A 115,343-nucleotide genomic window follows, 5' to 3' on the forward strand; every position below is an offset into this window, starting at 1 on the left:
GACTTAGGAGCTTTGCTCATCGAATGGGACTACGATGACGATGGGTTTTCTTATTATCTTTGTCTCGAAACCTATCAAAATTTGGAGAAGGCGCGCAACCGATATTCTTCGTATCACGGAACAGACAAAAATACGCTCTATGAAAACAATCTCGAACACAGGGATCGAATTTACGCTCAGGTTTCTTTCGAAAGGATGATTGACCGATTGATTCAAGGAGAAGGTTTTCGAAAGGTGAAGAAACTGCCTTTGTTTTTCTTTGTGCACGCCGAGCACGATTCCGGGAACGAGTTTGTCGTGGAACGAAAGATTTGAGGATCGGTGTAGATTGAGACCTGACGAGAATTTGTGGGAACTCATACGGCCCGATCGTGTTTTCAGATATTTCTGATCTCTAATCAATGTAGGAACTGCTACGTTCTTACAAGTTCAAAGAAACTCTGAGCCACCAATGAGTGTAGGAACTCCTTCGTTTTCAAAAAATCTCTCCTCATTCGCGTCCCAGTCATCACAAAGAAGTCGGAATTCCCGATTTCAAACCAGTTAAAAGATTCTCCCTTTAAAAAATTGACAGAAAAAGCCGGTTTACACCAGGGGGCTTCCGAAATTTTTGGTCTTAGAATGGAAATCCGCAACATCGCTATTATCGCCCACGTCGACCACGGGAAAACCACACTTTTGGACGGAATTCTCCGTCAAACCGGAGCAGTCACCGCTAAGGAAGACGGAGAAAGGATCATGGACTCCAATGACCTGGAAAAGGAAAAAGGGATCACGATCAAAGCCAAGAATACGGCTGTAGTTTACAAAGGAACCAGAATCAACGTTGTAGACACTCCCGGTCACGCGGATTTCGGCGGGGAAGTGGAACGAGTTCTTGCAACTGCGGATTCCTGTCTTCTTCTTGTGGACGCTTTCGATGGACCGATGCCTCAAACTCGTTTCGTATTGGGAAAGTCCCTTCAACTCGGTCATAAACCGATTCTCGTAATCAATAAAATCGATCGTCCCGGCGCGAGACCCGAAGCCGTCGTGGACATGGCGTTCGATCTGTTCTCCGATCTTGGAGCAACCGACGAACAGCTTGACTTCCCGATCGTATATGCCTCCGCAAAACAAGGTTGGGCCGTTCACAACCTGAGCGATGCCCCGGGCACGAACCTCGATCCTCTTTTGGATACGGTTCTCAAGCACGTTCCGCCCGTTCAAGCGGATACGGAAGCTCCTCTTCAGTTCCAAGTGACTTCCTTGGATTACAACGACTATGTCGGAAGAATTGCGGTTGGAAAAATTTACGCAGGAAAGATGGCGCTCGGAATGAACGTCATCCAACTAGCGGCGAAGAAGGGAGAAGTTGCCGCGCAGACCGATACTCCTCTTTTTAGAATCACGAAATTATACAACTTCGAAGGTCTGAAACGAAACGAAGTCAACAATGCGGAAGCGGGAGACATCGTAGCGATTGCAGGACTTCCCGACGTGTTTATCGGAGATACGATCTGCGAACCGGGAAAACCGGCTCCTAGACCGGCGATTGAAGTGGAAGAACCGACCGTTTCCATGTTCTTCATGGTAAACAATTCTCCATTTGCAGGGAAAGAAGGGAAGTTCGTAACGACCCGAAATATCCGCGAACGTTTGGACCGCGAACTCGAAACCAACGTTGCGATGAGACTGGAAGAAACCGAAGACAAGGATCGTTTTAAGGTTCTCGGACGCGGAGAACTTCACTTGTCGGTTCTCATCGAAACCATGAGAAGAGAAGGGTTCGAGATCCAAGTTTCTCGTCCCGAAGTAATCTTAAAAACCAACGAACAAGGCCAAAAGCTCGAACCTTACGAATATCTGGTCATGGACATCCCCGATCAGTTTACGGGACAGATCATCGCGGAACTCAACCGCAGAAAGGGTGAGCTTCAGTTGATGGACGCGCATCCGTCCGGAATGACCCGGGTTGAATTCGTAATTCCGACGAGAGGGATCATCGGATTCAGAGGATTCTTTATCTCTGAAACAAGAGGCGAGGGCGTAATGTCTTCCCGTTTTTTACGATTCGACATTTACAAAGGCGAGATCCCAGGCCGTAAGAACGGCGCTCTCATTTCCATGGACTCAGGAGAATCGACCGCTTACGCTCTCTGGAAAATCCAGGAAAGGGGAGAATTGGTAATCGGACCGAATACGGCGGTTTATCCCGGAATGATCATCGGAATCCATTCCCGCGAGAACGACCTCGAAGTGAACCCCGTAAAAGAGAAGAAGCTGAGTAACGTTCGTTCTTCCGGCGCGGACGAAGCGATTCGTCTGGTTCCTCCTAGAAAATTTTCTCTCGAACAAAACATCGAATTTCTCGACGACGATGAACTTTTGGAAGTAACACCTGCAAGTTTGCGTCTTCGTAAGAAGTTCCTCGACGCAACGATGCGCAAACGCAACAAATAAGAAGAATAAGAATCACTTCTGAAAAACTTCACAAGACCTTGGATGTTCCTATTCATCCGAGGTCTTTTTGTTTGTACGGATCACTTCTTTTTTAGAAGATTCGCAAACTTCTTATGCTGCATTCTTTCGTTGTGTCTTTTTTGTTTCTAACGTCGATTTAAAATCTGCGAGTCTTGAAACGTTATGCGACCGTTGATTCCGCTTTAAGCGTCATCCATTCCATCTGCTCATCCTTTTCTGGATGTATTTACAGGCTTTTTCAAACGTGTTCTTGAATCCGACGAATCAGATTATAAAGCCGTATCTTAAAACCAAAAAAATCGGGAACCTTTTTCAAGGGCAGAGTCTTCTAAATTCAACAAATATATTCAGATAACTTAATGTTTTATATTACGATTGTTAGGAAGGTTCGGTTTGTGACTATCGTTTTCGATCTTTATGATTCCAACGTGTTCTTTGATAAAAACGAAGAAGTTTTGTGATGAAACGTGTTGCCAGCCACGGATTTCTTTTTAGTCCTGGTTTTCATAAAATGACGACGGTTACTTTCTACGCTTTTTGTTCGATAAACGAATGTTTTGTCGCTTCAAGGTTCGAATTTTTTTTTGTCCTAGAATAGAATCGAAAAACGTATAAAGAATGGGTTCTTGGAAAAATTTCGGTGATCAAAATGTTGTTTCAAATTAGAATAAAGTTTTCCGTTTCGGAAAGTGTGTTTGGTTTTCATAGGAGATCGGAAAAAGCATGAAAGCTTTTATCAAAGATCTTTGGTTTCATCGGGACAACGAGATTCGATCGCTCAACGGCTTGCGTGCCTTTGCGATCATCCTAGTGATCCTAAATCATTATGCCTTAGCTTGGAAAGCGATCGGAACCTTTCAATCGGATTCCTTTTTTTGGTCGGGTGTGGATTTATCATTCGTTTTGAGCGGTTTCTTGATTTCGAAAGGGCTTTTTAGCGATTGGAATCGAAACGGAAAAATCGATTTTAAGAAGTTCTATCTCAAAAGAACGCTTCGGATTTTGCCTGCGTATTATTTTTTCATTCTGTTCAGTCTGGTCGCTTCCAAGTTCGCATTAAAAGTGGCGGATGCAAAAGGGTTGGAATTGGAGTCGTTCGTTCTTTCTGCACGTCTTGAAAACTCATGGGGCGACTTCGTGTTTTTAGGGAACTATTTTACGGGGATGAACATCCATACTTGGTCGCTCTCCATCGAAGAACAGTTCTATCTGATTTTTCCTTTGTTTTGTAGTCTGATTCTTTTCAAACGAGTCATGAAGTATAGGCAGCTTTTTCTCTGGTCCTTGGTTTTGATCCCGACCTCGTTACGTGGATTCGTTTATTGGACGACCTCCATGCCGATGACTCCGGAATACTTCGAAGAGATTTATTTCCCCTTCCAAACTCGATTCGATTCTTTGCTGATGGGAGTGATCGCGATGGATCTGTATGTAAGTCATACGGCTCTGATGGATCGTTTGAAAAGGAATGATCCGTTGTATTACTCTCTTTTGGGTTTGTTTTTTGCGTTCTTATTCGCAGCTCACTGGGTGTATTTGGAGAATACCGGTTTTTTAGCTCATACGGCGCGTTATAATCTGTTGAATCTCGGATATGCGGGAATTCTACTTCTTTCCGTCGTTCGTTTGGAAAGCTGGTTAGGCCGTTTTTTAAGTATGAAAATCTTTGTTCCGATCGCGAGATTGAGTTTTACGATGTATCTCTGGCATTTGGTTTTGATCGGAATAGCCCTTTCCATTTTGGGTGTCAGATCCGAACCCGCATCGACGATCGCTTTTTTGTTTCAGTTTTGCGCGGTGCTGATTCTGATCGTGGTTCTTTCCATTCCTTTCTACATTCTCATCGAATATCCGTTCCAATATTTACGAACGAGAATGCTTCCTCGTAAAAAGACGAGTATCAAGTTCGTGACACAAACTCATCCTTAGGTCTTATTTCGGATGCTTCCGGTTCGTTCGAAATTCGGTCGGAGTGCATCCGAATTTCTCCTGAAAGAGTTTATGAAACGCGGATTTGGAATTGAATCCGGACGCGTACGCCGCAGATAAAACCGATCTCTGCGGTTCTTCCAGCAGAATTCGTGCGGCTTCTTCGAGACGGAAGTCCGCCACGAACTCTCGAAAGCTCTTTTTGATTTTGTCGTTAAGAATTTCGGATAGTTGGTGCGTATGAATCCCTAACGCTTCGGAAAGTTTTCCTAAAGTCAGATCCTCGTCTGCATAGTATTTTTCATTTCGCATTAAATCATTCAGACGCAAAAGAACCGCGTCCACATTCAAACCGCGGATTCTGCTTTCCGCGTACCGCGCTTCTCTCGATTCCTTTTTGAATTGTTCCACCCAGGGAATCCGCGCGTGGCCGGTGATAAACACGATACACAGCAACAAAGTGACACCCGAAGATGCCGCAAGAAATAAGGGCATAAAAAAACTTTGTGCGATTACGAATAAAATCAACACGAACAAAGTTCCCGCAAACAAAAGCAGAAAGGGGGTGAATGCGGTACGTCGTTCCGAGCTTGCGCCGCTTCTCCAAGTCCAAATTCTGCGAAACAAAACGATCGGATACAGAAAGTTCTGAATGGTTCCTAAGATAAGAAGAATCAAAACGATATTGTGATAGAGGTCGTTCGAATTCTCCATCTTTAAGAAGTTTTGTTTTGATACGAAGTCGCGCAGATAAAACGGGAACATCGTGGCGGCGCTCAAAACACTGGGAAATAAATGTACCGGAGAAAAACGATCGGTTGTCTCTCCGCTTAGATTTCGAAAATACAGAAAGGTTAACGGACCGATTGCGAAGATAAACGGAATGTGCGTTTCCGCAATCCAAGCAAATCGAATCAGTCGATCGGACAATTCAAAGAAGATATGAAGTTGTACGACTCCGATCGAAAAGAATAAACACGATACCGCTTTATTTCGCAGGAAGGAAATTGTTAAACGAAATCGTTCGTCCGCCGTCGACGTATCCGTGAGTCCGATTTGGGATGCGTTTTTACCCCGAATAGAAGTGATCCATTCGGATAGAGAAAGTAAGAAAGCGAGACCTGCTCCGAACGCGAGAAAGGAATACATGCAGGTATTGGGAGGCGATTCCCGCTTAGAGTCGAGATTTTTTTTATCTTTAAGCCGGAGGGAAGTCCATCCGTATCCGCAAGGACGACTTCGGATTGAAAACGGGGTAGAATCGAACCATGAAAGCAATTCAGTTTAATTTTCATTCTCCCGTTTCCATTCTGGAAATGTTCGGTAAATTCGGAACACGATTCGCGCATCTGTGGATCGTATTTCTTCTTTTAGGAATCGTTGCGATTCTTTCCTGTTCGGTATTTGCCGATCAACATCGGACGGAAATTACCGGAGTGGATCAAAAGGAAACGATTCCCGTTTCGGAAAAAATCCCCGCGTATAAAAGCAGGTTCGGAAGAACTCGTCCGATTGTCGCGGTAGTCGGGGACAACTATATGACCGAACTTACGGATTACGTAATTCCCTATTCAGTTTTGACCCGTTCTCAGTCGGCCGATGTGTTTGCGTTAGGAATCGATTCGGGAATTATGAATCTATATCCCGCTCTTAAAATACGACCGCAAGAATCGATCGCTTCCTTCGACTCGCGTTTTCCGGAGGGCGCGGATTATGTTGTGGTTCCTGCGGTTCATCATTCCGATTCTCCCGTACTTTTGCATTGGTTGAATCGACAAGCATCCAAGGGAGCGACTGTGATCGGAGTTTGCGACGGGGTGTGGGTCGTAGCAAATGCGGGATTGTTAAAGGGAAAGAATGCTACCGGGTTTTGGTATTCGTTAAACGACTTGGAAAAGAAATTCAAAGACACGAATTGGGTTCGGAATCGAAGATATGTCGCGGATGGAAACGTCGTAACGACGACCGCCGTTACGGCCTCGATTCCGGTTTCGTTGGCGTTGGTCGAGGCGATTGCGGGAAAAGATCGCGCGTCGAAAGTCGCCCGAGAACTCGGCGCGTCCGATTGGAATCCCGCTCATGACAGCAATCGATTTCGCTTAACAATCGGTTCGGTTTATACGATTCTTTCCAATGCCGTCTCTTTTTGGGCTCACGAAGAGATCGGAATCGGCGTTGCTCCGGGTGTGGACGAAATCAAGCTGGCCTTGGTTGCGGACGCGTATTCGAGAACGTATCGTTCCCAAGCCGTTTCGTTTGCGGCGTCCCGGGATACGATCCGAACGGCGAACGGTTTGAGCGTGATTCCGGATCGAGTTTTCGGAAAGGACGATGCGGTCGATCGAATGTTGCCGGAGTTCGATTCCACTCCAGCCGTAACCGCTCTGGATCAAACCTTGTCGCAGATCGCGGAGTTGTACGGACTATCCACCGCGGCCTTTGTGGCTTTGATCCTGGAGTATCCGCAATATTGAGAATATTCGAAAAACATTATCTTTCGTTTTTAAGTTTTTCGATTTCTCGTATGAGTTCTTCCTTGCTGACGTTCGGATCCGACTTTAATTTTCGGATCAGTTCGTCGGCCGTCGCTCTTTTGTTGGCTGCCTTTCGATCGATCGTTCCTTTCAGAAGAACCGGCGCGCCGACGGAAAAGACGGCGACCTTTTTCGCGTCCACCGGTTCCAATACGCAGGATTGCCGAAACACTTCCGAAACTTTGTACGGAACTTGATCATTGCCTACGAGAAAGATCATTCCGACTTTGATCGATTCGGTTTTGGAAAACACGGCCACGATTTTTTCATCCGAGGTCGCGGATGATTTATAAAAAACGACTCCGGCGATTTCATTGTCGACCGTGACGCTTTTTTGATTCACGGTCGTCGTGATTCTTCCTTGAAACGGTTCTCCGATTTTCGTAAAGACGTTCTTGCCGAATTTCAACGACTTCCCGTCCGGAGCGAATTCTCCTAAAAGATTTCCGCTTGCGGTAACGTTGCCCACTTCCCTGACTTTCGAAGCGGCGCCCATCTCGCTCAGTTTCCATTTTGTCGGATCGGATTCGCGCGCGCCCATGTGAAGCTGATGATATTCCTGATACAAGGATTCCTGCAGAAGAATTTCGGTATCGCTTGTGACGACTCCGCCCGTTCGAATTCTCCATTCTTCTCGGTTATCGCTCGCGATAAAACTGAGTCGAACGATCACCTTTCTTTCAAACGAAAGATCGCCGTTCGCTTTCGGAAAAATGCTTAAAACTTCGATTCTCATCTTATCGTCCTTGGCCCATTCCGCGCTTTCCGAAGAGATATAGAAACCGGCCAAGTCCGGATTCGGAGGGATGGGTTTTCCTCTCAGGTTGCCTCCGCAGCCGATGGACAAGATACTATATAATGAAATGAGAATATATCCGATTTTGTGGTTCATTCGATTTTTCCGTTGTTTAGGATCTCCGTCCGCACGGGAGGGTAAAGTATCTTTTTTAGGAAACTTTCTTTTTTGCAGGAATTCATATATTTCTTTTGAGAGCCTCGGAAAGTTTTTCGATCGCATGACGGAGCATGGTGCGCGGCATCCGATCCGCGTATCGATCCAGAAAATCGGTTTCCGTTTCGCAATCGGTTTTTCGAAAAATCGTAAAACGATTGACTTCCGTTGCGGACGAGATCGAATTCTTGCGTTTCAAAAGCATTTGTTTATTCGGAGAATCTTATGTTCATAGGACATTATAGCGTAGCGTTCGCGCTTAAGAAGACGGTTCCCAAAACTCCTCTATGGTCTTTGTTGGTAGGCGTCCAATTCGTCGATTTTCTGTTTATGATTTTCATCATGATCGGGGTCGAGCATATGCGTTTGATTCCGGGCTTTACCGCGAGCAATCCGTTCGATCTTTATTTTATGCCGTATACGCACAGTTTGGCTGCGGCGTTCCTATGGGCCGCGTTCGCGTTCGTCCTTTTCTATTTTTGGAAAAGTTCGGAGGATCGAAACACAAGATGGAAGGTCGCTCTTGCGGTTGCAATTTCCGTAATGTCGCATTATTTTTTGGATCTTCCCGTGCATACTCCCGATCTTCCCGTTTTGTCGGATTCGGGCACCAAACTAGGATTCGGATTGTGGAACAATCTTTGGCTCACCGTCGGAATCGAAGCGGCGTTGACGGTTTTTTCCTTCGCTTATTATTTCAAGGGAAGCAAACCCGGAGAAGGTTTCGCGGGCAAGTGGGGAATGTTGTCTTTGGGCGGATTCTTTCTTATGCTGATATTGATAAATCCGTTCGCACCCGTACCCGATAACATCTACGCGTTTGCGATTCAGGCTTTGTTTCTTTATACGTTGATTGCAATCCTCGGTCAGAAGCTCGATGAAAAGAGAATCTACGACGTATGAAAGCCCGAATCATTTAGGAACTTGTTCCTTAGAGGACAGGGATGACGGTTTTGAATCGGGCGATTCCGCTAAGAAAGGCTTGTCAAGATCGGTCTTAATTTCAGAGTTAAGAATGTATGGCAAATCGGGAAGATTCTCAAAAGAAGACGCAAACAAAGAAACGTCCTCTTCATAACATCCACGGAAAAGAGATTCTAAAACAGCGTCTCGAAGCGGAGAATTTCCCGAGAACCACTCTTTCTTTCTATCGTTATGTCATTTTGGAAAACGTGGAAGAGCTTCGGAACGTTCTTTATTTGGAATGGGAATCTCTCGGCGTTCTGGGAAGAATTTATATCGCAAGAGAAGGAATCAACGCGCAGCTTTCGGTTCCGTCCCACAATCTGGAATCCTTTCGTAAGAATTTGGATTCTCGCGAATCGTTTCGAGACATGCCGTTTAAGATCGCCGTCGAAGACGATCGCGAGTCATTCTTGAAACTCGATCTAAAAGTAAGAAAAAAAATCGTGGCCGACGGATTGAACGACGATGCGTTCGATGTGACTAACGTGGGAAAACATCTTTCCGCGGAGGAATTCAACCGTCACCTCGAGGATCAAAATACGATCGTAGTCGACGTAAGAAATCATTACGAAAGCGAGATAGGTCACTTCGAAAACGCGATTCTTCCGCAGTCCGATACGTTTCGCGAAGAGCTCCAAATGCTTCTGGAACTTTTAAACGGGAAGGAAGATCAGAAAATTCTAATGTACTGCACCGGCGGAATCCGCTGCGAAAAGGCGAGCGCGTGGTTGAAACATCACGGCTACAAGGACGTGAATCAGCTCCACGGAGGAATTATTTCCTACGCGCACGAGGTTTCGCAGAAAGGTCTCGAATCCAAGTTTAAAGGAAAGAATTTCGTATTTGATGGTCGTCTGCGGGAATCCATCGGAACGGAAGTGATTTCCGTTTGTCATCAATGCGGTGAAAAGAGCGACAGGCACGTCAACTGCGCCAACCCGGGATGTCATATTCTTTTCATTCAGTGCGAGAAATGTTCAGCCGCGTTCGAGGGATGTTGCACGGAAGAATGCAGAACGATTCTTCATTTACCCAAAGAACAACAAAAGGAAATGAGAAAGGGTAAGTTGAACGACAATCGTTTTTTTACGAAGTCGAGAATTCGTCCGAAAGTTTCCGAGTTGTATCTGAATCAAAAACCTTTCGAAACGGTCTGAACGCCGAGAGATGCGGTTCTCTTCGACCAGAACCACGCAAGAGTGATGCCCGCGATCGCGTGCCAGATTCCCCAAGTCGCCGCGATGATCGCCATACTTCCCTGACCTCCGAAAAACGCGAAGATCAATACGAGACCGAGTCCCGAATTTTGAATTCCGGTTTCGATGGAAATGCAACGCGCGTCCTTTTCATCCAAACGCATCAGCTTCGCGAAAAAATATCCCAGTAAAAATCCCGTCGAGTTCATTAGAAAAACGTAAAGAAACACTTTGTTGATCACTTTCAAAAAGACCGAAAAGTTGGCGGCGAGAGCGATTACCAGAAACGCCGCAAAGATCAGCGCGGAAAGAATTTTGATCGGTTTTTCGATCTTTTTCGTAATGTCCGGTAAATATCTCTGCGTTAAGAGTCCCAATGCGATCGGAATCAAAAGAATCATTAAAATCGCTCGGAAAACGTCCCACGGATTGAGGCTGATTTCCTTCAACGCAGCCTGAACGGGAGGATATAAATTGCCCCAAAAGAAAAAGTTGAACGGAGTCGCGACGATCGCAAGCGCGGAGGAAAAAGCCGTCAGAGAAATGGAAAGCGCGGTGTTTCCCTTGGCAATCGACGTGATAAAGTTCGAGATGTTTCCGCCCGGACAAGCCGCTACAAGAAGCATTCCGAGCGCGACTCCCGGAGGAGGATTTAAAATCCAAAGCAAAAGATACGTCACAAACGGAAAGAAAACGAATTGGGAAATAATTCCGGTTAAAGACGCACGCGGTTTTTCGAAGAGCAGTTTAAATTCTTCCAATCTAAGATCCAAGGCGATCCCGTACATAATCAGCCCCAAAAGAATATTCAAAAAAACTAAACCGCTTTCGTTGAAATTGATCCGAACCGCGTCGAGTTCCGTCATCGTCTTAATCCGCCCAAGCCACGAAGATTTCTCTCGGACCGGAAAACGGATGTCTTCCGTGGGAAACCGTATAGTTGTCGATTACCAACACGTCTCCGTTTTGCCAAGAAAACAGGGAGATATTGTTCCAGAAGGCTTCCTGTATCTGCTGGAGCTCGGTGGTAGAAATTTCTTGGCCGTCTCCATAAGAGCAATTCGTATCTAAATATTCCTTTTTCGTGGTGATCTTTTTTAAGAAAGTTAGAATTTCGAGCGCGATCCCGACGAAAAATCCGCGGATCGTTTTTTGACGCGCGAAGATTCTCCAATATTCTTTCCGCGCCGCGTCGATGTGGAACACCTGCGAATGATTGTGCCAAGCCGAGGATTTGAATTCCGGATGTTTACGAATCGCTAATGTGGTATTGACGAGTCTCAGATTGTCTTCTCCGTACCATTCCACGTTGAAGTTTTGTTTTTTGGATATCTTTTCCACTTCCGCGCGATCGGTGGTTTGAAACATTTCGTCCCAGCGTTTCGTTTTCCAAAACTGAAAACGCGATTTGTTGGAAGGTCCGTCGTAAACTCTTGAATACCGGATTTTATTAGTTTCGAACTTATCGCGGATCGACTGCGGAACTTCCTGAAGTACCTTTCTTAAATCGGTGATCGGAGTTTCTCCGAATCGACCGGGAGCTTTGCCGCAATAGAAAAAAAGTTTCCGGGGAGGAGAATCGAGAAAGCTCATTTCCGCGTGCTGCATAATCGGATATGCGGGAGGAAGTTCGGTAGCGGTAAAGGCGTATTTCGTAACTTGATTGCGGGGAGAAGTTCCCAAGTAGTTATTCTTCAAGTTGGAATCCACGTTGAGGATCACGTCTTCGAAATCCTGAGGAGAAGCGACGTCGAATCCTCTAAAAAGAATCGCTCCGTATTGTTTGAGGTCTTCGGTTAACACGCGTTTGTTGGACCGGATCCATCGAATCAAAGCCTGTTTGCTTTTCTGTTCGGCAGCGTTCGGTTGATAAACGACGGGAAGCGGATTTTTAGAATCGATAAATCCTTTCGACAAGGAAGAAGCGGATTTCGATTTCGTATTTCGGACGGATGTCGTTTTAGATTTCGGTTTAGATTGGGTCTTACTTTTTGTCTTGGGTTTGGATAGAGTTTTGGTTGCCATGGCGAATAACGTCCCCCGAAAGTTTTCCAAATCGTACCTTGGAATGGATTTGGAAAAGGTCTTTTTTACCTACGATGAAGACCTTTCGTGGATTAGACGCAAGGAATATTTGCTATAGTGGATCAAAATTTAATAAAATAGAGGATGTTCTTTCTTTTCGATTGTGGGAACTCCTTCCAAAAAAGGAGATCTCTGACTTCGTTCAAGATCTTCTGCGTATTCACATCTTGTTGAACTTCTAAAATTTTTTTCATTGTGCATAAGATCCTTTGCCTTTGGGGGTTGGTTGGGGAGAAGGGGATAAACGCGCCGGTTAAGAATGCGACGCGTTTTACGGTTCGGTCGGCCGGAAAACTTCGTTTGCGGCGAAGTTCGCTCCGGAAATTACATTAGAATAACGTTTTATTCTAAATTTCGATGCAGATTTTTCCGAAGTGTTTCCCCGACTTTAGCGATTCGTAAGCCTGAGGCGCTTCCTCGAATTTAAAGATTTGATCAATGACCGGTTTGATCTTGTTGGCTTCGACCGCCTTGTTCATATCTTCGAAGTTTCGTTTGCTTCCCACGATGATTCCTTGAATTCGAATTCCGTGCATCAGGATCGGAAACAGGGAGAGATTGTTGCTTTCTCCACCCGCTAAAACTCCGATCAGTGCGATCGTTCCCCAAGGTCTCGTGCAGGAGATCGATCTTTGCAGAGTTCCCGCGCCTCCGACTTCGATGATCAGATCCGCGCCTTTCTTGTTCGTGATCTTGCGAACTTCCTTATCCCAATCCGGTTTTTCGTTGTAGTTGATGACTTCGTCCGCGCCGAGTGCTGTGAGCTTTGCGAGTTTTTCGTTGCTGGAGGAAGTCGCGATGACCTTGATTCCCATCATTTTAGCGAATTGTAATGCGAATATGGAGACGCCCCCCGTTCCTTGAACGACGATCGTTCCTCCCGGTTGAATGTTTCCGTGTGTGACGATTGCGGTGTAAGCGGTGAGCGCGGCGCAAGGGAGAGTGGATGCTTCCGCAAAGGAAAGATGTTCCGGCATGGGAACGATTCCTTGTTCTCCGAAAATTCTATATTCACTGAGAGTACCGTCGAGCGGACCTCCTAGAGTATTGCGCAACATATCGTTGTCCGGCGCTCCGTCGAGCCAGGTCTGCGCGAAGTTGGCGCAGATCTTGTCGCCGACTTTCCACTTCGTAACTCCCGGACCGATCTGTGCGATTTCTCCGGCTCCGTCCGAAAGAGGAACGAGAGGAAGTTTTTGTTTCGGATTGTATCTTCCGATCGCCATCAGATAATCCCTATAGTTCAAAGAGGCCGCTCTGAAACGGACGAGGACTTCTCCTTGTCCAGGAACCGGATCGGGACGTTCCGCGATTTTTAAATTCTCCAGACCGAATTGATTTTGAACTTCGTAAACTCTCATGAGAGGATCAAATTTTCGAACGGACTTTAAGAAAACCATTTTTTGATTTCGAAAGAATCGATCGATTTTGCGGGACCGACGTCGTCTAAGCTATGAGAATCGGCTTCTCTTTTTCTGATTGCTCGCGGAGGCGTTTTGGAAAAGCTGGGAAGTGAGTTTATGAGCAGCGTTGCGGAAGTTCAAAAAGAAATCGTTTCCGAATTTTCGGAATGCACCGATTGGCAGGAACGTTATCAACTGTTGATCGAGATGGGGGACGAACTCGGTTCGCTTCCCGATGAGGCCAAAACTCCCGAGCGTTTGGTTCCCGGTTGTCAGTCCCGCGTTTGGATCGTCTCCGAAGAAAAGGAAGGCAAGATCGAGTTTCAAGCCGACAGCGATTCCGCAATCACGCGCGGTATGATCGCTCTTTTGATCCGCGTTTTTTCGGGAAGAACCCGCGAGGAAATCAAAGCCGCTTCTTTGGAATTTTTAAAAGAGATCGGTCTCGACAAACATCTTTCCATGTCTCGCAGAAACGGTCTCTATTCGATGGTCAACATTCTTCGGAATAGTTGAACGCGAGACGATCTCGTTCGTCGCTCGCGGATTTTGAATTTCGTTTAACAATTTAGACTTCGATTTTCGAGGACGGTTGTGCGCCTTCAAACGTTCCTTCAGATGATTTCCGGACGGTCGGGAAGTTCGTTCGGGTTTTGTTTTCCGGGCGGGAAATGTTCCTGCAAAAGTTTTGTAAACGATTCGATCGCAGCGAGAACGCTTTCGAGATACGAACCGGATCGGAACCCATCCTGCATTTTACCGCAGATTTCGTCTAACGTGTTTTGTCCTACCTTTTTGTAGATTCCGCGGTCGGCGAGCAATTCTATCCTTCGATCGATGAGTTGAACGTAGATCAGAATCCCCGTGTTTTCTTCCGTATCCCAGACCCTTTTTTCGGAAAAGAGTTCCGCCGCTCTTCGTTTTGCGTCCAGACCGAACAAAACTCTGGAAACGGGAAGAGCCGATTCCAAGATCACTTTGATTTCTCCCTTATGCGAACTTTCGGATTTGGAAACGGCGGATTCGATTCTTTTTAAATCCTCCGCGCTGAAATACCGTTTGAATCGATGGGTTTTCGATTTGTCCGCGGTAAAGGAAAAAAGGGAGAAGATAGATTCCAGCCAATGATTCAGAATTCTTTGCAGAAGAGAATGTTCGGATGTATATTGCTTTATCATACTATTTGAATCCTTTTTACCAGCTTCCCGAGGCGCCTCCGCCCCCGGACGATCCGCCTCCGCCGCTCCAAGAGCTTCCTCCTCCCGAAGAACCCCAGGACGAACCGCCTCCGCCGATTCCGCCTCCGTTTGCGAGAACGAAAAACCAAAGTAAGAGCGCGCCCGGAATCAACAACCAAAGAGTGATGGACCAAAACAAACCGAGGATCACGAAGATGACGGCTCCGAATCCTCCGGAAAATCCGTTACCGAACATCAGCCCGAACAATTTTCCGAGAATGACAAGAATGATGAATGCTGTTACGAGTTTATTCGGAAGTTCGGGTTCGAAATCCCCGTCGCCGGAAGAGGTCGAATTGGAACCCGCGACTTTACCGCTCGCGGCGGGAAGTTCTTCGCCGTCGATCTTTGCGATGAGCGCGTCGATCGCGTCCGAAATTCCTTCGTAGTAATTTCCGTCGCGAAACCGGGGGATCATATAATCTTCTATGATTCGTTTTGCGATTACGTCGGGAACCGCGCCTTCTAATCCGTATCCGACTTCGATCTTCGTTTTATGGTCTCCGATCGCTACTACGATCAGAATTCCGTCGTCGATTCCTTTGCGTCCGAGTTTCCAAGCTTCGAAGGTTTTGACGGCATATTCCTCCACGGTCCAATCGAGAGTGGAGCCGACGACAAGAACCGCGATCTGACTTCCTTTTCTTTTTTCAAAGGCGACTAACGTGGAGGTTAGAATCGCCTTTTGTTTGTCGGTGAGCGTCGACGTCGTGTCCGTGATCTGCGTACGCAGCGGGGGAATGACGGGATCTTCCGCTTTCCATTCTTCCCTTAAGAGAAAAACGGAAAAGTTTCCCGTTTTCAAAGTCCAACCCGCGCTAAACGCGAAAAGTCCGATAAAGAAAAGGATTCCGAATTTCAACCGGATCATATTCAAAATTCTTAAAATTTAACTTCGGGCGGTTTGGAGATTTCCTTTTCGTTTTCGACCGTAAACGAAGGTTTTACGTCGAATCCGAAAAGTTTTGCGGTGAGATTGCTCGGAAATTTTCGGATGGTACTATTGTATTTTTGCACCGCTTGGATGTATCGGTTGCGCGCCACGGTGATTCTATTTTCCGTTCCTTCGAGCTGTGCCTGCAAGTCCCGAAAGTTTTCGTTGGATTTCAACTGAGGATAATTTTCCGCAACAACGAGCAAACGGGAAAGAGCGGATGTCATCTGTGCCTGCGCCTGTGCGTATTTTTTGAAAAGTTCCGGATTATTCAGAGTCTTTTCGTCCGCTTGAATCGAACCGACTCCGGCTCTGGCTCGGGTCACTTCGGTTAACACTTTTTCTTCCTGAGCCGCGTATCCTTTCACGGTGTTGACCAAGTTCGGAATCAAATCGGCTCTTCTTTGATATTGGTTCAAAACCTCGGCCCAAGACGCAGTGACGGCCTCGTCTTCTTCCTGGATCGCGTTATATCCGCAGTTGGTGGAACCCAAGACCGCGAGTGTGAAAGTAATCGCCAAAAACAACTTGGTTGGAATTTTCGTTTTCAAGAAATTTCTTTCTCCTGTAGAGGTGTAATTCTTTTACGATTAGACCCCGATCGTAAATCGAATTTTCATTCTTCAAAACGGAAAATCTTCTTCTATATCCGTAAAATCGTTCCCGTCCGTTTCGCCGACGGGAGAATTTGTTTCGGATTTTTTTTCAAGGTTGTGTTCGGAAAGACTTAAAGAAAGATAATTCTTTCCCGTGGCCGATTTTCGAATCCAACCCGCCAGGCGATAGGTTTTCCCTTCGAGGAGCACCTTGCCCGTGTAATCCGGTTGTGTTTCCTTTTCCTTGGTTGCATTACTAAAGAGACTTCCTTTTTTTTCTTTGAGTGCGTATTCCGCCATATTCGATTCTCCCTTTGCGGTCGTTTAAGCCGCTTCCCTCGCTTTGCGAACTGCTTCTTTTTCGAGCGCTCTTTTGCGGATTTCTTCGATGAGTTTGTCCGCGAGAATTTCCGCGATCGCTTCGATTCTTTCATCCATCCATTCTTGATTCATTGTGGTTTGCATTGTGTTGCCTCCGATCTGAGATTTTAGAATACGATTTCCCCCGGACAAAAAGCCGAATCTACGAGGCAGGTTCGGCGTTTTTTGCGATTTTTTTTTCGAATCGGAGAACGGATTTCCCGGATTTCCTTGATAAAACCTTTGACCTTTATCGCCGACGGAAAGAATAAAGGGCGGATTTTCGGTGACTACGTTATGCGGATAAAATCGGATTCTTTAGAACTGGAGCGATATCGGGAATTCTTCCTGAGCAGCGCCGAAGGAATCTGGTGTTTTGATCTCGATCAGCCTCTTGATACGAAACAAAACGAAACGAATCAGCTAACGCATCTCCTAACACACGCTAGACTAACGATCTGCAACGATTCCATGGCGAGAATGTACGGATATTCCGCACCTTCCGAAGTGATCGGCCGAACCCTTTCGCAGCTCGTTCCGTCCGATTCTCCCGAAGATCTGGAGCCGTATTACGCGTTTATACGCGCGCAATACAATATGAAGGATTTTGAATCCAAGGAATCCGATCGGTTCGGAAACCGGAAATACTTTCTAAACAGCGTCGTCGGCGTCGTGAAGGGGGGAAAACTCGTTCAGATTTGGGGATCGCAGAGAGACATCACCCCTTTGAAACGATCCGAGGATCAACTCAAGTATTCCCTTTTTTTACAGAGCAATCTCACCGAAATCTCCAAAAGTTTCATCACGCTTCCTCCGATGGAGTTGGACGTCGCGATCCGCAACTCGATCGAAAAGGCAGGGAGAATCTGCGACGCGGACCGAGCCTATATTATAGAATACTCAAATACTCATAAATATCTTTCCAACACGTACGAATGGTGCCGCGAAGGAATCCCTTCTCAGCTTCCGTACTTCCAGAATATTCCCGTACAAAATCTTCCCGCCGATCGTTTCGAACAGATACGAAAGGACGGATACATCGCGTTCAATTCCGTCGAAGAAATCGAACGGGAGAATTCTTTCCTGAGCGAGTTGATTCTTCCGAGAGGAATCCGATCGCTGCTCATCATCCGCTTGACATACGAAGGAAAGGAAATCGGTTTTTTCGGAATCGATATGGTGCGGGAGGATCGGACTTGGACCGAAGAGGAGATATCCATTCTCGGTTTGATCGGCGACTTGATCGTCCTTGCATTCGATCGCAAAGAAAAAGAAGGAACCTTAAACGCATTTTACGATCGGATGCACTACGATCTCGAACTCGGAAGACTTACGCAACGATCCCTTGTCGATCGAACCTTTCCCGATTCGAAATACTTCCGCATGGAAACATACTTCCGTCCGTTTGAAAAAGTAGGCGGGGACGTGATCAGCACGATCGAAAACGAGGACGGAAGCATCGACATTTTGTTTGCGGACGTTTCGGGTCACGGGATTTCATCCGCGATGGTTTCGGGAATGGTCGTGATTTCGTTTAAGAATTCTTCCCGAATCGGATTGTCTCCCGCCGAGGGACTCATTCGAATCGTAGAAGATCTCAAACCTCTCGTAGTCGATCATCATATCTCCGCGGTGCGCGTGAAGTATATTCCCGAATCGAAACGTTTGGTTTATTCGTATGCGGGACATCCTCCGATTCTTTTGTTTCGAGACGGAAAACGGATCGAACTCGACGGAATGAATCTTCCTCTTCTTGCGTTTGAAGGGGCGCAGTATTACGATCAATCCATCGATCTTTTACACGGGGATCGGGTCGTATTCTTTTCGGACGGGATGTACGAGATCTTTGACGCCCAGGGAGAACTTTTGGATCTTCCCGGTTTGATCTCGATCCTTGAAGAATATCTCGCGACGGAATCCATCGAAGATTATATCGAATTGATCGTATCGGATCTATTCGCCTATTCGGGCGGAAACTTTGGAGATGATATCGCCTTAATGATTTTGGACATTTATTAAACGAAGAATCGATTCTTTCTTTCGAAATCGCAGCTTGATTTTTATAGATAGCCTCTTTTTCGCAACGGGAGAATGTAGGATCTCCTTCTCCTTCGAAAACGAATCGGCTTCTTAAACGATTTCGCAATAAAACGATCTACTTTATAACCTGGCAGGATTGGCCACAAGGAAGGAACTATAATTCTCATAACAAAGGAAATTACCTTTTTATGAATCGATTTATGGTTTTGATCCGGCTCATCGCCGGAATCTTTCTTTTTACTTTTTGTTCTGAAGCGGAACGGATCAGCATCGACGCCTCTTCCAGCGCAGGATTATTGTTTCAGGGCGGAGTAGAAGTTTTTCGAATTCAAAACGGCTTCGGACCCGATTCCAAAGAAATCACTTCGTTTCGATTCAACGCGGCAGAAAACTCGTTTGCCACCGACTTTGTCGGAGAAATTTCAGGAACGCAGATCACGGTTTCCGTTCCGTTCGGCGCCATTCGTCGTTTGAAAGCGACCTTTGTAAACACGGGCGCGGCGGTTCAGATCAACGGAGTTTCGCAGACGAGCGCACAAACCGAAAACGATTTCAGTTCTTCTCTTGTATATCGTGTTACCGCAAAGAGCGGTAGTTTTGCCGATTATTCCGTGAACGTAATTCCGACATTTCGTCTAACGGATGCGGGACAAACGAATTGTTTAACCACTTGCGCGGCCGCTCCCGGTCAAGATGCGGAGTATTCCAAGGGTGTTCCTTCTTCGTTTCAGTCCAATGTCGTCTTAAACGGGTATTCTCCCCAACCCGTTACGTTCGATCGTCAGACCGGACTAACTTGGCAATATTGTCCGGGCGGTACGGGCGGCACTTCTTGTTCGACGACTTATTATTATACGCATCCCGCGGCCAACGCTTATTGTACCGGTTTGAATTCTATGAATTCCGGAGCGGGATATGCGGGACTGCAAGGTTGGAGATTGCCGAGCATCGAAGAATTGATGACCTTAAGCACGAATGCCGCACCGACGAGCGGCGCTTATATTGACCTTTCCCACTTTCCGAATGGAACGGGAGGATTCTGGTCCTCTTCTACGAACCAAACGAATGTCGCGCAAGTTTGGGGATTCAATTTCATAAGCGGAGTCAACTTTTCACATGATAAAGTCGCAGGAAGCAATCGTGTCCGCTGCGTTTCCGGAGCTGCGATTCCTTCTCCATCGTTTACGGATTTGAACGACGGATCGGTTCGTGACAATCGGACCGGTCTTGTTTGGCAAAAATGTTCCATCGGACAAGTTTGGACATCGGGTTCCACACAGTGTACGACTGGAATCGTCTCAAGCCAAAACTTTGCCGCGGCTTTGAGCGCTTGCGAAACCTCAACGGTAGCGGGGCGTTCTTGGAGACTCCCGAACGTCAACGAATTACGAAGTTTACTGGACTTTTCCTCGTCGACTTCGGATGCAAAGATCGATCTTAGCTTTTTTCCGAACACTCTCGCATCGTCGATTTACGGTACGAGCAATTCGATTCCGGGAGGAGGGCAGGTTCAACGGGTTCGTTTTGGCGATGCGATGATCGATTTGGCTTCTTCCGCTACGAACAATTATACCCGTTGTGTTTCCGATTGAATTTGATTGCGTAAGTCGTAACTCTTCCTTTTATTTTGCGATCGTTTTCGGTTTTTCTCCGAAAACGCATTGACCCCTCCTGAACGTTAGTTTGTTTTATAAAAAAATCTTAGAACGATTTTCCTTTGGATCCTTCTAATAGATAAGACAAACCTTATGCGCTCCCTAATTCGCAGTTTCTGGATTTCTTCCGCATTGATTTTGATTTCATGCGCGCAAGCCGACAAGATCAGTTTTGATTCTTCTTCGAACGCCGGACTTTTACTGCAAAGCGGTTTGGGAATCATCCGTAATCTCGGATCGGGAACCGCATTTTCTTCGTTTTCCTTTTCGGCTCAGGAGAATTTTCTTTCCCAAGATTATCCCACCGTCATCAACGGAACGAATATTACCGCAACGGTTCCGTACGGAGTCGTCGCCCGACTTAGACCGACGTTTTCTGTTTCCGCCGACGCGACCGTTAAGGTCGGACAAACGACTCAGATCAGCGGAGTCAATTGGAATGATTTTTCAAATCCGGTGACGTATTCCGTCGTTGCCGGCAACGGAACCGAACAAAATTATACGGTTTCCGTTTCCGTTACGAACCCGATCACGGACGCGGGGCAAAAGATTTGTTACGACGGAACTTTGAATTCGATTGCTTGCGGCGGTACCGTTCATCCGAATCAAGATGCGGATTTTCAAAACGGACCGCAGGCTTCGTTCGTTAAAACCGTCTTTCCCGAATACCCGTCTCAGCCCGTGATTCACGATAAGATCGCAGGACTCGCTTGGAAACATTGTCCCGAAGGAACGAATCCGGTCGATTGCAGCGGAACGAATTCTCAATATTCCTATGCAAGTGCGGTTGCCGCCTGCGACGCGTTAAACGCAGGTAACGGTTACGCGGGTTATAAGTCCTGGAGAATTCCGTCCATTCAAGAATTGTATTCGATTTCCACATACGAGAATCCGACTCCGAGCCCGTATCTCGACGTTACATTCTTTCCGAATTCTTCCCAAACGTTTTGGTCCGGGACCGCGGTTGCGACTCCGGGTTCGAGTCGATGGACGTTTAATTTTGCGCAGGGAACTTCGAGCAATCTTTCCGAAACCGGATCGCTTCCAGTGCGTTGTGTCGTAAGCGGTGCGTTTCCCGCAAAACAATTCGTGGACATGGGAGACGGAACGATTCTGGAAAAAACCTCCAATCTCCGTTGGGCTCAGTGTTCGTACGGACAATCGGGAACGAATTGTTCGAGCGGAACGTTAACCAACATCGCGCGTCAGGCGGGATTGCAATTCTGTGCGAACATCGCCACAAGCGACGGAAAACCTTGGAGACTTCCGAACGTTCACGAGCTTCGTTCGATCGTCGAATACGGATTTACCGTAGGAAACGGAGTTCTTGACACCGCGTATTTTAAGAATAATCCCGTGAACGTGACCTATCTCACGAGCAGCGCAAATCCGGACCCTTCCAATAAGAATTTGTTTCTTCTGGATTTCGTTTACGGTCCGATTTCTTTGAGTTCCTTTTTGGCTACAACCGCGGCGATCCGCTGCGTCAAAGACGGACCATAATTTTAGTATATTCTAATGTTTTAGTTCATCGTGATTTCGGCATTGTTCGCGTCTTGGGAATCTTCTTTGCTTTGACTTTTTAGGTTCGATGCGGCTCCGTTTGCCGCAGCCGTTCCGTTTGGAGCGGGCGCTGATTCTTTTTGAGTCGTTTCCGATTTTTTCTTTCCGATGGAAAGAACTCCCGCCAACACCAAAATCGTTCCGGCCATTCCGGAGGAAGTGATGGGTTCTCCTAAAAAAATCCATGCGAGCAGGATCGTAGACATCGGGCCGACCGAGCCGACGATCGCGGCTCTTCCCGAACCGATCATCCGAATTCCTTCCGTCGTAAAGTAGGCGGGGATTACGGTCGTCAAAACTCCTAGCGCCAGTCCGTATAAGTAAACAGGTACGGGTTGTAGGAGCGCCGCCGGATTCTTTACGATAAAGAAATGAATCACCACGATCAAACCGGACAAAAGCATAAGATACGAAGTAAAACGGACCGAACCTAATTTAGGAATCAAGGATTCGCTTCCTACGAGATACAAAGAATAGGCGACGGCGGATGCGAATACGAGCAGAACTCCCTTGCTCGCTTGCGGGCCTTCCGTTTGAATATCTCCGATAAATGCGATCGCGATTCCAGAATAGGTAAGAAGAATCGCGAACACTTCCACGGTCTTGATCTTTCTTTTGTAGAGCAAGGAACTGATCACGAGAACGATCGTGGGATAAACGAATAAGGTAAGTCTTTCCAATCCCGCGGAAATATATTCCAAACCCATAAAGTCGAATAAACTCGCGAGATAATATCCCAAGAACGCGAGCGCAAAGATGAATGCGATATCCTTTTTGGAAAGAGCGGTCGAGGAATTCGAATTTCCCGAGCGATACGCGATCCAAGCGAAGAACGGGATCGCAAACAACATTCTAAGAGCGAGCGCGGTGATCGAATCGATTTCGTATCGATACACGAGTTTGACGAAGATCGCTTTTGCGGAAAAGAAAACCGCTCCCGCGAGTACGAGCGCCGCTCCTAAAAAAGGTTTCCATCTGGGTTCCGGGGCTTCCATAAAACCATGACTTATTCCCAGGGGCTTTTAAGAAAGATATTTCCGTCCTCATCGACGGAAGGGAAGAATGGAATTCCTGATTCCGCGTTCTTTCGTTTTAATTCTTTGATCTTTCGGATTTGAACGTAACAATCGCTGAGAAAGAAAGCGTGTCCGCATCCGAGAAGATGATACCCTTCGTGGATCAGAGTGCCGTTTGAACCGCCCGCCATCCAATGCGATAGAGTTCTTGTTTGTCCGAGAATATAACCTCTCGTTCCGGTTTTTGTTTCCACGGCTCCTAAAACCTGAAAGCTGGGAATTCCCAAAAACGCCAAAAAGATTCCGACTAGTTCGAACGCGGTATCGCTGAACTTTCCGCCCGCGACTGCCAGAAGACGATCGCATCGGCTCGGAAGCGCCGCGGTAAAAACCCGATCCATGATCGCCATTCCGGTCCAGCCGGGACGTTCCCAATCCTGGACTTCGCTTAACAAAACACGGATTTTATAATATTCTAATTCTTGGTTCCAGGCTCCGATCAGTTCGATCAATTCCTCCTTGGAAACCTTCACGTCCTTCCAGACGCAGAGACGAAGCGTTTCCTCCTTTCCGAAGTCGATTTCCCTCCGTACGGCTTCCCGGTGAAAGCCGACCGTCGTACAGGAAAACTGAACCGCGCAGAAAAGGATGAGAAACGCTTTTTTCAGTCGTAAAATTCCTTATTTGGAATCGGGAATTCTGTGCATCCAAAGCGAAAAGAGCGCTCCGGTCGCAAACATGATCAAACTGTAAATCGCCGAAGGCACGGCCATCGCCGGATTTTTCAGGATCGAACTCGCGATCGCGATTCCGAGGGTTCCGTTTTGAATCCCCACTTCGATCGTGATGGAAGTTCTCTGCGATTGAGTGACTCTCATGATCGTCGCGCCGATAAATCCCAATACCATCGTAATCAGGTTCAACGCGAGGGAAGCGGGACCGACTTGGATGAAATAGGGAATGATGTTGTTGCGTTCGCGGATGATCGCTCCTGCGATGATCAAAACGAGAAAAACTCCGGAAAGAATCTTGACCGTCTTTTCGAACTTCCGAGACAACTCCGGTTTTTTCGCGTTGAGAATCATACCGAGCGTTACCGGTAAAACGGTGATCAAAAAGATCTGGAGAATGGTTCTCGGAATATCCAGTTCGATCATTTGACCCGCGCCTAAAAAATGATGCATAGAAACATTCAGAAGAAACGGGATGGAAAGAACGGTGACGCAGCTTGTGATTGCGGTTAACGTGATCGAAAGCGCCACGTCTCCTTTCGCCAAGTGTGTGATTAAATTCGAAGTCGCGCCGCCCGGACAAAGCGCGAGAAGCATCAGACCCACGGCGAGTTCTCCGGGAAGACCGGCAACGCTGGCGATGATCCAGCCGGTGATCGGCAAAAGCAGGAGCTGCAACGTAAGACCGGTTATCACGGCCTTGGGAAGAACGAAAATTCTTTTGAAGTCGGCGATCGTAAGAGTCATCCCCATTCCGAGCATGATAATGCCTAACGCGATCGGGAGAAATACGTCTGTCAGCAAATTGGATTCCATAGTGAACGACCTATTTTTTTGTTTCGAACTCTATATTGAATTTCGAATATCCAGTCCAGAGTAATTTTCCGATTTCGTAAATTTTACGTTTCGATTTTTCCTTTTATCGAACGATTGAACGAAAAATTTGGAAATAAATTTCCGATTTTCCGTTGTAGGATAGGAAAACGATGAGAAACTTAAAAATCATTTATACCGCGCTTGTAATCGGCTTAGTCGTGTTCGGCGGATTTTTCGTGTTTCTTGCAAACTCGAACGGAACTCTTCCGAGCGATCGGAGCGGAATCATTTTGGCGGTAACGGTTTTCCTGTTGCCGATCGCCTGGTATGTTCCTCTGTTCTTCGCCAAAAGGAAGATGATTCAGGATGATTTGGGACCGAAGGAAAAATTCGTTTCGTATTCTCAGTCTAAAATTCTTTCCGCGATGTTTGCGGAAGCGGGTTATACGATCAACGGGGTGTTCTATTTCGTGACTTCCGATTCGATTCATTGGATCGGAATGGGAGTTTTCTTCGTTGCGATGCTTCTTTTGTTTCCGAGAGGTAAAGAATTCTCCAGCCTTTATAAATCCACTGAATTTCCGCCGTAACGGTCGTTCCGTCCGGGTTTAAAAAAAGAGGTGATGAATTTCCGAATTCCGAAAATTCTCGTGTTGCATGGCAGAAAATTCTAACTTGAACGGAAAACAATCGTTCAAAAGAAAGCTTTTAATTTGGTTGATTCCGTTCTTAGTCGTCAATCTGCAGAGACTCATCGGTCTTACGTCCCGCCGAGTCAATATCGGAGACGAAGGTCTCGTTAAACTCCGAAAGGAAAAAAAGCCTTACATTCTTTCCATCTGGCATACGAACGTTCTTTATTCTCCCTATCTCAATAAGAACGCGGGTGCGGCCGTTTTGATTTCCGAATCCAAGGACGGGGATTTTATCAACGAAGTCGTGCATCGTTTCGGCAATTACAGCATTCGGGGAAGTTCTTCCAAGGGCGGTTCCAAAGCTCTCAAAGCCTTATTCGTTCATCTCAAAAAAAATCTTCCCGCTGCGATCACACCCGACGGTCCGAGAGGTCCGGCCTTTGTGGTGCAGCCCGGTCTGATCGCCTGCGCTCAGGTTTCCCAAATCCCGATCGTTCCGATGCACTATGAATGTACGCGTCAGTGGATCGCGGAAAAAGCTTGGGACAAACATAGAATTCCGAAACCCTTCACGACCTTCGTAGTTTCCTACGGCGAACCGATTTTCATTCCGAAAAAACTCGACGAAAAAGGGTTCGAGGAAGCTCGCTTAAACGTGGAAAAAGCGATGATGGAAAACCGTCAACGGGCGATCGACAAAGCGGAAGAATTAAGAAATCAATAATATTCTAATTTTCTTTCGCGTGTTCCTTTAGGATCCGCTTGACTTCGAGAAACGTGGGCAAGTGGTTTTGAACCGAATGCTCGGATTCGATCAACATTTCCGATTCGGGATGATCCAGATGAGAACTTTCATACGGAACCACCGAGTCGCTGATCCAATCCAGATCCGCGAGTTTGGAATTTCCGATGATGGAATGGAATTTCACCTGCGGTTTCAGGTTTCCGGTCACTTTCATAAACAGACTTTTGGGTGCGAGTCCGTCGACTCCGTAAACTCCGGCGACCAATTCTCCCTTTTTGTGGGTCGCGTTTAAGAACGCATATCCGTACTCTATTTTTTTTAGGACTTCCTTCGGTAGCCGAAAGACGAACCGAGCGATGGTTCCGAAAATTCCTTCCGCGAGATTGGAGCCTCGGTGCGGTGTCGCAATGAACACGGCTCTTTTGACGAAAGGAACCGGTTTGAACTCCAGAACCTTTTTGATTTCTTTGCGGGATTCTTCGTTTAAGGAATCGAATACGCTGTGCGGGATCTCGGCGGCCGCCATCCATTCTTCCACGCTGCTTTCGGTGACGGCGAGTTTGGCGACGAGCCCGCCCATGCTGTGACCGATCAGAACGGCTCGATCGAAATTCTTATTTTCGTTTTTAGGATCGTATGTTTTGCGTAAATCATATAACGTTTCTCTAAAGTCCGCCGCGGAAAAAACCATGGGCATCGCGGTCGGATACCAATAAACGCAGAATTGATACTTCTCCTTGATGGCGGGATCGGACAGAAGTTCGTTGATCATCGGAAACCAAATGAACGGAGAAGAAGCGAGTCCGTGCAGAAACACGACCGGAATTTTTTTCTTGTGATAGGGATAAACGAGATACAAACCCTTTCTCGTGATCGCCGTTTCTCCGTCGAAAACGGAAAGCAGATCGTCGCGTTGTTGCGCGATCGTCAGCATGTAGGCGAGCGGAGTGGTCGTATCGCTTTCCAAAGGAAGATCCATTCCGTCCAACTGAATGCGATCCCGAAACACGGGATCGTAGACATGAATCTTCGCTTTCAGATTCATTAAATCACGATTTCCTAAATAAGATTCCTCTAAACTAAGGAACGCGGTTGCGGGATACGCTTGTCCGACTCCGGCGATGAATTCGTATTTGGTCCGTTCCGTATGCGATCCGTCTTCGGGGAACTTCCGGTTTAGAATCAGAGGCGTTCCGATTCCGTATTTGCTGATGTGATTGGAAAAACCTTTGACGCGATAGTCGTAGGCGACTTCCACTTGCAGGAAATTCTGCGGACTCCAAGCGGATTCGGTTTCCGCACCGATCATCTCCAGAGTTCCCCGGATCAAAGGAAGGCTTAAGTCGGTGATGCTTGCAAGTTTGCGGTTCTTTTTCGCATAACGAACCAGCTGTGCGAGCGATCGGTTGTAAGTAAGAAGCGCGAATCGGAATTCCGCCGAAAACGGATCGGGAGCGGGACTTGCCTTCTTATCGAACAGATAGGTGTACGCGTAAACCAAAGCGGACGCATACATCTTTGCGAACTGAGGATCTTCCCTATCCATTTCGTTTCCGGTTAGGTAACAGAGTTCGGAAAGGAAGTAGGAGAGCTCTCTCGACTTGTGTGCGAGAAGAAGGTTGTCCAAATCGTAAATGACGACTAACGGATCGCGTTCGAATTTTTCGAAGAGATCGTTGCTTTTTAAATACCGAGTCGTAAGCAGGCTGAGTTTGTTCGAGGAAACGCCGCTTCTGTTGACGAGTTTTTCCTGTTCGAATTGGGAATAAACGGAAGTGGAATACGTGGCGCAACTCAGTAAAGAAAACGAAAGGAGCGTCGTCCAAAAAATAAATTTCATCAAGCGGAACCTTGATCTCACCAATATCAGAATCCGAAGCTCTGACAAGCTAAAAAGAAAATCGAAACGTTTTTACCATAGACAAAGTTTCTTCCTGCAACGATTCTTGCACCGTGAAATTCTTTCCAATCGTATTGATCGTATTTGCTTCTTTGATTTCTTCTTGTTCCGTTTCGAAGGAAACCGTTTTCGGTCCGGGGTTATGGCCGACAAAATCGGGAAGTCGTTCCGTCGTCGCGGGAACTCCGATTCCGATCGTGTTCGTTCCCGGCTATAAGGGTTCGGAACTCTTTCAAAAAAACGAGGACGGTTCTTGGGATCGTTTGTGGCTCAGTCCTTGGCAGGCTCTGAATCTTACCGTTCCCGATCTGACTCTTAAAAAGAACGATCGAGTCGAAGCGGGGGGAATTTTGACTTCGGTGATTTTGATTCCTTCGCTGATCGAAGCGAAAGTTTACGAACCTTGGTTGAATTTTATTTCTTCAATCGGATCCGTAAAGTTGTATGTGTTTCCGTACGATTGGCGTAAGGACAACGGGGAGAATTCTCTCAAGCTCGAAGCGTTTTTGGAAATCGTTCAAAGGGAGAATGGCGTATTACCGGTGTTAGTCGGTCATAGCAACGGAGGAAATCTTTCCCTTTCCGTGATTCAACGAAGACCGGATCTCGTTTCAAAGGCGGTTTTTGCGGGAGTTCCGTTTCGCGGAGGGATCGGATTTATGGAAGACTTAATCTCCGGAGTTTCCACCGGATTGAATCCCGAGATCACGAGCGCTTGCGTCGTTTCGAGTTTCATTTCGGTTTATACGTTTTTTCCGAGAGAAGGAAGTTTCGATCTGAAGGACACCGTAAAGGATTCGGATCACAAAACGATTCCATTCCGCTTTTTTAATGCTTCCGATTGGGAAAAATACGAATTGGGTCCGTATTCGCACGAAGCGCATTGCGAACCTCCCCCGACGTTTCGGGAGTTTCAATCCAGATTGGATTTGGCTCTTGCGTTTCGGAATTCTCTCGAAATCCGAAAAGGAAACAAACTTCCTCCCGCGCTTGTGATTCACGCGAAGAATCGACCTACGATACGCACCCTTTTACCCGAAAAGAATCCGGATCATTGGATGTGGGATTTTAAGAATTCGATCCGCGCGCCGGGAGACGGAAGAGTTACGTTCGAGAGTTCGATTCCTCCCGATGAAGTCGCTTATCAAAGTTTTATCACGGAAGCGGAACATTCGGATCTTCTAAACGACCCTAAGGTTTGGGAAAGAATCGCCGCGTTCTTAAAGGAATGAATTTTATTTTCCCTTCGAAAATAAATTCTCCTCGAGGAACCTGACGGCGTTTCTATATCTCCGATGCGCGGGATAAGCGTACAAAGCCCGTCCTTTGGAAACTCTTTCGGTTTGCCGCGCTTATACGTTCTCCGAATTCTTTCGGAAAGAAAAAGCGCAGGAGTTGTACGAATCCGAGAAAATAAGAACTTATCTTGGAGTGGGGCGGAGCAGGGATTTCAAGCGAAATTTTTCTGCGTACTTTCGTCGGACTCGTTTCGTTTTTCGGGATTAACCGGGAGTTCTATAAAAAAACGAGTATATTCGTTTTCTATACTTTCGTAATAGAGTTCTCCTCCGTGGTCCTTGATGATTCCGATGCTGACGGAAAGACCTAATCCCGTTCCTTGATCGACTTTTTTGGTCGTAAAAAACGGACTGAAGATCTTCATCGCTTCTTCGGGAGGAATTCCGACGCCATGGTCCTCGATGCTCAATTGAATCCAGGGTTTTCCTTCCTTGTCGAACGGGTTCGCACGGATGAGAATCAGTTTGTTCGAATCGAATTTAGGATACTTCAGATTGAGCGCGTCTCTCGCATTGTTTAAAAGATTTAATACGACTTGCTGGATCTGTTGAGGGACGCATTGTATTTCTGATATGGAAGAATTCATATCGAGTTCGATACGAATCATATCTTTCTTAAACAACTGTTCGCAAAGGGTAACGGTCTTTTGAATGATTTCCTGAAAATTCACTTGGGAAAAAACGTTCTTTTCCTGTCTTGCCAATCGCAGAAGATCCTTCGTGATTTTTGCGATCCGCTCGCCTTCGGCCAAAATATTGCTTGCGTATTTGAGAATCGAATCGTCCTTGCTTTGCGCGAGAATCAGTTGTGCGTAGTTGACCATGATCGTCAGAGGATTGTCGATCTCGTGCGCGACACCGGTTGCGAGAAGGCTGATGACTTCGAGTTTCTGCGCTTGAATCAGCTGCGATTTAAGGGTTTCGTTTTCCTTTTCGGCCTTTTCGAGAAGTTGTCTTTCCTCGGATTCTTTGAGAGCACGTTCGACGGCGAGCATCAGTTTGGCGATTTTGTTTTTGGAAATATAATCCGTAGCTCCCTGTTTGAGTGCTTCGATCGCCGCGTCTTCACCCAACCAGCCTGAAACGAAAAGAAACGGAACGTTCGGATGATATTTTTTAACCGCATATAAGGCTTCCATTCCATCGAAGGAAGGTAAGGAAAAATCGGATAGAATCAGATCCGGTTCGCTGGTCTTTAATTCCTGAATCAATTCTTCTTTGGTTTGAATTTGTTTATAGGAAAAATCAAGACCGCTCGCGCTGATCTGCCGGATCATCAAGGCCAGATCGTTCGGGTTATCCTCGATGCAGATGATGTAGACTTTCTTTTGAATCATTAGGATACGCTTTTGTTCATTAGAATCCAGTAAAATCCGATTTCGCTTGCGACGTCGCTGAACTTGCCGAACTCCAAAGGTTTGACCACGTAGCTGTTCACTCCGAGTTTGTAACTTTCCACGATGTCTTTTTCTTCCGCAGAAGAAGTAAGGATGACCACGGGAATCATCCTGGTATGTTCTTCGCTTCTTACTTTACGCAAAACCTCTATGCCGTCCACCTTCGGCATCTTTAAATCCAAAAGAATGAGGGAAGGGAGTTGATATTTATCCCGATTTTCGTAACGTCCCGTCGCGTAAAGATATTCCAACGCCTCTTCTCCGTCGCGGACCAGTTTTACCTGATTGGTTAGATTATGTTTTTTTAAACTTCTTAGAGTAAGTTCGGAATCCTGCGGATTGTCCTCCGCGTAAAGAATCGAAATCAGATTGTCCTGGAGGTTATTCACGGTTTTTATGAACTCCTAACGTAAAATAAAAACAGGCTCCTTCGTTCAATTTGCCTTCTCCCCAAACCCTTCCTTCGTGTTTTTCGACGGCCCTTTTGACGATCGCCAAACCGACGCCGGTTCCTTCAAACTGATCCGAATGATGCAATCTTTGAAACATATTGAAGAGTTTGTGTCCGTATTTCATATCGAATCCCGCTCCGTTGTCCTTGACGAAGAAAACCGTTTCGCCCTCGTTTTGATACGAACCGATTTCGATCTTCGGTTGTTCCTTTTCTTTGGAATACTTAAAGGAATTGGAAACAAGATTGAAAAGAAGCTGTTTTAGAAGACCCGAATCCGCCTTTGCCTGGGGAAGATCGCCCACCACCGTATTCATCCTGATACCGGGATAGTAATTCGACACTTCTTCGAGAACCTTTTGTGCCATCATCTTCATATTCACCGTGGAAAAAATGATCTCCTTTCTTCCCAGTCTGGAATATTCCAGAAGATCGTCGATGAGATGACCCATGTTTTCCGAGTTCTGGATGATGATGTCGAGAATTCTTTTCCCTTCATCGTCGAGTTTATTTCCGTGATCTTCCACTAGAATTTTAGAAAAACCTGATATTCCCCGAATCGGCGCCCGAAGGTCGTGGGAAACGGAATATGAAAACGCCTCGAGGTCCTTGTTCGAACGTTCGAGCTGAGCGGAATATTTCTTCAGATCTTCGTTGGATCGTTCCGCAACCCCTTCCGCGGTTTTGCGGCGTTTGCTTTCCTTATAGATCAGCAGATTTTGAAGGACGATGAAGGAAAGATTCAACGCGATTCCCAAGAATACCAACGTGGTCGCGATCGCGAGATTTCGTTCGGAGTCTTTTTGACGGATCGCTAACAGACGGAATTCTTCCGCTTTCATTTCGAACAAAAGGCCCCTGATCTTTTCGGTGAGAGGAATTCCTTGCGGGGAACGGAAAGGAATGTTATAACTCGCCAGGCTTCGCATTTCCCTTTGGATTACTTGTTCCTCCAAATAAGCGAGTTTTTGATCGACTAACGAACGTACAACGGCGATCTGTTTTTGTTGTACGGGATTGTCCGCGGTAAAGTTTCGAACTTGTTCGAGGTTTTCATAGATCGCGGCTTTATTTTTATAGAAGTTTTCAAAGAGAGATCGGTCCTTAAAAAGGATATAACCCCGAATCGCGGAATGAAGTTCGCTGAAAGAAGAGAGAGTTTCCTCCAGATGGATGATGACTTCTTGCGTATGTGTTTCCCACTTTTTCAGATTTTCGGATTGTCTGAGTCCGTAAAAAGTGGCACCCGCGATGACCGTGTTTAAAAATACGACGACGATCAATCCAAGGACGACGTTCTTTTCAATCGTATTCTTCAAAGCGAACCTCAATCGGAGGAATTATTGTATATACCGGCGGATTTGTCGCAAGAGATTTATTTCTTGTTCATACGTTCCGGAAAGGTATTTTACATTTTTCTGAAGTAATCGACGAAAAAAAATCGGGAAAAGAGCTCTTTTTTATGTCCCGCCCGTTTGTCGAGCGGTCGTTAACGTTTTTCGAAACAAAGAGCCATCATGTCTCCTTGGTCGAAAAATTTCACACCCGGGTCCGCGATCCACTTGAACGCCTTATAAAATACGGACGCGTCTTTTTTTGCCGTCAGCCCGCTTCCGTATGTGACGTGTTTTTTCTTTTGATAACCGATCGATTCGCAGAGCCGAACGATTCCCGGAAGAGAATAATAGTAGAGATGTTCCGGAACGTTTAGATACCTCCAGGAAGGCCCTTGAAGTTCGGCGAGAAGTCCCCATCGACACGTGGAAAGTATGATTCTTCCGCCGGGTTTCAAATGTGTATGAATCTTTTCTAATGTTTCTTTCGGTTTGTGGAGATGTTCGATCGAGGCCCAAAGGGTGATCAAGTCGAACCGTTCCGCATTGGACGGTTTCCATTCCAAAAAATCAATCCGCTCCACTTTGAGTTTCAACTTCTCGCGTGCGAACTTTACCGGAGCTTCGGCGATGTCCATTCCGTGCGAATCCCATCCTCGCTGCTGCATGTAATCCACGAAATAACCGGCCGCGCAGCCGACATCGAGACAACGTTTCGACTCGGATAAGGATTCTTCCCAAGACTCGAAGTCCAAGTCCTTCAGGTTGAGTCCGAATACGCGCGAGATTTCGCTTCGGATTCCGTCCGAAAAATAGTTGTCGTATCCGCGATCGCTTCGTTTTAAAAAATATTCCTCCGAATAGTAGGACGCGACTTCTTCGGGAGAGGGTTGAGGGCTTACTTGAACGAGAGCGCAACGTTTGCATTGAACGATGTGAAAGAGTTCGTTCTTATGATTGGATTTGGAGAATAACGGTTTGAACTCGAAAGAGCCGCAGGTATTGCAGGGGATGCGTTCCATTCTATATATCGTATCGGGAAGAAGCGTGATTCCTTTGATAGAAATTCTGCTTTACGAGGATCTTCGTCTTGAAACTGATGAAAGGACATGAAACAGTCCGTATTTCTTTCCATAGTATCCGTTTTATTTCTTTTTTCATCCGTTCTTTCCGCCGATCCGCAGGCGAACACGACGATCAAAATCAAAGCAGTGGGGGACATGGTTCCCGGTACGAATTTCCCCGAACCCTTGAACATCCAAGATCCGAGATCGTTCTTATTCGGAAAAGTGGAGAATTATCTGAAAGGCGCGGACATTCTTTTCGGAAATTTCGAAAGCACTCTGACCAATTATCCGAACACGTCCAAGGACACTTCGAGAAGAATGATCTTCGCCTTCAGAACACCTCCTTCTTACGCGAAGGTTTTGAAAGACGTGGGTTTTGATATTTTAAGCATTGCTAATAATCATTCCTTGGATTTTCATCAGCAGGGTTTCGACGACACTCAGAAAAATCTTTCCGACGCGGGAATCCGTTATACGGGTAAGAAGGGAATGATCACGTATATGACCGTCAAGAACGTTTCGATTGCTTGGATAGGATTCTCCCATTTGAAGTCGCATAACAACGTAAACGAAATCGAAGAGGGAGTGGAGCTCGTCAAAGAAGCGAAGAAAAAGGCGCAGCTCGTGTTCATCTCCTTTCACGGCGGCGCTGAAGGAGGTCCGGCTCTTCACGTTAAAAATCAGATGGAACGTTTTTACGGAGAATACAGAGGGAACTTAGTCGAGTTCAGTCATTCTCTCATCGACGCGGGCGCGGATCTCGTGATCGGCCACGGTCCTCACTTAGTGCGCGCGATGGAATTGTATAAGGGTAGGCTGATCGCGTATTCTCTCGGAAACTTTATGGGGTACCGCGCGTTGTCATCCAGAGGAATCGTGGGTTATTCTCTCGTGTTGGAAGCGGAAGTGGACGCACAAGGTAAGTTCGTAAAAGGAAAGATCATTCCGTTGCAGTTGGACTCCGCCTCGATTCCGGAATACGATCCCGAAAAGAAAACCATCGATCTGATGAAAAAGCTGACCAAGGAAGATTTCCCCGGCAAAGGACCGAAAATTTCCGAAGACGGAACGATTCTTCCGGGGGCTTGAATCTTTTTCGAATGCCGAATCCGGCGCTTTTCGATCCGCAAAACCTTTTCCAAAAGTCGCGTTTTTTCTTTCGAAGTTTATCCGAAACCGCAAACTTTCGCGTTCTCGGATTCTTCGTTTAGAATTCTCTTGCTCGCGGAGTGTGGCCCGGAAATCTTGGAACGGAAGCTTGTTCATCCTCGAAGAGGAAGGGAATCCGGTTCAAATCCGGAGCTGAACCCGCAGCTGTAATCGCCTTTAGAGATTTCGCAACAAAACCACTGCGTATAACGCGGGAAGGATGCGAAGTCGGCGAAAGCCAGAAGACCTAACAAGCCGACAACAAACTGATGGGACTTTCGGGAGTTAAGGTCGGGTTTGAAAAATAGGCTTTCGTTTGCACGAAACCCCGCTCGGATTTTCCGGTTTTTCTTTCCCTTCATTCCCGGGCGAAAAATGGGACAGAAAAATCACATTCGAATTTTAGAATATTCTATAATCCTGTTTCTGTTTTTCGGCGTTTCGGACGTTTATTCTCAACAGAATCCAAATTCTCCCGTCTCCCAAAAAACGGATTCCGTTCAAAAAGCCGAAACCGTTCAAGTGCTCGGAAAGGTTTCCGATTCCGGTTCCCAAAATTTCAGGTCCAATCCGAGCGGATTTCAATCCGCGATCAAACTCGACGAAACCTCGGCGCGTTATACCTCTTTGCCCGAGGTTTTGGAACGCGAGGCCGGTTTGCGGGTGCGTTCTTTCGGGGGTTTGGGTTCGTATTCCACTCTTTCGATCCGAGGAACCAATCCGAACCAATCCCGGATTTATTTGGACGGAATTCCGATCAACAATTCCCAAGGTGGAGAAGTCAATCTCGCCGATTTGCCGTTTGACAGTCTGGAAAGTGTGGAAGTCTATCGTTCGGGAAACCCGATCGGATTTTCGGGATCAGCGATCGGAGGTTCGGTCAATCTAGTTACGAGAAAGGATACGGGCAAACCGCGGACGCGAATCAACATCGGGGGAGGTTCGTTTAACACGGGAAAGGCGAGCGTATCTCACACGGGAACATACAACGGCGTCGGAGCGAGTTTTTTGGCGCTCGGCGAAAAATCGGACCAAAACTTCTCCTTTAAAAACGATCATGGGACGGTCGTATTAAACACGTTAGACGATACCGTTGACAGAAGAAAGAACGCTTCGTTCGAGCGGGCCGCACTTTTCGGAACCCTCAAATACCGGATCGGTAAAACGGAACTGAAATTATTAAACGACTTCAATCATAGAATCCACGGTCTGCCCGGACCGGGCTCCAATCAGACCAATCAGGTCCACCGTAAATACGATCGTTATATGGGTTCGTTCGCGACGGATACGAAAGGACTACTGATCGATTCGTTTCGATTGGAAACGAGAAGCTTTTATACCGCGGCCAAGGATGATTTGTTCGATCCCGCTTCCGAGTTTTCCAAAGGAGTTCCGAACTCGAGAGCGGAGATCCGTCAAATGGGTGTTCAAGTGATGCCGACCTTGTATCTCGCGGAATATTATCAGATCATACGCGGTTTCGCTTCTTTGGAAAAGGAAACCTTCGATCGGGAACGTCTGACTCCTTCCAACATCGTCGGCCGCGTCGAACCGCTCAAGGAAAGAGCTTATTCTTCCTTTCGATTGGAGGACGAGATCCGTCTTTTCGAAGCGAAGGTTTTGCTGATTCCTTCCGTGACCTGGGATCAATACAAAGACCGTTTCCCCTCGGAAGAACCTTGGTATCGAAGGGAGAATCCTCTCGCAAGCGATCAAAAAAAGACGGGATTCACGAATCCTAAGTTCGGTTTCGTTTGGAAGATGTTCGAACGGGAAAATTGGGATGTTCAGTTTCAGGCGAACGTTTCCAAACAATATAGAATTCCTTCCTTTTTGGAGATGTTCGGTGAACAAGGAACCGTGATTGCGAATCCGAATCTAAAACCGGAACAGAGCGGAAACGGAGACGCGGGTTTCGTATTCAAAACCGATCATTCCTTTTTGAAAACGAAATCCGGTGTTTCGTATTTTTCCAAAGATATCCGGGATATGATCCTGTTTCTTCCCAATTCTCAGTTTACCCTTCGTCCGGAAAACGTGGACTCCGCGAAAATTCGAGGCGTTGAATTCTCCCATCGAGAGGATTGGAAATACGGTTTTAAGTTTTTGTTCAATTACACGTATCAGGAAGCGGTCAACACTTCTTCGTCTCCGTATCTGCACGGAAAGATTCTTCCTTTGAGACCGAGACATGAATTTTCCAGCACGTTCTCCTGGAAGGGTAGGAAATTGGAAACGGGGATCGAATTGTTGTATATCGGAGCCGTGTTTCGGGATAGAACGAACGAATACGTGAACTACATTCCCGCGAGACAAATCTGGAATTATTTTTTCACCTGGGTTTTGTATTCGGAGCCCGGAGAACCCGTAAAGGATTCTCACGGAAACGAAAAAGAATCGGCTCCGTCAAAGGAATTCCTTTTCACCTTCGAGGTGAAGAATTTTACCGATAAAAGAATCTCGGATCTGATCGGTTATCCTCTTCCGGGAAGAAGCTGGTATGCGACTCTGAGTATGAGGTTTTGAGATGAATTCAAAACTTAAGATTTTAATTGTATTCTTTTTTTTGAATGTATTTTGCAGGGACATCGAAAGGCCTTCTTTCTTGAGTCTTCTTTTGACGCAGAATTCTCCCGGTAATATCGGAGTCGTTACGACCGATTTCGGAGGAGGCGGGCGTTTTAAGGTCGTAAATCCTTCTTTGTTGTATTCGTATCCCGGGTTGACTCCGATCCATTCGGACGCCGTGGCTCGTTTCGGAATCGGAAGGGTTTTCGTTTTAAACCGACTCAACCGGGACAGCATTCAGGTTCTGGAACCTAACTACGGTTTTGCGACGATCGCGGAGCTTTCCCTCGGTTTGAAAGTGAATCCCGTCGACATGGAATTTGCAAGCGCTTCCAAAGCATACGTGAGCCTTTACGGTTCCAATCGTCTTTTGATCGTGGATCCGACGTATTTGACCGTCACGGGTTCGATCGATCTCGGAGTTTACGCGGAAACGTTTTCCACAGGAGGCGCTCCCGACGGGATTCCCGAGATGAACGGAATGAAAATCGTGGGCGATTCTCTCTTTGTCTGCATTCAAAGATTGGATCGTAACGATCCTTCCGGTTATTTTCCACCGAACACTACTTCTCTTTTGGTCGAGATAAGCATTACCACGGATTCGGTCTTGGGTGTTTATACGTTTCCAAGTTCCAATCCCGTAAATAAACCGCAGCTTGCGGATCTTTTCGGAGAACCTCATCTTGTGATCGCAACTCCGGGGAGAATGGGTTTCTTGAGTCAGATCGACGGCGGTGTGAGCGCGTTTCGTTTGTCGACGCGGAGTTTCGTTTCGCGTTTGCTTTATTCCGAAGCCGTCGCGGGCGGCGACATTCTTACCGTTCAAGTGAAATCGGATACGATCGGATACGCTTCCGTGTTGGATTCGGGTTTTACGAAAACGCTTCAGGTATTCAATCCGACTACCGGCGAAAAACTTGCCACGCTTCTCACGATTCCGTCGAGCTACGATGCGAGTCTTTCGAGCATTCTTCTCGCGTCCGATAAGATTTTATACGTGGGGAATACTCAGTTTCAGAAACCGGGTGTGACGATGTTCGACACGGAACGAGGAAACACACTCTTGACCCCGAATCCGATCTCGGTCGATCTGCAGCCGTACGATATTATCGAATTGAAATAATTCTCTTGAATTTTTTCTGAAAACGGGATTTAATCCTCTCTCAAAAAAGCGACGGTGTTTTATGCAGGAAATCTTTCAGGCAATCGCGAGCGGACTCAAGGCGAAAGTTATCGGTCTTTTAAAAAGAGATCCGAGTCTGTTCCAAAGTGTAACGGAAGAAGGAATCACCCCTGTTTTATTTTCACTCTATTATGGAAAATTAGATATTTCTAAAGAGATCTATGAGATTCATCCGGAGCGGAATCTGTTCGAGGCCGCGGCGCTCGGCGATTTGGAGGAGGTCAAAAAGATCGTTTCGAATTCCGCGGATTCGATCAATTCGTTTTCCAAGGACGGTTGGTCCGCGCTTCATCTCGCAGCTTATTTCGGTCATCTGGAAGTTGCAAAATTTCTAATCTCTTCCGGAGCGGACTTGGGTCTTACCTCTAGAAGTAAATTGTCTTTCGGAAACACGGCTCTTCATTCCGCGGTAGCAACCGGAAAAAAAGCGATCGTGGAACTTCTTCTGGAAAAAGGAGCGGACGCAAACGCGCTTCAAAATCCGGGAGGCATCACTCCGTTACACGTAGCGGCGAGCCGTCCGGGCAGCCTCGAGATCATTCAACTTCTTTTAAAAAAAGGTGCGGACAAATCCAAACGAAGTTCGGAAGATCAAACTCCGCAAGCGATCGCTTTGGAAAGAGGAAATTCCGCGGAAGCGAAAGGTGTTGGAAGTCTGATAAATCTGCGATCCGATCGTCTTTTAAAAAATCAAAGAATGAAAAATAAAAACACCACCGTTTTCCAAAATATCATTTTCATCGCTGTAGAATTGCTCGCGTTTCTATTTTTATCCGATTGCAAGGTCGACATAAAACAACTTCCTCAGCCTCGCGATTTCAGCGCCATCAACTTAGCCAAATCGAAGGAAACATCTTATATCGGAAAATTCGATGTTATATCCGCCGAAAATTATAACCTAAGCGGAGCTTGGAAATACACGTTTAAAACTATCTTAAAACAGAATCGTGTTTTTTATTCGATCTTGGATTTGAACGAAGAGACTTCTTTTAAGGACGGTTCTTATGTATTGGATATTGAGGTCACGCCCAAATATTCGGACGAATACAACTATTGGTGGACTTGGCCGAGTATTTATCCCTTTGTGGGTCTTTGGCCGATACAGGTTCGAACGGGCGAATACGAGGTAAGAATCGACTACACTCTTTTGAAAGCGGATCAGGTCGTCAAAACCGGTTCTATTCAAGAGAAGGATTCTTTGACACTTTATGTTTACGGAATGTATAGAACGACCGATTTCGAGGAAATGATCGAAACGGCAAATTTGAAAGCGATCGGAAGATGCGTAAAAGAAATTTCTTCAAATCTATAGTATTCTTCCTTTTGCTTTCGGCATTCTGTGTTTCGGTTCCGCAAAATCCGAAAAACGATTCGGACGAATGTGCGGCTTACTTTTTACACGCGAGAAGGCAGATGAAAGCGGTACAATTTGAAAACGAAAAGACAAACGCGATCGTATCTTTCGCTTCTCTAACTCTCGTTTTCGGATTCGGATATCCGGGTTTTATTCCTTTATTTTCGCTTCCGTATTTCCAACGAAAAAATTCCAACAGGATCCAAAAAATCAACGAGGAATTAGAAAACAATCATTGTCCGAAAACTGAAAACGTGTAATCGTGTTTTTTGATTTAAACGGAGGAACCGATCCTATAAACTTGATACGATTGGTCGATATTTTCAAAGTAAATTAGGGAAAGGAAGAGTTGCCAATGGAAACTTTAAAGTTTACGATTATCATTCACGCAGATGTAAAAACCGTATGGAACAAAATGCTCGAGGATAAAACCTATCGAATTTGGACCGAAGCGTTTCATGCGGGCTCTTACTATGAAGGAAGTTGGGACAAGGGAAGTATCATTCGTTTTTTGGGACCGGATGAAAACGGCGGCTTGGGAGGTATGTACAGCCGGATCAAAGAAAACATCGCGCATCAGTTTATTTCGATCGAACATTTAGGAATGATCAGCAACGGAGTCGTCGATACGGAAAGCGAAGAAGTGAAAAAGTGGACGCCCGCTTTCGAAAATTATACGTTCAAAGAACAAGGTCCCGGTAAAACGGAATTGATCGTTGAGATGCAGGTCGCCGAAGAATACAAACCCATGTTCGAAGATATGTGGCCCAAGGCGTTAAAAGCTCTGAAGGATTTGTGCGAAGCTTGATAGCGGATCGATTTTCCCGTTTCGAAGCGAAAATTCCGGAAAAAAAGATCGGGCTGAATCGTTAGATCAAAAGTGAAATTAGATCAACTCCTGCGCTCTTTTCGAGAATCAAAATAGGATTATAAAATTAGAATATGATCGAAAGTTCGGAGCTTTACGACGCGTTTACGATTCGTGACGAAATCGGAATGCTTGCGGATGCGGTAGTCAGCGACGAAAAATATCTGAAAGCGGTGTGCAGCGCCATGGAAGGACCTTGTCAAACTTCCGATCAAGGTTTAAGATTGTTCGTGGTTTCTCTCATCGCCGTAAATCAAACGAACGTGGATACGGAAGAGCTAATCTGGCCGATCGATCCATCGACCGACACATTCGGCACCGAAGAAATTCCTTTGTGCGTATTAACGGATAAGAACCTTTGGTTGAAATACGAAGCTCATTGGAAAGAAAATGATCCCGTCGCTTGGACCGCATTCTTTTGGAGAATCGCGGTCCCCTTGACGGACAAGCTGGCGATCCTTCCTCCTTGGTAATTGCGGGGTTCGTTTTACATCACTTAGCGCGGATTCTATGAAATTTTTTTTGAATAAGATTTCCAATCACAAAAGCATTTATGAAATCTATGACGAAGAGTATCCCGATCTAACGATCGATGGAATCTTTCAGGATCAATATTTCGAAAAACCGTTTTCCGATTTTCAAATTTTAGGTTTGATGCCGCCGTTCGGTGGTTGGTTATCGGGCGTCGAGGATGAACTTTTTTTTTGCGAAAGAATTCTTCCGTTTTCGGGAGAAACTCGCGTCGCCCCGATTCTGATTCGTCCGGATGTTCAAGACTTTTCTTGTATGACGATCGTCGTTTTGGTGGAACAGACGGACTATTCGTTTCGTTGGAAACGATTCGGCTTGGATCGTTCGAATTTATACCCGTATCGAGAAAGACTCGATGAAGCCGTGGATTGGTTCGAGTAGGATGTCGGGTTGGAATTTTCTGTGAAAGAATATCGGGATGTTTTGGGAAGCTGAGAGCGGGTCGGTTTTTATAAAAAATGGGGAGTAACTTTCGAATCTTTGTTTTCTTTCTCAAAATTTGTCTTTCAAGCATTTTCATTGTTCACTGTTCTCCGAAGAATGATTCGAAAGATGCTCCTGAAAAACAGCTCGTTCAAATCATTCTTCAGCAAAAAATTGCATTGGTCGGAGATAGTATTTCCGCTTTTTGGCCCGAAGAACTTTTAAAACCTTTGGCCGTTACTAAGGTTGCCTTTCCCAATCGAAGTTCCCAGCAGATTTTACTAGCGGTCCGCGAGATGAACGGTTATTTCGATTTTTGCACATATAACGGAGGAGTGAACGATTTTCTGAGCGATTTTTCCGTGATTGAAACCGCTCGACTGGATCAAACGATCGACCGTCAAAAGGAGACGTTTCAAGAGCTTTGGAAACATTGCGGTCGCATACTTATCTTAGGAGTTTACTTTGTGGAACCTCCTTGGCCCATATTCGCCGCTCCTCAGTTGAATCAAAGAATGAAAGAGCGCATTTCTGAAGCGCCTATTTTGGATCTGAGCGGAGTTATTCGCACGAATATGCTGATGGACGGAGGGCATTTGAAATACGAAGGTTATCGGGCCTTATCCGAAAACATATTCAAACAATTGAATCCGATTCGTTAATAATAAAGAATCATTTTAATGAGAACCGCCCGCTCGAAATCCCCGTCCCTAAAGGAGGGTTGCGGATGAGCAACCGTTCCGCCCGGTTCAAAACCTCTTCCGATGTTTATAGGGAAGGAAAATCCCAGATTTGAAAGATGAAACCGAATGAATATCCCCGGAGCAATCACCGATGTCGAGAGTCTGTTTTCCTCCGTTTGATACCGGAATATCCGTTTGAATTCAATCAGAAACTGAAAACGATTTTGAAAGTAGGATAATGCGCCTTCAAATGTCCATGTATGTCTCAAGGATCGATCCTCGAAAATCTCGGATCGATTTCGCGAAAGATCGCTTTTCCAATGTATCATTGCGGACAAAACCAGAGATTGATAGCGAAAAATCGTGCAGAGATTCGGTTCTATCTGATAGTGTTTTTGAGTTCCGATTTCGTATTCTTCTTTTCCGGTAGGAAAATAAATTCTTCCGCCTCCTAAAAATGAGAATCGGTCGATCTGTTTCAAAAATTTGAATCCTAACTGTACATCGTTAAAATGTTCTTTTGCAGGGGTGTCTCTTATTCTGGATTCGGTATAAGGAATCGCGGCATAGGCAGAAAACGCGGAGTGAAATTTATATTCCGCATAAGCGTCTATTTCATAGAGTTCTTTTTTACTACGCATCGTTTCTTGTGTAAAATACGCGCCCTTAAGTCCGATGCGATGGAGCGGGATCGGGGAAAGGATATACATTGTTTCGAATTCGGCATAGAGAAGCGAAGGAATCAAAACTAAGATCAGAGCTGTGACGGTTCTCATAAAAAACAAGGATACTTCATGAAAAAAAGTATGAAATGTCATCCTGAGTGAAATTTTGGTAAATTTCAACATGGAAATTTTTTTCGATTAATAGGTTTACTTTGAATGGTTTTTAATTCTGCGATTTTCGTAATTTTCTTTCTGTGTCTTCATTTGATATATTGGTATTCCAACGATTCGGCAAGGAGAAGATCACTTTTAATCGGATCCATGATCTTTTACGGATATTGGAGTCCGATCTTTTTACTTCACTTTGTGGGGATCGTTTCTCTCAATTATTGGGTTTACTACAAATACAAAGGCCGGTATTCGAAATCTCTCATTACTTCCATTCTTATTTTAAATTTTTTGAATTTAATCGTTTTCAAGTATTTTTATTTTTTTTCCAATATAACCTTCGATCTCTTTTCTTTCGACATGGCAGCTTTACTAAAAAACGGCCTTGGAATCAAGACGATCGTGCTTCCTCTTGCGATCAGTTTTTATACGTTTCAAATCCTCGCATTCCAAATCGATGAATATAAAGGAAAGGTTACGGAAGAAGTTTCTTTTGAGAACTTTCTTTTATTTATTCTTTTCTTTCCTCAATTGGTCGCCGGGCCGATCATGCGTCACGATCATTTTTTGCTTCAGATAAACAAGAAACGCAGGTTTTCGGAATTGGCGAATAATTCCGGTATGATTTTGATTCTGTTAGGAGTGGCAAAGAAGGTAATCATAGCGGATAACATTTCGCCGGTGATCGATCCGCTTTTTCAAAATCCCTCCGAATTCAACGCAATGAGTAGCATCTTGGCGATTTACGGATTCGCGATTCAAATCTATTGCGACTTTGCCGGCTATACAGATATCGCACGCGGGTTATCTCTTCTTCTTGGGATCAATATTCCTGCAAATTTCAGAGCTCCTTACTTAGCTTCTTCTTTCAGCGATTTTTGGCGGCGTTGGCATATCACTTTATCCACTTGGTTACGGGATTACTTATACATTCCGCTCGGAGGAAATCGCGTAGGAAACGTAAAAACGTATGTCAATCTGATGCTTACCATGGTTTTGGGAGGACTTTGGCACGGAGCGAATTATACGTTCTTAATTTGGGGAGGCCTTCACGGTCTCTATCTGATCATCGAAAGGAGATTCTTTTCGGAAAGAATCCAAAAACTTTCTTTGATTCCGAAAATTCTTTATTCGGTATTTGTTTTTCATTTGGTTTGTTTCGCATGGATCTTTTTCCGTTCCGATAGCGTGGCAAAAGCGATCGCCATCATTCGGAATTTATTTTCGACGGGTGGAGCGGAATTGCCGGGCATCCACTCTCTTACTAATTTTTTCGTATTAGCGATTTTATTGCACGTGTATGAGTATCTTCCACATTTCCGAAAAGCATTGAAATTTAAAAAAAGGAAAGTTCTGATACCCGCTTTAGGTATGTTGGTGGCGGTAGTCGCGGTAACTTTGTCTTCGAAATCGGTTCCATTTATTTATTTCCAATTTTAACGGACATCTATGAGAAAGTATAAGATTCAGTTTTTATTCCTTTTATTTTTCGCTTTCGATAAGATCGTCATGATCCCCGCGGTGAGACATTCGATTACGAGCGCTCTTCCCGGAAATCCTTATGTGGAAACGCTCGAGGATCTCGAGCCTAAACATCTGGATTCCAAAAGCGGACGGAAGACGCTTTGGAATTTCGGAACTTCGCGATCCTTCGGTTTTTATTCAATGCCCGTTGAAAAAAACACGGCGGTGGATCCTTTTTTAAATTCCGAACAGAAAAAACTACTCGGCGAGTACGATGTTTTCGCTTTTGCGACAGTCGGTTCCAATCCTTCTATATATTTTACGAGATTTTCTCAACTGTTGGATCGAGGATATACGCCTGATTTGGTAACGATCGAATTGTCTTCGTTTTCCTTTAACACGAATAGCCGGTACACGCAAAGCGCCATCGTAGAAGGAATTCCGCTTTTATTCACTTTCGCACATTTCGAGGAACTTCCCGGAAAGATCATATACGACATTTGGGTTTCAAGACTCTTTGCTAGTTATCGTTACAAACTCTCCTTGTCCACTATGAAGAAGAAATTGTTTGGAAAGGATCAGGAGAATCCTCTGTTAAAACAATTCGGAGGATTAACGACGGAAGCCTTTATGAACACGATTGAGGAAGCCAGAAAGGAAAAAATAGATCGGGTTTACACGGAGAAGGATTTTAACGATTTTCCCGAAAATTTTCAGTTCGCGAATGAAGCCGAACGTTATGTTCGTTATGATCTTGCTTCCAAGGTTCTTGATAAAGAGTTTTACTCGAATTACTCGTTCAATGAGGATATGATATTATTCTTACGAAACATGATCATTAAGGCGAAATCAAAAAACATTCCCGTCGTTCTTTGGATTCCACGGGCTCATCCCGAGTTGCATAAGGTATATCAAAAATACGATTTAGATCGAGTTTTTAGCGATCGAATCAATGTGATCGCTTCGGAATACAATGTTCCTCTTGTGAACTTGGACAAAAAGAATTCTACGGAATGTAAATACTTCCAGGACATTAGTCACGCTTCTCTACGATGTTTCGATGAGATTATCGCTAAGGTCGCCGCGGCAAATTCATCGAATCAGTAGCGCAATGTACCTACCGGGACTCGAACCCGGACCCCAGGCTCCGGAGGCCTGTACTCTATCCGTTGAGCTATAGGTACGCTTACAAGTGAGTCTTTTGGAGAGGGCCGGGCTGTCAAATGCAAATCGGCCGGAGGAACGATCGAAAGGAAAGTCCTTGAAAAACGAATCGGAGCTGAAATCCTATTCCTAAAAGATAGAGGTAGAGATGAAGGTCGAAATTCTGAATCAATGGGAAGGATTTTCCCTGCGAAAGGTAGTTGCCGTTTTTATATTCGTTCTCGTATGCGGGTTGGTTTCTCCGGCGTTTGCGGTAAGCGAGGAGGAAGAAGAGCGTCTTCTCGAAAAAGCCCTTTTAGAGAGCGCGGTAACTCCCGGTCAAAAGCAAGCGATCGCGAATTATCTGAGAGCGACTGCGACCGCAAAACGAGCCAGAGCGAGCGAACTCAGAGAGTTGGCAAAACTTTCCCGCGGCGAAAAATTTCTCCAGGCGCGCGTACGTAAGGAAAAACTTTTCAAAATGGCCGATTCGTTGGATCGCCAAGCGGAACGCCACGAGGCCGCCCTCAAAGAATTTCAGATCGAAAGCCACTAGATTCAAAAAATCGAATTTAGTTTTCGATTCGTTTTAAGAGAATCGAAAGACATTCCTGCGCGATCTCGTCCGGTCCCCGTTCTCCGTCGATGCGGATCGCTTCCTTAGGAAGAATTCTCTCGTAAGCCGCGTGAATTTTTTTCAATTGGGCGAGGGTTTCAAAACGTTCCTTGTCCTCTTTTCTACGGCTCAATCTTTCCAGCGCGGTCGCGGGATTCAAATCCAGATAAAAAAGAAGGTCCGGCGTTCGAAAGTTTCGGTTTAAATTTTTGGTAAGAATGGCTTCGGGAGATAAGTCGTCTCCGCTTTGATAGGCGGCGGTGGAATACATGTAGCGATCCAGCAGAACGTTCTTTCCGGATTGTAAAGAAGGAAGGATGTTTTGTTTCAATGATTCTTCCCTGTCGTTTAGGAACGCTTCGATCTGTTCTTCTCTTCCGAGTTCGATTTCGCCGCGCAGGAATTTTCGAAGAAACTTTCCCGTTTCCAAGTTTGTCGGTTCGGTGAAACCTACGGAAGGAATTCCTCTTTCAACGAGTTTTTCGGTCAATGATTTGCAAAGTGTGGATTTTCCGCTTCCGTCGATTCCTTCAAAAACAACGAACACAGGTTTTTCGATCTTCATTCTAAGGTTTCCCGTTCAATTCTTGACAAAGAAGAATTTCTAAGAAATCGTTCTTCTACTACATGGATTCTTTTCGAAAGGGAGAATCCAACGAAAAAAAATCCTCTATGAAACATATATTTTCAATTCTGAAACTTCTTTCCCTCGTCGTCGTTCTCGGCGTGCTATTGGACTTTTGTTCCTCTGCCGCGGCGACGCAGGTTCAAACGCAGACACAATCTTCGAACGGTCTTGAAGATCCCGAACGGGAATTGGAACGCGAGTTCGACGATCTTCCTGCCGACGGTAAAACCTCCAAACATACCAAAAACGGAATTCGTGTGCATCATATCTTCGAAGAAGTATATCCGACTTCTTCGCCGAGTGTCGTTTCGATCTTTACCGAAAAGACGGTCAAGTCCTCCGCGATTCACCACAAGGGCGGCCATCTTTCCGAAAAGATTTTAGTGATGCTCGGAAGCGGAATCGTCTACAACAAACAAGGTTATATTCTTACCAACGCACACGTCATCAAATCGCACGATCATCTCGTGGTTCGTGTGAAAACGGGCAAGTCTTACGAAGCGATCGTCATCGGTCAGGATAAACGAATCGATTTAGCGATTTTGCAAGTGACTCCGGACGAAGACATCGTTCCCGTCGAGAAGCTGGATTACTACACGCATCAAAGAGGCGAAGCCGCGATCCAAAAATACATCAACGCGAAGATTCAGATCCGCAAAAACCGGGAAGCCGCGAAAAATAAGAATCGTACTTCCGCTTAGTAGTTTCTCTCGTGCGATGGCTCGCCCAAAAATTGGAAACTCTTTCCGGGGATTTTCGGTCTAAGCGGTAAAGACGGGAGAATTCTTCCTCTCGTCCCAATCCAATTTCGAATCCGAATGTGTACCGAAGGCCTTGCTTCCAAATCCAACTTGACAGTCAACGAAGCGGACCGATTCTTTCAGGTACCGAGCGGAAAATCATTTTCAAAGGGATAGAATTCAATGAAAAATATGGAAAAACTGAAGTATGTTGCGGTCGTAAGCATTTCACTTCTACTCGGGGCATTCTTATCTCCTGTGATGTTTTGTGGAACGGGCCAAAGTAGTCCGTTGTTTCTCAACGCAAAAGGCGACAAGGAACCGAGTCCGGCTACGCGTCAAGCGATCACGATTCAGCAAGCCTTCGAAGAAGTGTATCAAACCGCTTCTCCCAGCGTAGTCTCCATCGCCACCGAGAGAACACAGAACGTTCCCGTTCATCCCGGGCCGTTCGGAGATCCTTTCTTTGACCAATTTTTCGGAAGAGGTCAAGGCGGAGGGGGAAGAGTGATGAAACAAAAACAAACCGGTCTCGGTTCCGGAATCATCCTCAACACACAGGGTTATATTCTCACCAACGAACACGTGGTTCGTTCCATGGATAAACTTACCGTTCGTTTAAAAACGGGAAAGACGTATAACGCGGAACTTGTGGGTTCCGATGCGGTGATCGACCTCGCACTTTTAAAAATCAAACCGGACGGAGAACTCGTTCCGATCGAACTCGGCGATTCTTCCGCCGTGAAAGTAGGGGACTGGGCGATCGCGATCGGAGCTCCTCTCGGTTACGAACAATCTTTAACGGCGGGAATCGTGAGCGCCGTGGGTAGAACGGGAATCGACAACAGCGGAGTTCATTATCTGCAAACGGACGCTTCCATCAACCAGGGAAATTCCGGCGGACCTCTTCTAGACATCAACGGTCGCGTCATCGGGATCAATCGTATGATCGCTTCGCAAAGCGGCGGTTCGGTGGGAATCGGTTTTGCAATTCCGATTAACGAAGCTAAGGCGATTATGGAGGAATTGAAAACCACCGGCAAGGTCAAACGCCCCGCGCAGGCTTGGCTCGGCGTCGGCGTCGATTATCTCCACGAAGAAGACGCAAAGCAGTTGAAAATTTCCGGCGGAGCGGTCGTTGTACAGATCATGAACGATTCTCCGGCGGATCGGGCCGGGATTCAGTTGATGGATATCATCACCGAAATTTCCGGAGTGAAGATCAATTCTCCCGAAGAAGTGGTCAGCACGGTGAAGAAGAGCAAGGTGGGAGATCGGATCAACATCACGATCATTCGTCAAGGAAACGTTTCCAGACTTTCGATCCAGCTCAAGGAAAGACCGAACTGATTGTCAAAATCCCATACGCTCAATCCGGAAGAAGAATTTGAAGAAGAGTCGGGCTTACGTCCTTCTCTTCTTTCCGAATTTATAGGCCAGAAAGAAGTCCTCGAAAATCTTAGCATTTATGTGCAAGCGGCCAAGAACCGCAGACGCGCGCTGGATCACGTTTTGATTTCCGGTCCTCCCGGTCTCGGGAAGACGACTCTTGCGGGAATTGTTTCCAACGAACTCGGAACCAGACTTACCGTAACATCCGCTCCCGTCATCACCAAAGGAGCGGACTTGGCCCGTCTTCTTACGAGTATGGGCGAGAATGAAATCCTATTCATAGACGAGATTCATACGCTTCATAAAAAACTCGAAGAGATTCTCTATCCCGCAATGGAGAATTACATGATCGATCTCGTGATCGGCGAAGGCGTTACTGCGCAAACCGTTCAAATTCCTTTGAAACCGTTTACGCTCATAGGCGCTACCACCCGCAGCGGTCTGATCAGCGAACCTCTCAAAAGCCGTTTCGGAATTCAACTTCGTCTCGATTATTACGGCGACGAAGAGATGAAGGAAATCGTTCTGCGTTCCTCGAAAATTCTCGGAGTGAAGATCGAAGACGATGCCGCCCTTGAAATCGGAAAACGTTCCCGAAAAACTCCGCGGATCGCAAACCATCTTTTAAAAAGAATCCGCGACTTCAGCGAAGTGGAAGGCAATCCCGCGGTGAAAAAGGAGCTTTGTCTCAAAGCCTTTGAAAAGATGGGGATTGACGACCTGGGACTGGATGCTATGGATAGACAGATCCTCGGATGTATGATCGATCGTTATAAAGGCGGCCCTGTCGGCTTAAAGGCGATCGCGGTCGTCGTGGGCGAGGAAGAGAAGACGATCGAAGACACCTATGAATCCTTTATGGTCCGCATCGGTCTCATCAATAGAACTCCCGCCGGTCGTGTTGCGACCGAAAAGGCGTACAGACAGCTGAAGCGATTGGAAGAATTTTCCGGAAACCATGGACAAGACCCGACTTTATTCTGAATATTCCGGAATTCCCGAAGACGACAAGAGGCTGATTTACGCGTCCTTTCTCGTTCTTGCGCTCGCGTCTTTTTTTACCGCACATCTACTTACACGCAACATGCTCTGGAAAATTCTCGGCAGCGAACCCATGGTCAAAATGGAAAGCAACGAGGAAAAGGAAAAGATCTACGAGGTTCTTTTGGAACAGGACTTTGTGGATAAGAATATCAAGGACGAGTACAAGGCGCTTTCCAACGTGGACGCCGCGGGCGCCGGCGGGATTACGAAGAAGGAAGGATTTCATTCCGCAAGTCCGTTCCGCGAATTCATCATGGGAAGTATGGCTAGGAGACCTTCCGAGGCTCAGAAGCAGGAAGCCAAAGAGAAGAACGACGAAAAGGCTTTCGAAGTCGGCATCTACAAAATCGATCCGGTTCAAACAACGACCACCGAGGAAACGAAACAAAGCTCGCAAACCTACGGAAGAATGACGAAGATCCCGTTCAACTATCGATTCGAACAGGACTTCTTGTTTCGTTGGGACGGGAACCAAGCCTTATCGATTCCGAGAAAAAAACTCGCGGGTTACGAATACTTCAAACGGATGTTGAAACAAATCGAAGGAAGTTTCGCTCCTCCCGGCGGAGGAAATTTCGCATATCGCGATATGGCCGGAACCGTGGTGCGCGAAGGTATTCTTCCGGGACAAGTCAAAGTCCTTTTTATGTTAAACGACGGCGGTCAGGTTTTGGATACGAAACTCGTTTCCGGTCAGGGTCAGGACGTCGTAAACCAAGCGTGTTTGGATTCGATCCGCGGTCAGAATTTCGGAAAGGTTCCGGATGAAGTGAAGGCGCAAGGGATGATCTTCGGAATCAACTTCATCTTTCCGATGATGCGGCGTTAGTCGATCATGGATTTTGTTCGTAAATTTCAAATTTTTGAATATTCCACATCTATAGAGTTTCCGTTTATACACCTTTAAAAAGGAAATCCAAATCGAACATGGATCCGGTCAAAAAAGCGATTTACGAAAGGGAAAAACTGAAACGATCGGAACGCGCCGATCTTTTGCGGGAAAAATCCAGGACCGAAAGAGCGGAACGAATGAAACGATCGTTCGCGTCCTTTTTCGAATCCGTTGCGGGAACTTCGTTGTGGATCGGACTCAAACGCTATTTCCGATTTTTTCTCGCGGATTTCTGGATTGTAAATTACAGTTTTATAATATTTTTGCTTTTATTCTCTCTTCCCACCTTTTACGTCCTTTGTTTGGTTCCCGATTTTTTCGAATCGCCGACGGTGAAAACTTTGGCCGTGATTCCGCCCGTAGTTCTTTGTATCGAATGGTTTCGGAAGCTTCTTTTCGATCGAACACTTAAAAAACTTACGATTCCCGTAAACGGATATCGAGACATTTGGGAACATCCCGAACTGGGATTTTACAACTGGTTCGTATTGGAGCTGAACGTCGCAAGTGATCGAAATCAAGAAGCGATTGCGGCGCTTTTGGAATCCTTTACGATACGCGCTAAAAAACTCTTTTATACGCACGATTGGGATATCAATGAGCCGCGCACGTTTTGGAAACATTCCGCAAATATTGCGAACGGTAGCGCGAATTCACGCGTCGTTCTATTGCTGCTTCGGGATTTGCTCGTGAAACTCGATCGATTGCATCGTTTTGAACCTTCGATCCGATCCGTGAATATTACGATTCTATCCGGTCCGATCGAAGTCGAAGCGCGGGTCAATCAATCCAATTCGGATTGATAAACGAATTCAAATATTCTAATTCGTATATCAATTCGGAATCGTCGAATCTTTTGTTTTCGAGCGGAAATCGCTTCAAACGTATCATCTGGATGAATCTTTCCAAGGACTTGAACGGGTTGATCCTCGATCGAAAAAAAGATCGCACGAAAGAATAGGATTGATTGAAAAAGAAAGAACCGAATCGTTCATGAAAGAATCGGAATATACAGAACGAATAGATTTTCGCCGTTCTTGAAAAGAAAATCATAATGAGCGTTTAGTTTTTCCGCCCGCATTCGAATACTGCTCATTCCGATTCCGGAAGGTTCCTCCGCGTTGATTTCGAATTTCTTTCCGTCGTCGATCACTTTTAGAGCGAGATGATTCCCTTCCTGATTCCAGCCGATTCTAATATTCTTCGCATCTGAATGTCGCAGAATATTGGACATGATTTCCAGAAAGATCTTTTGGACGTGCAGACATTGATCGAGATGAATCGAATCGGAAACATCCTCGATTTCCGTTTGGACCTGGATGGTTCCCGTGCCTCCTATTCTTTCTCCGTATCTCCTGAATACGTCCTCTACTAGTTCTTTGTTGCTTCCGTGATGATGCATCAAAAACACGATGTCCCGTACGTTGGAGATCAAATGGCCGACTTCCGTTTTCAACTTCTTCAGAGTGGAATCGTTTTTGTCCTTCGATTCCAGCTCGAAAAGAATCGCGGTCAGCTCCGAGCCGATCGAATCGTGGATATCCGATGCGATCCGCGTTCTTTCCTGAGCCTGTAATTTTAGTTGTTCGTTGTATTTGATCTGAAGCGCGGCGAATTCTTTCGCTCTTTCCAAATCCTCCGCGAACTTCGAGGAGATGATATAGGAATTTAATGCGACAAAGGTGATAAGCCCTAAGGGGAAGCTATAGGGAAATAAAACATAGACTTCGTATAAACCGTAGAACACGTCGTTCATCATGGTGAAAGCCAGAACACACCCGGTTAAAAGAATCGACTTGGACATCGGCTCTTTCGCCCGATAAGCTTTGACCGTTCCGACGATCAATACGACTCCGTACAAAGGGGGAGTATACATAAACAAGGAATATAAGGTTACTAGGTTGCGTTCGTTTAAAAAGAAAATTCCGAGAAAGAATAAGGCGCTGGTTCCGATCGCGATTCGAAACCATTTTAGATCGAACTGGGCCGGAAACATCTTTCGAAGCATGCTATAAAACGCGGGAAAAAAAGCGGCTTCGCAAAAAAATTCGATTCGAATTCGCAGATCGAGAGATAGATTCGGGATCGCCATATATTGAATTCCGGAAGTGATAAAGGAATAGCCCGAAACCAAAAAGCAAAACGCCGCGAAATAAAGAGGAACAAGATCTTTACGATACGATAAAAAGAAAACTACGTGATAAATTCCGAATGAAAAGATGAGGATGATCAAAACGATTTCCATCCATTCTTCCTTTCGTTCCTCGGAGTCGATCGTGTGTGCGCCGCCGATTTGAAACGATTTCCGGATTCCTCCTTTGAGATGATTCCCTTTGAAGTTGGAAACCACGACCGTGATCGTAAAATCTCCCGAAGGAACGTCGGCGGTCGTAAGGAACGGATGCGCGACAAAAACCGTATCCAGCGGATCGACTCCGGTAAATCCGTTGGAATAAACCTTATGATCGTCGATGTAAACGTCGTAGACTCCGGGAAGTCTCGGAATACGGATTTTTAGATTCGGATTCTTAAAATCGCATAACACACGCAGACGATAGGAGGCGTATCCTTCGAGAGTGAAATGGCGATCGTATTCCCTCCAAATTCCGGGAACGGGAAAATACGAAGGTTCTTTTGCGATCGGTTGTTTTCCGTGCGCCAGTTCTTTCCAGTAGAATTCCCAGTTTCCGTTTAGAGAGGCGGTGTTTTCGGTCAGATCGAAATTGCGAAGATCGATAACTCCTTTGTCCGCCGAAGGTCTTTCCTTGGACGAAACGGTCGGAGAACAGGAAGCCGTTATCAAACAATAGATTAGAATAATGGAATAAAATAGAATTCTCATATTCTTTCTTACGGATATCCGGGAACGTCCCGGATGATTCCCATTCTTCTGCCGCGGATGATCGCCTCGGATCTGGAATGGACTTCCATCTTTTTGTAGATTTTTTCGATATGTCTGCTGACCGTATGGCTGGAAATATCCAATTCCTCCGCGATATCCGGAAAGGTCATGCCGAGCGCGACTAAGTTGAGAATCTGCATTTCCCGTTCTGTCAATCCGAGAGTATTGGCGATCGGAGGATTTTTGGTTTCTTCTTTTTTCGAAAATTCGCGGATGATCTTATCCGCGATCCTGGGAGTCAGAGGCGCTCCTCCGAGTATGATGACTTTGAGTTCCGCAAGAAACAATTCGGGAGAAGTGTCCTTCAGAAGATAACCGGACGCGCCGGCTCGGATCGCTTCCACGATCTTTTCCTCGTCCTCGAACACCGTGAAGATCACATATTTCGTGTTAGGTGTTTTTTCCTTGAGTTCATGAAGACATTCGAGTCCGTTTTTTCCGGGAAGTCCGATGTCTAAGATGACGATGTCCGGGGCTTCTTGCGGTAAAAATTCGATCGCCTTTTGGGAATTGGGATAGTGTTTGAGAAATTCAAAATCGGAGGACTTGGATAGGAGTTCTTGGAGATTGAGAGCGGTGTGCCGATTGTCCTCGATGATGGAAACTAAATAAGAGGATTTCCTTTCTTTCGGCGATTCCGGAGCGGCGACCATCCATCTGATTCTTCACATCCGTTCGATCCGGTAAATTATTTTTCTGTTACCGAAAGAATTCGTTCCATTCTTCTTTTGCTTTTTCCCATCTGCGTTTGCGATCCTCTTTGTCTTTGATCTTCAGATACAATCGAGGTTCTTTTTCCGGAAAGGTGATTCGTACCCTGTGTTCGTGAAGCACTTCCACGAGAACGGTTTGTTTGTTCTCGATTTCGATCGAATAATTGACGACGCTTTTCATCTTCATCGGAACGAAACCTTGACCTAAGTTGCCGATTCCTTTTCGAAAATCCAGTTCCACACATTCGACCGGTTTATGCCAGGTGTCGCAAAATCTTCCTTCGGGAGGAGGAACCGGTTTAAGTCCGCATGAAGCCGAAAAGATCATGAGAAACGAAGAAGACGCGATCGCGGCGTATCTTCTAAAAACGTTACGGAGAATCCGATCCTTCTTGACTTCGTTTAACATTAGAGTCGACCGCGTTTCGTTCATTGATCCGATTCTAGTTCTAGGTTGAGCTTGGTTTTCAGCGTCGGTTTTTCCTCGATGATTTCCCGGGCGAGTTTTACGATTTCTTCCCTTCGATCCTCCGCTTTCGGATAGAGTTCTTCGAGGATTGTAATCGATTTCGGATGAAGATTCTGCAGTCTGAAAATCTTCGCTTCCAAAATCCAAGAACCGGTCGTGATAAAGTCTTCGTTTTCGTTTCGTACCTTGCGGATATAGTTCAAGGAGGAAACGTATTGACCCGCGCGGAATTCGGAAAGGCCGGTAAGAAAATGGGCTTCCCGATCCGTTAAAAGAATCGAACCGCTGGACTCGGGGCTCGCCAGATTTCGTTTTAAAAATTCGGTGTCGCCCGATAACGAAGCGCCTAAGATCGAGATCCAAGTATAACCGATCTTGAATTCGGGACTGATCTTGTCATAAGGAATCGAACTCAAAAGCGCGGTCAAAGATTTTCTGGAAAGATGTTGTTTGATCGTTTCTCCGAACGCGATCATCGTTTCGTTGTCCGGATTTTCCGCGACGGCCGGATCGATCGCCTTTGCCCGAAGCGCGTTACGATACATTTCCTCCAGAATCGGAAGATACGAGCCGTCCTCTTTTAGAAAATCGTTGAACCCCGAATAGGCGAGTTTGACGAGCGTTCCCGAATCGAATGCGAATCCGTTGAGTAAAAACGAATCATAATTTCCTAATGCAGTGTAAAAATATCCCAGCTCGTCCGATGGGTTCGCGGTAACGTAATCTTTCGCCGCGTTTTGGAAATTTTTAACCGAACTTTCGTCTAAAGTTCCGGAGAGGATCTGCTGCTGTATGTTCTTTCTTTCCTTTTCGAGTAGAATCTTTCGGTCGCCTGCAAACAGATTCTTAATGTCTTGGCGGAAAAAAAATCCGGTTCCGCCTAAGAGAAGCAGAAGAGCGGAGAAAATGTACGGTTTATAACTGGTTTTCTTTTTATAACTTTTCAGACCGGATTGATACAACATACTTCGTCTACTTTTTATCCGCCTATTCAGGGTTCACGTATTTTTTGGATTCTATTCTACCCCTAAAACTTGACACTGAGGACACCCCTGATTCCGTTGGATTCTATGCCGTACGATTACGATTTTGACGAAGATTTTGAATTGGAAACCGGAGACGACGAGGACGTCACGGACGAAGAAGTTTTAACGTTTGCTTGTGAGGATTGCGATCACCGTTGGGAAGAGGACGCTTTCGAAGCGGAAGACTACGGTCCCGAGGGCGCGATTTGTCCGATGTGCGGTTCCGCTGCAGTAATCGAGCTTTGAAAAATACCGGGCCGGTTCGGCGATTCGCATCGAATTCCGCCATCCGGTCTTTCGGGTCCGCATTCGTTCTATTCCATTTATTCCTTCAAAGTCCGATTTCTTCCACCGATTTCAGCGACGTTTATGATTTTTATAAAAAGGGAAACTATGATACTTTAGTAAAGGTTTCCCGCACGGCTCTCCGCAAGGAAGAAGTCGATTACCGCATTCTTCTTTTGTATGTCGCCGCGGAAAAAGATCCGGAAGAGATCGACAAAACGCTTCGAAGTATTTATGAAAAGAAGGATTCGCATCCTGGAATCTTTTACAATTCGGTGTTTTTGTTTCTGGAACGTTGTCTGGTTTTGGAGGACGAATCTTCCGGAGTTTATTGGGGAAAAATTTTCAAGGAACGCGGATCGTCTTCGGTGCGTTATGCGGAAGGTCTCTATACATACGCGTGCATTCTTTACGAGGCGGAGAAGTTCGCCGAGGCGAAGCAGATTCTTTCCAAGCTTAAGGAATTGAAGAACGCCGAGAAGTTGAATAAGAAAATTCGAATTTTAGAATTGAGCATCGAGAAAAAAACGGAGGCGCAGACGTGAAAGTACTCAAGGTACAAACCGGAAAACTCAAAGGTAAGTCGATCGAAACGCCTCCGGCCGTCGCGGGGAACACGAACTTCACTCCCGCGATTCTGAAAAAATCCGTATTCGATATTATAGGTTCCTTGGTGTTAAAGGGAAGATTGATTCCGGAGGAATCGGCTTTTATCGATTTTTTTGCGGGCTCGGGCCAAATGGGATTGGAAGCGGTAAGCCGGGGTTTCGCCAAAGTCGTTTTATACGAACTCGCTTGGGAAAGATCGGATAGTTTGCGGAAGTTGTTCGCGAAATTAGGGGACAACTGCATCATCTATCGTAAAGACGTATTCCGTTTTTATGATAAACTGGATATCCCCGAAAGATCCCGCGTATTCTTTTTGGATCCTCCTTATTCTTTTTGGGAAAAGAAGACGGACAAAATCAAGTCCTTGGCGGATGCGTTGTTAAGCGAAGGGACGACCGTGGCCGTTTTTGTTCAGTCTCCGATCGATCCGGGCTGGTCCGATTTTGAAACCCGTAAATTCGGGAAGAATTTTTTGACCTTCCGGGTCAACGGGGGAGTGTCGGTCGATTTAGAGAACGGTTCCGACACCGAAAAGGAAGGCGCCGACGATTCCGACGACTTGTCGGAAGAGAATTCGAACACGGAAGATTGATGTTTCGCGGCCTCGGAAGAAAATTGAAACCGAACAAAAAAACGTTTTGAAAAAGTTTTTGAATATGAAATTTCTCCGAATCATGAAAACCGCAGTCGAAGGAATTTTTTCGACTCGAACGCGTGAGATTATCGAATCCATAACGACCGAAAGAACGATTCGCCTCTATCTCGTATTTTTTGTGATCGGTATGGGAATTTCCTTCGCTACCTTGCTCTTGAACAGTTCCTTTCAGTTTATGGGAGTGGATCTTTCCGAATTCAAGTCCCTGTTCGTCTCTTTCCTTCCTTTATTCTTAAAGGATTATATTCAAATTTTATTATCGAGCGGAATCGTTTTCGGCGCGCTCGGTCTGATTTTGTCGTCGCCTTGGTTTGCGGAAAAAGGGAAGAATGGGTTCGGCGGCGAACTTAAAAAATCCGGAGTTAAAGAAGTTTGGATTTTCGGAGTTTTCGTTTTTTTGCTTTGGTGTCACTCCATCGTCTTTTATCCTCAGCTCTACGGAGAATTTTTCTTTTACCGTTTTTCGTTTCTGCGATTCTTTTTGTTCTTTCTGACGGATCGGGTTCCTCCGATCGTTCCACAAGCGGCGGCTCTTTCGATTCTCCTGGCCTGCACGATAAAATATTCCATTTCTTTAATTTGGCGCCGCGATTTTTTCCGACTTGTTTCTTTCGTTTTATTCTTCGTTTTTTTGATTTGTTTTCATCGTCTGGGAAGCGTGCCCGGAATTTTTCTTGTTTCGATCGCTTTTCTTTTTACGTTCGCGGTTTCGAACGTAAAAGTTACCGCTTTTGCGGGAAGCGCCGCGGCATTGTTCGCGATCCTTTTGACTTGGAACGTAAATCAGGAAGTCAAACCGCAAGTCCCTCCGGTTTCCAAAAACGCTCCGAACATTCTGATTCTGAGCGCCGATAGCCTGCGGCACGACAAGATGGGTTACTCGCTCGGAAAACGCGGACTTACCCCGAATATCGATTCGTTATCTCAAGATTCCGTAATATTCCAAGATCATCATACTACGATTCCGAGGACGTTCCCCGCTTGGGCCGATCTGTTGACCGGCCAACCGAGTTTTGTTCACGGAATTCAGGATATGTTCCCGGACGCGGAAGATCGATCCGGGTTGAACCGGACTTCTTCCCGTACGCTTCCGAAACTTTTATCGCGGCTCGGATATCGGACCGAGGTTGTGTCCTCTTTTGCCGGAGATATTTTTCCGAGAGCGGATTGGGGATTTCAATCGGTAAAGGCTCCGATGTTTCACGCCGGGACTCTGACTTCCCAGAGAATTTTGGAAACACAGAGTTTTCTGCTTCCGATCGTTACGGGTTCCTTGCCCAAGTCGGGTCCGTATTTTGCCGCGCTCCGCGGTATTCCGAGTTTAGGAGAGGATTCTAAAATCCTGGACGATCTCTGGCCCGCGCTTGAAAAAAAGGAGAACCCGTTTTTTACGGTCTTCTTCTCTTCCGTGACCCATTTCCCGTTCAGTCCGCAATATCCGTTTTACAAAGAATTTACAAATTCTGAATATTATGGAAGGTTTAAATATTTTAAATTCGTGGACCCGAGCGATTCTTCCGAATTGGAAAAACCGGATCAGGAACAGATCCGCGGTTTGTTTCAAGGCGCGATCGCTTCCTTCGACGAATCGGTCGGCAAGATCGTAACACATCTCAAAGAAAACGGTTTGTATGATTCGACGCTGATCGTTTTGACGAGCGATCACGGGGAAGCGCTCTTCGAAGCCGATCACAGTCACGGACACGGGGAACATCTGCGAGGGGAGGGGGTGACCCATATTCCTCTTCTGATTAAATTTCCGAACAACAAAGGCGCGGGCAAAAAATTTGCCGGGATCAGCAGTTCTTTGGATTTGTTTCCGACCCTGATCTCGTTCGTCGCGAACGCGATGGAAAATTCTCCCGTTCAAAACGAGCTTCGAAACGAACTGAAAAATCGTGCGGGAAGGGATTTATCCGTCGCCTTGACGGCGCAAACTTGGAAGGATTCGCGATCGATTTATGGGGAAACCGGGATTTGGTTCAGCGACCTCGGCGATCATTTTTTTCAAAAGGAAAGAATTTTCTATCCCAATATTCTTCGTTTGCATTCGATCGAAGCCGGGGAGATTCCGTTTATCACGATCGGTGATTCTTACGCGAAGGAAAGCGTGATCGTTTCCAAACATAGAATGTTTCAGAATACGAACCGCAAACTCATCTACGCGCCTTCCGAAGACGGGGTGAAATGGAGTTGTTACGATCGGATCGCCGATCCTTGGAACGTGAAACCTCTCGCTGTCTCCGAATGTTCTTCCTTGAAGGATTCTCTCGTTTCGTTTCTTCTCGCGTCCGGAAAATTCAAGAAAGCGGGAGAGTATTTACTACCTTTGTCAAATTGATGCTTGAAGGATAGGGTTAAACTAAAAATCTGTAATTTTAGTATGCCTAGAAGAGAAGATATCCGTTCCGTACTCATCCTGGGATCGGGTCCGATCGTAATCGGTCAGGCTTGTGAATTCGATTACTCCGGAACACAAGCCGCAAAAGCCCTGAAAGAAAAAGGGATTCGCGTTATCTTACTGAACTCAAACCCCGCGACGATCATGACCGACCCCAATCTTGCGGACGCCACTTACGTGGAACCGATGACGGTTCAGGTCGTTCAAAAAATTCTTGAGAAAGAAAAGCCGGACGCGATTCTTCCCACGGTCGGAGGTCAGACCGCTCTCAATCTCGCTCTCGCCTGCAACACCGCCGGGCTTTTGGAAAAATACAACGTCGAACTGATCGGCGCCAAAGTCGATGCGATCAAAAAGGCCGAGGACAGGGAACTGTTCAAAAAGGCGATGGAAAAGATCGGAGTAAGAGTTCCCGCATCCGGTCTCGCAAACAATCTCAAAGACGCATACGAAATCAAAAAAAGACTCGGACTTCCATTGATCGTTCGTCCCGCGTTTACGCTCGGCGGAACGGGAGGAGGGATCGCTTACACCGAAGAAACGTTCGAAGAAGTCGTATCGAAAGGGCTCAAGGCTTCGCCGATCAGCCAGGTTCTTTTGGAAGAATCGGTTCTGGGTTGGAAAGAATTCGAACTCGAAGTCATGCGCGACCTTGCGGACAACGTAGTCATCATTTGTTCGATCGAAAATATCGATCCGATGGGAGTTCACACGGGTGATTCCATCACCGTCGCTCCGCAGCAAACCCTTTCCGATAAGGAATATCAGAATCTCCGCGACATGTCCATCGCGATCATCCGCGAAATCGGAGTAGAGACCGGCGGTTCCAACATTCAGTTCGCTGTCAATCCCGCGAACGGTGACGTGATCGTGATCGAGATGAATCCGAGGGTTTCCCGTTCTTCCGCGCTTGCATCCAAGGCGACCGGATTTCCGATCGCGAAGATCGCGGCCCTTCTTTCCATCGGATACACGTTAGACGAAATTAAGAACGATATCACCCGCGTGACTCCGGCTTCCTTCGAACCTTCGATCGATTACGTAGTGACGAAGGTTCCTCGTTTCGCGTTCGAGAAGTTTCCGGGAACCGACGATACTCTCGGCGTTCAAATGAAGGCGGTCGGCGAAGCGATGGCGATCGGAAGAACCTTCAAGGAGAGTTTCCAGAAGGCGCTTCGTTCCCTCGAAATCGACCGTTACGGTTTCGGTTCCGACGGATACTTTCAAGAATTATTATATGCAAGAAGTTTGAACCCGGATCAGAGAAAGGAATGGATCGATTCTTTTCTGAAACGTCCGAACGACAAACGTATTTTTTACATCAAACTCGCTTTTGACGAAGGTTATTCCGTGGATCAGATTCACGACCTCTGCAAGGTGGACCGCTGGTTCCTGTGGCAGATGGAAGACCTTCTCAAATTGGAGAAAGAATATTCCGAAAAGGGAAATTCCGTTCTTTCCAAGATGAAACAAGCCGGTTTTTCCAACAGACAGCTTTCCTTTCTGAAGAATAAAAAGCAGATTCTGGATTTGCTCGACGGGGGTCTTCGGGTCGATCTGAAAAAAACCGAAATTCAAAATCTTCTCAAAAAATCCGAAGACGAGATCGAAGCTGAACTCGGTTCCAAAAAGATTCTTCCCGTTTACAAACGCATCGACACATGCGCGGGAGAATTCGAAGCTTATACTCCGTATTTTTATTCTTCTTATGATGAAGAGGACGAATCCGACGTGACTCCGGCTAAGTCCGTGATGATTCTCGGAGGAGGTCCGAACCGAATCGGTCAAGGAATCGAGTTCGACTACTGCTGTTGTCAGGCTTCGTATGCGCTTCAGGATTTGGGAGTCGAGTCGATCATGGTCAACTCCAATCCCGAAACCGTTTCGACCGATTACGATACTTCGGATCGTCTTTACTTCGAGCCGTTGACCTTGGAAGACGTGTTCCGCATTTATCAAAACGAAAAGCCCGAAGGAGTGATCATCCAATTCGGCGGCCAAACTCCGTTAAAGCTAGCAAAGGATCTGGAGAAGAAGGGAGTGAAAATTCTCGGGACAAGTCCGGATTCGATCGACCGCGCGGAAGACAGGAAACGTTTTGTTGAAGTATTAGAAAAATTGAAACTGAATTCTCCGGAAAGCGGAATTGCAACTTCTATGGAAGAAGCGAGGGAGATTGCATCGAAGATCACTTATCCCGTGTTGGTTCGTCCGAGTTACGTTCTCGGCGGACGCGCGATGCTTATCATCAACGAAGAGAAGGAACTCGACCGCTATATGGAAAAGGCGGAAGAGATCTCCAAAGATAGACCTCTTTTGATCGATTCTTTCCTGGAAGACGCAATAGAAGTGGATGTGGATGCTCTTTGCGACGGCAAGGACGTGTTCGTTACAGGAATCATGGAACACATCGAGGAAGCGGGAGTTCATAGCGGCGACTCGGCTTGTGTTCTTCCTCCGCAGACGCTTTCCAAAAAGATGATGGATGAAATCCGCAAAGCGACCGTGGACCTCGCGCTCGAACTTCAGGTCAAAGGTCTGATCAACATCCAATACGCGGTCAAAAACGAAATTCTTTACATCATCGAAGTCAATCCGAGAGCCTCCCGAACGGTTCCGTTCGTTTCCAAAGCGCTCGGACATCCGATCGTAAAATATGCGACCCGCATTATGATGGGGGAACCGCTAAAGAGCCTTCCGCTTCCGAAAGAAATGGCGTTCTCTCAGGTTTCGGTGAAAGAAGTCGTACTTCCGTTCAATAAGTTTCCGGGAGTGGATACGATCCTCGGTCCGGAAATGCGCTCTACGGGAGAGGTGATGGGAATCGCTTCCACTGCCGGAGAAGCGTTTTTAAAATCGCAGTATATGGCGGGGGACGAACTTCCTTCGCAAGGAACCGTTTTCGTAAGCATCAACGATAAAACGAAGTCCGAACTTCTTTCCTACATCAAGGATCTTTCGGAACTCGGCTTTAATCTGATCGCTACTTCGGGAACGCATAAATTTCTTTCCGATAACGGGATTCTTTCTTCCAAGATCAACAAGGTTTACGACGGAATCTTCCCGACGGCGCTCGATTATATTCGGGAGAATAAGATTCATCTCATCATCAACACCCCTCTTTCAAGAGTGACGAGAGACGACAGTTTTACGATCCGTCAGGCGGCGATCCGATTTAAGGTTCCTTGCTTAACGACGTCTAACGCGGCAAAGGCTCTCATCAAGGGAATGGTGGAGATGAAGAACAAGGGTTTTACGATCCATTCTCTTCAAGAAATCCACGCGATGCCGAAGACGATTTAAAATACATTTTCATTTTTTATTATGGGCTCGGAAATTTCCGGGCCTTTTTTATTTCAACATCGAGTGGTCCTTTTTAATTGCATATTTTCTAATTACGCGTATCGATTAATATTCGGCATTGCAGCTTGAATTTGGATGAAAGCCTTTTCGTTTTTATTGAGACCTTTAGCGAATGATTTGGCTTGTAAACGTAAATGTTGTATATTAAAATTATATAAAATTTCTTAATGCGAAACGTGATAAATGAGCGTTCGATTTATCTCAAAAGATTTGGCTTTTCTCCTTGTTAAATTTATATTGTAAAAAAGGAGAGAAAATGTCGAAATTCAGAAATCAATACCTGTTAATTTTGTTATTTCTATTATTAGTAAACTGTTCTACAGAAGTCGTTCGAGTGAATAATCCAAAAACGGATAAAGACAAGAAAACTTACGGGCTCGTTGCGTTTGGCCTCTATGTATATAATGAAAAACAAACCGATCTATTGGATATGTTTAGTAAGGATAAAGGCAGAGTCTTTAATGATCTTGGTAGGTCCGGGGTTCAATTCTCCGAAATTATTTCCAAAGACGCTGCTAAAAATCCTGTCAGCGTCAATCCGTATCCGAATGACAGCCCAGTCCTTGTGGAAAAACGTGACTCGGTGGATTACTTCGAATCGAAAGTAGGATATATTTCGCCATTCTATCTGCTGCTTTCCGTTGATCCAACAAAAGAATATCTTATCACGAGAATCGCTTATTCCTATGAAATAAGCTGTGGCCAGAATTGTAGAAAAACCGTTGTGCAGGATTTTCCTCTCAATTTGGCTAAATCATTTAAAGCGTTTCCGATTAAGGCGAAAGCTGGCGAAATCACATTCGGTGGGATCTTGATGGCAAGAGTTTTTCCTACGATGAAGGATGACCCTTTCGGAATTCCGGATGATACGGCTGGTCTCACGGAATTGTTTTCCGGCAATAAGGTTGCTATTAGTTTAGAGCCCGGAGAAGAGTTTATTCAGAAAATGAATTCTGATGAATTGAAGCAGTTTTTTTACGGCGGGACGGTCGATAAGAAAAATGCCGAAAAGTTGTTCTACGAAAACTTAATCAAAACTTATCAAGAAGGGTATTGGAAAACTCTAGCGGAGAAAAAGAGAGCCGCTTTAGGCAACTAAATTTGATCGCGTCTATTTCGGCGTATTTGAATTCGAAATAGACGCATTTCCGCGATTTATTTTTTTCACGAATCTTACTCAATAGTTCATATCACGAACTTCGCATATACTTGAATGTTGATCGGATTTCGGTCAAGGTTGGTTGTTTTTTTCCATCGGAAACGTTTCCGATGGAAACGACAAGACGACGTAGGATCAATTCGACGAATCGGAAAACTGTGCCCTGATCGTTTCGATTCGTTTGCGATTGACCCCTAAATCCGATTTTCCGAGACGGGAAGCGGATCTAACGTGGATCAAAGGCGCGTTTGCGTCGAATGCGAATTCCACATCGTCCACAAATCTCCAGATCAAACTCGTAAACTCAACGTAAAGATATTTGTCTTCCTCTTTTATAAGATTGGTTCTGGCCGTTCCCAGTATCACTTTCTTCAGCTTTGCTTTCGCAACGGTCGGATTTCCCGAATAGGTCAAGGGTTGAATAAAATGTTCCGGATCGGATGCAGGTGCAAAACTGCTCACACAATTCGGAGTTTCCGGACATGGCCCGAGTTTCCCGTTTTGAATCCCTAAGGTTATAGGTCTTGTCCCAGTGCATTGAATGAAAAGAAGAATAGAAAACAGGGAGAGGAAACGAGAAAGTCGCACGGTAATACTCGAATGCCGATGAACGCCGTTTTTTACGAATCGATTCCCGTGACTTACTTTCGACTTACGCGCGTTAGGTTGTACTCCGCTTGGAAGCGAAGGAATCACGGAAAAATCAGAAGATGCACATTTTGTCATAAAGGAAGAGTATCAGGAAAAACGAAATTGGCGAAAGAATTTTGTATTCTTTTGTAAAAATCTTATCGATTTCTATAAAAAAATAATTTCATGAAATGTGGAGGATTTCACTCTAAGACGAAAACGATGTCTCTTCTTGAATCTGAAAAAGTACCCTTAGGAAGTTTGCTTCCTTCCTTCCAGCTTCCCGACCCGAACGGAACGATTTATTCCTCCGAAAAACTTTCGGGCGCGACCGGTTTGCTGCTCGTCGTTACGTGCAATCATTGTCCTTATGCGCAGGCGATCTGGCCGAGATTGATTCGTTTTTCCACCGAGATTCTTTCCTTAGGAGTAAGAACGGTCGCGATCAATCCGAACATTCATCCAGATTATCCGGATGATTCTCCCCAAATGATGCTCGCAAAAATCAAAGAATGGGGTATTCCATTTCCGTATCTCGTGGACGAAGAGCAGGAAGTCGCGAGAAAATTGAGGGCAATGTGCACGCCGGATATTTATCTCTACGACAGCGAGCAAAAACTTTTTTACCACGGGAGAATGGACGACAACTGGAAAAATGAAAGACAGGTTTCCCGGAAAGAACTCGAATACGCGGTTCATCAACTCGTAAAGGGAAATCCCGCTCCGATCAATCAGATGCCTTCGATGGGCTGTTCCATCAAGTGGAAGGAGTAATTTCTTGCCTGCAATCACACCCGATCATACTCCCGTCGCCGCCGAATTCCAGGACGCGAACGTAATCAGCGAACATTATCGCGAAATCGAAACGAAAGCCCTCGATCATTTTCGCGAGGAATTTAAAAAGAACGAAAACGCTCTGGAAAACGTTCCCGTTACCGGATTGAATCCTTTTTTAAAACGAAGCGGGGATCTCTATCAGGATTGGAGAATCTTAAAAAAGAATCTTACCGATAAATACGACGAACTTCAGAAAAGTAGAAATCTCGAATATGAATTGATCTATCGTAAACTCGTCGCGGATAAAAATCACAAAGCGAAGCCGACTTCGCTCATAGGGGATATTTTTCAATCCGTTGTCGACGGAGTTTTGAACACGGTTTATACCTGGTTCGATTCGGAGAAGAAAACCGATCCTCCTCAAACCGCGGTTACTCCGGAAAAACGTCCGAAGAAAGAAAGCGACGACTTGAAAAAACTCTACCGGGAAATGGTGCAAAAGAAATTAAAAGAAAGGGACCGAAGTTTTTCCCTGTTTCAAGATATTTTGAAAGAGTCGGCTTTGAATTGGAATCAGTCGTATCGAAAGAAGTTTCATCAAAGTCTCGCTTCCACGGTCAAACAACTCGAATCTTCCAAGGCGAACAAGGCCGAAATTTTAAACGTTTCCAAAACGGCGAAGAAGGCGGTGCTAAGTTTTCACGACGAGGATAAGATTCAAAAATATTCCATTTTTATGATAGACTATTTCTTCGATCGACTTCTGAAAAAGGAGCCGGTCGCGGAAAACAAAATGGTTTTTCCCGAAAAAACGGAACCCGCAAAAACCGAGGAGAATAAAACCGCCGCCTTGATTCCGAATCCCACAAGGGAGAATTCCGAGGCGCAAAAGGCGGTGGATCGCGTCGTAAACGAATCGAATCACGAAAACGGAAAACAAAACGGCGCCAAGAAGAAATGTCCGATCACGGATTTGCCGGATCATCTCATCAAGGAATGTTATTCCGATTATTTGATCGTGGACTTGTCGACGAAAGAGAAACGTTTGGAGTTGCATCGGATCCGTCTCGGGAAAGAGAATCAAAACACGAGAGCGGAAGCGATCGAATTCTTCAGTCAATGTGCGAACAAGGACTCCGGCTCGGTAACGGTCGCGGAAGCCGTATTAAAACGACACAATATCACACAAGAGGAAGAATCCCGTTTAAAGGACATGATCCAAAAGCAAAAGTCGTGTAAGTAGGCTTTGGGACTTTTAGAAAAAGCGATCGATCGTTACGGCGGTTGGAAACTCTGGGATCGCGTCGATTCATTCGAACTCGAGTTGAAATATCTCGGCGCGCCGATTCCTAACCGAAAGGGTTTAGGCAAAACGTTCGCGAAACCGAACTTTCTAAAAATTTATCCCAAATCGTTCACGGCCGAGTTTTTGGAATATCCTTCCGCCGGTAAAAAAATCGTATTCCAAAACGGTAAAGTAGGAATCTTTTATATACAAGAAACCGATTTCGAATTCGAGATTCCAGATTACAGAGAAACGTTCCGAGGTTTCCGGAAATACAGACGCTGGAATCCGTTGGATGCCGCGTATTTTTTCGGATATGCGATGACTCAATACTTCAGCGTTCCTTTTGTACTCAAGGAATTCGGAGTTCGGGAAGTTCCTCTGATCGACGGTTTTCGAATCGACGCGGAGTTCCCGCAATCCATACACACTCACTGCCGAAAACAATCCTATTATTTCAACGAAGAAGGTCTTTTAATACGCAACGATTACACCGCCGACGTGATCGGACCTTGGGCGATCGGCGCACATCTTACGACGGATTATCGGGAGATGGACGGAATTCCGGTCGCGACTCGACGCAAGGTCTTTGTTCGTTTGGGAAAGTTTGTAACGTCGATTTGCGTTTTGTCGGCGGAGTTGAATCCGATTCGAGTGAATTTTCGTTGAAGCGGAGATCCTACATTTCTCAAGAATTCGATATAGGAAGTAGGAGATCCTACCGCAGTTTCGGAAACGGAAACGCGCACAGAATTTGTAAGAGTTCCCACATCTTTCCGAGTAACCCTGCTTACTCGCAGGAGTTCCCACACTCTCCCTCGGAAATTCCGCTCTTCTTCGCGACATAATCGCAAAAGGGAAGAAGATAATTTAAAAAACCGTCAAGGAATTCCGTGAAAGATCGATTTTAATACTGCGGAGCGCAGTATGAACATTTCCGGTGAACTTCCTCTAACAGAATTTAAACCTCAGAAATATACGGAACAAACCCCAGGTCTTCCGACCCTCGGTGCTCCGATCGGAAAAAATTCCTTTCTCGACGTTATGAAATCTCTGCAAGGTTCCGCGCAGAAGGGATTGGACGAAACTCTGACCGGAATTCAGAACGCATTCTCGAAGTCCGAAGTTCCCGCTCCCCAAGAAAAAAAAATCGAATCTTCCGACAAGAATGACACGGAAGAAGTTGCTTCCAAAGAAGAAGTTAAAACGGAAAACGAAGAAGTCGCTCGCGAGGAAGACGAGTTCGAAGCGGTCAAAGAAGCGGATAACGTAACGACGCTGCCTTGGTTTCTCGTTGCGGAAGCGAAACCGAACGAAACGGTCGATCCTGAAATCGAATCCGCAATCATAAACGAACTACAAACACAAATCACGGAAGAAGTCGCAACCGAATCCCTCGAATCAAAACAGGTTTCTACGAGCGAGCTGATCGAGACCCTTTTTGCAACGGAAGAATCTTCGGAATTGTTAAGCGAAGTAGCGAAAGAGGAAGGATCCGCGTTTCAACCGGAAGAGCAGGGAGAAACCTTGCCTCTCTATGAAGACTCGAAAGAGATCAAACGCCCGATGATCTCTAAAAGGGAAGAATCGATTCGCGAAGAAGCATTTAAATCATCCGAAACAAAATCATCCTCCGAAATTTCAAGAAACATCGAAACAAACGCAAAAGAATCCAAAGAAAACGTAAATGTGAAAAATCTTTCCAACAAAGAGAACGGCTCGAAAGGATCTGAAGAGGCGAGAATCGAAGTTTCCAAAGAACTCGCACTCGATTCCGAAAAATGGAAGATCAGCCGGGATAAAAAAACGGATTCTTACATGAACCTGAAGACAGCGGCAAGAGAAGAAATTAAAACCGCAGTTCTCAATCAATTCGCCGAAAATTCTTCCGGAAAATCCGGACAAGGTCAGGAACAATCCTTCCGCAACGGAGGGGATTCGTATTCTTCTCTTGTAAAAGGTGTTGGAGCCGCCGGAGTCGGCGCTTCGAGAGACAACGGAAACTTCAACAAAGAATTCTCCCTTTCCAAAGATGCGGGCGTTTTATCGAAAAAAGACGTTCAACATAACTTTCAAAATCTGATCCGTTCCGCAAGAGTGCAGATCCTTGAAAACGGAAGAACGGAAGCGAGCATCCGCATGAATCCGAAAGACCTCGGGCAAATGTCCCTTTCGATTTCCACGGACAAGGACTTGGTACGCGGAAAACTTCTCGTCGAATCCGAAACCGTCAAACAGCAGTTAGTCGCCGATCTCGCGAGTTTGAAACAGGATCTCAAAGCGAACGGTCTCGAACTCGAGTCGCTCGTGATCGAAGTCAAAGAAAGAGAGGAAACGTTCGCGTTCAACGGCGATTCCGATAAGAACGGAAAAGATCCTAATTCTTTCCAAGCCGCGTTCGGAGAGGAATGGAACTCCGACTTTAAAAAATCTTTTTACGAAGAAGACGAACTTTCCCTAGAAGAAAATTCTTCCGAGTCTCATGGTTTTTCTGAAAAAACCGAAGGGAAAACCGAGAAACTGCTCGATCTGAAAGTATAGGCCTCGGAGGAAATCATGCCAGAAGCAGCCGGCGTTAGCCAACAAGCAACCAGAGATCGTTATCTCGAAGGAGACAGAAGTTTCAATATCCGGAACCACATGGATAATTTGGAACGGGAAGAAAAGAACGGTCTCAAAGGAATCGAGATTCGCTCCACTGTAAAGTCTCTCGGCAAGGACGATTTTCTCAAACTTCTCATCACGCAATTATCATCCCAAGATCCGACCAACCCGGTTAAGGACCAGGACTTCATCGCACAGATGGCGCAGTTCTCTTCTCTCGAACAGATGAACAACATCTCCACCGGAATTCAAAAGATGGGGAACCGTCAGAGTTTTTCTCTTGTTGGAAAACTCGTTTCCGGTCCGGACTTCGTCAACGGTGAGAACGTCGCCGGAATTGCGGGCGCTCTTTTTTTCGACGGAGAAGGAAAGACATTCGTTCGAGTAAACGGTAGATCGATCGACGTGGAACAAATTTCCTTAATCAGCGACCCGACCGTTTTGAAAGAACAGGAAGCCGCTTACAATCAAGCGCAGGCTCAACAGAATCAAACCGTTACCGGACCGTCAAAGCAAACCGCAGCAGGCGCACAGACGGCTGCCGGAGCCGAGACGATTGCGCCTAACGCACCTCAGGCGATTTCGGACGCTGACTCCGCAAAAAGGGAGCGCGAATCGGTTTCGGCTAACGCGGAGCGGTCGCCCGAGCTGAAGGACAAAACCGTTACCGAAGTAAAACCTTCGGACTGGAAATTTCCCGGCAAAGATAAAAGCAATTCATACGAATAAATAAACAAAGGATTATCGAGGTAACAGCTTTATGATGAGGTCACTCTATTCCGGTGTATCCGGACTTAAGAACCACCAGGTCCGAATGGATGTCATTGGAAACAACATCTCCAACGTGAACACTCACGGTTTTAAAACCGAGCGTGTTACGTTTCAGGATATGATTTCTCAGGAACTCAGAGGAGCTTCCGAACCGAAAGAGAATATCGGAGGTGTGAACCCTCAACAAGTCGGTTTGGGTTCCTTGATCGCGGCGATCGATAAGATCATGACACAAGGTTCTCTACAGACAACCGGTAAGAATACGGACGTGGCAATGTCCGGCGAAGGATTCTTTATCGTGAAAGACGGAGACAAACAGTTCTATACGAGAGCCGGAGCTTTTAACCTCGATAAAAACGGCTACTATGTAAACCCTGCAAACGGTCTCAAGGTTCAGGGTTGGAATTCAAGACTCGACGACAAAGGAAATAAGTTCATCAATTCGTCCGCGTCCATCGAAGATATTATCATTCCCGTATATTCCAAAGAGCCGGCAAGAGCGACTTCTCAGATCGATTTCAAATCGAACTTGAATTCTTCCGCTCCCGCCGTTCCTCCGGACGCGACTCAGGAAGAGATCACCGCTATGATCAACGATCCGGATCCGAAGATGAGAAGAGGGCACGTAACTACGATTAAGACCTTTGACGACCAAGGGATTCAAAGAGAATTCAAGATGGAATTTTACAAGGTTCGCGATAACACTTGGAAGGCTCGTCTGAGCATGACCGATGCGACTCAGCTTTCTGCGGACGTTTCCGGAACCGGCGGACAAAACACGCAACTTCCGGGAAACACGGAGCTTGAATTCGGTTTCACTCCGGACGGAAAACTCGTTTACGTTTCCGACGGCGTGGACTCGATGAACAGCGGTAAGTTGAATGCGAAGGTTTCTTTCCGAATCGCCGGAAATCCCGCGGTTCAAAGCTTCGATCTGAATTTAGGCGAAGCGGGAATGGTGGACGGAATCACCCAATTCTCCTCCGACTTCACTACTAAAGCGGTGAAACAAGACGGTTACACGATGGGATATCTGGAATCCTTTTCCATAGACAACTCCGGAACGATTACGGGTGTATTTTCGAACGGCGTACGTCAGCCTCTCGCGAGAATTGCGACCGCGGTATTCAACAATCCGGCCGGTTTGGACAAGGCCGGAGACACCATGTTCGCGTATTCCATGAACTCCGGAGAACCTAACATCGGTGAGGCGGGGGTTCAAGGAAGAGGAAAGATCAACGCGGGTCTTTTAGAGATGTCTAACGTGGATCTTTCCGATCAGTTTACGGACATGATCGTGACTCAAAGAGGTTTCCAAGCGAACTCGAGAACGATCACGACGTCCGATCAGATGATTCAGGAAGTCTTGGGTCTCAAACGTTAAGAATCTTTCTGATTGATTTCCTCTTCGGTCCATTCCATTGAGCCGAAGAGGGGATGAATCCCGCAAGTTTCAAGTTATAGAATCGTTCTCTTTTTTTTGCCGAATCGGAGGAAAAATTCTCTTTCCACTATATTTCCAGTACAGTTTCATTGGTTCCTGGTAGGATGAGTCAGAAGTTTCCTAAATACATAGTTACGGACTCCCGTTCCATCGCTAAAAGACTGAACCCGCTCGCCCTCCGCTTAGAAATACAATTTTTAGATCTCTCCGAATTCTTTCAGTCCGAAAACATCCGAGATTCCATCGGGTTTTTGAACGTTATCTTCTATCTCACCGTTCCGAAACTCATCGAAACGCAAAGGGAAATCCACAAACAGTTTCAGAGCAATCCATTGATTCTAAGCCGTTTTATTTTGAACGACGGTTTGGATTACGCTCACTCCGAAGAATTGAAAATCGAAGAAGATCTGATTTTTTCCGTTCTTCCGGAATCTTCTTCCGATCTGATTTTGAACAAAACGTTTCTCAATGCGCTCACGCAATTGCAGATGATCACCGACCAGTTCGATTTGCAGCACAAGGTCAATACGACCAAGTATGAGATTTCCAAACTTACTCGGATCGGAATCAGCCTCGCGGACGAAAAGGATTTCAACAAACTTCTTCGGGAGATTATTTTCAGTGCGAGAGAGATCGCAGTCGCGGATTCCGGTTCTTTGTATCTCGTGGAAAAGGACGAGCTCGGCTTTATCCGTAATCTTCGGTTTAAAATCTCCTCGATGGATATCGATACGGAAGAATTCCTCCTTCCGATCAATAAATCCAGTATCGCCGGTTACGTCGCGGCCACGGGAAAAATTCTGAACATACCGGACGTGTATGATCTTGCGGAAGACGCGGAATATACGTTCAACAGCAACTTCGACGTATTATCGAATTATCATACGAAATCCATGCTCGTCGTTCCAATGAAGAATCACAGAAACGAGGTCGTGGGAGTCATACAGCTCATCAATAAAAAGAGAAATTTCAACCAGAAGTTGACCGTGGAGCAGATGAAAGGGAAGGACGTTCTTCCCTTTGACGATTATTCGGCGCAACTCGTGATGAGCGTCGCCGGACAAGCGGCCGTGGCGATTCAGAACAACAATCTTTTACAGGAAATCGAAACGCTATTCGAAGGATTCGTAACCGCTTCCGTAAACGCGATCGAATCCCGGGATCCGACTACGAGCGGTCATTCGTTTCGAGTGGCGCTTTTAACGGTCGGATTGGCCGAAACGGTGGACGGGGTCGGACACGGAAAATACGCCGAAACAAAATTTTCGAAAGAACAAATCAAAGAGATACGTTATGCGTCTTTGCTTCATGACTTCGGAAAAGTAGGGGTTCGCGAGAAGGTTCTCGTTAAATCGAAAAAACTCGAAGACTACGAACTCGAACTGATCCGCTGGAGATTCGAATACATCAAAAAAGACATCGAATCAAGAATTCTGCAGAAAAAAACGGACTATCTGAAAAAACACGGAACGGCGGGTTTTGCGGATTACGAAACCTCCCTTGAATTCGAACTTCAAGTCGAATATCAAAAACTCGATCAGATGTTTCAGATCGTCGTCAATTCGAATGAGCCGTCTATATTAGAGGAATCTAATTTTCAAATGCTCGAAGAAATCGCCAAGGTGAATTATTCCACCACCGGAGGCGATAATCTGCATTTGATTTCTCCGTATGAGTTCGGATTTTTGACGATCAAAAAGGGGTCTCTCGATTTCGCGGAACGAAAGGAAATCGAATCGCACGTGGAACATACCTTTCAGTTTTTGAGTAAGATTCCTTGGACCGGAGATCTAAAGATGATTCCTTCGATCGCGCACGCGCACCATGAAAAACTCGACGGAACCGGTTATCCGAGAGGTCTTGCCGGAGATTCGATACCGGTTCAATCCAGAATCATGACGATTTCCGATATATACGACGCTCTTACGGATAAAGATCGTCCTTACAAACGCGCGGTCCCGGTTGAAAGAGCATTAGATATTCTGCAAATGGAAGCGCGGGAAAATCACGTGGATCAGGATCTTTTGAAAATCTTCATCGAAGGGAAAGTCTACGAACGATTGAATAATTCCGGTTATTTGCGTTAGGCGGACAGCTCGGGTTTCAACTTCGATTGCGACGCGTAAGTTCATTATGGCGTTCCCGCGCCCGAAATGATTGTTAAACGAAGTTCTTGGAAAAACGGCGCGGGCCGGGCTTGCTCCGCGCTCAGGCTAACGCCTTCGGTCGTCTCTTGCGAGACGACTGCTTTGCACGCTCCACATCCCTAACGCGGAAAACAAATCGAAAGTAGAGTGAGTTTTTGGAGCACACTGTAAACGGAAGTAGCATTTCTGAAAATGCCGCTTCCAATTTTCAAGTGGAATTTATCGTGATCGTTTGTCGGAACAATTGAAAAATTTTCCTTGCTAAAGAAGAAAGCGGTTTTAATTCCTTCCGATTCTTTTTATACTATCTTCTTTAAAAAATCGTCCACAAGAGAAAGGAAATGATTTCCTCGTTCCTCGAAATTCTTATATTGATCGAAGCTTGCGCAGGCCGGAGAGAAAACCACCGAGCCGATCTCCGCGCCGTTGGAAAGGCGAATTCGCTTGAGAAGGTTTTCGGTGAAAGCATTTGTGAAATCGGAAGAAGTTTGAAAAGCGGTTCCCGGACCGGAAGGGAGGAAGGCTTCGGGATCTGAGGGAGATCCGAAAGAAGAATTGCCCGGACCGGTGGCGTTCGAGACTATATTTCCTTTTTTGAATATTGCAAACGCGTCGTTCAATGTATCAACGGAGAAAAGTCGATCTCCGACGACTTCCCGAACTCCCTTTTCCCACGCAGATCTCGCTTCTCCGATCAAAATCACCGAGCCGATTCCTTTTATTAGAAAATCATAAAGCGGTTTCGGGTCTTCCTGTTTCGGTCTCCCGCCGAGAATCAGGCAGGTTTGCGGAAGATTTTTCCAAGTCGCCATTCCGGCGAGCATGCTGTGAAGGTTCGTGGATTTCGAATCGTTGATAAAGGAAAGGCCGAATTTTTCTCCCGCGATCTGAAAACGGTGGGGAAGTCCTTTGAAACGCGGAATCTGCGCTTGGATCGATTCCGGTTTTCCTCCGATCGCTTCCGCGGCGAGAATGGAAGCCGCGAGATTTTCCCGGTTGTGCGTTCCCGGAAGATAGAATTGAGAGATGTCGTAGACGTGCAACGCCGTCTTGATCGTTTGGGAATTTTCATCCACAAACGCATTCGATTGCGGACTTCTACCGAAACTCAAAAGCTTGCATTGATACGAAACCGAAGAACTAAGAATTCTTTCTTTGATTTTTTCGGAAACGATTAGGGAATGATCGACGTTGGAAAGATCGGCTACTTTTAATTTCGCCTGGAAATAATTTTCCATCGTCTTGTGTCTTTCAAGATGATCGGGAGCGAGATTTAAAAAAACGGAAACGTTCAAACCCAAGGAAGAAGAGTCGTCGAGTTGATAACTGGAAAGTTCCAGCACCGCGAGCGAAATCGGTTTCTTACAAAAAGAAGTAAACGGAATCCCGAGATTTCCTCCCTCTTGAAGATCGGAAAAATCTTTTCTTAAGAGATGCGCCGTCAGAGAAGTCGTCGTCGATTTCCCGTCCGTTCCGGTTATGCCGATGATTCTTCCTTTAAAAAAATGTCTGCCGAGATCGATCTCCGAAACGACCGGAATTTTTTTTTCGATAGCATAGCTGAGAATCGGATGCGCGGGCAGGATGCCGGGCGACTTGACGATCAATGCGATATCGGTAAGGGAAGAAGGATCTACGTCGTCGGATAGATAGGGAACGTGGAGAGACTCGGGACGATTGCGGTCGCAGAGAATGGGGTTTGATTGTTCGTGAATCAGAAGTTCAAGAGCCGAGTTGCCGGAGATTCCTCCGCCAAGAACGAGAGTCTTTAGCCCTTTCAGGGACTCGGGAAATTTCATTTTTAGACCGGTGAACAGTGATTGACAGGTTATTTTCACCCCCGATAGTTGTCAGTAGCAAAAACGAAGGATATTCTCTTGCTCGATCACAAAGTACGCGACGGTGTTTTGATTGTTTATCTCAAAGGACGTTTGGACGTTTCCATCGCCAATGAGGTTGAGGAAAATCTGAATGACCTGATCGACAATCAAGGTCATAAAAAAGTGATTCTGAATATGCAGGAAGTGGATTATATGTCCTCGTCCGGTTTTAGAGCTTGTATCTCCACCCTGAGAAAGTTAAACTCCAAAGAGGGTGCATTAAAAATTAGTAATATCAAACCTGCGGTAAAGCGGATCTTCGACGTTATCGAACTCACTTCTCTCTTTGACATTCGCGAAACCGAAGATGAGGCTTTGAAATCCTTCTAAGCCTCGATGTCCTCCGCTCAACTACACCGGGTTCTCCGGGAAATCATCGCCACTAAACAAAACGAAATCAAGGAAATCGGAAAGTATGACCCGGCTCCTTATCGAGGACTCGGGCTTGGAGAATCTCTGCGAAGCAGAAACTTTTCCATCATCGCCGAGTGCAAACGCAAAAGTCCTTCTGCCGGCGAAATCCGCTCCGATTATGATCCCGTTAAAATCGCAAAGACGTACGAGGATTCCGGCGCTTCCGCGGTTTCCGTTCTGACGGATCGAAATTATTTCGGCGGTTCTTTAGAGGATCTAAAGAACGTTTCTTCTCTTTTGAAAATCCCCGTTTTAAGAAAAGACTTTATTTTGGATGAATCTCAAATTCGAGAAGGGAGAGCCTTCGGCGCCTCCGCGATTCTTTTGATCGTGAGAATTTTGACTCCCGATCAGATAAAAACGTTTTTGAAATCCGCAGCGTCGCTGGGAATGGATTGTCTCGTGGAAGTTCACACGGCGCAAGAAGCGAAGATCGCCTTAGACTGCGGCGCGGAAATTATAGGAATCAATACGAGAGACTTGGATACGTTTCAGATTCATCCGAATTTGGTCGAAGAGGTCTCCGCGTTTTTACCGCCTAACATCGTCAAGGTGGGAGAGTCCGGTGTTAAGAGCCGCGCGGATTTGGACGCATTCCGCAGACTCGTGGATGCCGCGTTGATCGGAACGTATTTTATGGAAAAGCCGGACATTCACAAGGCTTGGTTGGATCTTTTTTGATCGCCTCTTTTATTTGTTCCGACAAACTACCCGCACAAAATAAAACTTGACCTTAAAGTAATGCTTCTCCCGAAAACGGACGCTTTCCTAGTTTAGAATACGTCCTTTACAAACGACGCAAAATCCGATACGCTCAAACGCGGAGAAAAGAGATGATCGTTTATGCGTTGAGTTGGTTTTTGCTTTTAGTCTTCGCCTTTGTCAATGCGGCGATCCGCGAACTTACGTACAAAGAAGCGACGGGAGAATTTTTATCCCATCAGATCTCCGTCTTTACGGGAATGATTCTTTTGTCCGTGCCGATTTGGCTCATTCTCAAGTTGAAACCTTTGAAAAATTCCGGACAAGCGGTGCGCGTCGGATTGCTCTGGGTTTTGTTAACCGAAGTCTTTGAATTTTCGATGAGCGTATTTTGGGTCCGCAAGCCGTTCGGGGAATTTCTACAAGTTCATAACGTATGGAAGGGCGAGATGTGGCCTTTGCTTCTCGTATGGATCGGCGTCGCTCCGTATTGGTTTTACAAACGATTCCGAGCCTAGGAGAACATAAGACAGAACCCAAGTCAACGCATTGGAAGGTAGAATTCGAAACGATCGATTGAAAAGACTATCCCGTAACCGCCACTGCAAAAAAATCGACCTGAGAAGGCATTTCATGACTCAAGAAACCCTCGGAGAAATTCAAACCGGTAAGATTCCGTTAAAAGGAAGAACCTTAAAGGAACTCTCGGAGATCATGGTTTCGCTCGGGGAAAAACCGTTCCGCGCAAAACAAGTTTATCACGGTTTATACGTGAATCGCTACGAGTCTTGGGAACAATTCACGACATTCTCCAAAGCCCTCAAAGAAAAGCTCGAAGAACTTTGTTCTCTGACTCGTCTTCATGTCGTCAAACATCTCAAGTCCGTCGACGGAACGCAGAAGTTTACGTTCTCGTCCGAACCCGATAACGGAAAAGAATTCGAAGCCGTATGGATTCCTTCGGGAGACGGCGGACGAAAAACGATCTGCATCTCTTCGCAGGTCGGCTGCACTCTGAATTGTAAATTCTGCGCGACAGCTAAATTAGAATTTCAAGGAAATCTAAAGGCTCACGAGATCGTCGATCAGATTCTTCAGGTGGAAAAAATCGTAGGCGATAGAGCGACTAACGTGGTTTTTATGGGAATGGGAGAACCGTTTCACAACTACTTCAACGTGATCCGCGCCGCGTCGATTCTTCACGATCCGGACGCTCTCAATCTCGGCGCGAAACGGATCACGATTTCCACTTCCGGAGTCGTCAACGGAATCCGCCGCTTTATCGAAAACAAGGAACCGTATAACTTCGCGATTTCGCTCAATCATCCCGATCCGAGCGGAAGACTCGAGATCATGGACATCGAAGAGAAATTCTCTCTTCCGGAACTTTTACAGGCCGCCAAGGATTTTACGAGAGAATTAAAACGAAGAATCACGTTTGAATATGTGATGATTCCCGGCGTTAATATGGGAAGGGAAAACGCGAATAAGCTCGTTAAGATCGCAAGATCCCTCGATTGCAAGATCAACGTCATTCCTCTCAACACGGAATTTTTCGGATGGAGAAGACCCACAAGGGACGAAGTCGCGGAATTCATCGCGCTTCTCGAACCCGCCGGAGTTCCGATTCTCAACCGAAGATCTCCGGGCAAAGATATCTTCGGCGCCTGCGGAATGCTCGCCTCAAAAAGTTGACCTCAGCTTTCGTTTCTGAAAAATGGGGCAATGAATCTAAAAAGAATTCTTCTTTTTCTATCCATTCTATTTTTTGTTTCCTGTCAGGAATACGTTCAGCAGAAATGCAGTTCCGCATGTAAGTTTTTCGTTCAATGCGCGGTGACCACGTTCAAGGACGTGAAGGTTACGGACGCGGAAAAAAATCAGGCGATGATCGATTGCGAAAGCGGATGTATCCGCGAACAAAGTTTTGTTCTTCCGTGTTTCGAATCCGAAACCACATGCAAAGGTTTTAATACTTGTGTGATGGAATCCGGATTTATGGATTGAAAGGAGTTCTTATGAATCAGATCGCAGCCGACAACAAACAACCGATTTCCGTTCGCGTCCTTTTCGTTTTATTGATCGTTTCCGTTCTTCCTCTGCTCTTTACTCTTCCTCTCGACGTGATCGATATCGATTCTTCCCAATACGCGGAAATTTCGAGGGAAATGGTGGAAGGAGGAAATCCGTTTTTTATCCGGGACAACGGAAGAAGATATCTGGATAAGCCGATCCTTACGTTCTGGAAAATTTCTCTTTCGTTTCTCGTGTTCGGTTATCAAAATTTCGCGTTTCGTCTTCCGGCCCTTTTGTTCACCTTTCTTTCCCTATGGGGAATGTTCAAGCTGACCGAGTCCTATTCGGGAAGCCGTCTGCGTGCATGGATCGCGACGTTCTTGTATGCGCTTTCGCCCGGTCTTTATTCGATGGTCGTCGATCCGAAGATCGACGTATATCTGACTCCGTATCTGATTCTCGTTCATACGTTTTATTATCTCGGATTTAAGAAAAATAAGAATTATTATTATCTAATGTATTTCGCCATGGGCCTCGGTTTTATTACGAAAGGGCCGATCGCGATGGTGATTCCCGGACTTTCGATCGGGGGCGATATCTTATTCAGAAGGGATTGGAAACGTCTTCTGGAAATGAAGCTGTTTCCTGGCGCGTTGCTTGCGATTCTTCCCCCGCTTTTATGGTCGATTCCGTTGTATCTCGAATTTCAGACTTACGGTCCGTATTTCTTTTTATGGATTCAATCGTTTGGCCGCTTTTACGTGAAGATGTACAACCAGAAGTTCAATCCTTTGTTCTTCTATTCCAATTTTTCCTGGGCGTTCGGCGTTTTTATTCTTCCTTTCGTAGGTTTCGTTTTCGACCGGGTTCGGAGATTTTTCAAGGACGGAGCCGGAAAATCCGTATTTCAGAATATTCTAAAAAATGAATATACGAATGGCGATTTTGTTCCCGGTTTTTGGCTGTTTTTGTTTCTTTTTTTGATCAGTTTTTCCAGATATCAATTGCCTCAATATATCTATTGGTGTCTTCCGGCGGCGGCGGTGATCGGGTCCGGTTTTTTCGAATCGATCCTGACCGGTTTAAAGGATCGGAAAGAGGACGGTGCGGTTGTTAAGGTCGGTCAAGCCTTGCTTTTGTTTACGGCAGGAGCATTTTTGGCGACCGTCTTTATTTTACCTTCGATCAGCATTCAAGTCGGATGGGAATATTTGATTCTTCCTTTGATTTATCTCGCGGTATTTCTTTGGATTTATTTTCAATCCGGCAAAGAAGGACGATTGCTCGCTTCGTGGGTCTTTCCGGTTTCGCTGTTCTTCTCGATCGTGAGTTTATATCTTTATCCGATGTTGACCTCGTATCAGCCTTCGAAAGAAATCGGAATCTTCATTCGAGAAAACGAACCCGGTAAGGAAAAATTATTTCTTTTCGGAGTTCCGGCTTCAAAGCGCTCTTACGCGTATTATTCGCAGAGAATTTCGAGAACCCTCTTCGATCCCGCAATCTTGGTAGAAGCGATTCAAAAAGACGGACAACGTTATCTGATCGTTCAAGACAAATGGCTTTCGAAGATGGACGAGTTTTTCGGTAAGGACGTACAATTTGAAACCGTCCGAGAATTTCCCTCCTATAAAGTTGCGACGCCGGAAGGAAAATTCTTTTTGAAAGCTCAAAGGGAGAAGGTGGTCGGTAAGGTGATTTTGATGAAGGCCACTTTAAAAAATTCCCAGAAACGATAGGAGTTTTGAAAAAAACGTGCGGGGAATTTTACGTTTCACCCGAAAAATAAATTAGGCTAAATTGTGAGCCTGGTTTGGTTTTGGTCCCTGGGTAAAACCGGGGACTGCTTTTCCTTTGTTTTTTTCGTTCTGGAAAAAATTATTTAATACGAAGTCAGTATTTTCAAGAATCAGTAGCATAAACTACGGCTATTGCGTAGTTCGACTACAACAAGAATGACTGCTCTTCGTTTCGTAGGCCGCCTCGCATTCTTTTTCTATGTCATTTTAATCGGTTTATCGGCGAATCGTTCAATAAAGGATTTCGAATATACGGTCGAATTCAAATAATCTTTAATATTCGCTTTGTTAAATGTTCGGTTTATAAAAAGAACTATACTAAATAATAATCCAATATAGATTTTGGCCGTGGGTCTCAGTAATTTATTGTCAATAGTGACGGGATTGCTTCACTTTTTATTCGGCGTTTATACGTTCCGATTAAAGGGGAATCGTATTGTTCAGAATTATTTTCTACTTTTAAATTTTGAATTATCCTTATGGTTACTGATTCAAGGCTTTCGAGTCTTGGTTCCGCTTGAATACCGCAATTTGGCGCTCAATCTGAATTTTATACCGATATTGTTCGTTCCATTTACCCTGTATGTTCTTTGCAAAAAATTGGAAAACTCGGAAAGCAGGATTCCTATTTGGGCCTCCTTGATCGCCTTTGTTGGGTTAGGTTATTTTGTCTTCAACTGCGTAACGCAAAGAATGGCGAATATGAAGGATCAAGAAAAATTCGTTTATGAGATAAACGTAAATTATCATTTATACGTTTTATATCTGATATTTTGGACCGGACTTTCAATTTTCGAAGTCTCGCACAAGATGCTCAGAAAGAGAGGTGATTTTAGAGTCAGGCTGTTTTTTTTCCTGATTGGAGCAATTTTAGCCTTACATAGTACCACTTTCTTCGTATATGTTCTTCCGCTTTTCGGAATCTTTAAGCCGTGGTTGTCGTCCATCGGACTTCTTATTTCTTGTCTCTTTTGGGGAATCGCAATATTGCATTTCGATGCCTTCGAAATTAAAGCGAAAATTATCGGCGGCGCCGACGTTCCTTTGATCCATAAGGCCGCGTCTTGGAGTTTCTTGAGAATTTTAGCTAGGCTTGATCCGATGCGCTTTATTCAAAAAAGTTCGAAAGAAAAAGCTGCGATTACGAAGGAAATACTGATTCAAGATTATGATCTGACTTCCAAATCGGGTGAGTTGTCCGTCGATAAACGAGCGGAACTACTTTCCAAAAAGTTCGGAAAGTATTTTAAATAATTTTCGAACTTTGACCTTCTTCGCGCTCCTTTCGATATCGATTTACTCTTAGCTAGAATCCGTCAAGATGTTCGATCGTTGATGTTGCCTTATTTAAGCTTGAAAAATACGATTTCTCTAATAGTATGTACTGGTTGTATAGATTTCGATGTAGATAAAATGATATATTCGTTTAAATCCCTTCTCTTTCTTTCATTCATCATTTTTGCGTTCACGAGTTCCGTAAATGGAGAAGAAAATAAAAGTTCCGAAACCAACTCAGCTCCCGGTAAATTCGGAATCGGAATCAGTTTATTCGGACCAACCGGCTTGACCGGCAAGTATTGGATGGACGACAAAAAATCTCTCGAAGCGGGACTCGGATTTAGCGCGTTCGGTAACGGAAGATTTCACTTTCATGGAGTTTTTCTTTATAACTTCGCTTCTTTAAACGAATCGGTCGGTTTTTATGGCGGCATCGGCGGGGTGGTGGAAGAAAAACATTATCGGGAAAAAGAAAGAGTAGGACGTGGCAGATTTATTGAGACCGAGGGTTATGAAACTTCTTTCGGCGCTCGCTTGCCGGTCGGTTTGTCTTGGAGATCGCAGGATAAGAAATTCGAGTTATCCGGAGAAGTCTATCTCAATGTTTTTTTTCTCGGAAGGGGAGGTGCCGATCTCGGTCTGGTTTTTGCCGGTAGAATTTATCTTTAGTTAAGACGTCCGATTTATTTCGACAGAAATACTGCGATTTCATTTCGATGGATCCTTTCGAATATCTCTTTCCAACCTATCCTAAACGATCACAGGATTAAAAATTTTTTTGGATTGAAATAGTTTTATATAAAATCATAAGCTATATGAAAACGTTTCCATAATTGGAATGGAAAGAGCCGCCGTTGATTATCTTGAATAGGAGAAGCCATGAAATATTTCGAAGATTTGCAAGTGGGAGAAACTTTTGAGTTGGGGAGTTATACCTTATCGAAGGATGAAATTTTGGAATTTGCCGCGAAATACGATCCGCAACCGTTTCATATCGACGAAGAGAAGGCGAAAGAGTCCATATACGGAGCTTTGATCGCTTCCGGTTGGCAGACGACGGCCGTTTATATGAAGTTATTTGTCGAAAATCTAATGAATCGAGCGCATGGAATGGGGTCTCCCGGTTTGGAGGAATTGAAATGGAAACGTCCCGTTTTTGCCGGCGACACCTTGCGGGGAAGATTTAGTATATTAGAAAAAAGTAAATTTAGAGCTAATTTGGGACTCGTAATGGGAAAGAACGAGCTGGTTAATCAAAACGAAGAAGTGGTTATGACCTTCAAAGGGAAGATGCTGTTCTTAAAAAGAGAAATCTAAGATTCGTGTCGTTGCTAAGAAACGGAGATCCGAAGTTTTAAAAAGAAATTTTGCGGAGTTTTGTCGAGATTTTCCGTACTTAAGAAAATCTCGGTTCGCTTCTAAATATTGAGAACGTTGTCCGCAATTCGGTCGGCTTAATTTGAAAAATAATTGAAATCAAAATTATGCCCTTGGGCTAGTCATTCGTAAAATGCGCGGTTGTCGTTTAACGATCCGCGCGAAATCGGAAATCAATTCATATCGTCGATCTTGATGTCATCGGGTGCGGGTTGGCCTTTTCCGTTTTCTATCAAACTCTTAAGACTCAAAAGAAAGACCGCCCATTTCATACTACAATGTGCGGTGAACTCACTTTCGGTTTTCCAGTCTTGATGTCGAAAGTGAACGAGGGTCATCGCTGCTCCATCGGGCGCGGTACCTGCGCGTAGATCGAAATCAACATGCGAACCGACCCAATCCTCCGGTCCGTTGACACATTCCCATAACACCCGAGCCGGAGTCGATTCTTGAACTTTCATATCAAAGAAACCTTTTTCACCAAACGTAAAACGAATCGAATCTCCGACCGCCGAAACTCCTCCTGAAAACGCGCCTTCCACTTGTCTTGTCCACCAATTCGCAAGACCGGCTTGAGTCGTTAACGCTTGAGTTACTTCGTTTGCTCCGGCTCGAATGCCGACTTTGTGGTAAATTCCATTCATACTATTCTCCTTTTTGTTTTCTCTTCCGGCCTCGCCGATAAAGACTTTGTTTTACTCTTCGCTTACGTGCCACGTTTCGAGCCCGTTTAGAATGTTCGTCCATCCGCCGTGATGCATTTCGATTTCTTTTCGATCCGCTAATCGTTCGTGAGTCAGCGTTACGAGAGTTTGCGGTTTGTTTTTTGCGCCGTTCGTGCCGGTGATCGTCACGGAAGGCAACGCGGTGAATGTAACGGTGACTAACGTTTCCCGATGGCCTGTCGCGTGCGAGCGCCATGTGAAAACGAGTTTTGTGGGTTCGTCGATCGTTATATATTCCCCTTCGTGCGGTAAGACTTTACCGTCGAGAGTCATGTCGATGCGGAATTTTCCGCCGGGTCGAGGATCGATCGTTACCGATTCGATTCCGATTTCTTCTCCGGATAGGAACCAACTTGAAAATTCTTTTTCTTGTAACCAAGCTCGAAAGAGTCGAGAAGGTTCCGCGTTAATTTTTTTTTCTATTTTTAGGACGGGTGTGGTCATCATCTTGCTCCTCAATGAATGCTTCTAATTTATCCAATTTGTTACTCCAGAATTCTTGATGATAGGTAAGCCAGGCGAATGCTTCCGAAAGAGAACGATTTTGCAGTTCCAAACGAATGCTACGGCCGTCTTCCGGCGTGCGCACCTTGCGAACAAGTCCCGCAGCGGCCAGAACATCGATATGCTTTGCAACCCCCGCAAAGGACATCGAGAAGGGCTCCGCAAGCTCCGAGATGGTGAGCGAGCCTTTTCGCAAACGTACCAGCATTTGACGTCTCGAATGATCGGAGAGTGCTGCAAATACCCGGTCGAGTTTCTGTTCTTTTTTTAATTCAACCATTTGGTTGAATATATGGCAGCTCGTTTTTTTGTCAATTGTTAAACTATTTGGTTGAATACTTGTTTTGGTGAATTACGATTTTTTTTAAGTAAGCGCCTAAACAACCGCACCTTTTTCTAATCGTATAAATGTTGTAAACTGTCTTTGATGAAAAAAACGAAAATAGATTGGCCCAAAGAGTTTGATGACTTTTCAAAGAGTGGACTTTCCCAGCCTCAGTATTGTAAAGAAAGACACCTCAAATACACGACGTTTCGATATCATTGGGAGAGACGTTCTAAGCATTCAGAGAAGAACGACTTTGTAGAAATTCCTCCTTCCTCGACAAATTCTCAGTCATTGGTAGAAGCCGAATTTTTGACCCTAAAGATAGATACGTCGGGGAAGGCATCGCTCCAAGTAAACGTTCAGTTTAGTTTAGGACGATGGAGTTAAATCCCGGAAACAGAAAAGTGTATCTTCGACCTGGGGCGACGGATTTAAGGAAATCGATCAATACGCTCTCTGTAATCGTAGAAGGAAAGATGAAAAAAGATCCGTATTCGGCGAGCGTCTTTCTCTTCTGCAATCGCAAGAAAGATAAACTGAAGATGCTCTACTGGGATAAGAGCGGGTTTTGCCTTTGGCAGAAGAGACTGGAAGAGAGTAAATTCCCGTGGCCGAACTCAGAGGAGGAAGTGCATAAAATACCCGTTGAAAGGTTTCATTGGCTATTGAATGGGATCGATTTTTTCAAAGAGCACAAGAAACTAAAATACAAGAATGTCAGTTGAAAATGTTTGACTCAAGAAAAGAAAGTATTAAGACTGAATCCGAATGTCTTTGGATCTAAACTCTCTTCCTGATGATGTAGAAGAACTAAAAAGAATCATTATATTAGAGAATAATAAATATCAGGAAGAATTACGACTCCAAAAACAGAAAGAATCCGAACATTTGGATCAGATCGAGAGATTGAAGATCCAGCTTTTCGGGAGAAAGACTGAGAAATGGAGTCAGATCGAAAAAGATCAAGGATTTCTTTTTAACGAAATAGAAAGCTCCTTGCAAGAAGATTCTCCTGAACCCGAAGAAGAAAGTCTTTTTAGTCCTGTTAAAAGCCATACAAGAAAGAAGACGGGAAGAAAACCTTTCCCGGACTACTTTCCAAGAATCGAAATCCTACATGATATTCCTGAAATTGATAAAACCTGTTCTTGTGGTCACGAGCTTACTCGTATCGGAGAAGACAAGTCCGAGAAGTTAGATATTATCCCGGCTAAAATACAAGTCGAAGTTCATATTCGCCCTAAGTATGCGTGTAAGCATTGTGAAGGAACTTCTGATGAAACTCTACCTGTCGTAAGAATCGCGCCGGTTCCCCATCAGATCGCTGAGAAGAGTATGCTTTCTTCCGGATTCTTAGCTCACACGCTTACTCAAAAGTTTGCGGATGCTCTTCCGTTTTACAGACAAGCCGGGATTCTCCAGAGATCGGGAGTGGATATTTCAAGGAGCACCCTTTCCAATACCGCAATTCAAGTTTTTGAAAAACTTTCTCCGATGATCGAGGATGTGAGAAGGGAACTTTTCAAATCGAAGTATTTGCAGATCGATGAGACGATTCTTCAAGTGTTAAACGAAGAAGGAAAGTTGAATACATCCAAATCGTATATGTGGGTGATCCGAGGGTTCATCAGAGAAAAGCCCGTTGTTCTCTATCATTATGAGCCGAGTCGGAGCGCTAAGTTTTTAGAAGAATGGATCCAGGGATTTGAAGGAATCATCCAAACGGACGGTTTTGAATCTTACGATTCTTTGTTGAAAGTTAAATCTAAGATTCTTCACGCGGGATGTTGGAATCATGCGAGGAGGAGATTTTTCGAAATTCTAAAAATCGATTCTAAGAATGTGCAAGCAGAATGGATCGTAAAGAAAATCGGTAAGCTTTATACAATCGAGTCAAAAGCTAAGGTAGAAAGTTTAAGTTCTGAAGAACATCTGAAACTCAGGCAATCCGAATCTAAGCCTATCGTTGATGAGATTCGTTCTTGGATGAACAAACGGATCGTCGAAGTTGCTCCCAAATCTTCTATGGGAAAAGCGCTCTCTTATCTTTCTGGCCAGTGGGAAAAACTGCTTCTCTTTTTGGATCATCCGGAATTGCAATTAGATACGAATCTCGTTGAGAACGACATTCGTCCTTTTGTGATCGGTAGAAAAAACTGGCTCTTCTCCGGTTGTCCACAAGGGGCAACTGCGAGCGCGGGATTCTATTCGTTAATTCAAAATGCAAAGATCTCAGGTATCGATCCTTACGCTTATTTACGAGATCTTTTTAAGTCTTGGGAAACGATACCGAGAAGTCTTTCTTGCGAGGATCTGCCAAAAAACGGTGGGCTTGTGGTTCGTTAGGCGGTTACTTTTTTAATGAGAAATGGATGCTGATTTTCTTTTGGATACTGTCTTAAAAGTTTCGCACAATTTAATTTCGAGAGGTCGGATTCTCCATTTGTCGATTTGAACAAAGACTTTTTGATTGAGTTTGCCGATCGTTGACGGTGAGATCTTGGTTCCCCAAAGACTTTCGTGATGTCCTCGACTCTTCGAACCGAACCCCCCGCAAGATACATCTCCATGAGAGCTTCTTCTACGGAACTCTCCCTGCGTTTGTATCTTTCGATGATTGCCGACTCGAACGTAATTGTCCTAAGTTTCGGAACTTTTAACTTTACTTTTCCAGCTTTTGTTTCGAAGTTTCTATTATACGAACCCGCTAGTGTATCTCTACTCGATCCGGATTCCTTTCATACTTGGAGGCTTGGTAGAGTTTGTCTGCGTCTAAGAGAGCGTTCAGTGTTTCTTCCAGTATCTCCTCTTACGAGTTCGCTCAAGTCTTTCCCCGAGTTGAGCCTCATCCGCTTGGATTACTTTCAGGTGCGATTTTTCTTCTTCTGCCCTCATGGGGGTTCTCCTTCTTCTTGAATTTGTTTGGTCACAATCTCAATCGGCAAGGAGAGCCTTCTCGTTTATTCGTAAATGTGCGAAAAAGTTAGGAAATTATCGCTTCTTTTTTTGCTTTTAATATTCCTGATTCTTTCAAAGAGGGCGATAACTCCAAAAGAAAAATAAGAATATAGCGAATAAAGGTAGGAACCAAGTTAAGAAACTTCGGCCTATATTTTGCTCGAATACGGTTTTCGACATTCTAATAAAGCTGATCGTTTGCAGAAAGATTCCCGCAATTAAAAATAAGCTTACAAATCCTAAAAACAGAATCATATAATAAATATCTCTCTTAGCTGAACTCGGCATTATCGTAAAAAAGAATAAAATCGGAAAAAGAGATAGGAGAATATATACGTTACTCGAAACAACTAACGAAACACATTTTCGGAAATTTACGTTTTTTTCTCCGAAAACTCTAACGGTTAAAAAAGTTCCGATACTAAAATAGAGTTCGAAAACGATCAAAAAGAACGCGAAGAAAAATATATTGTAGGGGAATGCATTTAGTAGATACAAAAAGACAGAAATCTTTCCTTCTACAAGATAACCTCTCATAATCTGAGAATACTCCACCAAGTAAGAGAGATTAAACATTGAGAGAATAAGATTAACAACTATATAGAGTGCGATAAAGCTGATGTGTGTTTTGATCGTAGATCTAAAAAAAGCACTTCCGTCGATTTCGTTAATTCGGTTAGGGAAAAGATGAAATTCAACGGTTTTCCTTATTTCCCTTTTAAATATGTTATCCGCTAGGAATTCTTTAAATTTATCCAGTAACTTCATTTTATTTTCCTTCTTGACTTTCCCTATCGTTCTTCCAATTACCTTTGAATATTATTTTTCCAAGAGAATCTTTAAAGATTCCAAAACCGTTTCTTTTACCCGCTCGCCAAGAGCCGATATAAATGTTTCCATCCGGATAGATAAAGGCGCCGCTCCCGTCGTAAATTCGACCTTCTTTATAAACTCCGTTTAGCTTTGTTCCATCGGCTAAGATTAAAGTGCCTGCACCGTCCGGTTCGTCATCATTCCATTGTGCGCTCAGGATTGTTCCATCCTGCCAAACGAACATGCCTAATCCGTGTTTTTTATTATTAACAAAAGAACCTGAATAAGCTGAGCCATCGGGATATCGATATTGCCCTCTTCCGTGTTTGACGCCATGTCGCCACTCGCCTTTATAGAAATGCCCGTCATCGTTTTTAAATAATCCATACCCGTCCGGATGGGAATTCTTTACATAGCCTTCGTAATATGCCCCATTTCTGTATTGCATTTTTGCAAAGCCGTTTTCACAATCTCCGGCAAGGCATTTATATTTCGTATAGTTTAAAATTGCTGTTACTACTATAAATAAGATCAATAAAGAAAGAGTTATTGCGGAATATTTACCAATTTTTGTGCTGACAAACTTAAGGAATCTTCCTGGAAGTTTGAAAAAGGCGGTTTTTAATTTTAAAATTATTTTTTTGGAAATCAATTTTATTTCCTCCAATATCGGGAAAATCGTAAGGTATTCGACGCTCTTTTGAAAAGAAGATTAAGTATGCTATTGTATTCCATATCAAAGGAAAATAATGCAAACTTGGATAGAAAAAGTGCACATAGGAAAAATCCGATCACATTTTTTAGCAGCAATAGTTCAGGATTTGCGAATAATAAAAACGGAATATAGAGCATGAATGCGATATAAAAAAGTTTCAGATCTAATTTTTCTCTATTTGTGTTTTCTTTACCTGTCAACTTGGTGATTGCTTCAAGCATGAGCGATACAAGTACGACAGCACTTCCGATGTGCAGACTTATATCATAAGTTTTAAAGATTATCAAATAAAGCGATAAAAAAATAGAATACGCAAATATTACGGATAAGAAATGCCCGCTGGCTTTTGTTAATGATTCCGTAAAGGCTACTAAAAGAAAGAAGCAGATTGAAATTAACAATATTATATGGGTCGTAAATACCGTTTTTGATTTTGACAGCTTTTCAATCCGATCGTTCAATTCTATCCTTTCATTTAAGTTTAATATGTTCTTTGCGGTGTTTTTGACGTTTTGGAGAAGCGAAATGGCTGAATAGGAATCGGTTCGTATTGATAACGAAAGACTTGGGCGTTTATTTTTTCTAAAAAGTTTTATCGGTGAAGCGCTTTCCTTCTGACTGTATAAATTACCTATCGGCGAGAACTGGCCGATATTGTTTTTAATTAAAAAACGATTTAATTGTTTTTCCGATTCCCTATATTCTTTTGAAGCGCGAATGCGAATATCCAGTTCGTTATTATTTTCGTTAAATTTGCTAACAACGGAGCCCTGTAATATTGTACGTAAAAAAGATCCTATCTCGGAATTCGGAACCAAAGAATTCTTGCTATTCAGATCTAGTTGTAATTCATTGCGAGGAGGTTTGAAGTTCAGGATTACTTCGTGTATTCCGGGTAAATTAGTGATCGCGTTTGCAACCTGAGGGACGGTTTTGTTTAGAGTAGAGTGGTCTGAACCGATAACATCCAAGGAGATCTCTTTCATTCTCCCTAATTCGGATTCTTTCGTGAAATAACAATAAGCAGGATTTTGTTTTCCGACTGATTCGTTTAGAGAAGGAATGATATTCTCTTTAAAAAAGATATTTTTATCGTAGTTGATGATTAGAAATGCGTGGCCCGATTCGATTTGGGATATGACATCTTTTGTTTTTCGATTCTCAATCAATTTTGATTCAATATTCCGAACGATTTTATCCGTATAAGAAAAGCTCGAATCGGATGGAAGTTCTATGTAGCCGTATATCCGATCGTCTTCGATATTGAAATAAACTTCCTTAGGAGATCGAATGTATAGTATAGCAGCCGTTAACACCGCTAAAAGAAAAGCTAATAATAACGTTACATTTTTGTTTTGTCCTAACCGGGTCTTGGAATTATCTTCTTCGTTATTTTTCCTCGTTCGTTTTACAGGAATTGTTTTGAATTCTATAGTGTTATGGTCTTCGGAATTTTTAGACGGTGATTTGATGTATTGATAAGATAGATATAGAAAAAATACGCCGAGAGATGTAAGTAACGACAATCGTAATAAGTTGGTGCCGATCGTTGGGTTTAGAATAATCGTTGGAATAAAAAGGCAAGGAAAACTAAGGAGAAGAAATAAAAACAAGCTTCGCTGCGTTGTCTTATTAAATTCTAATTCTTTTAATTTTGAATACAATAATGTCCAGAATGCGAACGAAAGATAAATCGAAAGGATACTTAATAAATCGAAGTCGATTTTGAAAACGAAATGAACGAAAACGAAAATTAGAAATATAAATATCAGTTGGAATATTGTTGTTGCAAAGATTCCGACCGCTTGTTCCCCGAGTTGTCGACGAATAGAGACGAAGAAAAAGATCACGGTAAGTAGAACGATTGAGACTGCATTTATATAGGCGCTTTTTATGTTCTCGGCTTGGTTAAAAATGATTTCGATTTGCCGGTCCTGTTCGTTTATTTTTTTTGCTGCATTTTTTATATCCGAGGATATTTGTAAAATATTTGCGTCGTGTTTTTTGTAAACATATACCCCAATGTTTTCGTTTCCATTGACTCTGTAAGCATTGTCTTCGTCGCGGTATGAGCTTTCTATTTTTGCAAGATCTCCGAGTCTAACGATTTTGCCCATGTCTAAACTGGTTATTGGTAAATCGACTAAGTCTTCAATCGTAGAGAATTTTCCTCTAAGCCTGACTTGGTATAGACCGTTTTTTTCCTCGATGGACGCTACCGTTGAGGATAGATTATTAAAATGGATCGCATTATAGAGATCAGTTAAACTCAGATTGTAGACATTTAATTTTTGCATGTCGAAAGAAATTAAGATTTCTTTTACTTTACCCCCGGATACCGTTACTTTGCTGATACCTTCTATTGCCTCCAAGGTCTTTTTTAATACTGTGTCCGCATATGTCCTAAGTTCTCCCATTGATTTGGGATCGGTTACTTTCAAAGAGACGACGGCAATGGGCATTTCGGTCGGATCAAAGTTTAAGACTTTCGGTTTTCTTACATCTTTGGGAAATCTACCGACGGTACTTTCGATCTTTTCTTTTATCTCCAAGGTCTTCAGGTCTAAATTCGTACGGCTTTCGAAATCCAATCGGATTAAAGCCTTTCCTTTTTCCGACTGAGAACGAATTTCCGTTATTCCGCCGATCGTCGAAATTTGATCTTCAAGTGGAATCGTGATCGTTTTTTCGACCGTATCTGAATCTGCTCCCGGATATTCAACGACGATGGAGAGTGCCGGGTTTTTTATAATGGGAAACAATGAAAAATTGACTAAGAATACGGATATTATCCCGAATAGCATTAAAGCACTTACGAGCATTTGGATCGTAATTTTGGAAGGGTATTGAATTGAATTCGTAGTCACGATAGTTTTTCTACTTTTCTATTTTTTAATAATAAAAAGAACAGAATAGGAAGCAGGAATAGACTGAAAAAGAAGGAGGAAAACAAACCTACGATTACAACGATAGCCATCGGCGATTGAAATTCGGCCCCTTTTTGAAATTCAAGAGCAACGGGTACCAAACCTAAAATCGTCGTTAAATTATTCATTAAAATTGGACGAAAGACAATCTTTCCGCTTTCGATAATCGCTTTAGCAAAGTCACCACTTTCCTTAAAAGAGATAATCAGATATTCGAAATAAAGAGACGCATTGTCGACTACGACGCCTAACAGAAGAACCAATCCTAAAAACGCGCTGATATTGAAACTTTTACCGAATAGAAAAAGCGCAGGGAAAATTCCGATAAACATGAGCGGGATAGTACAGATCATTACAGCGGCAAGTTTTAACGATTGAAATTGACTGCTTAAAAGCATATAAATCAATAAAGAAGCTAAGATGAATGCGAAGAGAAGTTCATTATACGATTTTTCTATGTTTTCCGATTCTCCTCCGATTTTAATAAAATAGCCCGTCGGCAATTTCGTATTTTCGATAATTTTTTTGATTTTTTCCGTTGTGCCTCGCGGATCTAAGTTGCCTTGGACCATGTTGACTCGCGAATTGCCCGCTCTTCGGATAGAACTAGAAGAAATATTTTCTTTTATACTGGCGATTTGAGATAATCTTATGAATTCGCCCGAGGGAGTTTTAATATTCAGAGTTTGAAGTTTACTTAGATTGTCTATATCATTCCTTTTTACGAGAAGGCGAATGTTAAGATCTTCGTCCTGGTATTTAATTCGCGAAATGTCGGCACCGTAGCTTGCAACTTTTATGTATTGTGAAATATAATCGTTGGTTAGTTTTAGAGAACTTGCTTTGATAGTATCGAATTCAATTAGATATTCATGTTTTTTGGTTTCTAACGTGTTTCGTAAATCCGTTGCAACGTTTTCTTTCCTCAATTTTAAGGTAAGATTCTTTCCAATGTCAGAGAGAGTTCTTAAATCCTCGCCGTGAATTTCCAAATTGAGCTGACTATTGTGGGGATCGAGAATCTTACCGATGACATCCCCGTTTCCTTCGAAATTGATTCGGATATCCTCAGCAAACGAAATTTTCTTTCGAACTCCTTCAATAGTCTCTTTCGTCGATTTTGATGCGTTTTGACGGAGTAACACTCTTATTTTGGCCATATTGGCGCCGGATCCTCCGTTTATTTTTGATATAATATCGTCGCCATCCGATCCAATTTTAGCGATAACGCTTTTTATATTTTTGTCGGCAAGAAGAACCTGCTCGACGGTCTCTACTAAATTGGTTGTGCTCAGTAAAGTGCTATTCTGACTGTTTTCAATGTTGATCGTAAATTCTCCATTGTCCACCGCTGGCATAAATTCGGTGGGAAGAAAAAATAAAAATTGGGCGGATAAGACAAGTCCGAAAAATAAACCGAAAACTAATTTTTTGGGATTTTCTAAATACGATCTTAACTTCACCTCATAGGATATCAATGCGGATTCGTACAGGTGTGCCGATCGTTGGAAAAGGCGACTGCTCTGAAGTTGTGATCCGAATTCGCTTTCGTCTAGGAGGACGTAAAGAGTCGGGATGATCGTGATCGATGCGAGTAAACTGATCGATATGGAAACTACGATTGCAATCGCCATCTCGGTGAAAAGAATTCCGATGAAGCTTTTTATAAAAATAATGGGTAAAAAAACAATGATGGTAGTTAAGGTTGCCGATACTACAGAACCCATAACTTCCGAAGTTCCTTCGACCGAAGAATCATACGTGGATTTGCGTTTTTCTAAGTTTCGTTCGATGGAAGAAAATACAACGTTACTCGTATCGAACAACATTCCGATTCCGAGAGCTAAGCCACCTAAGGACATCATATTTAACGAGATATCAAAGATGTAAAAAAGAAGAAACGTTGCGAGTAATGAAAAAGGAATGATGATTAGAAGTATCAGCGGCGCTCTGAGACTTTGAATCAAAAGGAGAAGTACGATAAAAGCCAAGGCGGCTCCTATCACCAACGACCAGATTAAACCCCAAACGGAATCGCGTATAAAAATAGATTCGTCATATATGGATTGAGCCGATAATTTATCGGAAAATTTTAGATTGATGGATTCCAGCTCGTTTTGTACACGATCGGCAAGTTCTACCGAGTTTCTTCCAGATTCCTTATACAAGTAAATAACGATACAATCTTTCCCGTTATATCGGGCTAAGCCGCTTCGTTCTTTGAATGTTCTATAAACGCTCGCGACCGAACCTATCGGTATTGGAATACCTGTCGTGTTGGTTGTTATAACTGTGTCTTTAATATCATTTAGCGATTTATATTCCCCGACGGTCCGCAATAATAAATCTTTATTGCCGACTGGGAGGCTGCCCGCGGGCATATTTATATTTGCCGTTACGATGGACCGTTGGATTTCCGGAATCGATACGCCGTAGGTTGTCATCCTTTCCGGATCGATCTCGACTCTGATTTCCTTTTCGTAACCGCCCGAGATTTGAGCGTATGCAATACCGTCGATTCTTTCAAAGAACACTTTCACGTTTTCTTCCGTGAAAGATCTAAGCGATTTTGCATCGGTATCATTTTTCGGGGATATAACGATTTCTTGAAATGCCGATTGGGAGGGGTCGAATCTCGTAGCTAACGGTTTGCTCGCATCCTGCGGAAGTTGATCTCGTATCAGGTCGATCTTTTCACGAAGTTCAATGATTGCAAAGTCGATCGAAGTATTAAACGAGAATTGAACAGTTATGACGGAAATCCCTTCCAGCGATTCCGAGGTAACTTTTTCGATTCCTCCTACTGTTCCTATCGAATCTGTGAGAGGTTTTGTGATAAGATTTTCGATCTCTTCCGGAGACGCATTCGGATAGGTAGTTATGACCGAGACTCGAGGGAAGGCAATTTCAGGAAGAAGAGTAATTTTTGCGCTCTTTAAACCGATGATCCCGAAGATTGCGATGGCAATCCAAGTCATTAAAACCGTTACCGGTTTCGAGACACAAAACTTAACAATAGCTTTCATCTTTTATCAAAGATCGGATTTACCGGCATTCCGTCTCTAAGCTGCGAAATTCGTTCCAGTAAGATCGTATCTCCATCCGACAATCCTTCCGTGATGACGATTTTTCCTTCGCTTTGGGTTCCGAGTTTCACTTCATTTTTATAACTTTTTCCGTCCCGAACGACACAAACCGTTCCAGTCGTACCGTCCTCATTTAGCAAAACAGCCATACTCGGAATTCTAATGGTTGGCTTTTCCTTGCCGGTAGTAATGTTCGCCCGTATGAACATTCCCGGTTTAAGCTGTTTGTTCTTATTATCTACGATCGCTTTGATTTCAACGGTATGGCTTTTTTGATCAATCAATGGACTGACTAATTGTACGATTCCGGCAAATTCCTGTCCTTTATAGACGTCGGCGAAAAAAGTAACACGCATTCCTTTTTTAAGATCTATGGACTCGGATTCGGGAATGTTAAGGACCGCGTAGACTTGTTTTACATTGATGATCGATAAGACATGTTGACCTGGACCGGAACTAGCGAGTATTTCACCCTCGTTCTTGAATTGTTTAGACACGACACCTGTAAGCGGTGAAAATACTAAAGACTCCTTGAGCATCATTTTTGTGGAATTAACTTGCGCCTCGTGGGCTTTTAATACTCCCTCGGTAACTTCCCATTCCGCTTTTTCGATGAGACTATTTATCTCCGTCAAAATTTCGATTCTTTCTTCTTTCGTATCCGGAATCTTATAATTATTTCTTAATATATCCTTATCCGTTAAGCCGATGCTTCGGATTTCGACGTCTTTTTCAGCCAACTGGTAGGCGGTTTCCTTTGATTGCAGATTCAGCTTTGCATTTTCGAATTCTTCGCGGCTAAAACCGCCAGCATTGTATATTTCTTCGATTCCTGCGAACGTATTTTTCGATTTTTCATATTCCTGTTTGGCTTTTTCCAAAATTGATATGGATTTTTCGTATTCTTGGATTTTTCCGAGAACATTCCCTTTTGCTTTTATATACTTTTCGCGAGCTAATTTAACTTGCGAACGGGAGCTTTCCATAGTCGATTCCTGCTTGAGCAATTCCAATTCAAGCGGCAAGGTTTCCATTTTAAATAGTTTTTGGTTCTGAGAAATTTCCTCCCCCTCTTTAAAATAAGTCTTTTCAATTCTTCCCGAAACTTTGGAATAGACATCGACTTTTTCGATAAAATCTATCATGCCGGAGGCTTCCACTAGCGGAGTTATCGATTCGGTTTCCACGTTCATCGCCAAAACGGACAACTTTTGGCTTTGCTCTTCTTCTGTGTCATTTTCACTCTGCGACGGAAGCGCAAAAGATATCGGTTTGGTCATAAATGATGTAGTATTTTTTAATATTCTACTATTCGAATTTTTAGATATTCTAACTAAAAAAACAGAAACAATAAAGTAAATTAGAGCGATACCTAAGCTGTATTTGCCCGTTTTAGACGTTAAAAATTTGACGATCAAGTTATCATTCTCCTATTGAAAAATTTGTCCTTTCTCAATGGTCATTCCTTTAAGGTTCGGATTTTCCCAAAAGATCCAGATATTTCTGATTATGATATGCGGCTTTTTTTTCAAGTTTTGCTTTTCTATAAATATTTTCGAGCTGACGGTGAGAAAAGGCTAACATGCGGGTTTGAGCTATTATTTTTTGGTAAGCAAGAATTGCTTGGTCCGATTTTCCTGTTTCTTCCAATAACCGGGCGCTAATAAAAAGGATCTCCAAATTTTCGGAATCTTTAGAAAGGAATTTCTGTAGATTTTCCATAAGTTCTTTTTTGAGAGGAGTTCCCGCAAATTGTGCTTTAATTAACCAACCTAAAGCATTATAATCCGCGGAATCATCATCGGACAATTCCTGGAATATTTTCTCTGCTTCCTCGAATCTGCGGTTATAATATAGAAGCTTGCCTGTAACAAGTTTTACGTCTTTGTAATCCTCGTCTTGTTTGTAGAGTTCGCTAAAAATCTTCAATGCTTCTTCTCTTTGATTTGCGACGAATAGAGCGATTCCTCTTTGATACATGGAATCCATTTCCTTTTCGGAAAGCCCGCAATTTAAAAGGATTGTTGAATGACAAAGGATAATTATAAATGAAAGTTTCGTTTTAAAAAATACGCTTTTAGAATCCAAATTTCCACCACTCTTTATTTTCAATATTTTCCTGTTTTTTCATGATCTTATCCACCAAGCTGATGCTCGCTTGTCTTAAATCATCGGCTTCTGAAAAATTTTTCGATTCTTGTGCGTAAGAAACGGTACGGATTAATTTTCCAGTTTTATCGTAGACATCAATGAATATGAGTGTAGTAAAATTTCGGTCCAAAATGCTCCCGTTATCGGACATTCCGAACGATCCTTGGAGATAATAATCGAAATTGGTTTTTGTCGATAAGCTTTTAATTTCCGTTTCGGTAAGCATACGCTTGGTATCTTTTGCTGCGGCTGTAGTAGCGTCCGAATTCGGCTTTACTCCTTCCGGATTTGTCATAGCCTGCATTGCTTGAGTCGGAACCGGAGGAGAGACACTATCCTTCGCTTCTGGATTTTGGACGGTACTCGACGGAGTTTGCTGAGGAGCGGAGGTTGAATTCTTTGATGGATCGGATTCCGAACCGTCTTCCACCAATCCGTTCCCGCCTCGAATAATCTCGAACTTTAACAAGCTTATAAAATTCTTAATTCGAAATGGATCAAATCTGAAGTCTCTGTTTTCTAAATATCCGATTTGATAGTTCGCTTTTACTTTTTCGGCTTTTTCGGCGGCGCGCGCACTCCGATTAAAAACCATACAGCCGTTATACAGTATACACAGTAAAACGAATATTAAAATTTTATGAAGTTTCATATCGTATATTCCTAAATTATTATTTCTCGGCTTTACTGGCTTACCATGGAAAAACTAAATGGAGTCAAGGGTCTTCCCAATATATCCGTCGCCGAGCCGTTTACTTGAATCGTATAGACAGGGTAGTTGGGCGAGGTGGGAATGGCAGGATAAGGGATTGCTCCGTTATTTGCGTTGAAATCGAATTTTGCATTCGTTAAATTGAAATCCGCCGAACTTCCGAACCCATTAACTCCTCCACAACTCGATTCCATTTCCGAGAACGTCACATCTAAAACGCGGCAACCGAATGGGTATACGGCTTGGCAGTCACTCCAGTTCCAGCTTGATAAACGAATAACGGTAGAGGATCCCGATTCGCGAGATAAAGAAACCGCGCCAATCGTACTACCCAGGTTCATATAATTGTTGAAGACCAATCTAAAATCGTCTGTGGTCTTGTTGTTACAAGAGGCTGCATTATTGTTTCCTTCGTCCCCGCCTTCAAATCTATAACTGCTCGGTTGAAGAATCGGTAGACTGTTGTCCCACCAGCAAGAAGTCGAGGTCCAAGTTCCGCCCGCGGCGCTTCCTATTGCGGGGAATGTCGGGGAGCAACCGGGAGCCCCTACTTGGCTAACCAAGCCGACTGCTTGAACGACCGGATTCGGGTTGTTACCACCTGCGATAAAGCTTGCTGAAATAGGGGTTGTCAAAGTATTATTGTTCGCTGCAGTTGCAGAGGAAGCGACTGCGATCGTATATCGAACGCCAAACTCTAATTTCGAATCCGTGGTAAATGTCAGTGTCTGGTTTCCAGCCGTCCAAGTAAAATTCCCGCTTATCGGGGGGCTGATAGAAACTGCGTTTTGGGTTAAGACGGGATTCATCGGAGTATTGAAATTGATTACGAAAGATTGGGAGTTCGGATTCCCTAAGCAGCCGTTAACGACGTTTGCCGTCAAGATATCGACCGGCGCTCCTATGCCGGCTTGACATCCTGCTAGGGATCCTGTTGTTACAGTCATCGTATTTACGTTTGGTCCTGCGTTTGCGGTTCCAACAAAGAACGTCCCGATGGAGTTACCCCCCAACGCTATTCCATTCATGTCCTTTGCGCCTACGTTAAAGCTGATATTATATCTTTGATTCGCGTTCAAAGCGAAATCAGGTTGAATTGCAAGTGTGCTGCCGGAAGTCCAAGTATATGTAGCCGAAATCCCCGGGCTAATAGATAACGAAGTAAGAGTAGCGGACGTGTTCATCGGTCTTGAAAAGTTGATGACGATCGGATTTACGGTCGGATTGCCCATACAGGCATTGGTTACATTCGAACTAAAAAAATTGGTTTGGGTTGCCGTGCCGGCGTTACAAGCGATGCTATTTCCAGCCGCCAAGAACATTCCGTTCACGACAGGACTTTGTCCCGCGCTCGCAGCGTTTCCAATTGAAATCGAAGCACTAAACGGATCTTTAAGATCGAGTCCGGCCTTATCTTCGCAACTTTTCGTTACAGTATATGTATAAGTCCCCGGATTTAACGGATTTGACGGTGAGAACGTTAATACGGTGCCGTTCAGTTCGGTAAAAAAACCAACCGTTTGCGGAGACATGCTGAATGCGATTCTACAACTTTGCATATTCATTTCTCGGCTGAAACCCACGTCGAATTTCTGATCGGATGGTAGATTATCTGTTCCGGACCGAGGGCTGCTGAAGATCACTTCCGGCGGAGGATCTCCCCATAACGCGCCTAAGCCCAAGAGTTTTTCTCCCGTGTTTTGACAGTTTAGCCCGATTAAAGAAAAGAAAATTAGAATATATAAAAATGTTAATTTACCTTTCCAGACGTGTTCAAATTCTATTTTCATATTCTTTATTCCTTACCTTTTTGATTTCGTCGTTTCCTGATTTCTTATAAGATTCAAAAGTATCGAATTACCCGAACCTTTCGAATAATTGATTAATCTTCTTAGCCCGCCTTCATCCGTCGTTACCTGAGCGTATTCGTAACAATTGATCGCGTATGAAGCAAGGGCGTCGGTTAAATCCTCTTGGGATTTTATCATTTCAAGTTCGGAATTGATCTGATCTTCCTTTTTCGCGTGACCATGCGCGACTTTCGCAGCGGTCACTCTTCCTGATTCCACTTGAAGATTGATCCGAGAATTCGCTATGTTGATTAGTTCCCAAGATTGATTCAGTTTATCGACCGCTTTTTTGATCTCAAAACCGACTTGATTTTCCATATTGCGATAATTTAATAAAGCTTCGCTGAGTTGAATCTCGCCCTCAATCGCCTTTCTGGATTGGCTTAGATTGTCGAATAATCGTACTGAAGTGGAATTGTAGCTATTTGTTCCGGGGCCTACGGTTTGATTTCCGAAGCCCGGATATGTTTGAATTCCGTTTCCGTCCTTTTGTACGCCTGTGTTCCCGTTGGATTGAACAACGCTGCTCCCTAAAGGCATTACAAGATTAAAATTTACCCCATAGCTATCATGAGTAAATTGATTGTTATTTCCGTTTCTTCCTGCGTAACCGCCCAAATAAACTTTAGGCATATACTGATTGTCTAAGATTTCTTTTTCATTCTTGATTTTCTTTACGAGAACTTGCATTTTTTTCAGATCTTCGCGTCCATTTTTCGCTTTGGATATCAATTCGTCCATATTCATGGAAGAAGGGGGATTGATTACGAAGTCGTAAAATAAGTTTTCGTCCAACTCGACATTGGCATAATAATCCAGATTCATCACTTGTTTTAAATCCAATAACGCCTGATCGCTGTCGTTTTTGGCTTTCTGGACGTTGAATTCGGATTGTTTAACCTTACTTTCCAAATCCAAAAGCTGTACTTTAGTTATGAAACCTTGTCTAAACTCTACTTGTCCTTTTCGATACCCTTCTTGCGCTTTTTCTAATGCTTTTTTTTGTATAGATACCTTCCCTCTTGTCGCTAAGGTCTTAAAATAGGCTTTTTGTATTTCGAATCGCAGTTTTGAGAGGGTGATCTTGAAGTCCTGCTCATTTAGAAGTTCGGACAGTTTGGCAATTTCCAAATTTAAGTTCGCTTCTCCGCCATCGAAAACCAACTGTTGGACCGTCAACCGAATGTCGTTGTATATATTGTCCGTAGAATTCACGTTTTGATTTCGAAGTCCGTAATATTGAATTCCAAACTTAGGGAGAAATTCCCTCCATTTCTCCGTGATTACCATTTTAGAAACATCCTTTCGAGCTTCCAAAACCTTAAGAACTACGCTATTGCTTGATCCGATAAGAACCGCCTGATCCAACGTTATCTTCATCGGCGGCTGTTTTCCAATATCCGCCTGAGCACCGAGATGTTGGATAACGAAAAAAAATAAGAATAGAACGTACAGAAGTTCCACTTTGAATAATTTTTCGTTTTTTTTCATGTTGAGGATTCGTGCGCTCTAAGGTTCAAATATGGGTATTTACAATAACGTAATTATGGCGCATTTGCTTGAAGCTATACGTTTTAGGTCTAATTTTGTTAAACGAAATTGATACGTAATGATCGAATAGTTTTGCATAGCTTGTACGTCAAGTTGTAGTAACGATAGATTTCGAATGGAACGTAACGCTATATTCGCCATTTTTAAGTATTTAGAAGATTTCATTGGTCTTTTATTGATCATATTTTCGTTGTCTGTGACGGCTTCTTTTTATCCTATGTAATTTATTGATCTGTTTTAACGCTGCTTTTTGTCACATTCACTGTTTGCGTTAGAAACTTTTTCCAAAGGCTGCTTTATCGTATTCAATGTCTTGTTCGACATCTTTTGTCCTCTTTTTTTAGTAAATGTGATTTTTTTATTTGCATTTTATCTCAAAATCCATTCCCATCGCATTCGAGAGCTTTTTCAAGTTTTTTTTAAATGTTTTTCAAGTATGTAATTCGTTGAGGGGAGTAGTTTGATGATTTTGAGACATTCTTCTATATTGTTTCGATTTCTTCCATTGTTGATCGGCTTTTTCGTTTTTTGTAAGCCTCAAAGCACCGATTATTCCTTCTTATCATATTTAGGCGTTGCAAACCGTGGTAGTTATACGAACGGTGTTTTTTTTCCTTCCGATAATCCTTTTCATATCGGAGATTCTTCTTATTTAAACGGTCCTAACGGCGGCAATACAGGGAGTGTCGTTTCGGCCAACGGGGATAATTCAACGTTAGGTATTTCAACCAGAAACAATGGAATTCCGGATATCATCTTCTTATTTAATGAAAATGGTATTCCCTACGCGATCGATTCAAACGGCGACGGCTCGGCCGATTATTATATTTGTTATAAAAGTCAGAACGAATATTCTTTAATGACCGGATCGGGATGTACAGGAAATCAAGTCGTTGTCATTGCGGGCCAAGGATATGATACAAATGGCGATGGAATTTCAGATAACAACATTCTATCCCAAATTAACAACGATTCTCTTGCGCCCACTTCGGTTATTAGCCCGAATCCGGGAATTTACGGTTCCGCAGTTCCATTAACGATCGTTTGCAACGATAACGTCGCTCCCGGGAATATCGTTTATACTGTTGATTCTAGTACGCCGGCTTTTAGCCCGATTCAAGGAAGTGTTTCGAATCCGAAGCTAAAACAACTTACTTTGGGCGGTTTAGACGGTCTTTATTCCATCAAATACCGATGCCGCGATTTGGCAGGTAATATCGAATCCGTTCATACGGATAACTATGAAATCAATCATAACGTTCCTTCCGTAACGATATCGAATCAAAATTCTACCGGTGTCAGCACTCAAGCGAATACGATTAACGCTCTTTCCTTTAACTGGACTTCGAATTACACGGGGACTTATTCCATACGTTTGAATGCAAGTAATTGCCAAAGCGGTTCCGTTTTACAAACGGGGCCCGTTACCGCGAATGCCGCAAATCTTTTCAGTGTTTCAGCTAGTAATTTGAATTTAGGGGTAAATACGATTCATGTTTGCGCGAAGGCTGCCTTAACGGGTTATCAAACGTTAACCGTCGTTCGAGACGAATCTCAACCTTCTATTAGTTCGAGTCCGGGGGGAGGAAATTATGGAAGAGCTCAGAATGTTAGTTTTTCATGCACCGATAATAATCCTGCCGGTTGCGGAAAGATTGCTTATACTTTGGACGGATCGTCACCGAGTATAGATGGTAGCAACGGTACGGTTTTGACGGGAATTGAATATCAAAATCCAATTTCGATTCCTCTGAACACCGCCGTTACTCTAAAATTTATCGGAGTGGATTTGGCAGGAAACACCTCGCCATTACAAACCGCGAATTATTTTATCAATACATCCGTCGCAACCGTCACTACGAATTCTTTTTCGCCTGTGAGCCAACTTGTCAATGCGACCGCCGATCAAAGTGTTACATGGGTAAGCGATCAGAATGGCGTGTTTACATTTCGCTCCGGTTCGGACTGCAGTGTGGGTACGGTTTTAACCGGAACGAATAGCGCCGGGAACGTTACTGCCGGGGTTCCGATTACAACCACATTATTGAATTCTAATTTTGCACAAGGAGCGAATACGGTTTCGATCTGTGTGGCTAACGCGAGTCTGGATCCTGTTTACGGAAATACGTCTTTTAGCGTTACGAAAGATAATACTCGACCCACTGTGAGTTCCACAAATCCCGCGAATTTCAACGCCGGTAGTCCGGTTTCGATCATTCCGAATCCGGGTCGTATACAGATCGTTTTTAATAAGAATATGAACACTTCCTTCGGAGGAATTTCCACCGGTTCTCGAGTTGCGAATCTTTGTTATCCCGCGCCGACCAATCCTCCTTTGAGCGTTTTCGTTTTTGACGGCGCGAACTGGGATTGTATCGATTTTACCGCAACCTACACCTGGACCAGCGCGACGACGCTTCAAATCGATTTTTCTTGGGTTAACTTTCCTGAAAATGCAAAGATTATGTGGACTCTTTCCAAGGATGTGCTTCAAGATGCAGCCGGTAATTCGCCCTTAACCGATATTCAACAGAGTTTTCTGACCGGAATGCGGAATCAATTTTTTAGACCTCTTAAAACCGGTCAGTCGATTTGTTGGGACTCGAACGGGAACTTGATTCCATGCGCCGGCACTTTTCAGGACGGACAGACTCAGACGGGTGTGGCTCGTAATTACAATATTCAATATTATTCCGGTTTTCCCAACGATGCGGTAACCGAAGACGTCGTGACCGGATTAAAATGGAAAACCTGTGTCGAAGGTAAAAAATCGACATTGAGCGGCGGCATAACGCAGTGTGTTGATATCACCACTCCGATTCCCGCTGGAAGTTGCGCTCCATTAAATTCTTCTAATAATCCCGTAAAATTGGACTTTTGGGCCTTTTTTACTTTTCAGGATATGAGCAATGATGTCCATCCTTCCGGCGTGAATGGTTGCTCTTATTTGAATCAATGTAATTCGGGTTCCGGTTTCGGAGGAATTACGGATTGGAGGCTGCCGACTCAAAAAGAATTGGAAACGTTATCCGTTTTCGGTTCTTCTTCCGCCGGAGCCACTTTCCCTAATACGGCCTTTCCCGATTCGATCGCGAATTATTATTGGTCTTCCACGCTTCGAAGATCCAATCCTTTTTACGCTTGGGGTGTTAACTTCAATTATGGAGCTTCGGGTTCGTTCGTAAGATCGAATACGAATAACATCCGTTGTGTGTCGGGTTCGGGAGGGTCGAACCAAACACTTTCCGATCCGGGGGATCAGACAATCGTAGATTCCACTTCCAATTTAATTTGGCAAAAATGCAGCGCCGGTTTGTCGGGAAATACTTGCGCTACCGGCACGGCTACTAAGCCGAATTGGTCCACAGCTTTAAGTTACTGTAATAGCCTGAGCGGCGGCGGTCGCATTTGGAGACTTCCTACCGCAAAAGAGCTTAGCAGCATTGTGGATATAAGTTCTACAAGCAATACACTTGCAGCAAGTTCCGTTTATTTTCCAAATACGAAGAATTCTTATTATTGGACTTCGTCATCTTATGCACCGTCTGCCAGTAACGCTTGGACAGTGTTTTTTCAAACAGGCGAAATGACGCCTTTCTCTTCTAAATCGGGAACGGCCTACGTTAGGTGTGTTGCCAATGGACCGTAGTTTTTAAGGAATCATAACCGCAAAAATCTTTATGAGGTGAATCGGAGTAGTCATGGTGGATCATATCAGAAAAGTTTTATTCTTATTTTGTTTCTGTGTTCTTTTTCAAACTTGCGGTACAGGAAAGAGCGATGCAACTCCTGCTGCGTTGTACAACGCATTCTTAAGTCTTTTGAAAATTCCCGTTATAAACAATGCGGGTTCAATCGAAGCCCCCGGATCCAATTCTATTTTTTCTTTTTCTCCCGGCGAATCCGTTGATTTAAACGGCGGGAGTCAAGGCGGCTCTGCAACGGGAATAGTTGTGGATCCGAGCGGCAATGGGACCGCTTCCGGAATTTCAGTGAACGGAAACGGGGTCCCGCAAATCATTTTCGTAAATGCTGCGGGAGGAAATCCGATCGGCGTTGATATTAACGGAGACGGAATCCTTGATTATTATTTATGCGCGGGTTCCGGCGGCGCGATTACGTTAAAAACCGGTCCAAACTGTACGGGAAATACCGTTACCGTTTACCCCGGTTTCGGTTATGATGAAAACGGAGACGGGGTCGTCGATAACCCGATTTTAGCTTTAATCGGTAACGACTCTAACCCTCCCATGTCTTCCGTTTATCCGCCGTCGGGTATTTATGGAGGAGCGCAATCGGTGACAATTACCTGCGCCGATAACCTTGCGCCCGGTAATTTGGTATATTCGATTGATGGAACTGTTCCGGCATTTTCCCCCTTAGTCGGTTATGTTAAAAATCCGACAACCGCCACCTTTTCCGTCGGTTCTTATGGAGAAGGCATTTATACGGTTCAGTATCGATGTCGTGACCTGGCGGGAAATTTGGAAGCCGTTCAATCCGCTGTTTACGAGGTGAACCATAACCTTCCGAATGTTACGGTCGACGGCGGTGCGACCAGCAGTTACGTCAGCGCTATGAACGGGGCAGTGAATTCTATTTCGATTTTTTGGAAAAGCAATCAGAGCGGTACTTATTCCGTAAGAGCGAATGGTACCGGATGCAGCAGTGGGGGAATTCTTAGCACCGGCTCCGTTGCTGCCAACGCTTCCAACACTTTGACGATCGCCGCTTCCTCCCTGAGCGTAGGAAATAATTCCATTTTTATCTGTGTTACCGCCGGATTTACAGGTCAGGCGAGTTTTAACGTGGTTCGCGACGATACAGCGCCGACGATCACGGCGGATCCGGGAGCGGGGAATTACGGAAAAGAACTCAGCGTTTCTCTCAAATGCAATGATAATTCCGGCGTTCCTTGTTCGGTTATTGCATACACGATCGACGGTACGAATCCCCTTATATCGGGCAGCTTAGGTACCGTTACTGCAGGCTCAACTTATTCCTCTTCTTCCGTTACGGCGACGCCGATATCCGTGCCGAACGGAACCTTAAACCGGAATATCAAGTTTTTAGCGCGGGATAAGGCGGGAAATGTAGGCGCTATTCAGTCCGCCATTTTTTCGGTGGATACCTCTCTTCCTACATTGAATCTTCTTAGTACGAATCCTGCCTTGTATTACGGCAGTGTCGTCATTGACAATGCGACGATCCCTCGATTCAACTGGGAAGTCAGCGGCAATAAGGTTTCCTATACTCTTTTGAAGAAGAGAACCTCCGCATGTAGCCAATGTACGACTGCCGGAGTCGCAGATTGTCCCGTCGGTAAGTTCAAGGATACGAACGGGCTGTTGTATTCGAGCGCGGGGGATTGCAATTGCAATAACGGGATTTCTCTCTTCGGCTCGAACACCAATGCAAGCGGTCCTCTGGGCGCTACGAATCCGATTCAAGTCCCTTCCGATATTGATCCTCTGAATTTCTCCCTGGGAAAAAATACGCTGATGATCTGTGTTGCGAACGCGCAGGCAAACTTCGGTCCGCAATATGCGAGCAGAGAAATTTTGGTTTGGAAGGATTTGGACGTTCCTCAAGCGACAAATATATCCCCGACGATCAATGCGCATAACGTAAAACCGGATCCGGGCGAGATCGTTATTACTTTCAGCGAACCGATGCAGAACATTACACCGATTTTGAACGTTCAATATTTCAATGGGACCCAATGGGTGAATTTCAGTTTCGATACCGTTTCGGGAGCTACTCCTAACTTTTCCTGGAACACCGGAGTCGGCGAGCCTCACAATATTCTTACCATTCGTCTTCCTTGGATCCGTTTTCCTGAAAATGCGTTTTTGCGCTGGGAAATCGATAAGAATAGTTTGAAAGATATTTCCAATAATTCAGTCCAGAGCAACGACGTATCGGGTCATTTAGCGGGCACTTTTTTAACGGGTTCTTATTTTTCGACAAGAGCTTCGACCTTTAAAACTTCTTTGGGGAAGACGGGGCAGAAACGTTGTTTTTTCCAGTCCGGCGGTACTAACGGGGCCGATTGCAAAAATAACGGTTCCGATCTATCGGACGGGACTCCTCGCGAAGGCCAGGATGGTTACTTTCAGCAGGGTTTTGATTTCGCAACAACCTCTTTTTTGAATTCAGCTCATTCGACGAACGCGAGTAGTCGAGATGATAAGACTACTTTGTTTTGGCAAGATAGTTATTCGATCAACGGTTATGCTGATTTTAACGGGGCTTTAAAAGCCTGCGCCAATTTAAACCGGATGAATCAGAAACCTCCCGAACCTACAATACCGCCCGCACCCCCCGCGCCTCCTACGTATTACGGTTACGCGGATCGCGACGATTGGCGGCTTCCTTCCGTGGAAGAGTTGGAAACTATTCTAGCCTATGAAAACGAACATCCCTTGGTTTCTCTTGGGGCGTGTTCCGGAATCGGAAATGAAATGAATTTTTGGACTTCTTCCTTTTTTACCTCCAATTTGAGAAACGCTTGGTATGTGAATTTTTGCGAACGTCACGTTTATTTCGATCTGACCGCGAACAATAAACGAGTTCGTTGCGTTTCAGGAAACATCCCTAGCCAAACGCCGTAATTTTTAGGAGTGAATATTTTTTATGAAACTTTTGTTTAAATCGCTCATTTTCTGTTTTTGTTTGATCGGGCAGGTCATGGCAACTCCAAGCAGATACACGGACAAGGAAGACGGTACGGTATTGGATACTAGAACCGGTCTTGTGTGGCAGCTTTGTCCGGCAGGATTAGGTTCGGAAAATTCGACAACAAAGAGATCCACTTGCGGAATACCCACTACGGGAAACACGAACGGCAGCCCTATCGCCTATAATTGGAGGGACGCTTTAAATTATTGTAAAGGAATCTTACCGCTAAAAAAGCCTCCGGTTTTGCCCGCGGGTAAATTTTGGAGACTGCCGAATATCAATGAATTAAAAAGTATCGTCGATCGGTCGCAAATGAACCCCGCGATGGATACGAGCAAATTGATCGGCGGAGGTGTGGATTTGTTTTGGTCTTCCACTTCCGTCGCTTCCGATTCGACCGCGGCATGGACCGTAAACTTTTTTTTCGGGACTTCGTATGGCTCGAGCGACAAGGATTTCGGTTATTATGTGCGTTGTGTTAGCAATTAAGATCACCGATGCGGGTTCGTACGTTTACAATTCATTTTAATCATGATGGAAGCGAAAATCGAACGATTCAATACATCTTACGAGTAAAGCATTTATAGGCCATAAATATCAATCAACATTAAGATAACGTCTTTCTCCTCCCTACGACGATTTGTATGAGTGGGAACGAATTACGCTATCGAGGATTAATTTTCATGTATAATAAAAAAAAGAACTCCCGTTACTTTATTATTTTCTTTTTAACTTTGTTCTCCTTTTTCCCACTCAGTCCTCAGCCCGTAGTAGTTCCGAATTTGAATACTCCCGTATTCAATACGAACAGCATGAATCAGACGTTTACGGTTGCGGACGGTATGCGGACGATCGGCAACTGGGACGCGTTCGTGTTTCAGAACGTGAGTATTTTGCAGACACAGTGGGAAGCGCAGGTTCAAGCTCAGATCACGATGATGGTGAACTCGATCACGACGAGCGATCATTTCGCTTCGGTTCAGGAGTATCAAAGTTACGTATATAATTCTCTGCAAGGACAGGCCTCGGAACAACTTTTGACATGGCAGAGCGCCGTAGAAGCGGAGATTTTACAGGAGAGGAGCGAATATCTTTCGTCCTTGTATGGAGCGAATTCGAGTGCGGTTGTTAGTTCGACGGCTTCGTTTCAAAGCCAATGGGATTCGTTTGTTTCCGGTAACGGTTTGAATCTGAACTTAGGCGGTGCTCTGAGTCAGGCTGTTTTGAACAGCGGCCAACAGACGTTGGAAGGTTTGCAGAGTCAGTGGTGGAACGATTTTCACAATAATCTGCAGAACGGTTTGCAGACATATCAGCAAGCGCTTCAGGGTTTGACCGACAAATATCAGAACTTAATTTCTCAGATCAACGCTACGGAGATGCAGTATCAGGCGCATCTTGCCCAGATTCAACAGAGTCAAGCTGGCGTTAAGAGCCAGATTCTTTCGAGTTTGGAAGGGTATCAGAACTTTTTAAACAGCAACGGTCTTTTTTGGAACACGATTACCGTGTTGTATGACAACAATTCGAACAGTTATGTGCAGGCGAGTTGTCCGAGCGGTCACGTGTGTGTGACGTATCAATACGATCCTACGAATTCCCAGTTTTACGCGGCCGGTTCTTGTCCGGTAGGTCATACTTGTGCGAACATTCTCTACGACAACAATACGAGCAGTTATCTTCAGAACACGGTTTGTCCTTCGACCTGCAACGGATCGGAGATGGAGAACTTGACGGTTCGCACTAGTTTGAATGCGGACGGTCGTGCGTTTCAGAACGTGATCAACAAGGTGGCGAATGCGATGCAGGAAGGGTATGTGATGCCCGCGATCTTCGACTATACTTCCGGAACGATGCTTAGCTACAACAACAACTGTTTGAACGGCAGTACTTGCGTGAAGGGTTTGTATGACGCGACTTCGGGTTCTTTTGTGGCATCGAACACGTGTTCTGCGGGACATACCTGTTACAGCGCTGTTGTGGACAACACGGTTCCGGCTTCCGCCACCGGTTCCTATTTTGCGAGCAGTTGTCCGGTGGGGGATACGCGTTGCGTTAGCTGCGCTTCCGGTCATACCTGTCAGGTTCAGGAAATGGAAGCAGGCTTTTTGTACGCTTCGAGTCTTTTGAGCAACTTTCTGCACAACGAACTTCTTTCGACGCAGAACGCGCTTCAAAATGCGGTCGCCGTTCAGAACGGGGGAACATACAATTTTCAATACGGGCAGTCTCAAGGTGCGTACAATAACGACGGTATTTGGAGTTACGGGGATCCTATTTTTTCGCATACACCGTTTAACCACTTTTCGGCGACTTCCGGAGGTCCGGCTTCCGTTTCCATTGCGGAGATTTTGAACACTGCGTTTACGGAAGGGGAAGGCGGGCTTGCCAAAAAGATCATGGCTTATATTCGCCAAGAGATCACTCAGTCGGACCTCGCGAACTGGATCATGGACGCGTATGAGAGCGGTTTAACCGGAAGCGGGTCTCCTCTTTCGGGTTTGCTGGGGGCGCTGGGACCGGGCAGAACGATTACCGGGTTTAGTCAGATCGATCTGCGTGCGTTTCAGAACGAAGACGGTTTTACGCCGTTTTTCAATGCCACTCCCTACTGCGGGAGTCCGCTCGGATGTGCTTCCGGAGACATATTCAATTGGACACCCGGGATTTATTTAGCGAATCGGACCTACTCCGAAATGAGAGCACAAGGTTTGGCCGGAGTGAACGGGAGCTGGGGCCAGAATTTTTACGATTATTTTGCGCGAGAGTGGATGATTTGGGACGGAATTCCCTTTCTTGGAGACATCCAACATACGCAGAACTATGCCTGGATCGAGTTGAACTTTCAAGTTACGAATAACAACGCGTATGCGAACGTAACCACGTATCAGGATTTGGTTCTTCAACTTCAGGCGTTCGAGTACGATTGGCAGACGAATGTGATGCCTTCGATCACGAACTGGACGGCGCAGGTTGCTTCTTACCAAGCTCAGTATGCGAACTGGCAGACTCAGATGCAGACCGCATTGACGGATGCGCAGAACGCTTACAATTCCGGGGTGGCTGATCTTCAGGGTCAGCAGTCTTCCTGGCTTGCCCAAATGGGTCAGTTGCAGCAACAGGCAACGAGCGCCTTCAACGCGGCCGGGAACGCTCTTCAGAACGGTCAGGGGCAATCCAATTACATACAACTCACACAACAGGTGTTAGCCGGTTTGAACAAGGGACAAATGAAGTCGAACCTGGACGGGGACTTGACCGTCAACGACGGTTCCTTTAGAGACGCGTTCGGTAACATTTTGAACGGGCTTAACCGCAACGCGGACAGGGGGATTCCTAATTTCGGACTGTTGGATACGATCGGTTCGGGAATGAACCGGATCACGACGGGGATTTCCAACCTTTCTTTATTGTCTTCCACGAACAACGCGACGATGGATACGATCTTGGGATATATGAAAGGTGTTGCGGAGAGTATGCGCAACGAGAAGCAGTTCACCCAGAACGGTTACGGGGATCTGGTAGAAGCTTCCGGCATCAAGACAAGAGAGGTTAAAAGTAAGGATAAGTATTCGGGAGAGACGATCACGACCACGTATGTTTTGAAGGATGACGGTTCGATCGATACATTCACGGACGAGGACGGGAATGTGAAACAAAAGACGTTGGGGGATTGGGTTCAAGGGCATTGCGGTAAGGACTTGGGCAATGCGGAGTGCAGTCGGTTTGTGGAAAACAAATACAGCAGTGTGGATGTGGGGGCCGACGGGAAGATCACGGCTCACAGAAGGGTGTATAACGGAACTTCTTCGTATTGCGGTAGCGACATGACGAATTCGGATTCGTATTGTTACAACACGGATGATGCGGTTGTAACGATTTCGGCTCCTTCCAAGGATTCGTTTCTTTTGGGGAGAGGCGCTTCCCGATTGGGCGATATGTTCAACGAGAGGGAGAAGGGTTTTAGCGATCTCGTAAACGCCACATTCCAAAACGTAAACGGTTATCTTTCCTCGAACAAACATACGGCCGCCCTTTTTACGGAAGTTAATATTACGCAGAACGTTCACGACAAGAACGCGTCTTTGGCTTCGCAAGACGTCAATAACAAGGTGAAGATTGCGAGTATTGTCAAGGATTACGTGGAAGCAGTCTTGCTGGGAGGGATGTCGACCGGCGCTTGGGTGAGCAAACAGGCGAACCAAGCGGTACAGGACGTCGTTGCGACCGCGCTTACGAAGGCTTTTGATTTGCCGCCGGATGTTGCGTCGTTTTTGTCGGGCGGTCTCATGGCGCACATAGAGATGTCGAAGGCCAAGCACGATATGGGCAGTCATAATTTGGGAATTGGGAAAGGAATCCATTCGGCGATCCATCATTCAGGTTTTGGAGGAATGGAAAAAACTCTGCTCAGGGTTGCTCCTTTGGCTACAGAGATCCTTGCGCCGATTGTCGGTTATGGTGCGATAGCTTTTTCTCTATCAACTTTAGATAAGTATGAAAACAATCTTAGCGCGATTGAAAAATGGAAGGATTTCAAAAACAGCATGTACGGTTTTGGAGTTCAGAAAATTGCAATCGCAAACGGGGCGTCACCCGAATATGCGGCCGCCTTAGGCCAAGTTGCGATCGGATATATGGAGATGCGCCAGGCAAAAGAAGAGCTTGGTATGCGTAGCGGAGCGTTTTCTTTACAATCTCTTGGCGGTGAGTTTAAGCGAGTCGTAGCTGGGATATCTGGTAATATCGGCGAGGTTGTGGGAGCGGGAATTAAATCGAGCGCTCATATCACGGGAGATCTTGGATTAACGTCGGAGAAATACGAAAAACATATCAATCAAGAAACCAGATCGATCCTGAACGAACTGAAACTGAGGGATCTGAAAGAAGATATTAAAAACTGGGATACGACGCAACAGGTGCTTGCGAGCGCTTCTGTGAAGGAATACGGCAGAGTTACGCATATGGATCCTGCTCAAATCGAGCTTTGGTCGAAACAGGCGAGCGACTTTGTGGTGCGCAAACAAGCGGAGCGGGATTTACACAGACGGGACGGGATGCTGACCAACGGACTGCCGCTTACACTGGGATACAGCTCCCTTTTTATCCTTGACAACAAGTTGTTCAACGGAGGAATCACGTCTCTCATATCGAAGGGATTCAAAGGAATTCTGACTTCGGTAGCGGATTTAGGGAACATGCTGGGAGAATCGGTCGTACCTTCGGACCTCCGTTCTTCGATATATGACCAAAGTAAAGAGTGGCACAACAAGATAACGCTGGAAGACGTGAAAGGCAGAACGGGACAAGGCATTATCAACAAAGCGTATGTAGAAACGGAGATGCGTAACGTCCTTTTTGACAAGATCGGCGAGGCATTGACGGGAGATCCTGCAATGGGTCACAATCTGGGGTTATTGCTCAAATACCAAATCGACAAACAAGAGGCGAGAAAGGCAGCGAGAGAACAAAGACTGAAGGATGCTGAGGTATTGGTCCAGTTAGCAGCAGCGGCAGCAGTGACCTATTTCGGCGGTCCCGCGGGAATTCAGATGTTAAATTCGGTGATCGGAACGGGTGCGACGGCGATTAACACAACATTGGCGACGGTTGGGCTTTCGCTTAACAATGCGCAGGTGGCCATGCTTGCGGCGAGTACAGCGGCGACGATGGCGATCGAAAACAGAATCAACGGGGCAAATGGCTCGGCTGCAGCCCTTGTAAACGGCCTCATCTCGACGGCGACCTTAGGAGTAAAAACTCCTCTTACGGGCTACGTAACGTATACCAAACATCAGAACGCGAACCTTTTGACGGGTCAACACGAAGTGAAAGGCGGTTGGGGCGGTGGAGTTAGCTTGAACGTGTCCGGTGTCAAAGGGTTACCTGGGGGAGAAATATTAAAGACCGCGTTGGAAGGAATGAAAATGAGCAATCTAACCTTGGGACTGAGCTACAATGCTGATCAAGGTCTTGGAATGAACGTGAACACGAACTTTACGAACAACGTAGGCTTAGGGTTAGACTACAACTTTAAAAGCGGCAGCTATACCGCGAACGCGAGCTATGACGTGAACAAGGCAGGTGGCAAATCTTGGGCGAACGGAAGTGTTAACGTATCTGCGAGTAGAGAAGGTCACTCGAGTTTAGCGTTGTCTTACAACCACGACGGAAACACGGCGATTCCTCAGAGACTGAGAGGAGGGGGAGCGACGCTTGACTTAGGGAATGACGGTGTATTGGGTTTTAGCATCCAGGGACTGAAAGGGGCTACGATCGGTACTGTGAGCTACAACACGAACAGTCACGGTTGGGAACAGGCGACTTTGAACCAGAATTTCCAGAACGAATATCTTCAAGGTGTGACAGCTGAGAACAGCTCTTACAATCACGAGAAGTCTCAGATGGAGATCTTGCGTACGGAGCTGAGTATTGCGACGCAGATGGAGAAACCGTTGTTTACGCAAGCAGATGTGGACAAGTATTTACCTAAAAACAAGGACGGCAGTATCGACGTAGAGAATGCACAGCCTGAGAAGTTGTTAGAGAAATGGAACGCGCACAAGGAAGCGATGTCCCAAACGCCTGAGGGCTTGCAGAAGTGGAAGGACGATGTAACGAGAGCCGGAGAAAGATCGGGGATTGAGATCCGCTTCAACGACGGTAAGAGTGCAACGAGCACTTTCGGTAAGTTTGTAACGGGAATGTTCGGAGACATTGCTCAGAGCTTCGGTATTGCGAACGACGGAAGCAAGATGGTGGACAAACAAGGCGTGTTTCACTTAGACACTTGTTTTGTTGCCGGAACAAGTGTGAGAATGG

General features: G+C 44.9%; 97 protein-coding genes, 1 tRNA gene, 3 pseudogenes and 1 riboswitch (2 of these 102 cut by a window edge). Of the genes and pseudogenes, 60 read left to right on the top strand and 41 right to left on the bottom strand.

The window, feature by feature from the left end:
- From LFX17_RS04435 to LFX17_RS04445, 3 genes are all read left to right on the top strand, one after another.
- Positions 1-315, top strand: the 3' end of a protein-coding gene (locus LFX17_RS04435) for an ankyrin repeat domain-containing protein (RefSeq protein WP_238745252.1). Its footprint begins 1,656 nt before the window's first position; 315 of the gene's 1,971 nt are visible here — the last part of the coding sequence; its start codon lies off the left edge, out of view; its stop codon occupies positions 313-315.
- A gap of 306 nt (positions 316-621) precedes the next feature.
- Complete coding sequence (gene typA, locus LFX17_RS04440) at positions 622-2,442, top strand: translational GTPase TypA (RefSeq protein WP_238729217.1); 1,821 nt, start codon at positions 622-624, stop codon at positions 2,440-2,442.
- Positions 2,443-3,186: 744 nt separating this feature from the next.
- Positions 3,187-4,392, top strand: coding sequence for an acyltransferase family protein (locus LFX17_RS04445; protein ID WP_238745254.1), 1,206 nt, complete (start codon positions 3,187-3,189; stop codon positions 4,390-4,392).
- A 3-nt stretch (positions 4,393-4,395) separates the two neighbouring features.
- On the opposite strand, the gene LFX17_RS04450 is transcribed toward LFX17_RS04445, so the two are convergent.
- Positions 4,396-5,541 carry an AraC family transcriptional regulator gene (locus LFX17_RS04450; protein WP_238745256.1) on the bottom strand — a complete coding sequence of 382 codons (1,146 nt, stop codon included), beginning with the start codon at positions 5,539-5,541 and terminating at the stop codon, positions 4,396-4,398.
- A 119-nt stretch (positions 5,542-5,660) separates the two neighbouring features.
- On the opposite strand from LFX17_RS04450, the gene LFX17_RS04455 reads away from it, so the two are divergent.
- Positions 5,661-6,866, top strand: a complete 1,206-nt coding sequence (locus LFX17_RS04455) for a DJ-1/PfpI family protein (RefSeq protein WP_406600659.1) — start codon at positions 5,661-5,663, stop codon at positions 6,864-6,866.
- 16 nt (positions 6,867-6,882) lie between these two features.
- Here LFX17_RS04455 and LFX17_RS04460 read toward each other — a convergent pair whose 3' ends face one another.
- Both LFX17_RS04460 and LFX17_RS04465 read right to left on the bottom strand, forming a co-directional pair.
- Positions 6,883-7,818, bottom strand: a complete 936-nt coding sequence (locus tag LFX17_RS04460; protein WP_238745259.1) for an LIC12353 family lipoprotein — start codon at positions 7,816-7,818, stop codon at positions 6,883-6,885.
- A gap of 82 nt (positions 7,819-7,900) precedes the next feature.
- The gene (locus LFX17_RS04465; protein WP_238745261.1) at positions 7,901-8,083 is read right to left on the bottom strand and encodes a DNA alkylation repair protein; all 183 of its coding nucleotides are present in this window, start codon (positions 8,081-8,083) and stop codon (positions 7,901-7,903) included.
- Between the two features lie 20 nt (positions 8,084-8,103).
- On the opposite strand from LFX17_RS04465, the gene LFX17_RS04470 reads away from it, so the two are divergent.
- Both LFX17_RS04470 and trhO read left to right on the top strand, forming a co-directional pair.
- Positions 8,104-8,781 carry a hypothetical protein gene (locus LFX17_RS04470; RefSeq protein WP_238745263.1) on the top strand — a complete coding sequence of 226 codons (678 nt, stop codon included), beginning with the start codon at positions 8,104-8,106 and terminating at the stop codon, positions 8,779-8,781.
- Positions 8,782-8,897: 116 nt separating this feature from the next.
- Complete coding sequence (trhO, locus tag LFX17_RS04475; RefSeq protein WP_238745270.1) at positions 8,898-10,001, top strand: oxygen-dependent tRNA uridine(34) hydroxylase TrhO; 1,104 nt, start codon at positions 8,898-8,900, stop codon at positions 9,999-10,001.
- On the opposite strand, the gene LFX17_RS04480 is transcribed toward trhO, so the two are convergent.
- The 3 genes from LFX17_RS04480 to LFX17_RS04490 form a co-directional block, all read right to left on the bottom strand.
- The gene (locus LFX17_RS04480; protein WP_238745272.1) at positions 9,977-10,906 is read right to left on the bottom strand and encodes a bile acid:sodium symporter family protein; all 930 of its coding nucleotides are present in this window, start codon (positions 10,904-10,906) and stop codon (positions 9,977-9,979) included. The two genes, trhO and LFX17_RS04480, sit on opposite strands and share 25 nt — an antisense overlap.
- Positions 10,907-10,910: 4 nt before the next feature.
- Positions 10,911-12,065 (bottom strand): TauD/TfdA family dioxygenase, encoded by a 1,155-nt coding sequence (locus LFX17_RS04485; protein ID WP_238745274.1) that lies wholly within the window; start codon positions 12,063-12,065, stop codon positions 10,911-10,913.
- A gap of 407 nt (positions 12,066-12,472) precedes the next feature.
- The gene (locus LFX17_RS04490) at positions 12,473-13,486 is read right to left on the bottom strand and encodes a zinc-dependent alcohol dehydrogenase family protein (RefSeq protein WP_238729226.1); all 1,014 of its coding nucleotides are present in this window, start codon (positions 13,484-13,486) and stop codon (positions 12,473-12,475) included.
- A 159-nt stretch (positions 13,487-13,645) separates the two neighbouring features.
- On the opposite strand from LFX17_RS04490, the gene LFX17_RS04495 reads away from it, so the two are divergent.
- On the top strand, positions 13,646-14,044 hold the full coding sequence (locus LFX17_RS04495) for a SufE family protein (protein ID WP_238747671.1): 399 nt from the start codon (positions 13,646-13,648) through the stop codon (positions 14,042-14,044).
- Positions 14,045-14,142: 98 nt separating this feature from the next.
- Here LFX17_RS04495 and LFX17_RS04500 read toward each other — a convergent pair whose 3' ends face one another.
- From LFX17_RS04500 to LFX17_RS04520, 5 genes are all read right to left on the bottom strand, one after another.
- Entirely contained in the window at positions 14,143-14,706 is a 564-nt protein-coding gene (locus tag LFX17_RS04500; protein ID WP_238745276.1) for a TPM domain-containing protein, read from the bottom strand.
- Positions 14,707-14,722: 16 nt separating this feature from the next.
- Positions 14,723-15,637: a TPM domain-containing protein gene (locus LFX17_RS04505; RefSeq protein WP_238745278.1), complete on the bottom strand. Its 915-nt coding sequence runs from the start codon at positions 15,635-15,637 to the stop codon at positions 14,723-14,725.
- A gap of 11 nt (positions 15,638-15,648) precedes the next feature.
- The gene (locus LFX17_RS04510) at positions 15,649-16,251 is read right to left on the bottom strand and encodes a LemA family protein (protein ID WP_238729229.1); all 603 of its coding nucleotides are present in this window, start codon (positions 16,249-16,251) and stop codon (positions 15,649-15,651) included.
- 72 nt (positions 16,252-16,323) lie between these two features.
- Positions 16,324-16,596 (bottom strand): DUF736 domain-containing protein, encoded by a 273-nt coding sequence (locus LFX17_RS04515; RefSeq protein ID WP_238729230.1) that lies wholly within the window; start codon positions 16,594-16,596, stop codon positions 16,324-16,326.
- Between the two features lie 24 nt (positions 16,597-16,620).
- Positions 16,621-16,761: a hypothetical protein gene (locus LFX17_RS04520; RefSeq protein ID WP_238729231.1), complete on the bottom strand. Its 141-nt coding sequence runs from the start codon at positions 16,759-16,761 to the stop codon at positions 16,621-16,623.
- 192 nt (positions 16,762-16,953) lie between these two features.
- Here LFX17_RS04520 and LFX17_RS04525 point away from each other — a divergent pair, with 192 nt between their 5' ends.
- The 3 genes from LFX17_RS04525 (at position 16,954) to LFX17_RS04535 (ending at position 21,854) form a co-directional block, all read left to right on the top strand.
- Positions 16,954-18,675, top strand: a complete 1,722-nt coding sequence (locus tag LFX17_RS04525) for a SpoIIE family protein phosphatase (RefSeq protein ID WP_238745280.1) — start codon at positions 16,954-16,956, stop codon at positions 18,673-18,675.
- Between the two features lie 209 nt (positions 18,676-18,884).
- Positions 18,885-20,288 carry an Lcl C-terminal domain-containing protein gene (locus LFX17_RS04530; RefSeq protein ID WP_238745284.1) on the top strand — a complete coding sequence of 468 codons (1,404 nt, stop codon included), beginning with the start codon at positions 18,885-18,887 and terminating at the stop codon, positions 20,286-20,288.
- 156 nt (positions 20,289-20,444) lie between these two features.
- Positions 20,445-21,854: an Lcl C-terminal domain-containing protein gene (locus LFX17_RS04535; protein ID WP_238729234.1), complete on the top strand. Its 1,410-nt coding sequence runs from the start codon at positions 20,445-20,447 to the stop codon at positions 21,852-21,854.
- A 20-nt stretch (positions 21,855-21,874) separates the two neighbouring features.
- On the opposite strand, the gene LFX17_RS04540 is transcribed toward LFX17_RS04535, so the two are convergent.
- From LFX17_RS04540 to LFX17_RS04550, 3 genes are all read right to left on the bottom strand, one after another.
- The gene (locus tag LFX17_RS04540) at positions 21,875-22,909 is read right to left on the bottom strand and encodes a DMT family transporter (protein ID WP_238745286.1); all 1,035 of its coding nucleotides are present in this window, start codon (positions 22,907-22,909) and stop codon (positions 21,875-21,877) included.
- 11 nt (positions 22,910-22,920) lie between these two features.
- Positions 22,921-23,463, bottom strand: a complete 543-nt coding sequence (locus tag LFX17_RS04545; protein WP_238745288.1) for a hypothetical protein — start codon at positions 23,461-23,463, stop codon at positions 22,921-22,923.
- Between the two features lie 147 nt (positions 23,464-23,610).
- The gene (locus tag LFX17_RS04550; RefSeq protein ID WP_238729237.1) at positions 23,611-24,477 is read right to left on the bottom strand and encodes a bile acid:sodium symporter family protein; all 867 of its coding nucleotides are present in this window, start codon (positions 24,475-24,477) and stop codon (positions 23,611-23,613) included.
- A gap of 170 nt (positions 24,478-24,647) precedes the next feature.
- On the opposite strand from LFX17_RS04550, the gene LFX17_RS04555 reads away from it, so the two are divergent.
- Both LFX17_RS04555 and LFX17_RS04560 read left to right on the top strand, forming a co-directional pair.
- Positions 24,648-25,067, top strand: a complete 420-nt coding sequence (locus tag LFX17_RS04555) for a hypothetical protein (RefSeq protein ID WP_238745290.1) — start codon at positions 24,648-24,650, stop codon at positions 25,065-25,067.
- 67 nt (positions 25,068-25,134) lie between these two features.
- Positions 25,135-25,836 (top strand): lysophospholipid acyltransferase family protein, encoded by a 702-nt coding sequence (locus LFX17_RS04560; protein WP_238745293.1) that lies wholly within the window; start codon positions 25,135-25,137, stop codon positions 25,834-25,836.
- Positions 25,837-25,840: 4 nt separating this feature from the next.
- Here LFX17_RS04560 and LFX17_RS04565 read toward each other — a convergent pair whose 3' ends face one another.
- A complete protein-coding gene (locus tag LFX17_RS04565; RefSeq protein ID WP_238745295.1) occupies positions 25,841-27,697 on the bottom strand; it encodes an esterase/lipase family protein in 1,857 nt (618 codons plus the stop codon).
- Between the two features lie 113 nt (positions 27,698-27,810).
- Here LFX17_RS04565 and LFX17_RS04570 point away from each other — a divergent pair, with 113 nt between their 5' ends.
- Positions 27,811-28,989: a lipase/acyltransferase domain-containing protein gene (locus tag LFX17_RS04570; RefSeq protein WP_238745298.1), complete on the top strand. Its 1,179-nt coding sequence runs from the start codon at positions 27,811-27,813 to the stop codon at positions 28,987-28,989.
- A 218-nt stretch (positions 28,990-29,207) separates the two neighbouring features.
- On the opposite strand, the gene LFX17_RS04575 is transcribed toward LFX17_RS04570, so the two are convergent.
- The 4 genes from LFX17_RS04575 to LFX17_RS04590 form a co-directional block, all read right to left on the bottom strand.
- Positions 29,208-30,392, bottom strand: coding sequence for a hybrid sensor histidine kinase/response regulator (locus LFX17_RS04575; protein WP_238745302.1), 1,185 nt, complete (start codon positions 30,390-30,392; stop codon positions 29,208-29,210).
- Positions 30,392-30,841, bottom strand: coding sequence for a response regulator (locus tag LFX17_RS04580; RefSeq protein ID WP_238729243.1), 450 nt, complete (start codon positions 30,839-30,841; stop codon positions 30,392-30,394). The genes LFX17_RS04575 and LFX17_RS04580 overlap by 1 nt, the downstream gene beginning before the upstream one ends.
- The gene (locus LFX17_RS04585) at positions 30,834-32,222 is read right to left on the bottom strand and encodes a sensor histidine kinase (RefSeq protein ID WP_238745304.1); all 1,389 of its coding nucleotides are present in this window, start codon (positions 32,220-32,222) and stop codon (positions 30,834-30,836) included. Before LFX17_RS04585 ends, LFX17_RS04580 begins: the two co-directional genes overlap by 8 nt.
- A 170-nt stretch (positions 32,223-32,392) precedes the next feature.
- Positions 32,393-33,259, bottom strand: a complete 867-nt coding sequence (locus LFX17_RS04590; RefSeq protein WP_238729245.1) for a class I SAM-dependent methyltransferase — start codon at positions 33,257-33,259, stop codon at positions 32,393-32,395.
- Positions 33,260-33,346: 87 nt separating this feature from the next.
- Here LFX17_RS04590 and LFX17_RS04595 point away from each other — a divergent pair, with 87 nt between their 5' ends.
- From LFX17_RS04595 to LFX17_RS04635, 10 genes and pseudogenes are all read left to right on the top strand, one after another.
- Positions 33,347-34,393, top strand: a complete 1,047-nt coding sequence (locus LFX17_RS04595; protein ID WP_238745306.1) for a CapA family protein — start codon at positions 33,347-33,349, stop codon at positions 34,391-34,393.
- Positions 34,394-34,546: 153 nt separating this feature from the next.
- Positions 34,547-34,722, top strand: a riboswitch (cobalamin riboswitch).
- A gap of 106 nt (positions 34,723-34,828) precedes the next feature.
- Positions 34,829-36,979, top strand: coding sequence for a TonB-dependent receptor plug domain-containing protein (locus LFX17_RS04600; protein ID WP_238745309.1), 2,151 nt, complete (start codon positions 34,829-34,831; stop codon positions 36,977-36,979).
- A gap of 1 nt (position 36,980) precedes the next feature.
- Positions 36,981-38,144 carry a YncE family protein gene (locus tag LFX17_RS04605; protein ID WP_238745311.1) on the top strand — a complete coding sequence of 388 codons (1,164 nt, stop codon included), beginning with the start codon at positions 36,981-36,983 and terminating at the stop codon, positions 38,142-38,144.
- Positions 38,145-38,205: 61 nt separating this feature from the next.
- Positions 38,206-38,847, top strand: a pseudogene (locus tag LFX17_RS04610) (ankyrin repeat domain-containing protein); the annotation flags it as partial.
- Positions 38,848-38,970: 123 nt separating this feature from the next.
- Positions 38,971-39,516 (top strand): annotated as a pseudogene (locus LFX17_RS20935) (LBF_2127 family putative lipoprotein); the annotation flags it as partial.
- Between the two features lie 101 nt (positions 39,517-39,617).
- Positions 39,618-39,818, top strand: coding sequence for a hypothetical protein (locus tag LFX17_RS04615; protein WP_238745314.1), 201 nt, complete (start codon positions 39,618-39,620; stop codon positions 39,816-39,818).
- Between the two features lie 95 nt (positions 39,819-39,913).
- Positions 39,914-40,366: a hypothetical protein gene (locus tag LFX17_RS04620; protein WP_238745317.1), complete on the top strand. Its 453-nt coding sequence runs from the start codon at positions 39,914-39,916 to the stop codon at positions 40,364-40,366.
- A gap of 134 nt (positions 40,367-40,500) precedes the next feature.
- On the top strand, positions 40,501-40,899 hold the full coding sequence (locus LFX17_RS04625; protein WP_238745320.1) for a hypothetical protein: 399 nt from the start codon (positions 40,501-40,503) through the stop codon (positions 40,897-40,899).
- A 37-nt stretch (positions 40,900-40,936) separates the two neighbouring features.
- Positions 40,937-41,338: a hypothetical protein gene (locus LFX17_RS04630; protein WP_238745322.1), complete on the top strand. Its 402-nt coding sequence runs from the start codon at positions 40,937-40,939 to the stop codon at positions 41,336-41,338.
- 77 nt (positions 41,339-41,415) lie between these two features.
- Positions 41,416-42,042 (top strand): SGNH/GDSL hydrolase family protein, encoded by a 627-nt coding sequence (locus tag LFX17_RS04635; RefSeq protein WP_238729253.1) that lies wholly within the window; start codon positions 41,416-41,418, stop codon positions 42,040-42,042.
- Here the strand turns inward: LFX17_RS04635 and LFX17_RS04640 are convergent.
- Positions 42,039-42,839 carry a hypothetical protein gene (locus LFX17_RS04640; protein ID WP_238745325.1) on the bottom strand — a complete coding sequence of 267 codons (801 nt, stop codon included), beginning with the start codon at positions 42,837-42,839 and terminating at the stop codon, positions 42,039-42,041. The genes LFX17_RS04635 and LFX17_RS04640 overlap by 4 nt on opposite strands.
- Positions 42,840-43,049: 210 nt before the next feature.
- On the opposite strand from LFX17_RS04640, the gene LFX17_RS04645 reads away from it, so the two are divergent.
- On the top strand, positions 43,050-44,336 hold the full coding sequence (locus LFX17_RS04645; RefSeq protein ID WP_238729255.1) for an MBOAT family O-acyltransferase: 1,287 nt from the start codon (positions 43,050-43,052) through the stop codon (positions 44,334-44,336).
- A gap of 9 nt (positions 44,337-44,345) precedes the next feature.
- Positions 44,346-45,467 carry a DUF1574 family protein gene (locus LFX17_RS04650; RefSeq protein ID WP_238729256.1) on the top strand — a complete coding sequence of 374 codons (1,122 nt, stop codon included), beginning with the start codon at positions 44,346-44,348 and terminating at the stop codon, positions 45,465-45,467.
- A 5-nt stretch (positions 45,468-45,472) separates the two neighbouring features.
- Here the strand turns inward: LFX17_RS04650 and LFX17_RS04655 are convergent.
- Positions 45,473-45,544: transfer RNA gene (locus LFX17_RS04655), tRNA-Arg, on the bottom strand.
- A gap of 128 nt (positions 45,545-45,672) precedes the next feature.
- Here LFX17_RS04655 and LFX17_RS04660 point away from each other — a divergent pair.
- The gene (locus LFX17_RS04660) at positions 45,673-46,059 is read left to right on the top strand and encodes an LIC10421/LIC12816 family protein (protein WP_238729257.1); all 387 of its coding nucleotides are present in this window, start codon (positions 45,673-45,675) and stop codon (positions 46,057-46,059) included.
- A gap of 16 nt (positions 46,060-46,075) precedes the next feature.
- Here LFX17_RS04660 and tmk read toward each other — a convergent pair whose 3' ends face one another.
- Positions 46,076-46,684 carry a dTMP kinase gene (gene tmk, locus LFX17_RS04665; RefSeq protein WP_238745327.1) on the bottom strand — a complete coding sequence of 203 codons (609 nt, stop codon included), beginning with the start codon at positions 46,682-46,684 and terminating at the stop codon, positions 46,076-46,078.
- A 107-nt stretch (positions 46,685-46,791) separates the two neighbouring features.
- Between tmk and LFX17_RS04670 the strand changes: the two genes are divergently transcribed.
- From LFX17_RS04670 to LFX17_RS04690, 5 genes are all read left to right on the top strand, one after another.
- A complete protein-coding gene (locus LFX17_RS04670; protein ID WP_406600660.1) occupies positions 46,792-47,448 on the top strand; it encodes a trypsin-like peptidase domain-containing protein in 657 nt (218 codons plus the stop codon).
- 222 nt (positions 47,449-47,670) lie between these two features.
- A complete protein-coding gene (locus tag LFX17_RS04675) occupies positions 47,671-48,837 on the top strand; it encodes a S1C family serine protease (RefSeq protein WP_238729260.1) in 1,167 nt (388 codons plus the stop codon).
- Positions 48,838-49,863, top strand: a complete 1,026-nt coding sequence (ruvB, locus tag LFX17_RS04680; protein ID WP_238729261.1) for a Holliday junction branch migration DNA helicase RuvB — start codon at positions 48,838-48,840, stop codon at positions 49,861-49,863. It begins immediately after the preceding gene.
- Entirely contained in the window at positions 49,838-50,752 is a 915-nt protein-coding gene (locus LFX17_RS04685) for an energy transducer TonB (RefSeq protein ID WP_238729262.1), read from the top strand. The genes ruvB and LFX17_RS04685 overlap by 26 nt, the downstream gene beginning before the upstream one ends.
- Before the next feature lie 98 nt (positions 50,753-50,850).
- Positions 50,851-51,618, top strand: coding sequence for a hypothetical protein (locus tag LFX17_RS04690; RefSeq protein WP_238745332.1), 768 nt, complete (start codon positions 50,851-50,853; stop codon positions 51,616-51,618).
- 188 nt (positions 51,619-51,806) lie between these two features.
- Here the strand turns inward: LFX17_RS04690 and LFX17_RS04695 are convergent, their stop codons facing one another.
- From LFX17_RS04695 to LFX17_RS04710, 4 genes are all read right to left on the bottom strand, one after another.
- Positions 51,807-53,657, bottom strand: a complete 1,851-nt coding sequence (locus LFX17_RS04695) for a sensor histidine kinase (RefSeq protein WP_238745334.1) — start codon at positions 53,655-53,657, stop codon at positions 51,807-51,809.
- A gap of 8 nt (positions 53,658-53,665) precedes the next feature.
- Complete coding sequence (locus LFX17_RS04700; RefSeq protein WP_238745343.1) at positions 53,666-54,370, bottom strand: response regulator; 705 nt, start codon at positions 54,368-54,370, stop codon at positions 53,666-53,668.
- Between the two features lie 46 nt (positions 54,371-54,416).
- The gene (locus tag LFX17_RS04705) at positions 54,417-54,758 is read right to left on the bottom strand and encodes an LIC12806 family lipoprotein (protein ID WP_406600696.1); all 342 of its coding nucleotides are present in this window, start codon (positions 54,756-54,758) and stop codon (positions 54,417-54,419) included.
- 101 nt (positions 54,759-54,859) lie between these two features.
- Positions 54,860-55,864 (bottom strand): hypothetical protein, encoded by a 1,005-nt coding sequence (locus tag LFX17_RS04710; RefSeq protein WP_238729267.1) that lies wholly within the window; start codon positions 55,862-55,864, stop codon positions 54,860-54,862.
- 105 nt (positions 55,865-55,969) lie between these two features.
- Between LFX17_RS04710 and LFX17_RS04715 the strand changes: the two genes are divergently transcribed.
- The 6 genes from LFX17_RS04715 (at position 55,970) to lp30 (ending at position 64,336) form a co-directional block, all read left to right on the top strand.
- Positions 55,970-56,170, top strand: coding sequence for a hypothetical protein (locus tag LFX17_RS04715; RefSeq protein WP_238729268.1), 201 nt, complete (start codon positions 55,970-55,972; stop codon positions 56,168-56,170).
- A complete protein-coding gene (locus tag LFX17_RS04720; RefSeq protein WP_238729269.1) occupies positions 56,167-56,754 on the top strand; it encodes a hypothetical protein in 588 nt (195 codons plus the stop codon). Before LFX17_RS04715 ends, LFX17_RS04720 begins: the two co-directional genes overlap by 4 nt.
- The gene (locus LFX17_RS04725) at positions 56,751-57,410 is read left to right on the top strand and encodes an RsmD family RNA methyltransferase (RefSeq protein WP_238745346.1); all 660 of its coding nucleotides are present in this window, start codon (positions 56,751-56,753) and stop codon (positions 57,408-57,410) included. The genes LFX17_RS04720 and LFX17_RS04725 overlap by 4 nt, the downstream gene beginning before the upstream one ends.
- Positions 57,411-57,492: 82 nt before the next feature.
- Entirely contained in the window at positions 57,493-59,814 is a 2,322-nt protein-coding gene (locus LFX17_RS04730; protein ID WP_238745348.1) for a sulfatase-like hydrolase/transferase, read from the top strand.
- A gap of 42 nt (positions 59,815-59,856) precedes the next feature.
- Positions 59,857-63,177, top strand: a complete 3,321-nt coding sequence (gene carB / locus LFX17_RS04735) for a carbamoyl-phosphate synthase large subunit (protein ID WP_238729272.1) — start codon at positions 59,857-59,859, stop codon at positions 63,175-63,177.
- Positions 63,178-63,493: 316 nt separating this feature from the next.
- Positions 63,494-64,336, top strand: a complete 843-nt coding sequence (lp30, locus tag LFX17_RS04740; protein ID WP_238729273.1) for a plasminogen-binding receptor Lp30 — start codon at positions 63,494-63,496, stop codon at positions 64,334-64,336.
- Between the two features lie 195 nt (positions 64,337-64,531).
- Here lp30 and LFX17_RS04745 read toward each other — a convergent pair whose 3' ends face one another.
- Positions 64,532-65,122: a DUF1499 domain-containing protein gene (locus LFX17_RS04745; RefSeq protein WP_319941229.1), complete on the bottom strand. Its 591-nt coding sequence runs from the start codon at positions 65,120-65,122 to the stop codon at positions 64,532-64,534.
- Positions 65,123-65,248: 126 nt separating this feature from the next.
- Here LFX17_RS04745 and LFX17_RS04750 point away from each other — a divergent pair, with 126 nt between their 5' ends.
- From LFX17_RS04750 to LFX17_RS04780, 7 genes are all read left to right on the top strand, one after another.
- Positions 65,249-65,800 (top strand): thioredoxin family protein, encoded by a 552-nt coding sequence (locus LFX17_RS04750; RefSeq protein ID WP_238729274.1) that lies wholly within the window; start codon positions 65,249-65,251, stop codon positions 65,798-65,800.
- 4 nt (positions 65,801-65,804) lie between these two features.
- Positions 65,805-67,046 carry a hypothetical protein gene (locus LFX17_RS04755; RefSeq protein ID WP_238745351.1) on the top strand — a complete coding sequence of 414 codons (1,242 nt, stop codon included), beginning with the start codon at positions 65,805-65,807 and terminating at the stop codon, positions 67,044-67,046.
- Positions 67,047-67,049: 3 nt separating this feature from the next.
- On the top strand, positions 67,050-67,757 hold the full coding sequence (locus tag LFX17_RS04760; protein ID WP_238745353.1) for a hypothetical protein: 708 nt from the start codon (positions 67,050-67,052) through the stop codon (positions 67,755-67,757).
- 258 nt (positions 67,758-68,015) lie between these two features.
- Positions 68,016-69,629 carry a flagellar hook-length control protein FliK gene (locus LFX17_RS04765; protein WP_238745355.1) on the top strand — a complete coding sequence of 538 codons (1,614 nt, stop codon included), beginning with the start codon at positions 68,016-68,018 and terminating at the stop codon, positions 69,627-69,629.
- A 15-nt stretch (positions 69,630-69,644) separates the two neighbouring features.
- Positions 69,645-70,421 (top strand): flagellar hook capping FlgD N-terminal domain-containing protein, encoded by a 777-nt coding sequence (locus LFX17_RS04770; RefSeq protein ID WP_238745359.1) that lies wholly within the window; start codon positions 69,645-69,647, stop codon positions 70,419-70,421.
- Positions 70,422-70,452: 31 nt separating this feature from the next.
- On the top strand, positions 70,453-71,847 hold the full coding sequence (gene flgE / locus LFX17_RS04775) for a flagellar hook protein FlgE (protein ID WP_118955493.1): 1,395 nt from the start codon (positions 70,453-70,455) through the stop codon (positions 71,845-71,847).
- Between the two features lie 164 nt (positions 71,848-72,011).
- On the top strand, positions 72,012-73,994 hold the full coding sequence (locus LFX17_RS04780; protein ID WP_238729279.1) for an HD domain-containing phosphohydrolase: 1,983 nt from the start codon (positions 72,012-72,014) through the stop codon (positions 73,992-73,994).
- 359 nt (positions 73,995-74,353) lie between these two features.
- Here the strand turns inward: LFX17_RS04780 and murD are convergent, their stop codons facing one another.
- Positions 74,354-75,853, bottom strand: a complete 1,500-nt coding sequence (murD, locus tag LFX17_RS04785; protein WP_238745362.1) for a UDP-N-acetylmuramoyl-L-alanine--D-glutamate ligase — start codon at positions 75,851-75,853, stop codon at positions 74,354-74,356.
- 78 nt (positions 75,854-75,931) lie between these two features.
- Between murD and LFX17_RS04790 the strand changes: the two genes are divergently transcribed.
- The 9 genes from LFX17_RS04790 (at position 75,932) to LFX17_RS04830 (ending at position 83,460) form a co-directional block, all read left to right on the top strand.
- Entirely contained in the window at positions 75,932-76,264 is a 333-nt protein-coding gene (locus LFX17_RS04790; protein ID WP_010575596.1) for an STAS domain-containing protein, read from the top strand.
- A 6-nt stretch (positions 76,265-76,270) separates the two neighbouring features.
- Complete coding sequence (locus LFX17_RS04795) at positions 76,271-77,029, top strand: indole-3-glycerol-phosphate synthase (protein ID WP_238745365.1); 759 nt, start codon at positions 76,271-76,273, stop codon at positions 77,027-77,029.
- A gap of 152 nt (positions 77,030-77,181) precedes the next feature.
- Positions 77,182-77,568, top strand: a complete 387-nt coding sequence (locus LFX17_RS04800; RefSeq protein ID WP_238745367.1) for a hypothetical protein — start codon at positions 77,182-77,184, stop codon at positions 77,566-77,568.
- A 115-nt stretch (positions 77,569-77,683) separates the two neighbouring features.
- Entirely contained in the window at positions 77,684-78,745 is a 1,062-nt protein-coding gene (rlmN, locus tag LFX17_RS04805; protein ID WP_238729283.1) for a 23S rRNA (adenine(2503)-C(2))-methyltransferase RlmN, read from the top strand.
- Positions 78,746-78,775: 30 nt separating this feature from the next.
- Complete coding sequence (locus LFX17_RS04810) at positions 78,776-79,057, top strand: Cys-rich protein (protein ID WP_118955484.1); 282 nt, start codon at positions 78,776-78,778, stop codon at positions 79,055-79,057.
- A gap of 11 nt (positions 79,058-79,068) precedes the next feature.
- Complete coding sequence (locus LFX17_RS04815) at positions 79,069-80,805, top strand: ArnT family glycosyltransferase (protein ID WP_238745370.1); 1,737 nt, start codon at positions 79,069-79,071, stop codon at positions 80,803-80,805.
- A gap of 408 nt (positions 80,806-81,213) precedes the next feature.
- The gene (locus LFX17_RS04820; protein ID WP_319941230.1) at positions 81,214-82,119 is read left to right on the top strand and encodes an LIC10906 family membrane protein; all 906 of its coding nucleotides are present in this window, start codon (positions 81,214-81,216) and stop codon (positions 82,117-82,119) included.
- A 159-nt stretch (positions 82,120-82,278) separates the two neighbouring features.
- Positions 82,279-82,812: a hypothetical protein gene (locus LFX17_RS04825; RefSeq protein WP_238745373.1), complete on the top strand. Its 534-nt coding sequence runs from the start codon at positions 82,279-82,281 to the stop codon at positions 82,810-82,812.
- A 210-nt stretch (positions 82,813-83,022) separates the two neighbouring features.
- On the top strand, positions 83,023-83,460 hold the full coding sequence (locus LFX17_RS04830) for a MaoC family dehydratase (protein ID WP_238729286.1): 438 nt from the start codon (positions 83,023-83,025) through the stop codon (positions 83,458-83,460).
- 233 nt (positions 83,461-83,693) lie between these two features.
- Here the strand turns inward: LFX17_RS04830 and LFX17_RS04835 are convergent, their stop codons facing one another.
- Genes LFX17_RS04835 through LFX17_RS04845 form a run of 3 tightly spaced genes read right to left on the bottom strand, consistent with a single transcriptional unit; the run spans position 83,694 to position 85,029 of the window.
- Positions 83,694-84,164: an SRPBCC family protein gene (locus LFX17_RS04835; RefSeq protein WP_238745374.1), complete on the bottom strand. Its 471-nt coding sequence runs from the start codon at positions 84,162-84,164 to the stop codon at positions 83,694-83,696.
- Between the two features lie 51 nt (positions 84,165-84,215).
- Complete coding sequence (locus tag LFX17_RS04840) at positions 84,216-84,692, bottom strand: SRPBCC family protein (protein WP_319941231.1); 477 nt, start codon at positions 84,690-84,692, stop codon at positions 84,216-84,218.
- Entirely contained in the window at positions 84,652-85,029 is a 378-nt protein-coding gene (locus LFX17_RS04845) for an ArsR/SmtB family transcription factor (RefSeq protein ID WP_238729288.1), read from the bottom strand. The genes LFX17_RS04840 and LFX17_RS04845 overlap by 41 nt, the downstream gene beginning before the upstream one ends.
- A 147-nt stretch (positions 85,030-85,176) precedes the next feature.
- On the opposite strand from LFX17_RS04845, the gene tnpA reads away from it, so the two are divergent.
- The 3 genes from tnpA to tnpC are packed head-to-tail and all read left to right on the top strand — an operon-like array spanning position 85,177 to position 87,423.
- Positions 85,177-85,464, top strand: coding sequence for an IS66 family insertion sequence element accessory protein TnpA (tnpA, locus tag LFX17_RS04850; protein ID WP_118966454.1), 288 nt, complete (start codon positions 85,177-85,179; stop codon positions 85,462-85,464).
- On the top strand, positions 85,455-85,802 hold the full coding sequence (gene tnpB, locus LFX17_RS04855) for an IS66 family insertion sequence element accessory protein TnpB (RefSeq protein WP_118966397.1): 348 nt from the start codon (positions 85,455-85,457) through the stop codon (positions 85,800-85,802). Before tnpA ends, tnpB begins: the two co-directional genes overlap by 10 nt.
- A 43-nt stretch (positions 85,803-85,845) precedes the next feature.
- Entirely contained in the window at positions 85,846-87,423 is a 1,578-nt protein-coding gene (tnpC, locus tag LFX17_RS04860; RefSeq protein ID WP_118966396.1) for an IS66 family transposase, read from the top strand.
- Positions 87,424-87,501: 78 nt separating this feature from the next.
- On the opposite strand, the pseudogene LFX17_RS21095 reads toward tnpC, so the two are convergent.
- From LFX17_RS21095 to LFX17_RS04905, 10 genes and pseudogenes are all read right to left on the bottom strand, one after another.
- Positions 87,502-87,972 (bottom strand): annotated as a pseudogene (locus tag LFX17_RS21095) (transposase); the annotation flags it as partial.
- Between the two features lie 135 nt (positions 87,973-88,107).
- Complete coding sequence (locus tag LFX17_RS04865) at positions 88,108-88,803, bottom strand: hypothetical protein (protein ID WP_238729289.1); 696 nt, start codon at positions 88,801-88,803, stop codon at positions 88,108-88,110.
- Position 88,804: 1 nt separating this feature from the next.
- The gene (locus LFX17_RS04870; protein ID WP_406600478.1) at positions 88,805-89,500 is read right to left on the bottom strand and encodes an MORN repeat-containing protein; all 696 of its coding nucleotides are present in this window, start codon (positions 89,498-89,500) and stop codon (positions 88,805-88,807) included.
- A 2-nt stretch (positions 89,501-89,502) separates the two neighbouring features.
- Positions 89,503-92,430 carry an efflux RND transporter permease subunit gene (locus LFX17_RS20850; protein ID WP_238729290.1) on the bottom strand — a complete coding sequence of 976 codons (2,928 nt, stop codon included), beginning with the start codon at positions 92,428-92,430 and terminating at the stop codon, positions 89,503-89,505.
- On the bottom strand, positions 92,427-95,516 hold the full coding sequence (locus LFX17_RS04880; RefSeq protein WP_238729291.1) for an efflux RND transporter permease subunit: 3,090 nt from the start codon (positions 95,514-95,516) through the stop codon (positions 92,427-92,429). The genes LFX17_RS20850 and LFX17_RS04880 overlap by 4 nt, the downstream gene beginning before the upstream one ends.
- A complete protein-coding gene (locus LFX17_RS04885) occupies positions 95,513-96,994 on the bottom strand; it encodes an efflux RND transporter periplasmic adaptor subunit (protein WP_238729292.1) in 1,482 nt (493 codons plus the stop codon). The genes LFX17_RS04880 and LFX17_RS04885 overlap by 4 nt, the downstream gene beginning before the upstream one ends.
- Positions 96,995-97,043: 49 nt before the next feature.
- Positions 97,044-97,664, bottom strand: coding sequence for a tetratricopeptide repeat protein (locus tag LFX17_RS04890; protein ID WP_238729293.1), 621 nt, complete (start codon positions 97,662-97,664; stop codon positions 97,044-97,046).
- Complete coding sequence (locus LFX17_RS04895) at positions 97,654-98,379, bottom strand: lipoprotein (RefSeq protein WP_238729294.1); 726 nt, start codon at positions 98,377-98,379, stop codon at positions 97,654-97,656. The genes LFX17_RS04890 and LFX17_RS04895 overlap by 11 nt, the downstream gene beginning before the upstream one ends.
- Before the next feature lie 32 nt (positions 98,380-98,411).
- Positions 98,412-100,229 carry an Ig-like domain-containing protein gene (locus LFX17_RS04900; protein ID WP_238729295.1) on the bottom strand — a complete coding sequence of 606 codons (1,818 nt, stop codon included), beginning with the start codon at positions 100,227-100,229 and terminating at the stop codon, positions 98,412-98,414.
- Positions 100,230-100,241: 12 nt separating this feature from the next.
- Complete coding sequence (locus LFX17_RS04905; protein WP_406600479.1) at positions 100,242-101,780, bottom strand: TolC family protein; 1,539 nt, start codon at positions 101,778-101,780, stop codon at positions 100,242-100,244.
- A gap of 523 nt (positions 101,781-102,303) precedes the next feature.
- Between LFX17_RS04905 and LFX17_RS04910 the strand changes: the two genes are divergently transcribed.
- From LFX17_RS04910 to LFX17_RS04925, 4 genes are all read left to right on the top strand, one after another.
- Complete coding sequence (locus LFX17_RS04910; protein WP_238729296.1) at positions 102,304-105,489, top strand: Lcl domain-containing protein; 3,186 nt, start codon at positions 102,304-102,306, stop codon at positions 105,487-105,489.
- Between the two features lie 52 nt (positions 105,490-105,541).
- Entirely contained in the window at positions 105,542-108,454 is a 2,913-nt protein-coding gene (locus LFX17_RS04915; RefSeq protein ID WP_238729297.1) for an Lcl domain-containing protein, read from the top strand.
- A 22-nt stretch (positions 108,455-108,476) separates the two neighbouring features.
- The gene (locus LFX17_RS04920) at positions 108,477-109,010 is read left to right on the top strand and encodes an Lcl C-terminal domain-containing protein (RefSeq protein WP_238729298.1); all 534 of its coding nucleotides are present in this window, start codon (positions 108,477-108,479) and stop codon (positions 109,008-109,010) included.
- Positions 109,011-109,204: 194 nt separating this feature from the next.
- A protein-coding gene (locus LFX17_RS04925) for a TIGR04388 family protein (protein ID WP_238745376.1) crosses the window boundary here: on the top strand, positions 109,205-115,343 show its 5' portion. It continues 3,563 nt past the right edge of the window; 6,139 of the gene's 9,702 nt are visible here — the first part of the coding sequence; the start codon lies at positions 109,205-109,207; its stop codon lies beyond the right edge, outside the window.

This window comes from Leptospira sanjuanensis, from assembly GCF_022267375.1.
GTDB classification, from domain to species: domain Bacteria; phylum Spirochaetota; class Leptospiria; order Leptospirales; family Leptospiraceae; genus Leptospira; species Leptospira sanjuanensis.

What these genes read in the sequence shown, in the direction of transcription:
- typA (WP_238729217.1), top strand. Translation starts at nt 622, where the DNA reads ATGGAAATCCGCAACATCGCTATTATCGCCCACGTCGACCACGGGAAA.
- LFX17_RS04445 (WP_238745254.1), top strand. Translation starts at nt 3,187, where the DNA reads ATGAAAGCTTTTATCAAAGATCTTTGGTTTCATCGGGACAACGAGATT.
- LFX17_RS04450 (WP_238745256.1), bottom strand. Translation starts at nt 5,541, where the DNA reads ATGTATTCCTTTCTCGCGTTCGGAGCAGGTCTCGCTTTCTTACTTTCT.
- LFX17_RS04455 (WP_406600659.1), top strand. Translation starts at nt 5,661, where the DNA reads ATGAAAGCAATTCAGTTTAATTTTCATTCTCCCGTTTCCATTCTGGAA.
- LFX17_RS04460 (WP_238745259.1), bottom strand. Translation starts at nt 7,818, where the DNA reads ATGAACCACAAAATCGGATATATTCTCATTTCATTATATAGTATCTTG.
- LFX17_RS04465 (WP_238745261.1), bottom strand. Translation starts at nt 8,083, where the DNA reads ATGCTTTTGAAACGCAAGAATTCGATCTCGTCCGCAACGGAAGTCAAT.
- LFX17_RS04470 (WP_238745263.1), top strand. Translation starts at nt 8,104, where the DNA reads ATGTTCATAGGACATTATAGCGTAGCGTTCGCGCTTAAGAAGACGGTT.
- trhO (WP_238745270.1), top strand. Translation starts at nt 8,898, where the DNA reads ATGGCAAATCGGGAAGATTCTCAAAAGAAGACGCAAACAAAGAAACGT.
- LFX17_RS04480 (WP_238745272.1), bottom strand. Translation starts at nt 10,906, where the DNA reads ATGACGGAACTCGACGCGGTTCGGATCAATTTCAACGAAAGCGGTTTA.
- LFX17_RS04485 (WP_238745274.1), bottom strand. Translation starts at nt 12,065, where the DNA reads ATGGCAACCAAAACTCTATCCAAACCCAAGACAAAAAGTAAGACCCAA.
- LFX17_RS04490 (WP_238729226.1), bottom strand. Translation starts at nt 13,486, where the DNA reads ATGAGAGTTTACGAAGTTCAAAATCAATTCGGTCTGGAGAATTTAAAA.
- LFX17_RS04495 (WP_238747671.1), top strand. Translation starts at nt 13,646, where the DNA reads ATGAGCAGCGTTGCGGAAGTTCAAAAAGAAATCGTTTCCGAATTTTCG.
- LFX17_RS04500 (WP_238745276.1), bottom strand. Translation starts at nt 14,706, where the DNA reads ATGATAAAGCAATATACATCCGAACATTCTCTTCTGCAAAGAATTCTG.
- LFX17_RS04505 (WP_238745278.1), bottom strand. Translation starts at nt 15,637, where the DNA reads ATGATCCGGTTGAAATTCGGAATCCTTTTCTTTATCGGACTTTTCGCG.
- LFX17_RS04515 (WP_238729230.1), bottom strand. Translation starts at nt 16,596, where the DNA reads ATGGCGGAATACGCACTCAAAGAAAAAAAAGGAAGTCTCTTTAGTAAT.
- LFX17_RS04520 (WP_238729231.1), bottom strand. Translation starts at nt 16,761, where the DNA reads ATGCAAACCACAATGAATCAAGAATGGATGGATGAAAGAATCGAAGCG.
- LFX17_RS04525 (WP_238745280.1), top strand. Translation starts at nt 16,954, where the DNA reads ATGCGGATAAAATCGGATTCTTTAGAACTGGAGCGATATCGGGAATTC.
- LFX17_RS04530 (WP_238745284.1), top strand. Translation starts at nt 18,885, where the DNA reads ATGAATCGATTTATGGTTTTGATCCGGCTCATCGCCGGAATCTTTCTT.
- LFX17_RS04535 (WP_238729234.1), top strand. Translation starts at nt 20,445, where the DNA reads ATGCGCTCCCTAATTCGCAGTTTCTGGATTTCTTCCGCATTGATTTTG.
- LFX17_RS04540 (WP_238745286.1), bottom strand. Translation starts at nt 22,909, where the DNA reads ATGGAAGCCCCGGAACCCAGATGGAAACCTTTTTTAGGAGCGGCGCTC.
- LFX17_RS04550 (WP_238729237.1), bottom strand. Translation starts at nt 24,477, where the DNA reads ATGGAATCCAATTTGCTGACAGACGTATTTCTCCCGATCGCGTTAGGC.
- LFX17_RS04555 (WP_238745290.1), top strand. Translation starts at nt 24,648, where the DNA reads ATGAGAAACTTAAAAATCATTTATACCGCGCTTGTAATCGGCTTAGTC.
- LFX17_RS04560 (WP_238745293.1), top strand. Translation starts at nt 25,135, where the DNA reads ATGGCAGAAAATTCTAACTTGAACGGAAAACAATCGTTCAAAAGAAAG.
- LFX17_RS04565 (WP_238745295.1), bottom strand. Translation starts at nt 27,697, where the DNA reads ATGAAATTTATTTTTTGGACGACGCTCCTTTCGTTTTCTTTACTGAGT.
- LFX17_RS04575 (WP_238745302.1), bottom strand. Translation starts at nt 30,392, where the DNA reads ATGATTCAAAAGAAAGTCTACATCATCTGCATCGAGGATAACCCGAAC.
- LFX17_RS04590 (WP_238729245.1), bottom strand. Translation starts at nt 33,259, where the DNA reads ATGGAACGCATCCCCTGCAATACCTGCGGCTCTTTCGAGTTCAAACCG.
- LFX17_RS04595 (WP_238745306.1), top strand. Translation starts at nt 33,347, where the DNA reads ATGAAACAGTCCGTATTTCTTTCCATAGTATCCGTTTTATTTCTTTTT.
- LFX17_RS04600 (WP_238745309.1), top strand. Translation starts at nt 34,829, where the DNA reads ATGGGACAGAAAAATCACATTCGAATTTTAGAATATTCTATAATCCTG.
- LFX17_RS04605 (WP_238745311.1), top strand. Translation starts at nt 36,981, where the DNA reads ATGAATTCAAAACTTAAGATTTTAATTGTATTCTTTTTTTTGAATGTA.
- LFX17_RS04615 (WP_238745314.1), top strand. Translation starts at nt 39,618, where the DNA reads ATGAAAGCGGTACAATTTGAAAACGAAAAGACAAACGCGATCGTATCT.
- LFX17_RS04620 (WP_238745317.1), top strand. Translation starts at nt 39,914, where the DNA reads ATGGAAACTTTAAAGTTTACGATTATCATTCACGCAGATGTAAAAACC.
- LFX17_RS04625 (WP_238745320.1), top strand. Translation starts at nt 40,501, where the DNA reads ATGATCGAAAGTTCGGAGCTTTACGACGCGTTTACGATTCGTGACGAA.
- LFX17_RS04630 (WP_238745322.1), top strand. Translation starts at nt 40,937, where the DNA reads ATGAAATTTTTTTTGAATAAGATTTCCAATCACAAAAGCATTTATGAA.
- LFX17_RS04635 (WP_238729253.1), top strand. Translation starts at nt 41,416, where the DNA reads ATGGGGAGTAACTTTCGAATCTTTGTTTTCTTTCTCAAAATTTGTCTT.
- LFX17_RS04640 (WP_238745325.1), bottom strand. Translation starts at nt 42,839, where the DNA reads ATGAGAACCGTCACAGCTCTGATCTTAGTTTTGATTCCTTCGCTTCTC.
- LFX17_RS04645 (WP_238729255.1), top strand. Translation starts at nt 43,050, where the DNA reads ATGATCTTTTACGGATATTGGAGTCCGATCTTTTTACTTCACTTTGTG.
- LFX17_RS04650 (WP_238729256.1), top strand. Translation starts at nt 44,346, where the DNA reads ATGAGAAAGTATAAGATTCAGTTTTTATTCCTTTTATTTTTCGCTTTC.
- LFX17_RS04660 (WP_238729257.1), top strand. Translation starts at nt 45,673, where the DNA reads ATGAAGGTCGAAATTCTGAATCAATGGGAAGGATTTTCCCTGCGAAAG.
- tmk (WP_238745327.1), bottom strand. Translation starts at nt 46,684, where the DNA reads ATGAAGATCGAAAAACCTGTGTTCGTTGTTTTTGAAGGAATCGACGGA.
- LFX17_RS04670 (WP_406600660.1), top strand. Translation starts at nt 46,792, where the DNA reads ATGAAACATATATTTTCAATTCTGAAACTTCTTTCCCTCGTCGTCGTT.
- LFX17_RS04675 (WP_238729260.1), top strand. Translation starts at nt 47,671, where the DNA reads ATGAAAAATATGGAAAAACTGAAGTATGTTGCGGTCGTAAGCATTTCA.
- LFX17_RS04685 (WP_238729262.1), top strand. Translation starts at nt 49,838, where the DNA reads ATGGACAAGACCCGACTTTATTCTGAATATTCCGGAATTCCCGAAGAC.
- LFX17_RS04690 (WP_238745332.1), top strand. Translation starts at nt 50,851, where the DNA reads ATGGATCCGGTCAAAAAAGCGATTTACGAAAGGGAAAAACTGAAACGA.
- LFX17_RS04695 (WP_238745334.1), bottom strand. Translation starts at nt 53,657, where the DNA reads ATGAGAATTCTATTTTATTCCATTATTCTAATCTATTGTTTGATAACG.
- LFX17_RS04700 (WP_238745343.1), bottom strand. Translation starts at nt 54,370, where the DNA reads ATGGTCGCCGCTCCGGAATCGCCGAAAGAAAGGAAATCCTCTTATTTA.
- LFX17_RS04705 (WP_406600696.1), bottom strand. Translation starts at nt 54,758, where the DNA reads ATGATCTTTTCGGCTTCATGCGGACTTAAACCGGTTCCTCCTCCCGAA.
- LFX17_RS04710 (WP_238729267.1), bottom strand. Translation starts at nt 55,864, where the DNA reads ATGTTGTATCAATCCGGTCTGAAAAGTTATAAAAAGAAAACCAGTTAT.
- LFX17_RS04715 (WP_238729268.1), top strand. Translation starts at nt 55,970, where the DNA reads ATGCCGTACGATTACGATTTTGACGAAGATTTTGAATTGGAAACCGGA.
- LFX17_RS04730 (WP_238745348.1), top strand. Translation starts at nt 57,493, where the DNA reads ATGAAAACCGCAGTCGAAGGAATTTTTTCGACTCGAACGCGTGAGATT.
- carB (WP_238729272.1), top strand. Translation starts at nt 59,857, where the DNA reads ATGCCTAGAAGAGAAGATATCCGTTCCGTACTCATCCTGGGATCGGGT.
- lp30 (WP_238729273.1), top strand. Translation starts at nt 63,494, where the DNA reads ATGTCGAAATTCAGAAATCAATACCTGTTAATTTTGTTATTTCTATTA.
- LFX17_RS04745 (WP_319941229.1), bottom strand. Translation starts at nt 65,122, where the DNA reads ATGACAAAATGTGCATCTTCTGATTTTTCCGTGATTCCTTCGCTTCCA.
- LFX17_RS04750 (WP_238729274.1), top strand. Translation starts at nt 65,249, where the DNA reads ATGTCTCTTCTTGAATCTGAAAAAGTACCCTTAGGAAGTTTGCTTCCT.
- LFX17_RS04765 (WP_238745355.1), top strand. Translation starts at nt 68,016, where the DNA reads ATGAACATTTCCGGTGAACTTCCTCTAACAGAATTTAAACCTCAGAAA.
- LFX17_RS04770 (WP_238745359.1), top strand. Translation starts at nt 69,645, where the DNA reads ATGCCAGAAGCAGCCGGCGTTAGCCAACAAGCAACCAGAGATCGTTAT.
- flgE (WP_118955493.1), top strand. Translation starts at nt 70,453, where the DNA reads ATGATGAGGTCACTCTATTCCGGTGTATCCGGACTTAAGAACCACCAG.
- LFX17_RS04780 (WP_238729279.1), top strand. Translation starts at nt 72,012, where the DNA reads ATGAGTCAGAAGTTTCCTAAATACATAGTTACGGACTCCCGTTCCATC.
- murD (WP_238745362.1), bottom strand. Translation starts at nt 75,853, where the DNA reads ATGAAATTTCCCGAGTCCCTGAAAGGGCTAAAGACTCTCGTTCTTGGC.
- LFX17_RS04795 (WP_238745365.1), top strand. Translation starts at nt 76,271, where the DNA reads ATGTCCTCCGCTCAACTACACCGGGTTCTCCGGGAAATCATCGCCACT.
- LFX17_RS04800 (WP_238745367.1), top strand. Translation starts at nt 77,182, where the DNA reads ATGATCGTTTATGCGTTGAGTTGGTTTTTGCTTTTAGTCTTCGCCTTT.
- rlmN (WP_238729283.1), top strand. Translation starts at nt 77,684, where the DNA reads ATGACTCAAGAAACCCTCGGAGAAATTCAAACCGGTAAGATTCCGTTA.
- LFX17_RS04810 (WP_118955484.1), top strand. Translation starts at nt 78,776, where the DNA reads ATGAATCTAAAAAGAATTCTTCTTTTTCTATCCATTCTATTTTTTGTT.
- LFX17_RS04815 (WP_238745370.1), top strand. Translation starts at nt 79,069, where the DNA reads ATGAATCAGATCGCAGCCGACAACAAACAACCGATTTCCGTTCGCGTC.
- LFX17_RS04825 (WP_238745373.1), top strand. Translation starts at nt 82,279, where the DNA reads ATGATATATTCGTTTAAATCCCTTCTCTTTCTTTCATTCATCATTTTT.
- LFX17_RS04830 (WP_238729286.1), top strand. Translation starts at nt 83,023, where the DNA reads ATGAAATATTTCGAAGATTTGCAAGTGGGAGAAACTTTTGAGTTGGGG.
- LFX17_RS04835 (WP_238745374.1), bottom strand. Translation starts at nt 84,164, where the DNA reads ATGAATGGAATTTACCACAAAGTCGGCATTCGAGCCGGAGCAAACGAA.
- LFX17_RS04840 (WP_319941231.1), bottom strand. Translation starts at nt 84,692, where the DNA reads ATGATGACCACACCCGTCCTAAAAATAGAAAAAAAAATTAACGCGGAA.
- LFX17_RS04845 (WP_238729288.1), bottom strand. Translation starts at nt 85,029, where the DNA reads ATGGTTGAATTAAAAAAAGAACAGAAACTCGACCGGGTATTTGCAGCA.
- tnpA (WP_118966454.1), top strand. Translation starts at nt 85,177, where the DNA reads ATGAAAAAAACGAAAATAGATTGGCCCAAAGAGTTTGATGACTTTTCA.
- tnpB (WP_118966397.1), top strand. Translation starts at nt 85,455, where the DNA reads ATGGAGTTAAATCCCGGAAACAGAAAAGTGTATCTTCGACCTGGGGCG.
- tnpC (WP_118966396.1), top strand. Translation starts at nt 85,846, where the DNA reads ATGTCTTTGGATCTAAACTCTCTTCCTGATGATGTAGAAGAACTAAAA.
- LFX17_RS04865 (WP_238729289.1), bottom strand. Translation starts at nt 88,803, where the DNA reads ATGAAGTTACTGGATAAATTTAAAGAATTCCTAGCGGATAACATATTT.
- LFX17_RS04880 (WP_238729291.1), bottom strand. Translation starts at nt 95,516, where the DNA reads ATGAAAGCTATTGTTAAGTTTTGTGTCTCGAAACCGGTAACGGTTTTA.
- LFX17_RS04895 (WP_238729294.1), bottom strand. Translation starts at nt 98,379, where the DNA reads ATGAAACTTCATAAAATTTTAATATTCGTTTTACTGTGTATACTGTAT.
- LFX17_RS04900 (WP_238729295.1), bottom strand. Translation starts at nt 100,229, where the DNA reads ATGAAAATAGAATTTGAACACGTCTGGAAAGGTAAATTAACATTTTTA.
- LFX17_RS04905 (WP_406600479.1), bottom strand. Translation starts at nt 101,780, where the DNA reads ATGAAAAAAAACGAAAAATTATTCAAAGTGGAACTTCTGTACGTTCTA.
- LFX17_RS04910 (WP_238729296.1), top strand. Translation starts at nt 102,304, where the DNA reads ATGATTTTGAGACATTCTTCTATATTGTTTCGATTTCTTCCATTGTTG.
- LFX17_RS04915 (WP_238729297.1), top strand. Translation starts at nt 105,542, where the DNA reads ATGGTGGATCATATCAGAAAAGTTTTATTCTTATTTTGTTTCTGTGTT.
- LFX17_RS04920 (WP_238729298.1), top strand. Translation starts at nt 108,477, where the DNA reads ATGAAACTTTTGTTTAAATCGCTCATTTTCTGTTTTTGTTTGATCGGG.